This is a genomic window from Pseudoxanthomonas yeongjuensis (assembly GCF_010093345.1).
Lineage (GTDB): Bacteria > Pseudomonadota > Gammaproteobacteria > Xanthomonadales > Xanthomonadaceae > Pseudoxanthomonas_A > Pseudoxanthomonas_A yeongjuensis.
In genome coordinates, this window is sequence record NZ_PDWT01000001.1 from 1,381,448 (window position 1) to 1,493,440 (window position 111,993).

A 111,993-nucleotide genomic window follows, 5' to 3' on the forward strand; every position below is an offset into this window, starting at 1 on the left:
CGGCGGTTGCGTGGCGTTGTGGGGCTACTTCCTTTACCAGGGCGTGACCGATCCGCTGGGCGGCATCAACATGCTGTGGCCGCTGTTCGGCATCGCCAACCAGATGCTGGCCGGCATCGCCCTGATGCTGTGCACGGTGGTGCTGTTCAAGATGAAGAAGGAGCGCTACGCCTGGGTCTCGATCGTGCCGACCGTGTGGCTGCTGATCTGCACCACCGCCGCCGGCTGGATCAAGATCTTCGACGCCAACCCGGGCGTCGGCTTCATGGCCCAGGCCCACAAGTACCGCGATGCGATCGCGGCCGGCGAACTGCTGGCCCCGTCCAAGGACTTCGGCCAGATGCAGCAGGTAATGGTCAACAACTACATCAACGCCGGCCTGACCGCACTGTTCCTGTTCGTGGTGTTCTCGGTGCTGGTGTATTCGGTGAAGGCGATCCTGGGCGCACGGGCAAGCTCCGTGCGCACGGATCACGAAACGCCCTACGTGGCGCTCAAGCCGAACGAGGCGAACCCCTGATGAGCACCGCGCTGGTCCCGGCCGGCCAGTACCAGGCGCACCGCCGCGTGTGGCGGCGCCTGGTGCAGACCGCGCGGCTTTGCTGCGGCGTGCCGGACTACGACAACTACGTGCGGCACATGCTGGAGAAGCATCCGGACCGCGAAGTCATGGACTACAAGACCTTCTTCCGCGAACGGCAGGAAGCCAGGTTCGGAGGAAAAAGCGGCTTCCGCTGCTGCTGAAACCATCACTGCAGGGTAATCGACGAAGGCGGGGCCGATGGCACCGCCTTTCTTGTGTACCTCAAGTGCGGGCCGGCCACCGGATCGCGAAAATCCCGATCCAGTTCACGTAATCGTGGCTGCAGGGTCGCGCAAGCGGTGCTAGGATCGATCCGTCGCCTGCAAGGATCGCATCGCGACGCGACAGTCACGCAGCAGCCGGAAGGAACCCGCAATGCGCAAGCCTGCAATGCATGTCCCCGCACTGGCGGCACTCGCGACATCCATTTTGATGGTTTCATGCGCCGCCGACCCGGTCGGTGCAAAGGAGCAAACCAGCATGTCCGCAGCAATCAAGGACCCCGCCCTTCCCTTCCACGATCCCGCGATCGCGCCACTGGCCGAAGCGGTCGCCGAAGGAGACCTCCCCCGGATCCGCGCCCTCGCCCTTTCGGCAAACCTGTCGGCGCGCGGCGATGACGACGTGACCCTGCTCGAATGGGCGATCTGGAACCGGAAACCCGCGTCGCTGTCGGCACTGCTTGAAGCCGGTGCCGATCCCGCCGCGGCCGGCATGGACAGCGAAACCGTGGCGCACATGGCCGCCATGGCCGACGACCCGCAATACCTGCAGGTGCTGATCGCGCATGGCGCTCCGGTGGACCTGGTCAGCGCCCGTGGCGGCCGCACCCCGATCTTCCGTGCGGTGCAGAGCCGCCGCAACGACCAGTTCGACCAACTGGTGAATGCCGGCGCGGACATCCGCCGTGCCGATTCGATGGGCAACTCGCTGCTGCACGTGGCCGCGCAGGTCAACGACGCCGACCGTGTATTGCAATTGCTGCAACTGGGCGTGGATCCCAACGTCGCCAACAGTCGCGGCGATACCTTCCAGGCCGCGTTGTTCTCCGGTTCCGACGCACGCCTCAATGCCGCCGGCCGGCAGTCGCGGCAACAGGTCCGCGACTGGCTTGCCGCGCACGGGATCGCCACGCAGCAGTAGTGCCACGCAGTAACCAGGAGCAGGAACGCGCGGCGTCCGCGGATGCCGCGGATGCCGCCCACCAGGGCCAGCTTACGCAAGGAATCGCGCATGAACGTTTCCACAGGGATGTCCAGCACCTCATCTTCGAATGCAACCGGCGGCGGCTTCGCCGACGACGTCGCGGGGCAGCAGCCGCATGCGGTCGATCGGGAATTGTCGACGCTGATCCAGGACAATTACGCCGTCGTCGACGCGCGGCGTGGCAAATCCTCGTTCGAACCCGTGCTGCCCGGCACCTGGGCGCGCATGGACGACGCCGCGGTCCGCGCCGCCGGCATCGACCCGACCTTGCTGCACGACGCCAAGAGCGGCTTCGATGCCTCGTTCTATCGCGATGCAAGCGGGGCCGTGGTGCTGGCCTATGCCGGCAGCGACGAATGGAAGGACTGGCCGCACAATTTCCGCCAGGGCCTGGGTTTCCAGGATGCCCAGTACGACCAGGCCATCGCCCTGGCGCGGGAAGCGAAGCAGGCCTTCGGCGACGACGTGGTCCTGACCGGACAGTCGCTGGGCGGCGGCCTGGCGGCGGCGGCGAGCATGGTCAACGAAGTCCCGGCGGTCACCTTCAATGCCGCCGGCGTGCACGACAAGACCATCGAACGCTACGGTTTCGACGCCGATGTGCTGAAGCGGGAAGCGGAACAGGGCCTGATCCGCACCTACCACGTCAAGAACGAGTTCCTGACCCACCTGCAGGAAGACAGCATCCCGCTGAAATGGGCGATGCCGGATGCGCCAGGGCACAAGATCGAACTGCCCGACCCGGATCCGCTCACCTTCTTCGAGCGCCTCGTGCCCGGCAAAATGCTCATGCACCGGGTCGACCTGCACTTCATCGAAGCGGTCATGGAAGCGCAGGACCTGGCGCAGTTGCAGGTGCGCGAGCGCAATCCTGGCACCAATCCCGGCACTATCGGCGACGCGGGCAGCACGTCCAACCGCCTGCTCGGCGATGCGGTCACCGGATTGGCCGCGCAACGCGAACCGCTCGGACTCGCCGACAACGAGCGTTTCTTCAACACCGCTGCCGGCATGGCCGCGCGCGCGGGCCGCGACGGACTGGAACGCATCGATCACGTGGTCGCATCCAGTCGCGGCGGCAGCGCGATCGCGGTGCAGGGCGAGCTGCAGGATCCGGCCCAGCGCCGCAGCATGGTCGACCTGGCCGAGGCCGGGCAGACCCCGGCGCGACAAAGCGCGATGGCGTTGCGGGACCAGGACGCGCAACGACAGGGGCATGCGCAGGAAGCGGTCGAACGCCAGCAACGCCCGGCACTCGCCCACTAGGGAACCTCCGAATAATTCCCTCTTTCGCGCCCCTTGCACAAAGCAGGAAAGGCAGAGGCCTTTAGACACGGATCAGAGCGGAAACCACGGATAAAGCAATCGTTGTATCTGTCTTTTCCGCTCTGATCCGTGTCCACGGAAAGCTCTGGATAATTCCCTCTCGCGCCCACTGGACGGTTGAAGCTCCTGCGGCGGCTATGAGATTGCCGATTCCCCGAGGTGGTTCGACAGAGTCTGCCCCGGATCCCGTATCAAGTACGGGACAGGCTTTGATCCGGGGCTCACCACCAACGGCATTCCAAGAGTCGCGCCTGCTTCCCGTAATTGTTCAGAACTTCCTTAGGAAATCTTGCCCCCGGAATGGCGGTCGCCAGCCGATCGCATGGAACCTGATGGGAAGCATCGCCGTACGGCTTACCTACGCCGCTCCGCGACTGCGGCTCCTATGCTCCCGCCATCGACTTGAGGATCAAGCCCAACGCATAGGCCAACCCGGTCCCGGTCGCGTAGCCGAGCGTGCCCAGCAACGCACCCACCGGCGCCAGCGAGGGATGGAACACCGACGCCACCACCGGCGCCGACGCCGGTCCGCCGATGTTGCTCTGCGAGCCGATCGCGAAATAGAAGAACGGCACCCGCAGCAGCTTGCCGACCAGCCACAGCAGGCCGATGTGGATCGAGATCCACACCACGCCGAGCAGGAACAACTCGGGCCGCTGCAGCAGCGCCATGATGTCCATCTGCATGCCGATGCAGGCGATCAGGAAGTACAGCAGCAGGGTGCCGATCTTCGATGCGCCGGCGCCTTCGTAGGTGCGCGCGCGGGTGAAACTGAGCGCCAGGCCGATGAAGGTCGACAGCGCCACCACCCACACGAACGGCTCGTGCAGGCTGACCGTCTTCGCCCACGATACGTTGGCGCCGAACCAGGTCGCCAGCGGCGCCGCGACCGCATGCGCCAGGCCGACCGCGCCGAAGGCGATGCCGATGATGATCATCAGGTCGGCGAGGCTGGCGATGCGCGCATGCTGGGCCTGAAAACTGGCCATCCGCTCTTTCAGCTCATCGAGCGCGCGCGTGTCGGCGCCGCTGCGCTTGTCGATCGCATCGGCGCGGCCGGCGAGGAAGATCAGCACCGCCATCCATACATAGCCGACGCCGACGTCGACCACGGCGAACTGGCCGAACGTGGTGGCATTGACCTCGAAGATCTCCTTCATCGCCATCATGTTGGCGCCGCCGCCGATCCAGCTGCCGGCGAGCGTGGTCATGCCGGCCCAGGTGTCGCCGGCCACGGTCGCCGGATGCACCGCCGCGAACAGCGCGAACGCGACCACCGCGCCGATCATCACGCTGATCGACGACGCGACGTACATCAGCAGCAACTTCGGCCCGAGCCCGAGGATGCCCTTGATGTCGATGGTGAGCGTGAGCAGCACCAGCGCCGCCGGCAACAGCACGCGGCTGGCGACCGGGTTGTAGAGGCTGGTGTTGTTGCCGTCGATCAGGCCGATGCTGTTGTAGATGCCGGGGATGAAGTAGCACAGCAGCAGGGCCGGCACGTAGGTGTAGAACTTCTTCCATATCCCCGTCTCGCGCGATTCGGTCCAGAAGATCACGCCGAGGGTGGCGGCGATCAGGCCGAGGACGACGATGTCGTTGTTGATGAGCGCGGTGCTGGCTTCGACGGGCATCAAACCTTCTCTCTGATGGATGTCACGGGCAAAAAAGTTCTTCGCGGCTTGCCGGGGAAACAATCATCCCTGTAGGAGCGCCCATGGGCGCGAGCTTTTGCTTTCTCGGTCGAGTCACGAAGAGCTCGCGCCCATGGGCGCTCCTACAGGGGGAACCGCCAAAAAGGCGCGCCGTATTCGCGGCGCGCCTTGCGGATCCATTACTGCCCGAGATGCTGCTTCAGCCAGCCATTGACCGTGTCGTGCCACAGCACGCTATTCTGCGGCTTCAGCACCCAGTGGTTCTCGTCCGGGAAATACAACAGCTTCGATTCGATGCCCTTGCGCTGCAGCGCGGTGAACGCGGACAGGCCCTGGTCCTCCGGCACGCGGTAATCCTTGCCGCCCTGCACCACCAGGGTCGGCACGCGCCACTTGGCGATGTGGTCGACCGGGTTGAACTTCTCGTACCCCTTCGGGTTTTCGTACGGGGTTCCGCCGTTTTCCCATTCGCTGAACCACAGTTCCTCGGTCACGTAACCCATCGAACGCGTATCGAACACGCCGTCATGCACGACCAGGCACTTCCACGCGTCGTTCCAGTTGCCGGCGATCCAGTTGATCATGTAGCCGCCGTAACTGGCGCCGAGCGCGCAGGCATTCTTGCCGTCGAGGAAGGCGTATTTCTGCTGTACCGCAGCCCAACCCTTCTGCAGGTCCTCCAGCGGCTTGCCGCCCCAGTCCTGGCTGATGGAATCGGTGAAGGCCTGGCCGTAGCCGGTGGAGCCGTGGAAGTCGATCATCACCACCGCATAGCCCTTCCCCGCATAGGTCTGCGGGTTCCAGCGGTAGCTCCAGCCATTGCCGAAGCTGCCCTGCGGGCCGCCATGGATCAGGAACGCGACCGGGTATTTCTTCCCTTCCTCGTAGTTCCACGGCTTGACCACGTAGCCGTGCACGGTATCGCCCGCGGCGCCCTTGAAATCGAACTGTTCGAAGTCGCCGAAAGCGACCTCGGGCAACCGCTCTTCCACGCTTTGCGTGATCGCGCGCAATGGCGCTCCCGGCGTGGTGGTGGTGGTGAACAGCTGGTCGCCGGTCTTCATGCTGTTGCGGGTCACGGCCAGCGTATCGCCGGCGATGTCGAACTCGGCGATGGAGCCGTCACCGACGATCTTCTCGGCCTTGCCTGTGGCGATCTCGACGCCGAACAGCGGATGCTCGCCCGTGTCCTGCGCCGTGGTGTAAATGGTCTTGCCATCCGCCGACAACGCGATGCCATCGGCGGAACGATCCCAGTGCGCGGCGATCTCGCGGGTCTGGCCGCTGCCCAGGTCCATGCTCATCAAGGCGAAACGGTCGGCCTCGAATCCGGGGCGCTTCATCGCGCGGTAGAACAGGGTCTGGCCGTCGGCGCTGAATACCGGGCCGGTGTCCCAGGCCAGGTTGGCGGCGGTCAGGTTGACCGGCGCGCCGGTGCCGTCGGCATCGATCCGATAGAGGTCGAAATTGGTGGACCAGGCCTCGCTCTTGCCGGCGACGCGGATGCTGGCGACCAGCGACTTGCCGTCCGGCGCCCAGGTGTATTCGCTGGCATCGCCGAACGGCTTGGACGGCGCGTCGCCATCCAGCGAGTCGGTCAACGAGACCGCGCTGGCCACCGGCTTGGCCTTGGCGGCGGGCAAGTCGGCCACGAACAGGCGACTACGGCGGCCATCGGCCCAGGTGTCCCAGTGGCGCACGAACAACTGGTCGTAGACCACGCCGGTGCTCTTCTTCGCCTTGGTCTCGTCGAGCCGCTTCTGGGTGCAGGCCAGATCGGCCTTGCAGTCGGCGAAGGTGTCGGCGCTGAAAGCCAGCCGCTTGCCATCCGGCGAAAGCTGGTAGCTGCCGATGTCGAGTGCGAAGGCGGTCAGTTGTTGCGGTGCGCCACCGCTCGCGGGCATCGCATACAACTGCTGCGTGCCGGATTTTCCGCTGAGGAAATAAACCGTCTTGCCATCGGGCGAGAACGCGGGCGAATTGACGTTCCAGCCTTCCGGAGTCAACGGTTTCGGCGGCGCCACGTCGCGGGTCAGCAGGTTGCGCACCCACAGGCCGGTGCTGGCCTTGGTCGCCTGCTTGTCCATCCGCCGCTGCGCGAATACCACCACGCTGCCATCCGGCGACAGTACCGGCGAGGACACCCGGTCCAGCGCGACCAGGTCGCGGACATCGAAGCCACGCGTGGCGGCCGTGGCCGGCAAGGCGGCCAGCAGGCAAAGGGGCAGCAGGGCTATTCGCAGGTTCATCCGGGGCTCCGGCAACAGGAAAACCCCGATGTTAGGCGGTAACAGCAACCCGGCGCAAAGGCACGAAGTCATGCCCTTGCGAAGTTCCGCTTCGCCCCCTTTGAAAAAAGGGGCTGCGGAGGATTTGCTCTTGATCCTGCCTGGGAAAATCACAAGCAAAAGCGAACCCTCCTCAATCTCCCTTTTTTCAAGGGGGGAGGGTCAAGGATTCAAACCGACGTGGGCGACTTTTGCTGCTTGGCACCGCTCCGATACAACAGCCAGCCCACTACCGCCAGCACCACCAGGCCGATCCACTGGCTGAAGTGCCAAGCCTCGGGCAATGCCAATACATCGGCGCTACCGGACACCACGATCGGCACCGCGATGGCGATGCCCATCAGCGCCTCGCCGGTGATCAGGCCTGCGGAGAACAAGGTGCCCGGGCGATGGATGCGATCCTTCTCTTCTTCGTTGTCGTCGTTGACCTTGTGCTTGCGCTGCACGAAGTGCGAAATCAGGCCGCCGAGGAAGATCGGCACCATCAATTCCAGCGGCAGGTAGATACCAATGGCGGCAGCCAGCACCGGCACGCGGAATTTCGCACCGCGCGCCTTCAGCCATTCGTCCAAGGCGATGATCGCCGCGCCTATGCCGGCGCCGATGGCGATCATGCCCCACGGCAATTTGCCGCCGAACATGCCCTTGGCCACCGATGCCATCAGCATGGCCTGCGGCGCGGACAACGGATTGGGATGCTCGGCAGTCGGCGCGCCGATGCCATAGGCGGTGGCCAGCAGGTTCAACACCGGCGCCATGATCAATGCGCAGGAGAACGCGCCGATAGCCAGCATCAGCTGCTGCTTCCACGGCGTGGCCCCGACGATGTAGCCGGCTTTCAGGTCCTGCAGGTTGTCGCCGCCGACCGCGGCCGCGCAGCACACCACCGCACCGATCATGATCGCGGCCACCGCCCCGATCGGGGACTCGCGGCCCAGCAGGAACACCAGGATCACCGATGCGAACAGGATCGTGGCGATGGTGATGCCCGACACCGGGTTGTTGGAGGAGCCGACCAGGCCGGCGAGGTACGCCGACACCGACACGAACAGGAAACCGGCGACGATCATGATGACGGTCATCAGGATGCCGATCGCCCAAGGGCTGGTGACGGACGCATCGGAGGAGACGATCGCGTGATACAGGACTGCCAGCGGCAACACGAACACCACCAGCGCGATCAGCATCCACTTCATCGGCAGGTCGCGGTCGGTTTCGGCGACCACTTCGCCCTTGTTCTTGCGTGCCGCGGCGAAACCGCTGCGGATGCCGGAAATCAGCGACTTGCGCAGCGAGAACAGAGTCCATACGCCGCCGATCAGCATGGCGCCGACGCCCAGGTAACGGATCTTCGCCGACCAGATCGCGAACGCCGTATCCGACGCTCCTGCGCCGGCCACCTGCGCGGCGAGCGCCGGATCGTTGCCCATGAAGAAAGCGTTGTAGATCGGAATCGCGATATGCCAGGACAGCACCGCGCCCGACAAGACGACGATACCGATGTTCAGGCCGACGATATAACCCACGCCCAGCAGTGCAGGCGAAAGATTGGTGCCCAGGTAGGCCAGGCCCTTGCCGTTGGCGAAGAATCCCGCTTGCGCCCAGCTGTCCGGGATCATCTTCAAGCCACTGGCCGCAGCCAGTTTCAGCAGCGCGCCGATACCCGCCGACATGGCCAGGATCTTCAGGCCGGGACCGGGATTCTCGCCCGCCTTCAGCACTTCGGCCGCAGCCTTGCCTTCCGGGAACGGCAACGGCTCTTCCACGATCATCGTGCGCCGCAACGGCACCGAAAACAGCACGCCGAGCAAACCGCCGAGACCGGCGATAGCCAGCACCCAGGAATAACGGAAGTCCTGCCAGTAACCGAGGATGATCAGCGCGGGGATGGTGAAGATCACGCCGGCGGCGATCGAGGAACCGGCCGAGGCTCCGGTCTGCACGATATTGTTTTCCAGGATGGTGCCGCCGCCCAGCAGGCGCAGCACGCCCATCGACACCACCGCCGCCGGGATCGCCGTGGCGATGGTCAGGCCCGCGAACAGTCCCAGATAGGCGTTGGCCGCCGACAGGATCATCGCCAGGATGATCGCCAGCACTACGGCGCGGAGGGTGAGTTGCGGCGTCTTTTCGCTGTTCATGCGGAACCTTGGATCCCCGGGAAGCCGACAACCTATAAGGAAGCTCCGGGCAAGTCCAGCACTGGGGAGCCGCGTTCCGCCGCCGCTATACTCCCGCTTTCCACGCAGGATCCGCCCTTGTCCGCTTCCCTCCAGTCGGTGATTCCCGCCCGCGAGGACTTCCTCGGCCATCCCAAGGGCGTCTATGTCTGCTTCTTCACCGAGATGTGGGAACGCTTCTCCTTCTATGGGATGAAGGCGCTGCTGCTGCTGTATCTGACCAAGTACCACCTGTTCGGCGACAAGGCCGGGCTGGACCTGCTCGGTGCCTATGGCGGCCTGGTGTACTGCATCCCGGTGATCGGCGGCCTGCTCGCCGACCGTTGGCTGGGCATGCGCAAGGCGGTGGTGTTCGGCGGCCTGCTGCTGGTGCTCGGCCACGCCGGCATGGCCTTCGAGGGCAATGCGGCGGTGAACGTCGGCGGCATCGTCACCCGCGACGAGGGCTCGCTGCGCTACACCTACCTGTCGCTGGCGCTGATCATCATGGGCGTGGGTTTCCTCAAGCCCAACATCTCCACCATCGTCGGCAAGTTGTACGAAGAGAACGACCCGCGCCGCGATTCCGGATTCTCGCTGTTCTACGCCGGCATCAACCTCGGCGCGCTGTTCGCCTCGCTGGTCTGCGGCTACCTGGGCGAGACGCTGGGCTGGAAATACGGTTTCGGCGCGGCCGGCATCGGCATGCTGCTTGGTTTGGTGCTGTTCCTGTGGGGCCAGAAATACCTGCACGGCCACGCCGAGCCACGCGAACCGGCCTTGCTGCACGAATGCGTGCTCGGCCTGCCGCGCGAATGGCTGATCTACTGCGGCGCGATCGCCGGCGTGCTGCCGATCGCCTGGCTGATGTGGGCCGCCGGCAATGGCGCCTTCGCCCTGGGCGGCGAGGTGTCGTTGGCATTGATGCTGATGCTGGTGGTGCTGGTCATCGTGCTGGTCTGGTTCACCTGGTTCATCCTGACCCAGTGCACTCCCGTGCAGCGCCAGCAGATGCTCGCGTTGATGGCGATGATCTTCATGTGCCTGGTGTTCTTCACCCTGTATGAGCAGACCTATGGTTCCTGGGTGACCTTCACCGATCGCCTGTTGACCAAGGACATCGTGCCCTCGCTGGTCAGGCCGGTCGAACAGTTCGCCTGGACCACGGACTGGACGACCAACTTCTTCCTGTTCGTGAAGACCGCGCCGTGGTCGACCTACTCGCTGCTGCTCGCGCCGCTTTCCTTCATGCTCGCGGCGCGGTTGTCGGATCGTCGCCCCGAATCGACCGCGCCGCGCCTGCTGTTCATAGCGGTCACCCTGGTGATGCTGGCCTGCCTGGCCCGCGACTGCATCGTGCTGCCGCAGACCGCCGGCTCGCTGACCTACCTGGGCGCGTTCTTCCTGGTGGTGCTGGCGCCGGTATTCGCGGCGTTGTGGGCCTACCTGGGCCGCAGCGGACGCGATCCCTCCAAGCCGTTCAAGTCCGCGCTGGGACTGATTTTCGCCGGCCTATCCTTCATTCCGCTGGCCTACGCGGCACAGCAGGTCGGTGCCAGCGGGCAGATGGCCAGCGTGTGGTGGCTGGTGCTGGCCTATCTGGTGCTGGAAATCGGCGAGATGTGCCTGGCCCCGGTCGGCCTTTCCGCGGTCACCCAGCTGTCGCTGCCGCGCGTGGTCAGCCTGATGATGGGCACCTGGTTCCTGGCCACCGCGTTCTCGGAAACGCTGGCCGCGTTGTTCGGCAAACTGGCTGCGATCGAAGTGCCGGAAGGCGAAGCCATGAACATCGCCGAGGCCGCCGGCAAATACGCGGAACTTTTCTGGCTGATGACCTGGATCGGACTGGGTTGCGCCGTGCTCGCCTTCATCGTCGCGCCGCTGCTGAAGCGGATGATGCACGGGGTCAGGTGAGCTGGCACGATGCCGGTGACCGATCACCGGCATCGCAAGGGAATCAGTTTCCCCCGTGCCCGCGCCTATTGCCCTGCCGTGGCAGTACCGATGTTGCGATCCAGGAACTTCAGCAGTTTCGTGTAAAACTCCCGTTGGTGCTCCACGGTGTAAAAGCCATGGCCCTCGGTGCGGAAGTACAGCGTTTCCACCGGCACGCCCGCTTTCTTCAGCGCGACCTCCATCTTCTTGCTGTGGTCTATGGGTGCGATTTCATCTTCGCCACCCGCTGCCAGGAACACCGGCACCTTGATGCGGTCTGCGATGCGGTTCGGCGACAGCTGCTCCAAATCCGCGCCATTGCCGATCCACTCCGAAGTGAACTTCTTGCTGCGCCTGCTCTCACGGCTTTCCTGGGCACCCAGTGTCACCAGGTCATATACTCCGACATATCCTGCCGCGCAGCGATACAAGGTCGGCTCCTTGGCCACGCCCATCAAGGATGCGTACGCCCCATAACTCGCTCCATAAAGACAGATGCGATTGGGGTCGGCAATACCCTGCTCTATCGCCCAACGCGTGGAGTCGGTCAGGTCATCTTGCATGGTGCCACCCCATTGCATCGCGCCCGACTGCATGAAGCTGCGTCCATAGTTGCCCGAACCCCGGTAATTGACTTGCAGCACCGCATATCCGGCGGCGGCAAGGATCTGTGGGTCGGTATCGAACCCCCATACGTCATAAATGGAGAACGGGCCGCCATGCGGATAGACGATCAAGGGCAGGTTTCGTTCGTCCTTGCCTTGCGGCAGAGTGAGGTATCCACGCATGACGAGACCATCACGCGCCTTGATCTCGACAGGCTTCATCGGCGCCATCTTCAGCGGATCGACCCAACTCCGCCTTCCCAGCAAATAGGCTGCCTTTTTGGTCTCTGTATCGAAAAGATAGAAACTACCCGGATCGCGATCGGAATAGGTACTCACCAATAGCATCTTCACATCATCGGTGGCCGAGGTCACCACCACCGCGTCATCGGGGAATGCGGCCTCCAACATCCGATATATGCGCGCCTCGGGGCCCTTGGAATCGAAGAACCTGGTCTGCGGATGCCCATCCATGTACATGACACCAGCCGGCGTGCGCGGAATGCCGAATTCGCTGATGATGGCGGCAGGATCCGAAAACTTGTCGCGCAGCAACTCCTTGCGCTCGCCGCTGACTGTGTCGTAAGCAACAATTGAATCCGGCCCGCTTTCATGTTCGACCTGCAGATAGGCGATGCGGTTATCACTTGAGAAACCGACTGGCGATTCGACACGCTTGCTTACGTACTCGTTGTTGATCTGCTTCCATTCCGAATCGTCTGTGTCGCGGTAATAGAGCTTGCTTATGTTGTCGAATTCGGCCCCAAGCGCGAACCGAACCACGCCCTTGTTGTCGATCTGGAACGAGGCGCCCTTGATCGGCGAGCGCGCCACGACTGTCCTGCGCCCGGTATAGACATCCAGGCGGTCCGCGCGATACCACGATTCTTCCTCGCTGTAGGGCGTAACCGTCACGATGACATTGCGGTCATCGCCTGGAATAGCGGCCACGCCGATGGCCGCCACGTTGTTCTCACTGCGCCCCGACGAAACGTGCGTGCCTGCCTTCATGCCACCGCCCGCGCGATAGCCAACCAGGAACTCCGGACCCCTGTCGTCGAAATCCATTCCCAGTAATTCGCCGGTGGCCTGCGGCTGGTCAAGCATCCCGAACTTCTGCGCTACGGAGATCAGCAGGCGTTGCTTGTTGACCCAGAAGAAACTATCGACATGGTTGTTCTTGCCCAGCGTGAATGAACTCATCACCTTCGAATCCGAGCGGCGCAGGACGGCCAGGCCGGTGCGGTCCTCGAGCGGCACGGTAGCTGCCAGGTACTGGCCATCCGGCGATATCTTGATGTCGTTGAATTCGTTCTTCTTTATGTACGCGTCCAAATCTACCTGCGCGCGGACAGGCATCGCCACCGCCAGGGCAATGACAGCCACAAGCACTGCACTCTTCATTCGTTTTCCCCCTGAATGCGAATCCACCGAGACCCCGATGGCTGTCCGTTCAAAGCCCCTGCGTCGGGATGATGTTACCCAAACCGGGGAGGCGGCGGCAGATAGGCACTCGTTTCCCCTAGCAAGAGCGCGATCCCACCCATCAACGTCAACCTCAGGCGCCCCCAGCCAACCGATCGAGGACATCCTCCAGGCCCTGCTGCCAATCAGGCAGGGCAATACCGAATGATTGTCGCAACGCCGTGGTATCGAGCCTTGAATAGCTAGGACGTTTCGCGGGAGTTGGATAGTCAGCCGTGGTGATGGGCACTAGCCTCGGCCTCCAGGCCAGCAGACCACGCCGATGCGCGCCTTCAAAAATAGCTGTCGCGAAACCATGCCAACTGGCCTGGCCTTCCGCGGTCAGGTGGAAGGTGCCGGTAGCCAGGGCCGAACGAGTCATGATCTGGGCGGTGACGTCGGCGATCAGTGCCGCCGGCGTCGGCGTTCCGACCTGATCGGCGACCACGCGCAGCTCCTCGCGCTCCGCACCCAAGCGCAGCATGGTCCGCAGGAAATTGTGGCCGTGCGAGGCATAAACCCAGGCGGTACGGAAGATCAGGTGCGCAGCATCCGCGGTACGGATGGCCTCCTCGCCCGCAAGCTTGCTCGCGCCATAAACGCCCAAAGGAGACGTGGCATCATCCTCGCGATACGGCCGACTACCGTCGCCCGGGAATACGTAATCAGTGGAGTAATGCACCAGTTTCGCGCCACGTCGCGCGCACGCAACCGCCAGCACGCCGGGCGATTCCGCATTGACGCGGAATGCCGCATCGACCTCGCTCTCTGCGCGATCCACTGCGGTATAGGCCGCGGCGTTGACCACCCAATCCGGAGCGATGCGTTCGACCAATCCGCCCAACGAGTCGGGTTCGTCCAGATCGGCGGTTTCACAGGGGCTGCCCTCTTCGAGGTGCCCGCTGCGGGTGGTAGCGATTATTTCGCCGAGCGGAGCGAGACTACGCCTGAGCTCACGGCCGACCTGCCCATTCGCGCCCAGCAGCAGGATTCTCATGCGGTGTAGACGGGCAAACGATCCGCAGCCACATCGCCCAGGAAGGGAGCCTTGGCGTCCTTGTCGGAAAGCAGGGGCTCGCCGACCGGCCAGTCGATGCCGATGGCCGCATCGTTCCAGCGCACGCCGGCATCGGCAGCCTTGTCGTACTGGGCCGTGCACAGGTAGCTGAAGATGGCGCGGTCGGACAGCACCGCGAAACCATGTGCGAAGCCTTCCGGTATCCAGAACTGGCGCTTGTTCTCCGCGCTCAACACCACCGCAGCCCAGCGGCCGAAGTGCGGCGAGTCGCGGCGGATATCCACCGCCACGTCGTAGACCTCGCCTTCCAGCACGCTGACCAGCTTGCCCTGCGGATTCGGCCATTGGTAGTGCAGGCCACGCAGCACGCCGCGCGCCGAAGAGGAGACATTGCTCTGCACGAACTTCGTCGGCAGTCCATGTTCGCCGTAGCGATCGGCATTCCAGGTCTCGAAGAAGAAGCCGCGATCGTCGCCGAATACCGCCGGCTCGATGACCATGCAGCCCGGCAGAGCGGTTTCGATCACCTTCACCGGACCACTCCGCGCGCCGCGAGCGAAAGCAGGTAATGGCCGTAGCCGTTCTTGGCCAGCGGGGCGGCCAGTTTTTCCAGCTGCGCCGCGTCGATCCAGCCGTTGCCGAAGGCGATCTCCTCCGGGCAGCAGACCCGCAAGCCCTGGCGGGCCTCGATGGTCTCGATGAAGTTGGAGGCCTGCAGCAACGACTGGTGGGTGCCGGTATCGAGCCAGGCGAAACCACGGCCCAGCGGCTCCAGGTGCAGCGATCCGTCCTCGAGATAGCAACGGTTGAGGTCGGTGATCTCCAGCTCCCCGCGCGGCGACGGCTTCAACGAAGCGGCGTAATCGCTTGCGCGTCCATCGTAGAAATACAGGCCGGTGACCGCATGGTTGGAGCGGGGTTCGGTGGGCTTTTCTTCCAACCCCACCACCCTGCCGCCTTCATCGAACTCGGCAACGCCGTAGCGTTCCGGATCGTTCACCCAGTAACCGAACACCGTGGCGCCGTGCTGGCGCGTGTCCGCGCGCTTCAGTGTCTCGGTCAGCCCGTGGCCGTGGAAGATATTGTCGCCAAGCACCAGGCAGCTGGGTTGCCCCGCGACGAAATCCTTGCCGATCAGGTAGGCCTGCGCCAGGCCGTCCGGACTGGGCTGGGCCGCGTATTCGATGTGCATGCCCCACTGCGAGCCGTCGCCGAGCAACTGCTTGAACAGCGCCTGTTCGTGCGGCGTGTTGATCACTAGCACTTCGCGGACACCCGCCAGCATCAGCACGCTGAGCGGGTAGTAGATCATCGGCTTGTCGTACACCGGCAACAGTTGCTTGCTGACGGTCTGGGTGATCGGATACAGGCGCGTGCCGGAGCCTCCGGCCAGGATGATGCCTTTGCGTTGCGTCATGGTCATTCCCTTGTGTCAGGCGGCGGTGCCGATTCTTTCCAGGCGATAGCTGCCATCGAGCACACGCTTTACCCAGGCCTGGTTTTCCAGGTACCAGTCGACCGTCCGCGCGATGCCCTTCTCGAACGTGTACTGCGGTTTCCAGCCCAGCTCGCCCTGCAGCTTGGACGCATCGATCGCGTACCTGCGGTCGTGGCCGGGGCGGTCGGCCACATAGGTGATCTGGCTTTCGCGCGGTTTGCCGTCTTCGCGCGGGCGTCGCTGGTCGAGCAGCTCGCAGATGGTCCGGACCACCTCGATATTCTGGCGTTCGGCGTCGCCGCCGACGTTGTAGGTTTCCCCCGGCCGCCCTTTTTCGAGGACGGTGCGGATGGCCGCGCAATGGTCGGTCACGTAAAGCCAGTCGCGAACATTCTTGCCATCGCCATAGATTGGCAGCGGCTCGCCCGCCAGTGCCCGCGCGATGATCAGCGGAATGAGTTTTTCCGGGAAGTGGTAAGGACCGTAGTTGTTCGAGCAATTGGTGGTCAGTACCGGCAGGCCGTAGGTGTGATGGAAGGCCCGCACCAGATGGTCTGAAGCGGCCTTGGATGCGGAATACGGCGAGTTCGGCGCGAAAGGCGTGCTCTCGGTGAACTTGCCGGTGTCGCCCAGCGAGCCATAGACTTCGTCGGTCGATACATGCAGGAAACGGAAACCATCGCGCTTCCCTGCTTCGAGTCCGCGCCAGTAATCGCGTACCGATTCCAGCAAGGCCAGCGTGCCGACGACGTTGGTCTGGATGAAAGCGCCAGGGCCGTCGATGGATCGGTCGACGTGGCTCTCCGCGGCGAAGTTGACGACCGCATCGGGCTGGTGCTCGGCCAGCAGCCGCGGCACCAAGGCTTGATCACCGATGTTGCCGTGGGCGAAGACGTGTCCCGGGTTGCCTTCGAGCGAAGACAAGGTATCCAGGTTGCCGGCATAGGTCAGCGCATCCAGGTTGATTACACGAACGCCTTTGGCGACAGCTTCCAATACGAAATTGCCGCCTATGAATCCGGCGCCACCAGTTACGAGCCAAGTCGGCACATCTGCCTCCAGAAATAAGGTCTTAGAAAATCGGTTCTCCCGGACGAACCTCAGAACGGGATATCGTCGTCCGCGAAGTCGTCCATCGGCGCCTGCTGCGCGGCGGGCTGCTGGCGACGCGGAGCGGAATCCTGGCGCGGCGCGGTCCGTTGCGGGCGTTCGCCGCCGCCTTCGCTCTTGCCGCCGAGCATCTGCATCTCGTCGGCGATGATGTCGGTCGTATAGTGCTTCACACCGTCCTTGTCGTAGCTGCCGTATTCGATGCGGCCCTCGATGTAGCACTGCGAACCCTTGCGCAGGTATTCGCCGGCGATCTCGCCGAGCTTGCCGAACAGCTTGACCCGGTGCCATTCGGTTTTTTCGATCTGCTGGCCGTCCTTGTCCTTGCGCACGCTGGTCGTGGCGACGCTGAGCGTGGTGATGGCCATCCCGCCTTGGGTGTATTTGGTTTCCGGGTCGTTGCCCAGGTTGCCTACCAGGATCACTTTATTGACGCCGCGTGCCATGTCTTTTCCCGTCCGGTGATGCCCGCCAATTGCGGGCATGGTCAGTGAAGTATAACCGGCGGCCCCGCGCTATCCGTAACTTCCGCATCACGGGGTCAGGGTTATCTGATCGTGATAGCCCTTATAATTCAGCCACTTCCCACGCCTATTCCACATGACAGCCGTCGAACGCCCCCGGCCCGCCCTGGCCCTGCCCCAGATCCAGACCCTTGCCACCGCTGACATGGCTGCCGTGGACACGCTGATCCGCAACCGGCTGGCTTCCGACGTGGTCCTGATCAACCAGATCGCCGACCACATCATCTCCGCCGGCGGCAAGCGCCTGCGGCCGATGCTGGTGGTCCTGGCCGGCCGCGCCTGCGGTGCGGTGATCCCGGACCACCACCAGTTGGCGGCGATCATCGAATTCATCCATACCTCCACCCTGCTCCACGACGACGTGGTCGACGAATCCGACCTGCGCCGCGGCCGCAGCACCGCCAATGCGCTGTGGGGCAACGCGCCCAGCGTGCTGGTCGGCGATTTCCTGTATTCGCGCAGCTTCCAGTTGATGGTGGAACTGGACCGGATGGAAGTGATGCGGATCCTGGCCGACACCACCAACCGCATCGCCGAAGGCGAGGTGCTGCAGCTGCTGCACGTGCACAACCCCGATACCGACGAGGCCGCCTACCTGCGCGTGATCGAGCGCAAGACCGCGGTGCTGTTCGCCGCCGGCACCCGGCTGGGCGCGCTGGCATCCAATGCCGATGCGGCCGGGCAACGGAAGCTCTACGACTACGGCATGAACCTGGGCTACGCCTTCCAGATCGCCGACGACGTGCTGGACTACACCGCCGATGCCGCCGACCTGGGCAAGAACCTCGGCGACGACCTGGCCGAAGGCAAGGCCACCCTGCCCCTGATCCACGCGATCGCGCATTCCGATGAAAAGACGCGCGCGCGCCTGCGCGCGATCGTCGAAAACGGCGACGGCACGGCCATGCCCGAAGTGCTGGCCGCGATCGACGCCACCGGCGGACTGGAATACAGCCGTCGCCGCGCGGCGGAATACGCGCAGGCGGCGGAAGCCGCGCTCGATGGCCTGGAAGAAAACGACGCGATCGGCGCATTGCGCGGACTTGCCCGGTATTCGGTGGAACGCAAGTCCTGACCCGTAGGAGCGGGCCTTGCCCGCGATGCCCTTGCTTCAACGCCAAAAGCATCGCGGGCAAGGCCCGCTCCTACACAGGTCGGGTCTCAATCTCCGAAAATTTCTTCGAAGAAGTCGTCCATCATCCGGTTGGCGCGCTTGGCCGCGCGCTCGTTGTAGACGCAACCGGGCGGGCTGTTGGCCGTTTCCAGCGCGAAGCAATGCACCGCACCGCTGAAGTTGACGAACTGCCAATCCGCACCTGCCTCGTTCATTTCCTTCTCGAACCCGGCGATATCGGGTGCGGTGCTCTTGTCGTCGGCCCCGTTGAGGATCAACAGCGGCGCCTTCACCATGCCCGGCCGCGCCGGCATGTCCGTGTCGAGTCCGCCGTGGAACGTCACCACACCGGCGACATCGGCACCGCTGCGGGCCAGCTCCAGTACCGATGAACCACCGAAACAGAAGCCGAGTGCGGCGATCTTCGCAGGATCCAGCGGTGCCTTTCCGGCTTGCGCACGCAGCACTTCCACGGACTTGTTGATGCGCTCACGCATCATCGGTATGTCCGCGTACATCTTCTTGACCTGGGCCAGCGCCTCGGCCGGATCCTTGGGGCGTATCCCCTTGCCGTACATGTCGACGATCAGGACCACGTAGTCATCGCCGGCGATCTGTTTGGCCTTGTCGACAGCGGCCGGAGTCACGCCCAGCCAGTCGGGCACCATCACCAGTCCGGGGCGCTTTTCGTTGCTTGTGTCGTCGTAGACCAGGTAGCCGCTGAAAACCTGCTTGTCGATTTTCCACTCGACCGGTTTGGCCTGTGGCGCGGCCAACAGGGGCGAAGCCCACAAGGCGGTCAAGGCCAGCCATATCAGGGATATCTTGCGCACGCGTTGCTCCCGATGTGCCGAAATTGATCCAGTTTAGAACCATACCATCCAGACCGCATGAAATCCGCCCGTATGCAGGAGCGACGTGAGTCGCAACACATGCCCTCTTCATCTGAGGAGTCGAGGGATCGCCCGGGAATCCGGCTGCCTATCCCTGCCCTTGCCCACCCGGACCAAGAATCCATGCAGCGTTTTTTCGGTCGCGACTCACGTCGCTCCTACGTGCACGAAGCTTCAGGCGATGCCCATGCCCGGGATCGCGGAAATCGCATCGGGGTCGAAGCCGGCCAATTCCGCGAAATGGCGGCCACGGGCCACGTAGTCACGATAGGCGCCGAAGCTGGGGGCGCCCGGCGAAAGCAGGATGACCCCGGCATTGCCCAGCAGACCGTGCGCCTGCTTTACCGCGGATTCCAGATCGTCGGCAGCCTCGAGCCTGAACTTGCCGCTTGCAGCCAATGGGGTAAGCAGATCGTGGATCCGCGGCCCGTTGGCGCCCATGGTCACGATGATTTCTGGCGCATCGCCCTGCATTGCATCGGCGAAACCGGACCAGTCCACCCCACGGTCGTGCCCACCGACCAGGATCGCCACCCGCTGCCCGCGGAAACATTCCAGCGCGGCGAGGCTCGCATGCGGTGTAGTGCTGATGGAGTCGTTGACGTAGGTGATGCCATCGCGCATGCCGATGGTCTGCAGGCGATTGGGTAGCGGACGGAAACTCTCGGCATGCGCGGCCAGTGCGCCCGCATCCAGTCCCAGCGCCTCGATCGTCGCCAGCACCGCGCACAGGTTGCCGCGGTTGTGGCGACCCGGCAGCGGCGTGCGCCTGCTGTCGAACACGAAAAGCTCGCCGCGATAGACGTCGTCTCCGCGCAGATGCCAGCCTTCGGCATGGTTGAACCAGTGCACTTCGCTGTCCGGGAGCCGCAATGCGGCAAGGCGCGGGTCGGCGGCGTTGAGCACGGCGACCCTCGGCTTCGCCTGCGTCACCAGCGCCAGCTTGTCGTCGACATAACGCGCTTCGCTGCCATGCCAGTCCAGGTGTTCGGGAAACAGGTTGAGGACGACCGCCACTTCCGGCCGCGTTTCCGCGGCCGCGACATCCAGGGTCTGGTAGCTGGAAAGCTCGATCGCCCAGAACCCGGGTGCAGGTTCGGTATCCAGCATTTCCAGCAAGGGCATGCCGATGTTGCCGGCAAGCGCGGTGCGGTGGCCGCCGGCGCGGAGCAAGTGCGCCAGCAACGCGGTGGTCGTGCTCTTGCCCTTGGTCCCGGTGACACAGATCGTGTTCCGGGCGTAGCCATCGTCATTCGCCTGCTCGTCGAACCACAGCGTGCTGCCGCCGATGAAGCGCGCGCCCTGCGCGACCGCGGCAAGCGCGGCCTCGGAATAAGGGCTGATGCCGGGCGACTTGACCACGATGTCCTGCGCGCCCAGCAACCGGGCGGTCGCTTCCGGTTCGACCTGCAGGTACGCGTCTGCGAAAGCGCCGACTTCTTCCGCTTCCGCGGCACTGCAGAACAGTGTCAGCGATTGCGCGGGCAGTCTCGCGCGGATCGCATGGTAGGCGGCGCGGCCTTCGCGGCCCCAGCCCCACAGGGCGACCCGCTGGCCTTCAAGCCGCGAAATTCGCACGCAGCCGCTCCCACAGCGCAGGCGGTACCCGATGCTCGCCGCCCATGTGCAGCAACGGCGCGATCTCGAGTTCGGAAGCCGCCAGTTGCGGCTGGATCTCGCGAATGAAACGCGAGACCAGCGCGTCTTCCTTCCATTCCGGACGCGAAGCGAGCGCAGCCATCGCCGCGCGCGATTCCTGGCCTTCGCCTACGCACTCGAACGGCTTGTGGTCCTGGAATTCCAGCAGCGCGTCGAAGCCGCCAGCCTGCGATGCGTCGTCGAGGAGATTGCGGCCGAAGATGCGCACCAGCCGTGGCTTGGGCATGAACGGAGCCAACGCCAGGAACACGAAATGGCATTTCGGACAAACGCCGCACCAGCGATTCACCGGACGCTCGCCGAGGATGTGGAAATTGCGGTTGCAGCTGGAAAAGTGCGCGTCGTAGCGATCCGATTTCGCGAACTGGCGCGCCACCGCGAGTTCACTGAGTGGGCGCAGCAGCGAGTAATAGTGCAGTTCGGCGGCGACGCGCTTCTGCACGTACTCACCGAACGCCTGCTCGAACTGCCATCCCTTCGACCATTGGTGGTTCACTTCGCCCGTGCCCGGGATGATGCTGCCGTAGCTGGCTGAGCGTTCGTTGGAGAACACCACCTGGTCCACGCCCTGCAGCAACGCGGCGAGCACCAGGATCGCGGAATTCACCGCGGTCACCGGGATGTGGCCGTTGTAGGCGCCCTGCCGGTTCAATTCGAACAGCTCCGGCGCCAGCGCGCGGCCCAGGTTGAGCGTCGGCAATTCCGTGCGTGCGGCGCAGGCGGCGATCAGCTGGGAGTTGCCGATCCAGGTCACGGTCTGATCGACACCCGCCGAACGCAGGGCCTCGATCGAGACCAGCGAATCCTTGCCGCCACCGATGGCGACCAGCGCGTGATGGCGGAGACCTAGCGCAGGCGCGTCACTTGTGGGAGGGGCGTCAGCCCCGACGCCCACCGCAGTCGGAAAACTGATCCTGCCGTGCAGGTTCAGCCCATTGCGATAGGCGAACTCGCCCAATCCGTTCTCATAGATCAGCGTCAGCAGAGCAGCCGCATCCGCGTCGATCGCATACGACTCTATCCGGATTTCCGGCGGCACCGCCGCCTTGTAATAGCTGACCCCGGCGATCAGGTGCAGCAGGCGCAACGCCTGTTCCACTGCATGCGCACGCTCACCCTCCAGGACGAACGGCGCGCCGGAGATCGTCACCGTTTCGATCATCTCCGGGCCATCGTCGAAAGCGTAGGCCAGGCTGGCGACGCCGGTTTGCGCGTCGAAGCCGCAACGCACGAAGCGGAATGCCGCAACCCCGTCGCGCTGGAATTTCCACTCAGACATCCAACACCTCTTCTTTCGGCAACGCCCGCAGGTTGTAGGCGTTGGCCATGGTGAATCCGTAGGCGCCCGCATCGGCGACCAGCACCACATCGCCCTCCGCGGTCGCCGCCGGCAACTTGCGGCGCTTGCCGAACACATCGCTCGACTCGCAGATCGGTCCGACCACATCGAACACGCCGTCGGCTGCTTCATCGAGGCGGCCAAGATTGTGAATGTCGTGCCATGCGTCGTATAGCGCCGGACGGATCAGCGCATTCATGCCCGCATCCAGGCCGACGCGATGGATGCCATCTTTTTCGACGACCTGGGTGACCGTCGCAAGCAACACGCCCGCTTCGGCAACGAGGTAGCGGCCCGGCTCGATCGCCAGCCGATAGCCCGCATAGGCGGATTTTATTTCCGCCAGGTCCGCGCTCCAGGCGTCGAGGTCGAACGGTTCATCGTCCTCGGTGTAGGGAATGGGCAGGCCGCCGCCGATGTCGATCACCTCGATGCTGCCGATCCGTCCGGCGATGCCGCCCAGCTCGTCGCAGACCTGCTTCCAGTGCTGCGGGGTTTCCACGCCGCTGCCCAGGTGCGCATGCAGGCCGTTGACCCGGATGCCCAGGCTGTGCGCGAGTGCGATGAAAGCCTCCACCTTGGCCACCGGCAGGCCGAACTTGGATTCCCTGCCACCGGTGCGCACCTTCTCGTGATGCCCTTCGCCACGGCCCAGGTCCACCCGCAGCCACAGGTCGCGGCCACGGAAGACTTCCGGCCAGCGCTGCAGCGCCTCGCAGTTGTCCAGGGTCACGGTGACCCCCAGCGCATACGCCGCTTCGTACTCCGCGCGCGGCGCGAAGCTCGGGGTGAACAGTACCAGGCGCGGGGACAACTCGGGCAGGATCTCGAACACGCGCTGCAACTCGCCCAGCGAGACGCATTCCAGACCGAAACCCTCTTCGACCAGCAGGCGCAGGATCGCCGGATGCGAATTGGCCTTGATCGCATAGTAGCGCTGGTCGATCGGCGCCAGCGCCTTCAACGCCTGCGCGCGGGCGCGCACCGTGGGCAGATGGTAGGCATAGGCCGGCGTGGACGCGGCGGCCACGGCGAGCAGGCGTTGGCGTTGCCCGTGCCACCACGGCGTTTCGCGCTTGCGGATGCCGTGGGCGATCTCGCGCCAGCGCGGGCCGAACACGCTGGTCTCCTGCACCGGCATGGCGCCGCTGTCGATCAGCGCGGCATGCAGCACCGGCAACAGGCCGTCGGCGTCGGCCTCGTCGATGACGAAGGTCAGGTTCAAGTCGTTGGACGACTGCGAAATCATATGCACGCGTTCGCGGCCGAACGTGGCCCACACATCCGACAGCTTGTGCAGCAGCGAGCGCATGCCGCGGCCGACCAGGGTGATGGCCGTGCACGGCGCGATCACCTTGACCCGGCAGATTTCCGCCAGGTCCGCCGACAGCGCGGCCAGCACGTTGGTGCTGACCAGGTTCTCGCTGGGATCCAGCGACACGGTGACGTTGGTTTCCGAGGAACCGATCAGGTCCACCGACAGGCCATGGCGCTTGAAGCGCTCGAACACGTCGGCCAGGAAGCCGACCTGCTGCCACATGCCGATGCCTTCCATCGACACCAGCACGATGCCGTTGCGGCGGCTGATCGCCTTTACGCCGGGCACAGTGGCCGCGTTGCCGTCGATGCTGGTGCCGGGGAGCTCGGGCCGCTCGGTGTCCAGGATCGCCATCGGCACGCCGGCGTCGCGGCACGGCTTGATCGAACGCGCATGCAGCACCTTGGCCCCGGTGGTCGCGATTTCCTGCGCCTCGTGGTAATCCAGCCGGGTCAGCAGTCGCGCGTCGGGCACTTCGCGCGGGTTGGCGGAAAACATGCCGGGCACATCGGTCCAGATTTCCACCCGCTGCGCGCCGAGCAACGCGCCGAAATACGCGGCCGAAGTATCCGAACCGCCACGCCCCAGCACGGTGGTGCCGCCATCCTCATGGCGGGCGATGAAGCCCTGGGTCAGCAACATGCCTGCGGGTTGCGCGCTGAATTCCTGGCGCCAGCTACCGCTGGGCACGATGCCGCACGACACCGACAACCGTTGCGCCCATGCGCTCTGGTTGGGCAGCACGTTGGCCTGCAGCCATTGGCGCGCATCGGTCCAGCCGAAATCCAGTCCCTGCGCACGCAGGTAGGCCGCGCCCAGGGTGGAGGAAAGCAGCTCGCCCTGGCCCAGCACTTCCGCCTGCCAGGCCAGCGTGCGTTCGCCGGCGCGCGGATCGACCATCAATGCGCGCAGGAACGACAGGCGTTCGCCGATTACCTGGTCCGCATCCAGCTCCAGTTCGGCGACGAATTCGCGATGGCGCTGTTCGAGCCTGTCGATGCGTTCCGCACTGTCGGTGGCGCCGTCGGCGATCGCGGTCAGCTCATTGGTCACGCCCGACAACGCCGAGACCACCACCAGCACGCGCGCATCCTGCCCCTCGACGGAATGTTCCTCCGCCCTGCGTTTGGCCAGCCGGCCGATCGTGTCCCAGCGATGGCGACGCGACACCGAAGTGCCGCCGAACTTGAGGACGATCCAGCGATCAGGCGCAGTGAGGGAGGCAGGCATGGACAGGAGGGGGGGATTGCCCGACCATTCGGGCGTGAACCCTGAATTCTAGACGAAGGTCGACTCGCGTGGGCTTGGAGTGGGAGCGGCGTCCCGCCGCGGGCTTTTGTCCTTCGTTTGAGGGCAATCGGGGCAAGAGCCAGGACAAGCGCTCGCGGCGGGACGCCGCTCCCACAGTTAGCCGCTCCCACACTTGCCGGAGCGATCAACCTCCACGGTAATGCGGATTGCTAAGCTGCACGGCCCCGCCCATTCCCCCCCTCCATGACCACACGCCGTTACCTGCAGCTCGACGTCTTCGCCGACCGCCCTGGCGCGGGCAACGCGCTGGGCGTGGTCTTCGACGCCGCAGACATGGACGCAGCCGCCATGCAGGCCTATGCCGCCTGGGCGAACCTTTCCGAAACCGTCTTCTTTCTGCCTCCCGCTTCGCCAGCCGCCGACTACCACGTACGCATCTTCACTCCGCGCTCGGAGTTGCCCTTTGCCGGGCACCCCAGCGTGGGTGCGGCGTGGGCCGCGCTCGACTCGGGACTGGTGCAGGCCAGGGACGGTGTCTTGATGCAGGAATGCGCTGCCGGCCTATTGCCAGTGCGGATCGAGGATCGCGACACCACCCGGGCGATCCACGTACGCGCGCCGCATGCGCGAGAGGTAACGACCGGGGATACGCATCGCACAGCGCTCAGCGCCGCATTGCGCGACCTCCCGCTCGGTGCGCTCGCACCCACGCTCTGGAACAACGGGCCCAACTGGTGGCTGGTGGAACTGGCCGATGCGGCCGCGGTACGCGGCATGGCGCCCGACCTGCCGGCCATTGCGGCGCTGACCCGCGCCAGCGAGGCAGTCGGGCTGGCGGTGTTTGGCCGTGCCGGAGCATCCGATCACGACCTCGCGGTGCGCGCCTTCTGCCCGGCCGACGGAATCCCGGAAGATCCGGTGACCGGCAGCGCCAACGCCAGCATCGCCGCGCTGCTGCACCGTGCTGGTGCATTGCCGGGTGCGGGGGACCGCTACATTGCCAGCCAGGGCCGGGAGCTGGGCCGCGACGGCAAGGTGGAAGTGCAGGTCGACGGCGAAGGCGAGGCCTGGATCGGCGGCCGGGTGCAGGCGGTGATCCGCGGAAGCGTGGATTGCTAAGCTGCACGGCCCCCACGAACCCTCCCCCTTCATGACCACACGCTCCATGACCGCGCGCCGTTACCTGCAACTCGACGTCTTCGCCGATCGCCCGGGCGCAGGCAATCCCCTGGCCGTGGTCCTGGATGCGGACGGTCTGGACGACGACACCATGCAGGCCATCGCCCGCTGGACGCGATTGCCGGAAACGACCTTCGTGTTCCCGGCGACGAAGCCGGAAGCCAGCTACGGCATCCGCATCTTCAGCCCGCGCCGTGAAGTGCCGTTCGCCGGTCATCCCAGCGTTGGCACCGCGCACGCGGTGCTCGAGGCCGGACTGGCCACGCCACGCGACGGATTGCTGGTGCAGGAAGGCATCGCCGGCCTGCTGCCGCTGCGCGTGACCGGCACCGGCCCTACCCGCACCATCGCCGTGCGCACGCCACGGGCGAAGGTGATGGAAATCGCATCGCCGGACGACGCACGCCTGCGCGATGTGCTCGGCACACTGCCGCTGGGCGCGCTGCCGCCGGCATTGATGGATGGCGGAAGACGCTGGTGGCTGGCGGAGTTGCGCGACGAAACCACGCTGCGCGCGGCGACACCGCCTTGGGAAGCGATCGGCACGCTGGCGCAATCCACCGAAAGCATGGGCATGTGCGTGTTCGCACGCAGCGACGATCCGGTCTATTTCCTGGCGGTACGCGCCTGGGTCGGCGCGCCTGCGCAGTTCGAGGACGCGGCTTCGGGCGCGGCCAACGCGACCCTCGCCGCCTGGCTGGCTTCGCAAAATTCCTTGCCCGGCCATGATGGCCGCTACCGCATCAGCCAGGGCCGCGAAGTCGGGCACGACGCGATCATCGAGTTGTTCGTCGACGAACACGGCGAAGTCTGGTCCGGCGGCCGCGTCTGCAACGTGGTGAGCGGGCAGATCGATTGGTGAGTCCCTACCCTTTGTAGGAGCGGCTTCAGCCGCGACCAGGAATTCAAAGCCGCGCGGAGCCAGCAGCCGACGTCACCATCACGGTCGCGGCTGGAGCCGCTCCTACAGTCAACCAACCGAAGGCACGAGATGACCCAACTCAGCGACAAAGTGGTCTGGATCACCGGCGCCTCCAGCGGCATCGGTGAAGCCCTGGCGCAACGTGCGGCCGCACGCGGCGCCAAGCTGATCCTGTCGTCCCGGCGCGCTGGCGAACTGGAACGCGTGCGCCAGTCACTCCCACGCCCGCATGAGGTGGCGGTGCTGCCGGTGGACCTGTCCCGGCTCGACGGTGCCGATGCATTGGCCGTGCAGGCGGCGGGCTTCTTCGGCCCCATCGACCTCCTGGCCAACAACGCGGGCCTCTCCCAGCGCACCACCACCCTGGATACCGGACTGCCGGCCTACCGGCAGATCATGGAAGTGGATTTCTTCGCCCCGATCGCATTGACCAAGGCCTTGCTGCCTGACTGGGTGGCGCGCGGCAGCGGCCATGTGGTCGTGGTGAGTTCGGTGTTCGGGCATATCGCGATGGCCCGACGCACCGGTTATGCCGCGGCCAAGCACGCGCTGCACGGTTGGTACGACTGCGCACGGATCGAACTGGAACCGCAGGGCGTGCGCTTCACCCTCGCCTGCCCCGGCTTCGTGCGCACCAACGTGTCGGTCAACGCGCTCGGTCCGGGCGGCCGGGCTTACGGCAAGTCCGATGGCGACATCGACGGCGGCATGGATCCGGCCGTGTGCGCCGAAAAAATCTGGCGCGCAGTGGAAAGCAACCGCCAGGAAGTGCTGATCGCCGGCAAGGAACGCGCCGCGGTCTACTTCAAGCGCTTCCTGCCCTTGTCCTGGTACACCGCATTCGCGCGACGCCTGAAGGTGAACTAGAAAATTCCTGGACCCTCATTGCCTGTGGGGCATTGCCTGTGGGAGGGGCTTCAGCCCCGACGCTTTGCCAGGCTGCGTTCGTCGGGGCTGAAGCCCCTCCCACATCCTCCCCTACCCTTCCCGACCTCTATCCGCAATCACTGTTCGGCTTCGAACACCGGCTTTCCATCCACCCAGGTGGAACGGATGCGCAGGTCGTCCAGCTGTCCGGCGGGTACCGACAGGGGATCGTCTTCCAGGATCACGAAGTCGGCGCGCAAACCCGCGGCCAGGCGGCCCACTTCGTTTTCGTCGAACCCGGCATACGCAGCATCGCTGGTGAAGCCGCGCAGCGCTTCGGCCGCGCTCAGCTTCTGGTCCGGCAGCCAACCACCAGGAGGCTGCCCGTCGCGGTCCTGGCGAGTGACGGCGGCATACAGGCCCAGGCGCGGATCGGGCGATTCGACCGGGAAATCCGAACCCAGCGCCAATCGCGCGCCACTGTCCAGCATGCGCCGCCAGGCATAAGCGCCGGCGATCCGCTGCTTGCCCACGCGGTCCTCGGCCCACGGCATGTCCGAGGTGGCATGGGTCGGTTGCATCGAGGCGATCACGCCCATCGGCCGCAACCGCGGAATATCTTCCAGGGAAACGACCTGGGCGTGCTCGATACGCCAGCGCAAGCCATCCTCGCCGTCCAGCGCACGCCCATAGGCATCCAGCACGAGGCGATTGCCTCGATCGCCGATCGCATGCGTGGCCACCTGCGCGCCGCACCCCTTGGCCTTGCGAACAACGGATTCGAATGCGGCCGGGTCGGTCATCAGCAAGCCACGGTTGCCGTGATCGTCGCTGTAGTCCTCCAGCAATGCGGCGCCGCGGCTGCCCAGCGCGCCATCCATGTACAGCTTGACCCCGCGCATCTGCAGGCGGCCGCCGGCATGGCGATACAGCCCGTGCGCGCACAGGTCGGCCAATGCGCCGCTGTCGCCATCGGCGTAGGCATCCACGCGCAACAGCAAGCGGCCGCTGTCGGCGAAACGCTTCAGCAATGCCAGGTCCTCGCGCGACTCGCCCATGTCGTGCACGCCGGTGAGGCCATTGCGCACCGCCGTCGCCAAGGCCTTGGTCAGCGCCTGTTCGCGGGAGGCCTCATCGGGCACCGGCACCACCGCGTTGACCAGTCCCATCGCCCCATCGACGAAGATGCCGGTAGGCGCACCGTTATCGCGCGCGATGTGCCCGCCTTCCGGCTGCCAGTCGCCCGTCAGTGGCTTGGCCGATGTTGCCGCCACCGCGCGCAACGCCGCCGTGTTGGCCCAGCCGGCATGGCCATCGATGCGATCCAGCCACACTGGACGATCCGGGAATGCAGTATCCAGGTCGGCGGCGGTGGGGAAGTTTTTCCCGGGCCAGTCGTTCTGGTCCCAGCCACCGCCCAGCAACCAGGCGCCGGCCGGCAACTGCTTTTCGTAATCGCGCAGGCGGGCGACGACCTCGGCCTTGTCGCGCGCGCCCACCAGATCGGCGCGCATCAAGGCGTAACCCAGTCCCATCAGGTGCCCGTGCGCGTCGATCAAGCCGGGAATCACGGTCTTGCCAGCCGCATCGATGCGCGAGGCCCGCGGATAGCGCGCCAACACTTCCTGCGTGCTTCCCACCGCCAGCACGCGCCCGTCTTCATCCCAGGCCAGCGCTTCGGCCAGCGGCTGCTGCGGGTCGGAGGTATGGATCCGTGCTGCGGTCAGCACCTGCACCTGTCCCGCCTGCGCGGTGGCGCTGAACGTGGTTGTGCTGAACGTGACTGTGCTGAAACAGAGTCCTGCGATCAAGGCCAAACGACGCATGCGCGATATTCCTGGAAGGAAGTGGTACGCGACTATGCCCTTCGCCCACCGCGCAGACAAGCAGAATGCCTACTGCGCCAAGAACATGCCTGCGACATGCGGGCCGGCGATAGTCGCGATCGGAAGTCCTTGCGGGCAAGCGCCCCCCTGCACGATCCAGCCTTGACAGCCATTGCGATCGTGCAAATGGAACGGGAGCCGTCATCCGGCTCCCGTTCCGATTCCCCAGCGCGATGCGCGTTATTCCGCTTGCACGTCCACCCGCACCCGGATGCGATCTCCCGGGTGGTAGTTGGTGCGCGTGTGATACGTGCGGTTGGCGTATTCGTAGGTCACGTCGTAACCGGAAAGCCGTTCGTCATCGTCGTGATAGCCGTCGCGGCCGGTCATGGGGACCGGATCGCAGACCCGCACCGTGCCGCGCCTTTCCTGCTGGCGATTGCGCTGCGAACTGTCGTAGATGGATCGACCGGCCATGCCGCCGACCATCGAACCGACCGCGGTGCCGACATAACGTCCGCTGCCATCGCCGATCTTGCTGCCCAGCACCGCGCCCGCGATGCCGCCGATGACCGTGGCCACGGTGCGATTGGCTTCATTGCCGCGGTTGTCGCGGTAACCGTCGTTGCCGCCGTAGTAACCATCGCGACCCTGGTAGCGATCGTCGCGATATCTGTCGTTGCGGTCGTAATAGCCATCGTTGCCGGCGTAAACGTCATCGGCCTGGCGGTAGTAGCACTGCCGTGAGTCCTGCATCGGACGATTGCCATTGCCATAGCCCGATCCGATCACCGGATCGACCCGCAGCACCCGCGCGTAATCGTAGGTCGCGCCCTGGCTGGAATCGTACTGGCTGGAATCGTAATTGCCGTCCTGCTGCCCGGAGTAGTAGCCGGAGGATTGCGCCGCGGCGGTACCGGCGAAGGCGAGGCCTGCGGCGAGCAGGCTGGCGGAAAGACGTTTCATCGAGGTGACTCCCAGCGCCGGAGTGGCGCAGGGCATCCTCGATTCACGCGGGTTAAACAAGTCTGAACTCAGCGCCGGAGCGACTGCCGGTTTAGCCATGCGACAGCTTGCCGGGCGATATCCGACGCCTCGCGTCCCAGCAAAGGCCCGACGTGGCTGGATGCAAGCGTTTCCAGCCGATCGGCCTGCCATTGCCTTGCCATCGCGCAAATTATTTCCGGTGGAACGTCGTCGTCCCGCACCGATGCGATCAACAGCGCGGGACAGGCAGGCCTCCCTATTTCGATGCCGGCGCGCGCTTCACGCAGCGCCGATCCGGATTCGTCGCGCCAACGACGGAAAGCGAAAGCCGCAGCCGCTTCATCTCCATCGCACAAAGCATCGCGCGTGGAAGCCAATCGCGCATTGCGTCGCCAGGGCACCACAACAGCGTCCCAATCGCGTCGGGGCAATTGCCGGTGCCAGGGCGCAGGCGGCAAGGGATTGACCAATACCAGCGCATCGGCCTGGTTCGTGGACATTGCCGCGAGCAAACCGCCGAGGCTGGCACCGATCAGCACGCGCGGATGCGGCAAGGCTTGCAAGGCATCACTCACCTGGGTTCGGTAATCCTGCAGCGTGGTCGCCGCGAGTCCTGCCGGCGACGGCTGCAATTCCAGCGCATGCACGGCTATGGCATGCGCTTCCAGCACGCCACGCCACAGGTTCCATTCCCACGCGCCGCCACCGGCGCCGTGGACCAGCAGCGCGTTGTACGCGCCCAATCCCGACTACTCGACCAGTGTCGCTTCCAGGGTCACCGGCACGGCCAGCACACGCGAAATCACGCAACCGGCCTTGGCCGCCTGTGCGATACCTTCGAATTTCGCCGCATCGATGCCCGGCACCTTGGCCGAGACGACCAGCTTCACTCCGGTCACGGTCGGGCCCGGGTCCATTCCCGGCTCCATCGACACTTCGGCACGGGTCTGGATGCTGTCCGGGGTGAAGCCTTCCTTGCCCAGCACCGCCGACAGCGCCATGCTGAAGCAGCCCGCGTGCGCGGCCGCCAGCAATTCCTCGGGATTGGTGCCTTTCTCGTCGCCGAAGCGCGTCTTGAAGGAGAAATTCTGCGCCTCGAACAGACCGCTCTGCGGCGTGCTCATGTTGCCCTTGCCGGACTGCAGGTCGCCATTCCATACCGCATCGGCGAATCGTTTCAGGGCCATGTCGTTATCCTCGGGGTGGGGGGAATGCAGCTTACACCCGGTTCCGTTCACGGCCCGTACCGCAGTGCGGCTTGACCGTTCCACGGGCGGCCGCAATGCTGGCCGCCCGCCATGACCGCCCGCCGGGCATCACGCTCGCCATCGGTCTGGGATGCACGGCCCGGACAGCCATGACGGCCCTTCGAACCCCACCACGGGAGGAACGGCCTCATGCCTTATTCGACAGAACAGATCCGCAACGTGGCCCTCGCTGGCCACCCCGGCGCCGGCAAAACCACCTTGTTCGAAGCCCTGCTGCATGCCGGCGGCGCCCTGCAGACGGCAGGCAGCATTGAACGCGGCAGCACCGTTTCCGATTTCGACCCGATCGAAAAGGACCGCGGCCATTCCATCGACGCGGCGATCGCCAGCATCGACCACGCCCCTCACGGGCAATCCCCCATCCACATCAACCTGATCGACACCCCCGGCTATCCGGATTTCCGCGGCCCCACCCTGTCCGCGCTGGCCGCGGTCGAGACGCTGGCGATCGTCGTCGATGCCGATACCGGCATCAGCCACGGCACCCGCCGGATGATGGAGCACGCCAAAGCGCGCAACCTGTGCCGGGTGATCGTGGTCAACAAGATCGATCACCCGGGCGCCAAACTCGGCACGCTGCTCGACGACCTGCGTGAAACCTTCGGCACCGAAGTGCTGCCGATCAACCTGCCGGCCGAGGGCGGCAAGCGCGTCGTCGATTGTTTCTGGCAAGCCACGGGCGTCAGCAACCTCGGCCCCGTCGCCGACTGGCACCAGAAGATCATCGATCAGGTGGTCGAGATCAACGAGACGGTGATGGACCGCTATCTCGAGCAGGGCGAATCCGGCCTGCAGGGCGAGGAACTGCACGACGCCTTCGAGCAATGCCTGCGCGAAGGCCACCTGGTGCCGGTGTGCTTCGCTTCCGCGCGCAGCGGCGCCGGTGTGCGTGAACTGCTGGACGTGGCCGAACGCCTGTTTCCGCATCCGGGCGAAGCCAATCCGCCGCCGTTCGTGAAAGGCAGCGGCGACGAGGCCGTGCCGATCGAGGCCAGGCCCGATCCGGGCGCGCATGTCATCGCCGACGTGTTCAAGATCGTCAACGATCCCTTCGTCGGCAAGCTCGGCATCTTCCGCGTCTACCAGGGCACGGTGCAGAAGGACACGCAGTTGTTCGTCGACGACGGCAAGAAGCCGTTCAAGGTCGCGCACCTGTTCAAGCTCAAGGGCAAGGACCATGTCGAGATCGCGCAGGCGATTCCCGGCGACATCGCCGCCGTGGCCAAGATCGACGAACTGCATTTCGACGCGGTGCTGCACGACAGCCACGACCAGGACCATATCCACCTCGCCCCGCTCGCCTTCCCCAGGCCGATGTTCGGCCTGGCCATCGACGCCGCGCGCAAGGGCCAGGAGCAGAAACTGGCGACCGCACTGCATCGCCTGGCCGAGGAAGACCCCTGCTTCCATGTCGAGCATGAGATGGAGACCAACGAGACGGTGATCCGCGGCCTGTCCGACCTGCATCTGCGGGTGAACCTGGACCGGTTGAAGGATCGTTACGGGGTGGAGGTGACTTCGCGGCCGCCGCGCATCGCCTATCGGGAAACGGTCAGCACCCAGTCCGAAGGCCATGCCCGGCACAAGAAGCAGACCGGGGGCGCGGGCCAGTTCGGCGAGGTGTTCCTGCGCATCGAGCCGTTGCCGCGCGGGACCGGTTTCGAATTCGTCGATGCGGTGAAGGGCGGGACGATCCCGGGACAATTCCTGCCGGCGGTGGAAAAAGGCGTGCGCCAGGTGCTGCAGGGCGGCGCGATCGCGGGCTATCCGATCCAGGACGTGCGAGTGACGGTGTACGACGGCAAACACCATGCGGTGGACAGCAAGGAGGTGGCGTTCGTGGCCGCGGGCAAGAAGGCGTTCCTGGATGCGATCGGCCAGGCGAAGCCGCAGGTGCTGGAGCCGATCGTGGACCTGGAGGTCAATGCGCCGGAGCAGCACATGGGCGATATCAGCGGCGGGTTGGCGAGCAAGCGGGCGCGGATCCTGGGCACGGATTCATTGCGCGGTGGCGAGATCGTGGTCAAGGCGCAGGTACCGCTGTCGGAACTGGAAGGCTATGCGGCGGAGTTGAAGTCGGTGACCGCGGGAAAAGGACGCTACCGGCTTGATTTCAGCCATTACGAGCCGGTGCCGGGAAATCTGCAGCAGCGACTGGTGGAGGCTTACAAGCCGAGGCATGAGGAAGACTGACTGCTGCATGCTGCATCCGCACACCGGGCATCTGCGGATGCGAAACCCGTCGTTCGATCCGGCCGGTTATCAGCTGATTGGAAAAAAATACATGGAAAACCGCTTTTCCCCTGCTTTTGGTATTGGCGTAGCCGGGTAATTGCCCTACATTGCGCATGCCGACGTGGTCGGCCCGATTTCCCACCATTGACTGTAAAACAGGACATTTATGGCAACGAGCAAGAAGAAAGCCGCGCCCAAGAAGGCCGCCCCGAAGAAAGCCGCCGCCAAGCCGGCAGCCCCCAAACCCATCAAGGAAGCACTGAGCAAGTCCGGCCTGGTCGCCCACATCGCCGAAGCCACCGCCGTGGCCGCGAAGGATGTCCGTGCCGTGCTGGCCGCGCTGGAAGGCGCCGTGCATGGTTCCGTCAGCAAGAAGGGCGCTGGTTCCTTCACCCTGCCCGGCCTGCTGAAGATCAGCGCCGTCAGCGTGCCGGCCAAGCCGAAGCGCAAGGGCATCAACCCGTTCACCAAGGAAGAGCAGTGGTTCGCTGCGAAGCCGGCTTCGGTGAAGGTCAAGGTCCGTCCGCTGAAGAAGCTGAAGGACGCCGCCGCCTGATCGCGATGCGTCATGCAACACCTGCTCGGGACGGCATTGCCGTCCCGAGTCGTTTCCGGGTCCTGGATTCCGGCGACGCCCGTGGCATTGGTCACGGTTGATAGCGAGTGAACGTGGCCACAGATATGAAAGCCGACTCCACGACTCAGGAACACGCCGCATGCAGATCCAGGGCTTTCTCGACCACTTGCTCAAGTCCGCCCAGGGTGGCGGCAACGACAAAGCGGTCAATTCCGCATCTTCGCAAGGCGGTCTGGGCGGCCTGCTCAATGCCGATTTCGGCAAGGGCGCCCTGACCGGCGGCGCTCTGGGCCTGCTGCTGGGCAAGAACAAGACCACGCGCAAGCTGGCCACCTATGGCGGCCTGGCCGCGATCGGGGTGATGGCCTACAAGGCCTATGGCGACTACAAGCAACAGCAGGGCGGCGCGGACGCATCGGCTGAGCCGCAGACCGTGGATCGCCTGCCACCGCCGCAGGTCGAATTGCACAGCCAGGCGATCCTCAAGGCGCTGGTCGCCGCCGCCAAGGCGGACGGACACATCGATGCACGCGAACGCGCGGTGATCGAGGGTGAGTTCATCCGCGTCAATCAGGACGCCGGACTGCAGCAATGGCTGCATGCGGAACTGGAAAAACCGCTGGATCCAGCCGAAGTCGCCAGCGTCGCCAGTACGCCGGAAATCGCGTCGGAGATGTACCTGGCCAGCCTGATGGCGGCCGACGAGCAGAATTTCATGGAACGCGCCTACCTGGATGAGCTGGCACGCCAGTTGAAACTGGACGACGCCTTGAAGTCCAGGCTGGAACAGCAGATCAAGCAGTCCTGAAACACGGGACGCCGGTGCTCGGCACCACGTGCGGCATCGCGTGTGTCGATACGCGAAGGCGGACTCGGCAGCAGGCAGACGGATATGGGGCATGGGTCGGGGTCGCGGGCGGCATTACTGCGCACATCCGGATGGATGGGAACCTGGACGGGAAACCGGCGACCTGGTCATGGCGGTTAGTCCACTTGGCACCGTAGCTGCCACCGGCAATGCACGCGGCACCCCATTGCACCTGCATTACGGCATTTATGGAAAGGACGGCGTTCACGATCCGGTGCCGCTGCTGGAGGCGCACCGACCCTAAATCGCCCGAAGATTCGCGTGGAACAGTCCATCGCGGGCGCAGGCCTCGTTGCACCGCGATCGCGGGCTTATCTTGTCTGGACCCCGCATTGCCGAAGTCGTTCCCATGGCCAACAATTCCCACCGCTACCGCATCACCGTCACTCCCGTCGAAGACGACGGCCTGCCCTGCCAGAGCCGTTGCACCATCGAGTTCGAGCACACCTGCCACGACGACTGGATGCGGATCCTGGAATCGATGCAGCGCCAGCGCGGCTTCAGCGGCGACGAACGCGCCGCCCTGACCGTGGGCACCAAGCTGCTGAGTGGCCTGATGCTCGCGCACCGCAAGGATGCCGACGACCTATTCGCGCCACTGCGCCCGCACATGGGCGAATTCATCAAGGAACTGAAGCAGCGCAACAGCGCGGTTTGATCCGTTCAGGTCCGGCTCGACTATCCTTGCCGTCACCATTGGATGTGGACCGGATCACGCCGGTCGGGAGCCCTGATGAAAGCACTGGTCGCCGCCGAAGCCGTCGAATTGCGCCAGCTTCCCAACATCGGTCCGGCGATGGTCGAGGACTTCAAGGCACTGGGCATCGCCCGTCCCGCGCAACTGGCCGGCAAGGATCCCTACGTCCTGTACCAGCGCTTGTGCGAAATCACCGGCACACGCCACGATCCTTGCGTGCTGGACACCTTCATCAGCGCGGTGCGCTTCATGGACGGTGGACCACCACGACCGTGGTGGCACTACACAGCGGAACGGAAGCGGCTGCATCCCGGCATCTAGGTCGTGTTGCCGGCACGATTGAAGCTGCATTCACCGCCACAGGTTATGGTGCGCTTTCCTTCGCGGAGCCCATCGATGCGCGCACGTACCCTGCCAGTTGCCCTTGTCCTGTTCGCCAGCGCGGTCCTGGCCGGTTGCACCACGCTCGATGCGGTGTCCAGTTGGCTGGGCAATCGCGTGGCGTTCACCGCGCCGCAATTGCAGCGCAATCTGGACAACAGCTTCCCGCGCGAATTCGACAAGCTGGGCGGCCTGGTTTCCGCCACGCTCAGCCATCCGCGCCTGAGCATTCCCGCGGGCGACAGCCGCCTGCGCCTGGATTTCGATATCAAGGTCAATGCGTTGGGCGCGCGCGACGTCAGCAGCGGCCATTTCGCCCTGGCCAGCGGCCTGCGTTACAACCCGGCCACGCAGGGCCTGCATCTGCAGGACCCGGAACTGCTGAGCATCGACATGCCCAACACCGGCACGCTGCTCAAGGGCGGCACCCGCGAACTGCTCAATGCGGTGCTGGTGGAATACGCCCGCGAAGAACCCGTCTACCGCCTCGACAGCGACCTGCTGCGCAAGCTGCCCCCGGGCAAGCGCATCGCCTCGACCGACATCGAAAACGGCCTGGTGGTCGTGCATCTGGACCGATAAGCATATGACTCATTCCCTCGAACGTTTCTTCGGAATCGCCTGCCTGTTGCTGGTACTGGCCAGCGCTCCCGTACGCGCCGCCGATACCCGGGACAACGAATTGAGCGTCGATGCGCCGCGGATCCAGCAATACCTGGCCGGCGAATTCCCGCGCGAATACGAAGCCCTCGGTGGCCTGTTCACCCTGACCGCGCGCGATCCCGAGCTGACCATTCCACCCACCGGACAGCGCCTGCGGATGGCGTTCTCGGCCAGCGCCTCGTCCGCTGGCGGCGCAAATACTCCGGTGGGACGCATCCACATGAGCAGCGGCTTGCGTTACGACCCGCAGGACAGCGCGCTATATCTGGACCAGCCCACGCTGGACGAGGTGCAACCCGCCTCGCCCGGTCAGCGCGTCGATGAGCAGACCCGCATGCTGCTCAATCTGTGGTTGACCGACTACGCCAGGAAGGAGCCGTTGTACAAGCTCGATCCCGCGCTGGTCGCCACCCTCGGCGGCGTGCAGGTGGAATCCACCCGCATCGAGAACGGCCACATCGTGGTCCGTTTCAACCAGCCGATCACTTTGCCGGGGCTTGGCGATGCGCAGGACTGAAGCATTCGCACTGGCAGCGGCGTTCTGCGCCGGCCTGTCCGCGTGCACGCCGACCGACCAGCCGGTTCCGGCTGCCGCTGACGGGCACGCTCCCGGTCGGGCTGCCGCTGAGATTTCTGCGGTTGCGCCACCGATGACGACACCCGTACAGGAAGCGGCAACTGCCGCGGACCAGGCCAGCAGCGACCAGGCCACGCCCGCCGCGGCCAGACAGGTCGTCATCGACTATTACGCCGCGATCGACGCACGCGATTACGCCAAGGCCTATGCGCTGTGGAGCGACAACGGCGCGGCCAGCGGGCAGAACTACGAGCATTTCAGCGGCGGCTACGCCAATACCCAATCGGTGAAGGCCAGCGTGGGCGAACCCTTCGATGAGGAAGGAGCCGCCGGTTCGCGCTATATCCAGGTCCCGGTGGAACTCAAGGCCTTGCAACGCGACGGCAGCGAACGTGCCTATCGCGGTCGCTTCACCCTGCGCGCGGTGATGGCCGATGGCGCCAGCGAGGAACAGCGGCACTGGCACCTGGCTTCCGCGGAGATGCAGCGGCTCGCGGATTGAATGGACACCCGCGTGACCCATGGTCGGCAAACCACCATGCGCAACGGGCATGCATCAGTCGCCACCATTTCCTGCCTCGGCCTCATCTTGCTGTGCAGCTGCCGCCCCGCTTCCCACGATGGCATCGCGACGAGCGTGAATGCGCCTGCGGCGACAGCGGCGGGCGCTTCCACTTCCAAGGTACCCATCCAGCCACAAGCACCCACCACTGTGCCCGCGGCCTGGATACTTCCTGGCGACTTTTCCCCCGATACGACCCTGCAGGATCTGCAGCGACGTTTCGGTACCGGCAACGTGAAGGTGGAGGAGATACCCGGCGCCGAAGGCGAGAGCTTCCGCGGCGTCGTGCTGTTCCCCGATGACCCGAGCCTGCGCGCCACCGTCTATTTCCAGGACGAACGGAGTCTGCTCGGACTGGCCATGGTGAGCATCGACGAGGATCGCTCGCAATGGAAACTGGCCCCGGGGATCGGCATCGGCACTTCACTGTCCGAACTGCGCCGGATCAATGGCAGGCCCATCACTTTCAGCGGCTTCGGCTGGGATTATGGCGGCACCATCATCGACTGGCATGGCGGCGAGCTTGCGCCCGCAAGCGATGAGGCGGTATTCGCGCGGGTCCAGTTGCGGATGCCGCAAGACGACGTGGGCGAAAAGGCCTATCCGCAGGGCGACTCGCGATTCTCTTCCGACGATCCGCGCTGGAAGGGCCTGGACATCACTGTCGGCGGGATCAGCGTGAACTTCCCCGGCGAAGACGATCTCTGATAGCCGGCCACCGCATTGCTTCAGAGTTCGAAGCGGTACGACAGTTTCACCAGCAGCTGTTCGTCGTCGCGCAGGTCGAAGCTGTCGCCCAACAGCCGGGTAGTGCCTTCCGAGAAAATATTCTCGCCATACCCGCCGCGGCCATAGACCACGTACAGGTAGGACAGCGGCGCCAGCTCGTAGCGGTAGCGGATCTGGAAACCAAGGTTGGAAACGCTGAAATCGTCGACCTGTACGGGACTGACTACTGAGTTACCAGTTGAGTCGACCACATAGGTCTGGCGCAGGTCGGCATCCAGCCCGACCGTCTGCAGCTTGACGCGCAATTCCTGCTTGTCGCTGATGGTCCAATCGAGCCCCGCATTGAATTGCACTTCGCGGGCGTCGTAGCTGCCCAGCAGGTTCCGTTCGCGATCCCATACCAGCCAGTCCGGCGTGTGATCCGCATAGATGCTCGCGACAAGGCTGAAGGCATCGCTGATGAAATAGGTGGGCGAGTACTGGATGCTGTAACCGACCCTGGAATTTCCCGCCAGCCCACCGCTGTACAACTGCATTTCCACGTCGTGCGCCCAGTCGCCCTTGCGCGGCCGCTCGTACTCGAACACCGCATTGAAGTTGCCCGGCCGCTTCACCGAGCCATGGCCACGGGTCAGCAGGTCGTCGACGCCTGCGCTGTTGACATTGATCTGCGCGTATTCGTAGCTGCCGTTGCGCAAGCGGCCCTCGCGGCTCATGCGGAACTGGTCGTTGAGCTTTTCGCCATGGTCGTTGTAATTGCTGCTGGCCCGCCAGCGCCACTCCTTGGACGAATAGCGCGACTCCTGCGGCTGGTCGGCGAAGCGCTTGCGCACTTCCCAGTGCAGGTAGTTGGTGCTGTTGCGCGACAGGTAGCCGGCGTCGTTGATCTGCAGGTCGTTGCCGAAATGCATCGCAATCCACTGCTGGCGCCAGCCATGGTCCATTTCGTAATCGGCCCAGAGCGTGCCGCCCAGGTCGCGCGTGGTTTCGCCCGCCTCCTCGATCCGGCTGCCGAACACCCGGGTCTGCACGTTCCAGCGCTGGTTCGGCCGCCAGTTGTGGTCCACGCCCAGCACGGTCGCCTCGCGGTCGAGGAACGGACGTTCGACCCGGGTCAGCATCACGCCCAGGTTCTGCTTGTCGAAATCGCGGACCAGGCGCAGCGCATGGAACGAGCGCCCCGCTTCGCCGGCCTCGTCCGCGGCGAACACGCCGTACTTGGTCTGGCCCAGGCTGCCATTGATCTTGACCGCGGCGGTGATGTCGCCGGCGCCATCGCCGTCATCGGCCGGTCCGCCGACTCGGCGCGTGTACAGCAACTGGCTGAAGTCGGAAGGGGTGGTGTATCCGAACAAGCCCTGGTTCTCGGTGAAGAACGGCCGCTTGTCGCTGATGAAAGTCTCGGTGGCGCCGAAGTTGACCACCAGGTCGTCGCTTTCCACCTGGCCGAAATCGGGGTTGATCGTCGCGGTCATCTGGAACTGGCCGTTCGGCTTCCAGAAGATGTCGGCGCCGCCGTCGAAGTCGCTGCCGCCATGCACGTTGTCGTACAACCCGGAAACATACGGCGTGACGGTCAGCAGCGACTGGCTGTATTGCGCCACTTCGACCACGGCGAAATCGGACAGGAAGCGCGGACGCTCGAAACTGGCGGCCGGCCAGGCCGAGCGCTCGCCGGTGGAACCGATCACGCGGTCCAGGTTGATCCTGATCGTGCGCTTGTCGCCCTGCGCCTTGCGCATCGGCGCGATGTACCAAGGGATCAAGATTTCCGCCGACCAGCCACCGGCATCCTCGCTGACCGCATGCTTCCAGTTGCCGTCCCAGTCGTTGTTGAAGCTGTTCTCGTTGCTGATCACCGCATCGGCGATGCCGTCGGTCGAGGACAGGGTGAAGCTGTAACCGGTGCGGCCATCGCCGTCGAAATCGACATTCAGGTTGACCCGGTCCACCTGTTCGTCGAAATCGCGCTGCACGCGCTGGCGAGTGCGCGGGATGCCTGCCGGCTGGGTGTTACGGAAGCCGACCGCCAGCCCCTCGGGCGTGGCCAGGATCCAGGCCTCGGTCGGCTGCGACCCCGGCAGACGGGTCAACGGCTGGGTCATGCGGAAATCATCGACATGCCGGGCCCCGGCCCACTCCTGCGGGTCGATCCGTCCATCGATCTCCACGGCCATGGCCGGCATCGCCAGTAACGACAACAAGATTCCCGATAATCCGCGCATCGATTCCTCCTCCTTGCGATGCGCAGGATAAAGAAGGTGCGAGCGACCCCGCCCCTCCCGATGGTCATTGCAACCTTTTCGCCGCCGCCTGCATCCGCAGGAACAGGTTCACGCGGTAGCGTCGTGGGTGACGAAGGCGTTCTCGCCTTTCGGCAGCTCCAGCCACTCCGGATGCGCCAGGGCGCGACCGATATCGGCCAGCCCCGATTGCCAGTGTTCGCGCATGGCCACGCGGCCGAACTGGTAATCCTTGAAATGACCGAAGCGCGCGCGGTCGCGGTAGATCAGGTGGATCAGGCTGTAGCGCCGGTTGCAGGCCAGTTGCTCGGCGCGTTGGCACCACGGATTGGTCTTGCGCACGCTGTCCGGGATCTCTTCCAGCAGCTCGCGCAGCAACCGCCGGTAATGCTGGCCGACGCGCTGCATGTCGGTGATGGTGCGGGTGCGGCTGGAATACTGGATTTCCTTCTCGCGCTCGGCCACGTCCAGCAGGTTCTGCGGCAACTCGCCCCGCGCGTTCCACAGGTCCACCTGGAACACCAGCGAGTCCCGCCGCGGTTCGGTGTCGAACACCTGCGACAACGGCGTGTTCGACACCAGCCCGCCGTCCCAGAAATAACGGCCGTCGATTTCCACAGCGGGAAACGCCGGCGGCAAGGCGCCCGACGCCAGGATATGGCGCGCATCCAGGCGCATGTGCGCGTTGTCGAAATATTCCAGGTTGCCGCTGGCCACATCCACCGCACCGACCGAGACGCGGATGCCGCCCTCGTTGAGGCGATCGAAATCGACCATGCGCTCCAGCGTTTCGATCATCGGTCGCGTGGTGTAGAAACTGGCGCGGGTCGGGCCGGACGCGGTGAACGCATCCTCGCCGAACCAGCTGCGCGGCTGGTAGAACCCGCGCTGGCCTTCGATCATCGCCCGCCACGCTTCCCAGGCATCGAGCCAGGCGCGCGCGTCCTCGCCGATGCCGGTGAAGCGCGCCTCCTGTCCCAGCGTGGTCGCCGGCAGCAGGTAGGGCTGGGAAATGGTTTCCCAGAATTCGCGCAGCGCATCCATCCGCCGCTCGGGCGGATTGCCGGCGATCAGCGCGGTGTTGAATGCGCCGATGGAAATGCCGGCGATCCAGTTCGGCACGATGCCCGCTTCATGCAGGCCCTGGTAGACGCCGACCTGGTAGGCGCCGAGCGCGCCGCCGCCCTGCAGGACCAGGGCGATGTTTTCCGGCAGCTTCGATGCAGGGGCGCTTTTCCGGCGCGGCGCGGCCGGCCCGGACTTGGTCTTGCCGGCGCGCTTATTCACGACATGCTTGGCGGCCATGCAGCGTTACTGCATGTACCAGCCGTGGCTGACCACCACGCTCTGCCCGGTCAGCGCATTGCTGGGGAATTCGCACAGGAACTTCACCGTCTGCGCCACGTCTTCCACCGTGGTGAAGATGCCGTCCACGGTCTGGCCCAGCATCACTTTCTTCACCACTTCCTCTTCGCTGATGCCCAGGTTCTGCGCCTGTTCGGGAATCTGCTTCTCCACCAGCGGCGTGCGCACGAAACCGGGGCAGACGACATTCGCCCGCACCCCATGCTTGCCGCCCTCCTTCGCCAATACACGGGCCAGGCCCAGCAGGCCGTGCTTGGCGGTGACATAGGCCGATTTCAGCGGCGAGGCTTCATGCGAATGCACCGAGCCCATGTAAATCACCACGCCGCCACGGCTCTGACCGGTACCGCTGTCCTTGTACATGTGCGGCAGGACGGCTTTGGTTGTCAGGAAAGCGCCGTCCAGGTGGATGGCCAGCATCTTCTTCCAGTCGGAGAACGCGTAGTCCTCGATCGGGTTGATGATCTGGATGCCGGCGTTGGAAACCAGGATGTCCACGGGGCCGAGTTGTTCGACCACCCTGGCGACGCCCGCATCGACCGCAGCTTCGTCGGTGACGTCCATCGCCACGCCGACCGCCGTGCCGCCGGCGAGGATGATTTCATCGGCGACGGCCTGCGCACCGGCGAGGTTGAGATCGGCGATGGCGATCTTCGCGCCGGCCCTGGCCAGGTTATGCGCGATTTCCTTGCCTATGCCGCTGGCTGCGCCGGTGACGACGGCGACCTTGCCTTCGATCGGTGAACCCATGGGGGACGACTCCTGGAAAGTGGGGAACCTCCATAGTGTCGCAAACCGCCTGTTACAGCATCGTACTTGTGGCCGATGCGGCTACTTGGCCTTGGTCTTCGGCTGCAGCATGGTCCCGGTGCATTTCTTCGAGCCGCACTTGCATTCCCAGACCTTCTTCAGCCGCGCGGTGTGCGGTTCGTCCAGGGTGATGCCGTAGTTGTAGGTGAGCTCCTCGCCAGCCTTGATGTCGCGGATGGCCTCTATCAGCACCCGGTCCTTCTTGCGGTTCTTGCCGTCGTGCTCGTCGATCAGCGCTTCGCAGTTGGGATCGCAGCTGTGGTTGATCCAGCGCGCCTTGTTGCCCTTGTGGTTGGCATCGATGACGTATTCGTCGTTGAGCGTGAACAGGAAGGTGTGGCCGGACTCGACGTCGCCGGTGTCGTCCAGGTCGACTTCCTCATGGGTGCGGCGCTTGCCCTTGTATTCGACGACGTGCTCGCCCTTCTTGATGTCGGCGATGGCGAAAACGCCGTTGCCATGGATGTCGGACTGGCGGGCTTCGATCTTGCGGGGCATGGACTTATCCGGGGTGGGGAACGCGCATTGTGACCCGCATGGGCGTATCGGTGCCATCCATGGGGTCACCGGCCTGTCCTGTCCGTCGATACGGCTGCGTTGTAGCCGGACACCCGACAACTTGATGAGCAGGACCATGGCCTCGATGAAATCCACCGGTTTGATCCCCTTGCTGGCGCTCCTGGCGGCCTGCCAGCCCGCCGCGGCGCCGCAAGCCGCCGCACCCGCCCCGACCGTGGATCTGGTCGCGCGCGGCGAATACCTGGTCAAGACCACCGGTTGCAACGACTGCCATACCGCTGGCTATGCGGAACAGCAGGGCAACGTGGACAAGGCGCAATGGCTGACCGGTTCGCCGCTGGGTTACAACGGCCCGTGGGGCACGACCTACGCGGCCAACCTGCGCCTGCGTCTGCAGGACATGAACGAGGCCCAATGGCTGGAATACAGCGCCAGCCTGCGCACTCGCCCGATCATGCCCGACTTCAGCCTGCGCGCCATGAGCGAAGAAGACCGGCGGGCGATCTACCATTTCGTCCAGTCGCTGGGACCTGCCGGACAACCCGCACCGGCCTACCTGCCGCCAGGTCAGACGCCACCGCTGCCTTATTTCTCGCTGGTCGTGCCGGCGGCCCCGGTTGCGCCCACCAGCCCTGCGGCGCCTGCCGCGCCCGCAGCCCCGGCGGCTTCCGGCTCCGACTGAACCCACCCGGCTTGGCCGGATGGATCATAAAGCGTACAATTTCGGTACGCTTTACGGACCCCTCTCCCGCCATGCTCCGCGTCACCAAGCTCACCGACTACGCCACCGTCGTCCTCACCGTGCTCGCCGCACGGCCGGGCGACGTGCTCAGCGCGGCCGACCTGGCCGAAACCGCCGGTCTGGAAACGCCCACGGTCAGCAAACTGCTCAAGCCACTGGCCCAGGCCGGGCTGGTGACCAGCCTGCGCGGCGCCCGTGGCGGTTACCGGCTCAGCCGCGACGCTGGCGAAATCACCCTGATCGAGATCGTCGAGGCCATGGAAGGGCCGCTGGCGATGACCGAATGCAGCCAGCACGACAGCCATTGCGGCATCGCCGACCAATGCGGCGTGCGCGCCAACTGGCGCCTGATCAACGACGTGGTCGGCGACGCGCTGCGCGGCGTGACCCTGGCGCAGATGCTCAAGCCCCCCTCTTCCTCCAGCGATGTGAAGCGGCGTCCCATCGCCCTGCGCGTCGCGACAAGTTAATGAAGAACCAGCTAATGAACAGGCAGCCCATGGCCACCGAAGCAGCCCCTGACCAGGCAGCCTTTGACAAGGCCATCCCCGCGAAGAACGCGGAAATCGTCGAGCAACTCGGCCGTCGCTACGACGCTGGTTTCATCACCGACATCGAGTCCGACAGTTTCGAGCCCGGCCTCAGCGAGGACGTGGTGCGCGCGCTCTCCGCCAAGAAGGAAGAGCCGCAGTGGATGACCGAGTGGCGGCTGGCGGCCTACCGCCACTGGCTGACCATGCCGGTGCCGCACTGGGCGAAATTGAACATCGCCCCGATCGACCTGCAGTCGGTCAGCTACTACTCCGCTCCCAAGGGCCCGAAGTACAAGTCGCTCGACGACGTGCCCAAGGAACTGCTCGACACCTACGACAAGCTGGGCGTGCCGCTGCACGAACGCGCCAAGCTCGCCGGCGTGGCGGTGGACGCGGTGTTCGACTCGGTCTCGGTCGGCACCACGTTCCGCAAGGAGCTGGCCGACAAGGGCATCATCTTCTGCTCGATGTCCGAGGCCATCAAGGACCACCCGGACCTGGTCAGGCAATACCTAGGCAGCGTGGTGCCGACCGGCGACAACTACTTCGCCGCGCTGAATTCGGCGGTGTTCTCCGATGGCAGCTTCGTGTTCATTCCCGCCGGCGTGCGCTGCCCGATGGAACTGAGCACCTACTTCCGCATCAACGCCGGCCACACCGGCCAGTTCGAGCGCACCCTGATCATCGCCGAGGACCGCAGCCACGTGTCCTACCTGGAAGGCTGCACCGCGCCGATGCGCGACGAGAACCAGCTGCACGCCGCGGTGGTGGAACTGGTCGCGCTGGAGGATGCGGAGATCAAGTACTCGACCGTGCAGAACTGGTACCCCGGCGACGAGAACGGCGTCGGCGGCATCTACAACTTCGTCACCAAGCGCGCCGAATGCCGTGGCGCACGCAGCAAGGTCACCTGGACCCAGGTGGAAACCGGTTCCGCCATCACCTGGAAATACCCGAGCTGCGTGCTGCTGGGCGACGACTCGACCGGCGAGTTCCATTCGGTCGCGCTGACCCACCACCGTCAGCAGGCCGACACCGGCACCAAGATGATCCACATCGGCAGGAACACCAAGTCGAAGATCATCAGCAAGGGCATCAGCGCCGGCCGCGGCCAGAACAGCTACCGCGGCCTGGTGAAAGTGGCCAAATCCGCTGCCGGCGCGCGCAACTACACCCAGTGCGACAGCCTGCTGATCGGCAAGCAATGCGGCGCCCACACCTTCCCCTACATCGAAGTGAAGCATCCCGACGCCATCGTCGAGCACGAAGCCACCACCTCCAAGATCTCCGACGACCAGATGTTCTACTGCCGCGCGCGCGGCATCAGCCAGGAAGATGCGGTGAGCCTGATCGTCGACGGTTTCTGCAAGCAGGTTTTCCGCGAGCTGCCGATGGAGTTCGCGGTGGAGGCGAAGAAGCTGCTGGAAGTGAGCCTGGAAGGCTCGGTCGGATAACCGACAAACCACGAACGTAGGAGCGACGTAAGTCGCGAATTGTTTTCCCGGATATCTCCATCGCGACTTACGTCGCTCCTACGCCAATATCGGAACTCCCTGATCCCGGGAATAGAGAATCAAAATGCTGACAATCGAAAACCTCCACGCCCGCGTCGCCGGCAAGGAAATCCTCAAGGGCCTGTCGCTGGAAGTGAAGCCCGGCGAAGTGCATGCGCTGATGGGCCCCAACGGCGCCGGCAAGTCCACGCTGGGCAACATCCTGTCCGGGCGCGAAGGCTACGAGGTCACCGAGGGCTCGGTGATCTACCAGGGCAACGACCTGCTGGAACTCGCGCCGGAAGAACGCGCCGCCGCCGGCGTGTTCCTGGCCTTCCAGTACCCGGTGGAGATTCCCGGCGTCAACAACACCTACTTCCTGCGCGCCGCGCTCAATGCGCAACGCAAGGCGCGCGGCGAAGCCGAACTGGACTCCATGCAGTTCCTCAAGCTGGTGCGCGAGAAGCTGGCCGTGCTGCATCTGAAGGACGAGCTGCTGCATCGCGGCGTCAACGAGGGCTTCAGCGGCGGCGAGAAGAAGCGCAACGAGATCTTCCAGCTGGCCGTGCTGGAGCCGAAACTGGCGATCCTGGACGAGACCGACAGCGGCCTGGACATCGACGCCCTGAAGAGCGTCGCCGACGGCGTCAACGCCCTGCGTTCGCCGGATCGCGCCTTCCTGGTCATCACCCATTACCAGCGCCTGCTCGACTACATCAAGCCGGACGTGGTGCACGTGCTGTCCGACGGCCGCATCGCGGAAAGCGGCGGGCCGGAACTGGCGCTGGAACTCGAGGCCCACGGTTATGCGTGGCTGAAGGACCGGGTCACGCCGGAGAAGGCGGCCTGATGAGCACCCTGCTCGACTCCCTCGCCACCGCCTTCAACGGCGACGCCGCCCGCCGCAGCGTCCTCGACGAGGTCCTGCGCGACGGCCTGCCCGGCGCGCGCAGCGAAGCGTGGAAGTACACCTCGCTGCGCGCACTGGAACGGCGCAGCTTCGCTGCGGTCGGTTCGGTGCCGGAAACAGGAATCGAAGCCGTCGCGCATATTCCCGCGCCACGGCTGGTCTTCGTCAACGGGCGTCACGTCCCCGCGCTTTCCGCCCTCGCCACCCTGCCCGAGGGTGTGAGCCTGCAACTGCTTTCCGAAGCCGTCTCCGCAGGCGGCGAAGCGGTGCGCTTCCTCACCCGCCGTTTCGAGCGCAGCGACGAGGTCTTCGCACGCCTCAATGCGGCACTGGCCAGCGAAGGCGTGCTGTTGCGCGCCGAAGCCGGCACTGTGAGCGACCAGCCGCTGCACCTGGTTTTCATCGGCGCGGAAGACGGTGGCGACCGCGCCTGGCACCTGCGCAACCTGATCGAACTGCGCGCCGGCGCGAAGCTGACGATCGTCGAACATCACTTCGCACTCGGCGCGCACGCCCACTTCAGCAATGCGTTGAGCCACGTGCACCTTGCGCAAGGCGCATCGCTCACCCACTCGCGCGTCCAGGACGACAGCGACCGCGCCACCGCGCTGCTGCGTACCGATGCGGTACTGGGGCAAGACGCCGAATACCGGCGCGTGGACCTGGAACTCGGTGCCGCGTTGTCGCGCCACGAGTTGAACGTGCGCCTGGAGGGCGACAACGCCCGCCTGGTCGCCAACGGCGTGCTGCTGGCCGGCGGCAAGCGCCATGTCGACACGCGCCTGGGCATCGAGCATGCCGCCCGCGACACTTCATGCGCGCTGACCTGGCGTGGATTGGCAACCGGACGCGGACGCGTCGTCTTCCATGGCGGCATCCTGATCCGCGAGGGCGCCGATGGCAGCGACGCGATGCTTTCCAACAAGAACCTGCTGCTGTCGGAAGACGCGGAGATCGACACGCAGCCGGTACTGGAAATCCATGCAGATGAAGTAAAGGCGGCGCACGGCGCCACCGTCGGCCGCCTGGATGCGAATGCCCTGTTCTACCTGCGCTCGCGCGGACTGTCGGAAGCACAGGCGCAACAATTGCTGACTGCCGCCTTCTGCCGCGAACCGCTGGCGTTCCTGGCCGATCCGGAGACCGTTTCAGCATTGACCATGCGACTGGACAAGGCGCTCGCAAGCGCGGGAGTGTCCTGAGCCATGAACGCCCCACACTCCATGCCGACGACGACGAACGCTCCGGATTGGGACAGGATCCGCGCGGATTTCCCGCTGCTGGCCCGCGAGGTCCAGGGCAAGCCACTAATCTACCTGGACAGCGCCAACACCGGGCAGAAACCGGCTTCGGTGATCGAGGCGGTGGACGACTTCTATCGCAGTCACAATGCCAACGTCAGCCGCGCCGTGCATACCCTGGGCACCGAGGCCACCGAAGCCTATGAAGGAGCGCGCAACAAGCTGGCCCGGTTTCTCAACGTGCGCGCCGACGAACTGGTCCTGTGCAGCGGCACCACCTTCGCCATCAACCTGGTCGCGTATTCGTGGGCACTGCCGCGATTGAAGGCCGGCGACACGATCCTGGTCACGCGCATGGAGCACCACGCCAACATCGTGCCCTGGCAGTTGGTGGCCGAGCGCACCGGGGCGAGGATCAAGGTCGCCGAACTCGCTCCCGATGGCAGCCTCGACCTGTCCGCGCTTCATGCCGCGATGACCGCTGATGTGAAGATGCTGGCAGTCGCCCATGTGTCCAACGTGCTGGGCACGGTCAACCCGGTCCGCGAGATCTGCCGCGAGGCGCGCAAGCGCGGGATCGTCAGCGTGGTCGATGGCTCGCAGGCCGCACCGCACCGGCCGCTGGATGTCGCCGCCATCGGCTGCGACTTCTACGCCATTACCGGCCACAAGATGTGCGGACCCACCGGCACCGGTGCGCTGTGGGCGCGGCGCGAACATCTGCAGGCGATGCCGCCCTTCATCGGCGGCGGCGAGATGATCAGGGAAGTCAGCTTCGAAGGCACCGTGTTCAACGATGCCCCGCACAAGTTCGAGGCCGGCACGCCCAACATCGCCGGCTTCATCGGCCTGGGCGCGGCGGTGGACTACCTGCAATCGATCGGCATGGCCTACGTCGAGGCGCGGGAAAGCGAATTGCTGGCCCATGCGACCGAGGAGTTGTTGAAGATCGACGGCCTGCGCATCTTCGGACGCGCCCCGGGCAAGGCCGCGGTGATCTCGTTCCTGATCGAAGGCGCCCACGCGCACGACCTGGCCACCTTGCTGGACCTGGAAGGCGTGGCCATCCGTTCCGGCCAGCACTGCGCGCATCCGCTGCTGCAGTCCTACGGCGTGGCCGCCACCTGCCGCGCCTCGCTGGCGTTCTACAACACGCATGATGAAATCGAGCGTTTCGTAGTGGCGTTGAGGAAGGCGCGGAGTTTGCTGGCTTGAATGCTTCCCTTCTCCCTCCGGGAGAAGATGGCGCGAAGCGACGGATGAGGGAAGGAGAATTCTGTCCCTTGGAAAATACATCGCACCTGATCGAGCTTTACCCTCATCCGCCCTGCGGGCACCTTCTCCCGGAGGGAGAAGGAAAGCCGATAAAATCCCCTTCATGACCAATCTCACCTTCCGCCCCGCAACCCTCGCCGACATCCCCGCCCTGGTAATCCTCGTCACCTCCGCCTATCGCGGCGATGCCAGCAAGCAGGGCTGGACCACCGAAGCCGACATGCTGGACGGGCAGCGGATCGATCCGGAAGTTCTGCGGCAAGACATCGAGCGCCCGCGCAGTCGGGTGATCCTTGCGGAGCGCCAGGAGGCAGACGGTCCGGCACTGCTCGCCTGCGTGCACGTGGCCGAAGACGACGGCGCCGGCTACCTGGGAATGTTTTCGGTGCGCCCCGACGGCCAGGGCGGCGGCATCGGCAAGCAGGTGATGCGGGAAGCCGAGCGCTACGCGCGCGAGGATCTGCGGCTTCCCGCCATGCGCATGACCGTGATCGACATCCGCGACGAACTGATCGCGTTCTACGAGCGCCGCGGTTACCGCCGCACCGGCATCACCAAGCCCTTCCCCTATGGCGACGAGCGCTTCGGCATCCCCAAGCGCGACGATCTGCGTTTCGAGGTCCTGGAGAAGATCTTCGACGGGGCCGGCGCATGAGCGAGAACTGGACCTTCGTCTGCGCGATCGGCGAACTCCTTCCCGGCGAAATGAAAACCACCTGGGATGAAACGACCTCGGTACCCATCGTGGTGTTCAACCACGACGGCGCCTACTACGCGCTCGAGGATCGCTGCAGCCACGAGGACTTCGAGCTCTCGGCAGGCGGCTACGACGCCGAAGCCGCTTCCATCGAATGCGTCCTGCACGGCGCCCGCTTCGACATCCGCGATGGCAGGGCCCTGTGCGCGCCGGCCTATACCGGCGTGCCCAAGTTCCCGGTGAAGCTGGAACACGGCGCCGTCTGGACCCGCGACGACCGCGACTGAGCTCTCCACAGCCGGCAGGCTGTTGTTAAGGAGAATCATTATCATTTAAGATGTGCGCCCGCAGCAGGCCGCACGGCATGACTGCGCCGCCTTCCCGCAGCCGCCACCTCGTGTGGACGTGCGGGACCCTGCATGCCTTCCCACCAGCCTGAAGCCAATGGGGGCCGCAAGACACCTCAATGGACCCCACATGAGCTATATCAAGTCACGCAAGCACGCCCCCCGGACCCGGCGTTCGCAACCCACCTTGGCGACCGCCACCCTGATAACCGGCCTGGCCCTCGCCTTGCCCGCCACGGCGGAAGTTGCGCCCGACGGCGCTTCGGACAGGAATGCGACCACGCTGGACAATGTCGAAGTCCATGGCGTGTCGGGCTACCGGGCCGAGGAAGTCGCCTCGCCCAAGTTCACCCAGTCGTTACAGGACACTCCACAGACCATCCAGGTCATCACCAGCGACCTGTTCAACCAGCAGGGCGCGACCACGTTGACCGAGGCGCTGCGCAACAGTCCTGGCGTGGGTACTTTCTACGCCGGCGAAAACGGCAACACTGCGACGGGCGACACCGTGTACATGCGTGGTTTCGACACCTCCAGCAGCATCTTCGTCGACGGTGTGCGCGACCTGGGCTCCATTTCGCGCGACCTGTTCAACATCGACCAGGTGGAAGTGACCAAGGGCCCCGCCGGCACCGACAACGGCCGTTCCGCACCGACCGGCGCCATCAACCTGGTCACCAGGCAGGCATTCCTGCGCGATGCGGTTTCCGGCACGGTGGCAGCGGGCACCGACGGGCAGAAGCGGACCACCGCCGACTGGAACCAGACCTTCGCCGACAGTGCCGCGATACGCCTGAGCGCCCTTTGGCAGGACAGCGACGTGCCGGGCCGCGACGAAGTCAACAACAAGCGTTGGGGGCTGGCTCCGTCGCTCGGATTCGGATTGGACACCGCAACCCGTTATTACCTGAACCTGTTGTACGTGAAGCAGGACAACGTACCCGACGGCTTCGTGCCCACCATCGGCCTGCCGGGTTGGACTCCACAGGCCGGCCAGGAGCCGTTGGTCGGGCACCCGGTCGATCCTGAAAATTTCTACGGGACCGATGCCGATCACGACGATGTGACTTCGCAAATGGCGACGTTCCGTTTCGAGCACGATTTCTCCGACACCCTGAAGCTGACCAACACCGCGCGCTGGGGCAAGACCGAGCAGAACTATCTGCTGACGGCATTCATGTCCACGGGAGCGAACACCGGTCTTCCCGTCGGTGCGGATCCGAACGATCTGTCCGCCTATACCCTGACCCGCGGCAATCCGACCTTCAAGGACCAGGAAAACACGATCCTCACCGACCAGTTGAACCTGCGCGTGGACTTCGCCACCGGCAGCGTGCGGCACAACCTGAGCACCGGCCTGGAGTTCACCCGCGAGGAACAGAAGCTCCGCGGCCAGGCCGCCACCAACGGCAGCGCCTGGACGCCGGCGAACCTCTACGACCCGGACACCAACGCCACCGGCCTGACCTGGGCGCACAACGGCGCCGACAGCGAAGGAAAAACCACGACTTCGTCCGTCTATGTCTTCGACACCCTCAAGTTCGGCGAGAGCTTCCTGCTGACCGCAGGCCTGCGCCTGGATGACTACAAGACGGACTATTTCGCGGTCGCACCCTGCACCACCACGCTGCCCGTTCCGCGCGGAGGCGTGGCTTGCCCGAGCGGCGTCGCCAACGGCAGCATCGTCACCACCACCGATACCGACGCGTCCGACACCTTGTTCAACTGGAAAGTGGGTACGGTCTACAAGATCGGCAATACGGTCAGCCTGTATGCCAACTACGCCTTGTCGCAACAACCGCCCGGCGGAAACAACTTCCAGCTGAGCACGGTGGAAGGCAACGTGAACAATCCGAACCTGGATCCGCAGAAAGCAAGGACCTTCGAGGTCGGCACCAAGTGGAACCTGCTGGATGACGCGCTGGCACTGAACCTGGCCCTGTTCCAGACCGAGGTAAGCAACGAAATCACCGGCAGCGCGGCGGAAGGATTCTTCCAGAACGGGAAAAAGAGCGTGAATGGCCTCGAAGTCTCGGCCGTCGGCAGGATCACGGAGAACTGGTCGGTTTCGGCCGGCTACACCCACCAGCAGACCAAGATCGATGAAGGCGCGCTGGTCACCGCTGACGGCACCAACAACCTCAGCTACACGCCCGAAGATGCGTTCACCAGTTGGACCACATATCGCTTGCCGTTCGGCCTGACCCTGGGTGGCGGCATCCGTTATTCCGGCGAAACCCACCGCGGCACCGATGGCGCGGTCGGCACGCCGGCCTTCACCAAGTCGTACACAGTCTACGACGCCGTCGCCTCGTATGAAGTCAACGATCACCTGGTGCTCCGCCTGAACGCCTACAACCTGTTCGACAAGCAATACGTAGCCGCGATCAACAAGAGCGGCTACCGCTACACGCCGGGCACGCCACGCACGTTCCTGCTGAGCGCGGACTTCCGCTTCTAGGCCGAGGATGATACGAAGGGGAGGCCCGGCTTCCCCTTCGTTGTTCCAAAGGAATAACCATGCTGCTGCATATCCCCGAAGTCCTGACCCAAGGCGAGCTGACGCAGCTGCGGCAGTCGCTGGATGCGGCCGGCTGGACCGATGGCCGGGAAACCGTGGGCGTGCAGGGCGCGCAGGTCAAGCGCAACGAGCAGCTGCCCGATGTCTCGCCACTGCGCAAGGAACTGGGGCAGGTGGTGCTGTCCGCACTGCAAAGGAGCCCGCTGTACTTCGCCGCGGCCCTGCCGCTGCGCACCTTGCCTCCACGGTTCAACCGTTATCAGGGCGGCGGCGAATACGGCTTCCACATCGACGGCTCGGTCATGCTGACGAACCAATCTGGCGCGCCCCACAGCCACGTCCGCTCGGACATCTCCTGCACGCTGTTCCTGTGCGATCCCGAGGAATACGACGGCGGCGAACTCGTGGTCAGCGACACCTATGGCGAGCATGAAGTGAAACTGCCCGCGGGCGACATGGTGATCTACCCCTCGAGCAGCCTGCACAAGGTGCAGCCCGTCACCCGTGGCGCGCGGCTGGCCTCGTTCTTCTGGGTGCAAAGCATGGTCCGCGACGATGCGCAGCGCCGTCTGCTGTTCGACATGGACACCTCGATCGAAAGCCTGCGGCGGACCAACGCCGATGCGCAGGCCGTGCTCCAGCTCACCGGCATCTACCACAATCTGCTGCGCCGCTGGGCCGAGGTCTGAGCGCGATGCCGGAGTCTTCCAGCCTTGCCAGCACGCAACAACGTCGCGGCTTCTGGCTGCGTACGCTGCACCAGTGGCACTGGATCAGTTCGGCGGTGTGCCTGATCGGCATGTTCCTGTTCGCGGTGACTGGCATCACCCTGAACCATGCAGCGAAGATCGAAGCCAGGCCGCAGGTGGCCAACCAGGCCGCGCAGTTGCCACAGACTCTGCTTGCAGGACTCGGCGAGCGCAAGGAGGGCAATGCGCCGCTCCCGTCCGCGGTCTCGGACTGGCTGGGCGACAGGCTTTCGATCGCCATCGGCGCGCGCGCGGCCGAATGGTCGGAGGAAGAAATCTACCTGTCCATGCCGACCCCCGGCGCCGATGCCTGGCTCAGCATCGACCGCGCCAGCGGTGCGGTGGAATACGAAAGCACCGACCGCGGCTGGATTTCCTACTTCAACGACCTGCACAAGGGCCGCAACGCGGGACCGGCGTGGAGCTGGTTCCTGGACATCTTCGCCGTCGCCTGCCTGGTGTTCTGCATCACCGGCCTGTTCCTGTTGCAGATGCATGCCAAGCAACGGCGCATGACCTGGCCGTATGTCGGCCTGGGCCTGGTGATTCCGCTGTTGCTTGCCCTGCTTTTCATCCACTGACACCAACCTCCAAAGAGTCGACTCCATGTCCAGGATCAACGTCACCACCCAACTGACCATCGCCCTGAGCGGATTGCTGGCGATGCCGGCGTATGCGGCGGAACTCAACCTCAGCGTCGAGATCCCGCAGTTGAACGTGGCCGAATACCACCGGCCCTATGTCGCGGTCTGGGTGGAAGGCGCCGACCAGAAAGCCGTGGCCAATCTTTCGCTCTGGTACCAGACCAAGGACACCAAGGAAGGCCACGGCACCAAGTGGCTACCCGACCTGCGCCAGTGGTGGCGCAAGTCAGGGCGCACGCTGAAGGTGCCGGTGGACGGCGTCAGCGGCCCTACTCGCCCGGTCGGCAAGCACGCGTTGAAATTCGGCGACAAGCAGTCCGAGCTGTCGAAACTGGCGCCGGGCAGCTACACCCTGGTGGTCGAAGCCGTGCGTGAAGTCGGCGGGCGCGAGCTGGTCAAGATTCCCTTCATCTGGCCCGCGAAGGCGCCACAGTCGGGCAATGCGCAAGGCAGCAGCGAACTCGGCGTCGTGGCCTTGGCGATCAAGCCCTGATTTTTTGTGTGGGAGGGGCTTCAGCCCCGACTGCCCTGGCGACAAGCAGTCGGGGCTGAAGCCCCTCCCACAAGTTCGATGAACTTCGCTTTCTTCTTCCACTTTTGCAGGAGCACTTCATGAAACGCACCGCACTCGCGCTTGTTCTCTCGCTCGCCGTCCTTCCCTTCACCGCCAGCGCACACAAGGCCTGGCTGCAGCCGTCGCAGACGGTGATCGCCGGCACCGATCCCTGGATCACCGTGGACGCCGCCGTGTCCAACGACCTGTTCTACTTCAACCACGTGGCCCTGCCGCTGGAGCGCGTGGCCATCACCGCGCCGGACGGGAGCAAGGCGGAAGCGCAGAACGGGGCCATCGGCAAATTACGCAGCGTGTTCGACGTGCAGTTACAACAGCAGGGCACCTACCGCATCGCCATGGTCAATAACGGCCTGTCCGCCAACTGGGAAGAGGAGGGCAAGCCCAAGCGCTGGCGCGGCACGGCGGCGACGTTCGCCACCGAAGTGCCCCAGGATGCGAAGGACCTGAAGGTCTCGCAATCGGTAGGCCGCGTGGAAACCTTCGTCACCAATGGTGCACCCAACGACACCGCGTTGAAGCCGACCGGCGAAGGCATCGAACTGGTGCCTGTCACCCATCCCAATGACCTGTTCGCGGGCGAGGAAGCAAAGTTCAAACTGCAGATCGACGGCAAGCCGGCGGCGGGACTGGAGCTGGAAATCGTCCGCGGCAGCACCCGCTATCGCAATGCGCAGGACGAGATCAAGGTCACTACCGATGCCGATGGCGCGTTCAGCGTGACCTGGCCGGAAGCGGGCATGTACTGGCTGGAAACCACGGCCCAGGACGACAAGACCTCCCTGCCCCAGGCCAAGCAGCGCCGCCTGAGTTATGTGGCCACGCTGGAAGTGCTGCCGCAGTAATCGACCGCAAGGTCGACCTCGTCGTCGTGCAGGCACGGATGACGAGGGCGATTGCAGATGACGACGCCCCCCGCGATCCACGCCTCTCCATCGGCTGCCGCGCTCCACACCCTGCATGGCGAAACCATGGGGACTTCGTGGTGCGTGAAGCTGGTGGCTTCGCCGCGCGCGGATTCGCATGTCTTGCACGCCGGCATCCAGCAGCGGCTGGATCGGGTGGTGGCGCAGATGAGCAACTGGGAAGCGGATTCCGACCTCGGCCGCTTCAACCGGTCCGCCGCGGGTAGCTGGCATCGATTGCCGGAGGAGTTCTTCGAAGTGTTGTCGTACGCGCTGGAAATCGCGCGCGATAGCGAAGGCGCGTACGACCCCACGATCGGGGCGCTGGTCGAAGCCTGGGGATTCGGTCCCGCGCAACATGCGCACGCGATTCCGGCCGACATCGCTTTGTCCACGGCACGAGCCGACGCAGGCTGGCAGCGGTTGATATTGGATGCAGAAAAATCGAGCGCCCTGCAGCCGGGTCGCCTCCAGCTGGATCTCTCCGCGATCGCCAAGGGCTATGGCGTGGACCTGGTGGCGCGGCACCTGCGCGATATCGGCATCGCCGCCGCGCTGGTCGAAGTCGGCGGCGAGCTTTACGGCTACGGACGCAAACCCGACGACAGCGCATGGCAGGTATTGGTGGAGGCTTCGCCCGATGAGGATGCCGTTGATGCGACCGATCCACGCGTGATCGCGCTGGATGGCATCGCCATCGCCACCTCGGGCGATCATTGGCATGCATTCGAGCAGCAGGGAATGCGCTATTCGCACACCCTGGACCCGCGCACCGGCAAGCCGGTCGAACACGCGCCCGCCGCAGTCACGGTGATCGCCGACGACGCCATGCGCGCCGATGCCTGGGCCACGGCGTTGACCGTGATGGGTGCGACGGCCGGATTCGAACTCGCGCAATCGCGGAACCTGGCCGCCCGCTTCGCCTCGCGCACCGAGCATGGTTTGCGCGAGCACATGACCGACGCCTTCCTGGCGCGGTTGCCTGCATGAGCGGCGGAGCTTCCCAAGCATCGTGGAATACACGGGCGTTCTGGGGCAACGCCGCGTTGCTGTCGTTGCTGGCCGTGCTCGGCTTCGCCTTGTCCGCTCTGCAGGCAGGCGACTGGTGGACGGCAGCGCCACGCAATGCCCGCTGGGCCGGGGCCGCGATAACGGTACTTGCCTATGCGTTGTTCTGCGGAGCGATCCTGTGGCGCTCGCGCCCGCGACGGGAGCGCGACGAGACTCCTGCAGGACCGGGAGCCTGCTTCGTCCTCGTCGCCTACGCCAGCCAGACCGGCTTCGCCCGGCAACTGGCCGAACGCAGCGCGGAAAGTCTGCGCCAATCCGGCCTGACCGTGAAACTGCGCGCACTCGGCCAGGTCGATGGCGAGTTGCTGGCAACGGTCGGACGCGCCCTGTTCGTGGTCAGCACCACCGGCGAAGGCGACCCACCGGATCCTTCGCTCGGCTTCGTGCGCGGGGTGATGGCGCAGCCGGCAACGCTGGGACATCTGCGCTATGCCGTGCTGGCCCTGGGCGACCGCGAATACGAACATTTCTGCGGTTTCGGCCACCTGCTCGACGACTGGCTGCGCCGGCATGGCGCGCGGCCGTTGTTCGATCTGGTCGAAGTCGACAACGCCGATGAAAGCGCGCTGCGTCACTGGCAGCATCATCTGGGCCAGATCGGCGGCGTCACCGACCTGCCGGACTGGACTCCGCCGCGCTACGAACCGTGGATCCTGCGCGAACGCCACGAGCTCAACCCCGGCAGCGTGGGCGGCGGCGTATTCCGTCTCGCGATCGCGCCACCCGCCGGCACCGCTCCTGCATGGGAAGCGGGCGATATCGCCGAGATCGGGCCGCGCCATTCCGCCCAGTCCGTGGCGATGCTGCTGCAAACGGCTGGCTTGCCCGACGATGCGATCGTGGAAGCCGATGACGCGCAGGAATCCCTGGCAACTTTGCTGGCGCGCTCGCATCTTCCCACCGCCGATGAAATCCGCTCCCTCGACGCCCAGACCATCGCGGACACGCTCAAGCCGCTTCCGCATCGCGAGTACTCGATTTCCTCCCTACCCGCTGATGGCACCGTGCAGATCCTGCTGCGCAGGATGCTGCGCCCGGACGGCACTCCGGGCATCGGTAGCGGCTGGTTGTGCGACCACGCCCCGATCGGTGGCGAGATAGCGTTGCGCTTGCGCAGCAATCCCAACTTCCACGTTCCCGATCCCGCCAGGCCGATGATCATGGTCGGCAACGGCACCGGCATCGCCGGGCTGCGGGCGTTGCTGAAAGCACGCATTGCCGCAGGCGCGCGCCGCAACTGGCTGCTGTTCGGCGAACGCAACGCCGACCGCGATTTCTTCCATGGCGACGAAATCCGCGCATGGCAATCGCAGGGCTTCCTGCAACGCATGGACCTGGCTTTCTCGCGCGACCAGGATCGACGCATCTATGTGCAGCACAGGCTACAAGCCGCAGGCGAGGCCTTGCGCGAATGGGTGGGCGCGGGCGCGGCGATCTATGTCTGCGGCAGCCTGGCCGGAATGGCGCCGGGCGTGGATGCGGCGTTGCGTTCCACGTTGGGCGATGACCGGGTCGAACAGATGCTGGCGGACGGCCTGTATCGCCGCGACGTGTATTGACCCGTTCGTAGGAGCGCCCCTTGGGCGCGATGCTTTTGCTCGGCGGTCCACGAAAAGCATCGCGCCCAAGCTCCTACAGTCGGTTCAGCTTGATCGCCAGCAATTCGCCGCCGCCTTCCAGCGCATAGCGCCGACGCTCGTTTCCATCGATCAACAGCGCGGTATCTCCGGCCCACAAGTCGGGCAGGCCCGAAGCACGGTCGAATTTCGCCTGGCCAGACAGCAGGTGGATCGCCCAGCTCGTTCCCGGCTCGGTGAAGAACAGCATCGGCCCCACCAGCGGGCGGTGCAGCAGTTCGGCGGCGATCGCGTCGCGTCGCCACATCAGGTTGAAATCGTGGGTCGGCCCGTCCAGCAATTCGCTGCTCACCACGCGCTCGCCGGCAAAGCGGATGCGTTCGTGCGGCGGTTGCAATTCACGGACCTCGCCATCCTCGAAACGCAATCGCAGCCCGTTGCCGCGAATCAGCACCAGTTCCCGGTCGATACCGGGGAACACGGAAAACGGTCCATCCTGCTCGATCTCCGCAATCGACAGACGCCAGTCCCAATCCTCGCGATCGGGCATGCGCGCGATCTCGCGGGTCCAGCCGGTTCCGTTCTTCCAGCGCACCCGCCGGTACTCGTTGGCCGGAATCACCTTCGATGCATCCGCCATGCCACTACTTCTCCGTTTGGATTCCGGGAGAGTTTAACCGCCACGCAAGACATCGCCCGGCCGCACTTCCTGTGCGGGCCGGGCGATGGTTACTTCCCTGTGGGCTTCTTGCCGACGACTGGCGGCTTCCTGCCCCGTTACTCTCCAGGCAGACTCGACGGCTGCCTGGCGATGCAAGTACGTCCTTGTCGGCATCCTTGCCGTGATCCCCCTGGCTTCCTGCCCCCTGCGCCACGCCGCGTCCCTGTAACGAGACGTGATGCGGGGATGTTCCGATCAGCGGCGGGTTACCGGCTTGGCCTTGGGCGCGGCCGCGGCATTGCCCGCCGCAGGCTTCTGTGCCGGTGCGGCGCGGCCGAGCTCGATGCGGTCGCGGTTCTTTTCCACGGTCTTCAGACCGATGCCCTTGACCATGGCCAGTTCCTCGGCGCTCTTGAACACGCCGTTGGCCTTGCGGTAATCGACGATGGCCTGGGCCTTGGCCGCGCCCACGTTGACCAGCACCGCATCGATGGTGGCCGCGTCGGCGGTGTTGATGTTGACCTTGTCGGCGGCGTAGGCGCTGGTGGCCAGCAGCAGCGACAGGGCGATGGATTTGAGGATGATGGCGAACGATTTCATGGCAACTCTCCTTGTGGCGATGGTTGGGGTTCGCCGGGGCCGGAACCTTCCGTCCGCCGGTGTGGACAGTCTCCGCCAGTACCTTTGGCGAAAATATCGCCGGAACCCGGCAAGCGATGCCGGGGTTTGCCGCGCTGGCCTGTAGGGAAACCCCTACCCTCCGCCCCTGGCCGCAGGATCGGCATTCCGCATGCGGTCCTTCCTGTCCATTGCGGCGTCGATGCCCGCAAAAACCTACAGGCGTAGAATCGGCGTACATGCAAGCAACCGGAGAAACCATGGATACCGCCAAGATCGACCGCTTCGTCGCCGCCAAATGGGACGACGAAATCGTGCCCCAGCTGGTCGAATACATCCGCATCCCCAACAAGTCGCCGATGTTCGACAAGGACTGGGTGGCGCACGGCTACATGGACGATGCGGTGAAGCTGATGGAAACGTGGGCGCGTAGCCAGCCGATCCCGGGCATGCAACTGGAAGTGGTCCGCCTGGAAGGGCGCACACCACTGATCTTCATCGAGATCCCGGCTAGTGGTCCTGATACCGGCGCCGACACCGTGCTGCTCTACGGCCATCTGGACAAGCAGCCGGAAATGACCGGCTGGGATGATGGCCTGGGTCCGTGGACCCCGGTGATCAAGGGCGACAAGCTGTTCGGCCGCGGCGGCGCCGATGACGGCTACGCGATCTTCGGTTCGCTGGCCGCGATCCAGGCGCTGCAGGAACAAGGCGTGCCGCATGCGCGCTGCGTGGTGCTGATCGAGGCCTGCGAGGAATCCGGCAGCTACGACCTGCCCGCCTACGTCGATCATCTGGCCGAACGCATCGGCAAGCCGTCGCTGGTGGTCTGCCTGGATTCGGGCTGCGGCAACTACGACCAGCTCTGGTGCACCACCTCGCTGCGCGGCATGGCCGGCGGCAATTTCTCGGTCAAGGTGCTGTCCGAAGGCGTGCACTCCGGCGATGCCTCGGGCATCGTGCCTTCCAGCTTCCGCATCCTGCGCGAACTGATCTCGCGCCTGGAAGATGAAATCAGCGGGAAGATCAAAGCCGAAGGCCTGTTCGTGGATATTCCGCAGGAACGCCTTGAACAGGCGTCCAAGGTGGCCGAGGTGCTGGGCACGGAGGTCTACGACAAATTCCCGTTCCTGCCCGGCATGCAGCCCATGGCGGACGACCTGACCGAACTCGTCCTCAACCGCACCTGGCGCCCGGCCCTGTCGGTCACCGGTGCCGATGGCTTGCCGCCGCTTGACTCGGCCGGCAACGTATTGCGCCCCCATACCGCGGTAAAGCTGTCCCTGCGCCTGCCACCCACCCTGGATGGCAAGCGCGGTGGCGAAATCCTGAAGGAGCTGCTGTTGCGCGATCCGCCCTATGGCGCCCAGGTCGAGCTGGCACTGGAGAAGGCCTCCAGCGGCTGGAATGCGCCGGCGCTTTCGCCGTGGCTTTCCAATGCCATCGAAGCCGCGTCGCAGGCCGCGTTCGGCAAGCCGGCGATGTACATGGGCGAAGGCGGCACGATTCCGTTCATGGGCATGCTGGGCGAGAAATTCCCCGGTGCGCAATTCATGATCACCGGCGTGCTGGGTCCGCATTCCAATGCGCATGGGCCCAACGAGTTCCTACACATCCCCATGGGCAAGCGGGTCACCGCCTGCGTGGCCAGGGTCATCGCCGACCACCATGGCGCCAGCCTCCGCGGCGAGACCATGGGCGTGGCCGCGGTGGCCGGCGGCGACCAGCATGGCGAGCATGGCTGCTGCTGATCGGTCCATTCGCAACTGTCGGGGCAGGCCGGTCTGGCCTGTCTCCGGGTCTTGCGCTACGCTCCAGCCACCCCACGCAACCCGAATCGGAGTCTTCAGATGGAACAGATCTTTGGTGGCGGCATCCTGTGGACCCTGCTGATCGGCTTCATCGCCGGCCTGCTGGCGCGTGCGCTCAAGCCCGGCGACGACAAGCTCAATATCATCTGGACCATCGTGCTCGGCGTTGCCGGCGCATTGCTGGCGCGGTTCGTGGGCGGCGCCCTGGGCTGGTACGGACCTGGCGATGCGGCCGGTTTCATCGCCTCGGTCGTCGGCGCGGTCATCCTGCTCTTCATCTATGGAATGGCGAAGAAGAAGCGGGCCTGATTACCCGAATCGATGGAGCAAGGAAGAAGCCCCGCGATGCGGGGCTTTTTTCGTGCGGCGCTTACCCGTAGGAGCGGGTCTTGCCCGCGATGCTCTTCGTTGGGATCGTGGGCAGGATCGAAAGGCATCGCGCCCATGGGCGCTCCTACCGGGAATCACGATGTTTTCCGGAATCCATCTCGCATGCGTGTTGCGCGCCGGTTTACCCTGTGCACCTGCGAGGCCGGCCGGCCCGGGAAGCCCATGACGACGAATCCCCAGCTTCAGGAAGATCGCGAATCCGTCCGCCTGGCCTGGGCACGGCAGGTACTGGACGACGACAGCGCCCAGTTGCAGCGCGCGTCGGTGGATGCCGGCCATCGCAGTTACTGGCGCAGCAGCGGCCGCGGGCCGGACCGGATCGTGATGGATTCGCCGCCCCTGCTCGAAGATGTGCGCCCATGGTTGAAGATGCACGACCTGCTGGAAAGCGGCGGCGTGCGCGTGCCGCAGGTGCTGGCGCGCGACGCGGACGCCGGCTTCCTGCTGTTGGAGGACCTCGGCGGCCCCACCCTCGCCCAGGCGCTCGACGAAGGCAATGCGGATGCGTATTTCGAAGCCGCCATGACCCAGCTGCTGCGCCTGCAATCGATAGCGCCACCCGCAGATATGGGCGAGTTCGGCGAAGCCCTGTTGCAACGCGATGCGGGCTTGTTCGAAGAATGGTTCCTGCAGCGGCACCTGCGCCTGGAACTGGATTGCGGCGAGGTCGAACAGTTGCAAGGGGTGCAGCGTCGGCTGATGGACAACGCGCTTGCGCAGGCGCAGGTACTGACCCACCGCGATTTCATGCCACGCAACCTGATGCCGGCGCAGCCGGAGCCGGCGGTGCTGGATTTCCAGGACTGCGTGCGCGGTCCGATCGCCTACGATCCGATCAGCCTGTTCAAGGATGCCTTCCTCAGCTGGCCGCTGGCACGCGTGGACGGCTGGCTGGAGCAATACCACCAGCGTGCGCAGGCGGCCGGTCTGCCGGTGCCCGCACTGGCGCGATTCCAGCGCGATGCGGACTGGCTGGGCGTGCAGCGCCACCTGAAGATCCTGGGCATCTTCGCGCGTCTGCATTACCGCGACGGCAAATCGAAATACCTGGTCGATGTACCGCGCTTCATCGCTTATCTGGATGAAGTATTGCCGCGCTACCCGCAACTGCAGCCGCTTGCCGATTTGCTGGAATCCCGAATCAAGCCTGCGCTGCAGTCGAAGGCCAGCGCATGAAGGCCTTGATCTTCGCCGCCGGCCTGGGCGAGCGCATGCGTCCACTGACCGATACGACGCCGAAACCGCTGCTGCACGCCGGTGGCAAGCCGTTGATCGCCTGGCACCTGGAAAAGCTCGCGGCCCTGGGCATACGCGACGTGGTGATAAACACCAGTTGGCTGGCGCAACGGTTTCCCGAGCTGCTCGGCGATGGCGCACGCTGGGGATTGCATCTCCACTATTCCTACGAAGGCGACACTCCGCTGGAAACGGGCGGCGGCATGCGGCACGCGCTGCGCCTGCTCGGCGAGCCGCCCTTCATCGCGCTCAATGGCGACATCTGGACGGACTTCGATTTCGCTACATTGCCAGCCGAGCCGCGGGGCGATGCGCACCTGGTCCTGGTCGACAATCCGGCGCACAACCCGCGCGGCGATTTCGCGCTTGATGGCCAGGGACAGGTTCATTCCGACGGCCCCGAACGCCTCACCTTCAGCGGCATCGGCGTCTATCGTGCGCGCCTGCTCGAAGGCTGGCGCAGCGTCATCGGCGATGTCGCGGGAGTCGACGGGCATCCACCGCGTTTCAAACTGGCGCCACTGCTGCGTGCGGCCATGGCGCGCGGAGCCGTAGGCGGATCGCATCATGGCGGCCGCTGGACCGACGTGGGTACTCCGCAACGGCTCGAGGCACTGGATCGGGAATTGACCCGACCGGATTGATACCGCTGCGACGCTTGCCGCTGCCCATCCGTATCCTCTAGCGATGTCTTCCCTCCCCGAATCCAATCCCGAAGAAGCCGCGCTGCTGCGCAAGGCGCGATGGGGAGACCACGACGCGTTCGCTCGCCTGTACCGGGCGCACGCCAAGGCGATCCACGCACTGGCCTACCGCCTGACCGGCAATGCCGCCGCAGCCGAGGACATCACCCAGGACACCTTCCTGAAGATGCTCGGCTTCCTGTCGGGATTGCGAACCGATGCGCCATTGCGGCCGTGGCTGAAACGGGTGGCGGCCAACGCCGCGATCGATCGCCTGCGCCGCGAACAACGATTCGTCGCCGAGACGGACGACGACGCATGGCCCGACGACGGTGCCAGCCCCGCCGAGAACCTGGAGCTATTGGGCATGCTGCGACGGCTGCCGCCGCTGGCGCGTACCGTGGTGTGGCTGCATGAAATGGAAGGCTGGTCCCATCCGGAACTGGCCGAGCGCTTCGGACGCAGTCCAAGCTGGTCGAAATCGATCGTCTCGCGCGCCCTGGCCCGGCTGCGCGACGATCTGGAAACTGGAGTCAAAGATGATTGAACCTTCCACCCAAGTGCGCCAGGAGCTGCACGATCTTCCCGAGATCCCGCTGCCCGATGCGCTGTGGCGGCGCGTGGAGGCCGGGCGCAGGCTGAAAATCCGGCAACGGAAACTCTTTACCGGCATCGCCTCGCTGGCGCTGGTCGCGGTGCTGGCAACGCCACTACTCGCACCGCTATTCACCGATACCGATGTCCTACGGAGCGAACCGCTGGCTGTGCACCAGCCCGTGCGCAGCGAGCAGGATGTCCACGCCGAGCTGCATGCCATCGACCGTGCATTGCAGGCAGCTTACGACCGTGGCGCCAGCGATGCGGAAATCGCGCCGATGTGGGTGGTGCGCAACACGTTGCTTGCGGACAGCCAGCCGCGCCCGGCCAAACCAAGAATCGACCGAAGCTGACCAAGGAGTTCCATGATGCCCTTCCAGACCCATCTCGCCATCGCATTGCTGGCAGCAGCTCCGATCCTCGCATTCTCCGACCATGCCCATGCAGCAGGCGGCAACATGTCCTGCGGCCATGTAAGCACCGAGGCAGGCGTCGTTCCCAGCAGCAAGGATATTTTTCAGGCTGCGATCACCCAGATCGACGGACGCGCACCGAGACTGCACAGGTACCAGCACAAGCTCGATGCAGGCAAACACATCCTGGCGATAGGCGAACGCATCGACTCAACGCGGCTGAATTCAGCCCAGCTGACGCAAATCCAGAAAATGCAGCGGTCCACTCCCTCCGGCTTCTTCAAGGCGCTGATACTCGACGTGCAACCCGGAATCAACTATCGCCTCGGCGTCCGCTTGCTGCGGGACAAACTGGATACCCAAAGCATCCGCGACAACGCCTATTGGGAGCCGGTGGTCTGGGAGGAAGTCCCTCAAGCCTGCCCCTGAACACGCGTCGATAACCGGCAATCCGTCCCGCAAGCAATGCAAGTCGTCCCAGGAATCACCGCCATGCCATTTCGCACAATTCTCACTTATGCCCTGATCGGCGCGAACCTCGTGCTCTTCGATCATGCCAACGCCGCGCAATCCGCCGACCTTGTCGCGGCCACTGCATTGCAGTCCGGCCCCACCGCCGGCCAGGCACGCTATGAACTGGGCGCCGTAGTGGATGTGCGGCAAGCCAATGCCAACGGCGCCGCCCTGCTGGCGATCACCCCCGGCGGCGCAGCGGATCGCATGGGATTGCGCGCAGGCGATCGCTTGCGCGCGATCAACGGCCAGCGCCTCGACGACACACCGAAGCCGTCCTTGGCACTGGAGCGTGCCCTGCAGGACGGCGACGGCACGCTGCAGGTCGAGGCCATGCGCAACGGCAAGCCGTTGCTGCTGTCGGGTCGCGCCGACCTGGCCGTTGCCGGGCGCCAGGGCAACATGCGGTCGTGCGGCTATGTCACCGACCGTGAAGGCGTGGTTCCCCGCAACCAGGACATCTTCAATGTCGAAATCACCCAGATCGAGGGACGCAGCACGCCGCTCATCCCTGCCAACCGCCATCGCGTCGAGTCCGGCAAACGCGTGCTCGTGGTGCGCGAACTGATCGCTTATACGCACCTGAATTCCGCGCAACTGGTGCAGATCAAGAAGATGAAGAAATTCGCCTTCGCCCGCGCCTATAAATCATTCGTGATCGACGTGAAGCCGAACATGAGCTACCGCATCGGTGCGCGGCTGATCAAGGACAAGCTGGACACCCAGAGCATCCGCGACAACGCCTACTGGGAGCCGGTGGTCTGGGAAGTAGTCCCGGAAGCCTGCTCCTGATCCGGCGGCCTGGCACGAAACCGCGCCGATAGCGACTCAGCCCGTCCCTTCCATCACCTGGCGCAGGAAAGGCACGGTGATCCTGCGTTGCGCCGCCAGCGATTCGCGGTCGAGGCGATCGAGCAAGGAGACCAGGCTGGACAGGTTTCGATCTGTACGAGAAAGCATCCAGTCGATGGCGGCGTCTTCCAGCACCAGGCCGCGACGTTGCGCGCGATCGCGCAGTAGGTCGGCGCGGGCCGCATCGCCCAGGGGATCCAGCACCAGGCGTGCGTTCTGCGACAGGCGCGAGCGCAGGTCGGGCAACGCCAACGCAAGGGTTTCCGGCGCCTCGCGCGCCGTATAGAGCACGTTCAAGCCGGCGCTGCGCGCACGGTTGTGGAAATCGAACAAGGCGATTTCGTCGTCGCGGTCGCCGGCGATGGCTTCCAGTCCATCCAGTGCGACCACGTCATTGCCTTCCAGCGCATCCAGCGCGTCACCCAGGCGTCCGCTCGCCGCCACCAGCGGCAGGTACGCGGAACGGCGCCCGGCCTGTTCGGCGGCGGCGCACAAGGCGAGCGCCAGGTGGGTCTTGCCGGTGCCGGCGGCGCCGGCAAGATAGAGCCAGTCGGCTCCCGCCGCTTCCGCCAGCGCCCGCAGCTGCGCGATCGCGCCCGGCGGCGCGGCGATGAAACTTTCCAGGCGTTGGTCGGGCGGGTAGCGCAACGCCAACGGCAGTTGCGGGACGCTCACTTCTGTTCGGCGTCCTGCGGCAGCGGATCGGCGAGCGTGTCCTTGTCCAGGTAGGTATCCAGCACGATGCTCGGACGCTCGCCCGCATAGAGGTGGCTCTGCGTATAGCGCTCATGCGCGTAGCGCAGCAACACGTTGACCACCGCCGCCATCGGCAACGCCAGCAACATGCCGAGGAAACCGAACAATTGCCCACCCGCCAGTACCGCGAAGATCACCGCCACCGGGTGCAGGCCGATGCGGTCGCCGACCAGTTTCGGGGTCAGCCAGTAACTTTCGATCAGTTGACCGATGCCGAACACCGCAAGCACGCCGGCAATGTGCTTCCAGTCGCCGTATTGCATCAGCGCAGCCAGCACGCCCAGGACCACGCCACTGGTCGGGCCCAGATAGGGCACGAAAGTAAGCAGGCCCGCGACGATGCCGATCAGGATGCCCAGGTCCAGGCCGACCGCCCACAGCCCGACGCCGTACATCACCCCCAGGATGATCATCACCAGGAATTGCCCGCGCAGGAATCCGCCCAGCACATCGCTGGATTCGCGCGCCAGCCGGGTCACGGTCCCGATATGGTCGCGCGGCACCATCGACGCCACCCGTCCGACCAGCAAATCCCAATCGCGCAGGAAGAAAAAGGTGATGACCGGAATCAGGACGATGCTGGTCAACATGCCGATCAGGGCGAAACCCGAGCGCGATACATAGCCCAGCACGGTCGTGGCGACACCGCCCGCACGTTCCCAGTTGCTGCGCATCAGCTCGATCAGGTGGCCAAGGTCCAGCCAAGCGGCGATCTGCATGCCGGTGCGTGCTTCGATCCACGGGATCGCCACCCCGGTGAACCATAGCCGGTAACGCGGCAGGGATTCGATCAGGGTCGAGATCTGGCTTTCGATCAGCGGCACCAGGATGACCAGCACCAGCGCCAGCAGCAGCGCCATCAGGGTGAACACCATGATCACCGCGGTATTGCGCGAGCGACCCGCCAGCTGCAGGCGATCCACCAGCGGATCGCCCAGCCAGCCCAGCAGCGCGGCGACCGCGAAGGGGGTCAGGATCGGCGCCAGCAGCCACAGCAGCCAGAACGTGCCGACGCCGACAGCGGCCCATTGCAGGCGCCGCAGGAAGCGTGCGATCTCGAACTCGGGACTTTCGCTCATGGATCCGCTCACTTCATTCGATAGACGGGCGGCTCGCCTTCGCCGCCAACGAAGGGACCGTCGTCGCCGAGCATGCGCTTGAAACCGGAGGGTCCGCTCAGCAGTTCCAGGTCCAGTTCCAGAATATCGCCGCTGGCCCGGACCGGAGTGACCTTGCGGACCACGCTCATGCCCTGCAGCGCGGCGGACAGGCGCAGGTAGTCGTCGGTGTTGTCGATGCCGGTGAAGATCATCCGGTAGGTACCCGAAGGGCCACCGCTGCCTTGCCTGCCGTAACGCTTCATCAGCGCCTCGGCCGCGCCATCGGCGCCAGCGGCCATGGCGCTGCGCGCGTCTGGGTTGCTGCTGGTCCACTTCGACAATACCTTGCCGCTGTCCACGAACACCCAATCCGCCGCCCAGCCGCCCTTGGCCCGGTAGAGCTTGCCCAGCAGTTGCATCGGCGGGCTGTACTTGGCCGAGGCGCGCGCCACGGCGGCGCTGTCCTGGCGCCAGATCGCACCCACCAGCGCCTGCTCGGCGGCGTTGCCTGCGGGCAGGCCGAGCTTGTAGCCGCGCTCGACCGCACGATTCAGCAGTGGCCGCGCGGCGTTGGCCTGTTGCAGGCCGACCAGGCGCGGGCCGCTGCCGTCGTCGATCGCCAGCCACACCACCGGCTTGGGTCGCGGTTGCGGCCATACCGGCAAGCCCAGCGCGCCCATCAGCGCATCGACTTCGTCGGGAGTGAAACGCACCACCAGGGTGCTGCGGAAAGTCGGCGCGCCGCCGGGCGAAGTGCCCTGGTCCTGGCGGTAGTCGTAGCTGTCCACGTAATCCTTGGCGTTGCGCAATTCCGCGCCCACGCCGGGCCGGCCGGTGACGTTGCGATCTCCGCTGAGTTTGCCCAGCACCACGCCAAGCGCCCGCGCGAAAGCGCCGGCGCGCTCCGCCTCGCCCTGGCTGTTGACCGGGACTTCGGCGTCGTAAACGCCTTGCGCACCGGCACGATCGCCTTCGGTACGCGGAGCGCTCTGCGCCCAGGCCGTGGTGGCGGGCAGGAGGAAAAGACCTGCGGCTAAACCTGCGAGTAACACAAAACCCGGAATGCGGCGCATCTGGATGTCATCCTTGTGGCCAGCGATTGCCTGGCGAACGGGGTGAATTGTTGCCCGAATGCGCCTTCCACGCCAACGTCGGCCGTTCAGGACGGACGATTCATCTGCCGATTCCATTGGAGATTCCATTAAAATCGCCGTTCTCGCTCCGCCTCCTGGCCTTTCCGTGACCCAGCCCACTCCCCTGACCTACCGCGACGCCGGCGTCGATATCGACGCGGGCAACGAAGTCGTCGAACGCATCAAGCCGGCGATCCGGCGCACCCTGCGCCCTGAAGTGCTGGGTGGCGGCATCGGCGGCTTCGGCGGACTGTTCGACCTGTCCGGCAAATACAAGGAGCCGGTGCTGGTCTCCGGCACCGATGGGGTGGGCACCAAGCTGATCCTGGCCAAGCAGCTGAACCGTCACGACAGCATCGGCATCGACCTGGTCGCCATGTGCGTCAACGATGTGCTGGTGCAGGGTGCGGAACCGCTGTTCTTCCTGGATTACTTCGCCACCGGCAAGCTCGACGTGGACACCACGGTGGATGTGGTCGGCGGCATCGCCAAGGGTTGCGAGATCGCCGGCTGCGCCCTGATCGGCGGCGAAACCGCGGAAATGCCCGACATGTATCCGCCGGGCGAATACGACCTGGCCGGCTTCACCGTCGGCGCGGTGGAGAAGGCGCGCCTGATCGATGGCAGCCGCGTGCGCGAGGGCGACGTGCTGATCGGCATCGCCTCCAGCGGCCCGCATTCCAATGGCTATTCGCTGGTCCGCAGGATCCTCGCCCGCGCCAACGCCACGCCCGGAAACGGCGGGCTCGACCTCGACATCGGCGGCGTGAAGCTCGCCGATGCGCTGATGGAGCCCACCCGCATCTACGTCAAGCCGGTGCTGGAACTGCTGGCGAAGCACGACCTCCACGCCATGGCCCACGTCACCGGCGGCGCGCTGGTCGAGAAGATCATCCGCGTGGTGCCGAAGGAGTTCGGCCTGGAGATCGACCCGTCGTCGTGGCCGCTGCCGCCGGTGTTCGACTGGCTGCAGCGCGAGGGCGCGGTGGCGGACAGCGAGATGTGGCGCACCTTCAATTGCGGCATCGGTTTCGTTCTGATGGTTGCGCCCGGCGATGCGGCGGCAATCGGCACCGACCTGGATCGCCTGGGCCTTGCCCACTGGCAGATCGGCGAAGTGGTCAAGGCCGGCGATGCGGAACGCTTGAAGATCGGCTGAGGCGAACCCGTGCAATCCGGCAAGAAGATCGCCCTGGCGCTGACGCTCGTCGTATTCGCCGCAAGCTGGATAGCGCCGCCCTGGCCGGTGGAGCAGGCGCTGCACAGCAGCCTGACCGTGGTCGGCCTGGTCTGGTTGTACTGGCACGATCGCCGCTGGTCGATGCCCACCCGGCAGTTCGCGGCGATCTGCGCCTTCATCTGCGTGCACTGCATCGCCGCGCGCTGGTTGTATTCCAACGTGCCTTACGACCAGTGGATGCAGGTACTGACCGGATGGTCGCCGCAACAGGCATTCGGCTGGCAGCGCAACCACTTCGATCGGCTGATCCATCTCCTCTATGGCGTCTGCTTCGCGCCGGCGCTGCTGCATTACCTTCGCCAACGCTGGCCGCTGGGCCCGCGTCAGGCATTCGTGCTGGCGGTGATGACGGTCATGTGCAGCAGCCTGGTCTACGAATGGCTGGAATGGGCCATCGCCCTGGCCCTGTCGCCGGAAGCCGCCGAGTCCTACAACGGCCAGCAAGGCGATATCTGGGATGCGCACGCGGACATGTTGCTGGCGACGGTGGGCGCATTGGTCGCATGGCCACGCCGCCAAACCGGTATCCGCCCGATCAGGGAAGCAGCAAGCTCGTGAACATACGCATCGCCGTGCTGGTTTCCGGACGCGGCAGCAACCTGCAGGCGCTGCTGGATGCGATCGACAACGGGACACTGGAGGCGGAAATCGTCGGCGTATTCTCGGACCGGCCCGATGCCGCCGCCTTGCAACGCGTGGCGCCTGCGTTGCGCTGGAGCGAAGCGGCGGAATCCTTTCCCGATCGCCTTTCGTTCGACCATGCGCTCGCCGGAGCCGTCGCCGCCCGTCGTCCCGACTGGGTGGTGTGCGCCGGCTACATGCGCATCCTGGGCGACCGGTTCGTCGAACGCTTCCGCGGGCGCCTGCTCAACATCCACCCCTCCCTGCTGCCGAAATACCGTGGCCTGCGCACCCATGCGCGTGCGCTGGAGGCGGGCGACACCGAGCATGGAACCAGCGTGCACTTCGTCGTACCTGAACTGGACGCCGGAGCGGTGATCGCGCAGGCGCGCATGCCCGTGCTGCCCGGCGACGACCCGCAAACGCTGGCGCAGCGCCTGTTGCCGCAGGAACATCGGTTGCTGGTGGAGGCGTTGCGATTGGCCGCGGCCGGCCGCCTTGCTGAACGTGACGGCATGGCCTATTGCGATGGTCAGCCCTTATTTACGCCCCTGCGTCTAGATTCTGCCGTTGGCCTGACGCTTCCGGACGCCACGACTTCCCCATGATCCCCCTTCCCCTGCGCACACTGCTGATCGGCACCCTGACCCTGGTCAGCCTGCCCGCACTGGCGCTCGAGCCCTTCGTGGCCACCTACCAGGCTTATAACGAAGGCAAGCTGGCCGGTGCCGCCAAAATGCAGGTGGTGCAGACCGAAGACGCGCGCTGGCGGGTCGACCTGGGTATCCGCGGCACCCGCGGCTTCGCGTGGCTGGCCGGATTGAACATCGAGCAGAGCACCGTGTTCGACACCCGGGACGAGCAATACCGTCCGCTCAGCCAGGCCACGGTCAAGCATGCCGTCTTCACCGGCAAGAAAATGTCGGGCGTATACGACTGGCAGGTGCGCAGCGCGCGCTGGCAAGGCGACGTCAAGAAAACCCGCACCGCCGCCATTCCGTTGCAGGATGGCGACATGAGCGCCTTGCTGGTGAACCTGGCGGTGATCCGCGATGCGCAGCCGGGCAAGGCCCTGAGTTATCGCGTGGTCGACAACGGCCGTGCCCGCGACTACCAGTACGCAGTCGCCGCACAGACCGAAATCGTCAATGTCGACGACCTCAGCTACGACGCCATGCGCGTGGCCCGCACCAACGGCGGCAACGACGAAACCATCTTCTGGGTCGCCAACGGCGTGCCCACCCCGGTGCGCATCCTGCAGCGCGAAAACGGCCAGGACACCCTCGACCTGCGCCTGGTCGAATACCAAGGAGTGCAATGAGCATGAGCATCCCCATCGCAATCGCCCCCACCGCCATCGGCCGCCTCATCCTCGGCGCGATCACAGCCGGCATGCTGGCTGCGGCCAGTGCCCCTGCCTTCGCCGTGCAGGCCTTCAGCGCCGACTACGAGGCCAATGCCATGGGCATGCAGGGCAACGGCCACATGTCGATCACCGCGCAAGGCAAGGACCGCTGGCAATATTCCCTGACGATCAGGAATTCGCTGGTGGACCTGAGCCAGTCGACCGTGTTCGACGAGCAGGACGGCTGGCTGCGCCCGCTTTCCAGCACCGACCTTTCGCGCCTGCTGGTGAAGAAGAAGGCGGTCAACACCAGTTTCGACTGGGGCAAGAACCAGGCGACCTGGAGCGGCGACGTGAAATCCGGACGCGCCGGCCCTGTCGCGCTCCAGGCTGGCGACATGGACGCCCTGCTGGTGAACCTGGCCATCGTCCGCGACGTGGCGGCCGGCAAACCGCTCAACTACCGCATGGTCGAGAACGGCAGCGCCAAGCCGATGAATTACCGGATCGTGGGCAAGGAAAAAATCACCATCGGCGGCAAATCGCGCGATGCGACCAAGGTGTCCCGGACCTCGGGCGACAAGGAAATCATCGTCTGGGTCGTACCCGGCATGCCGGTCCCGGCACGGATCCTGCAGCGCGAGGACGGGCAGGATTCGATCGACCTGCAGGTCAAGTCCTGGCATTGATCCCGGCCTGCGCGTCGAACGGAAAAGCCCGGCATCGCCGGGCTTTTTTTCATTCTTCCTCGCCGGCGGCCGGCGCCATCACCGTCCTGCACTCCACACGGATGGAACTCTGGTCCTTGCGCCAGTAGTACGAGCTGCATTCGCGCTGGCCTTCGCTGGTCTTCTTCACCGCCACCGCATAGAACGCTTCGAATATCTCCTGCTGGCTGACCGTGCCATCCGCGTTCCAGTCCATGTCCCTGGTGCGGATGCCGCTGATGCCGGCCGCGCCGATGTATTGCAGCCAGCCGACCACGGCCAGTGCGATGAGCACCAGTCCGAGCAGGGCCTTGCGCCGGGTGGAAAAAAGCTTGCGTGCTTGTGCGGGTTTCGGGTTCATGCCGGGGCTCAGGAGATACGGCGGATCTTGGCGCCCAGCGCACCGAGTTTTTCCTCGATGTTCTCGTAGCCGCGGTCGAGATGGTAGATGCGGTCGATGACGGTGTCGCCCTCGGCGACCAGGCCCGCCAGGATCAGCGAGGCCGAGGCGCGCAGGTCGGTCGCCATCACCGGCGCGCCGCTGAGCTTGCCGACGCCGCGGACGATGGCGGTGTGGCCATCGACTTGGATGTCGGCGCCCAGGCGCAACAGTTCGTTGACGTGCATGAAGCGGTTTTCGAAGATCGTTTCGCTGATCACGCCCACGCCATCGGCGATGCAGTTCATGGCCATGAACTGGGCCTGCATGTCGGTGGGGAATGCCGGATACGGCGCGGTGGTCAGGCTGACCGCGCGCGGGCGCTTGCCATGCATGTCCAGGGTGATGCTGTCGGCGGTGGTCTCGATGGAGGCTCCGGCTTCGGTCAACTTGTCCAGCACCGCCTCGAGGGTGTCGCCACGCGCGCGGCGCGCGACTATCCTGCCGCCGGTCATGGCCGCGGCCACCAGGAAGGTGCCGGTTTCGATCCGGTCGGGCAATACCGCATGGCGGCCACCCGACAGGCGTTCGACGCCATGCACGACGATACGCGAGGTGCCCGCGCCCTCGATCTTGGCGCCCAATGCAATCAGGCAATCGGCCAGGTCGGTGACTTCCGGCTCCATCGCCGCGTTCTCGAGCACGGTGGTGCCCTCGGCCAGGGTCGCGGCCATCAGCACGTTCTCGGTGCCGGTGACGCTGACCATGTCGAACACGTAGCGCGCGCCCTTCAGGCGCTTCGCGCTGGCCTTGATGAAACCGTTCTCGACCGATATCTCCGCACCCAGCGCCTGCAGGCCCTTGATGTGCTGGTCGACCGGGCGCGAGCCGATCGCGCAACCGCCCGGCAGCGAGACTTCCGCCGCGCCGTACTTGGCCAGCAGCGGACCCAGCACCAGGATCGAGGCGCGCATGGTCTTGACCAGTTCGTAGGGCGCCACGTGCTGGTTGACGCTGCGCGGATCGACGGTGATCGCGCTGCCCCGCGACAGCGTGCCTTCGTCGATGCTGATGCCCGCGCCCAGTTCGCCCAGCAGCTTCACCGTGGTGACCACATCGTGCAGGTGCGGCACGTTGGTGATTTCCACCGGCGCGTCGGCCAGCAGGGTGGCGCACAGGATCGGCAGCACCGCATTCTTGGCGCCGGAGATGGTGACTTCGCCGTGGAGGGGGTTGCCCCCGCTGACTACGATTTTCTGCATGGGCCTGTCTGATCTCTTTAAAGTGAATAACGCAGAGCTGTTTGACACGGATAAGGGCTGATAAGAGCGAATCAAGGCGAATAAGAAAGCCTTAGGGTTCATCCGCTTTCATCCGCTCTTATCCGCGTCAAAAAAACCTTTATCGGGAAGCGACTTCATCCGGCGTCACGGTTTTCAGGGCAAGCGCATGGATCGCGCCGCCCATCAGATCGCCCAGGGTGGCATAGACCATCCGATGACGGGCCAGGGGCAATTTGCCCTGGAACGCCGGGGAGACCACGGTTGCCTCGAAATGCACGCCATCGTCGCCGAATACCCGCACTTCCGCCCCTGGCAGGCCGATTTCTATCAGTTTACGGATGGTTTCGGTGTCCAACGTGCTTTTCCTAATAAAATGAACGGTCATTCTAACCCCTGCCCGGCAATCCCCATGCCCGAATTGCTGCCCCAGCAAGAGAACGCGACCGATGCCAGCCTGGCCGCCAGCGGACGTCGCGTGGTGGAGATCGAAGCGCGCGCACTGGATGCATTGGCCCTGCGCATCGACGGCGTATTTTCGAGCGCCTGCCGGCTGATCCTGACCTCGAAGGGCCGGGTGGTCGCCACTGGCATGGGCAAGTCCGGTCATATCGCGCGCAAGATCGCCGCGACCCTGGCCTCGACCGGCACTCCCAGTTTTTACGTCCATCCGGGTGAAGCCGGACATGGCGACCTGGGCATGATCACGGATGCGGACGTGGTGCTGGCGCTGTCGTATTCGGGCGAGTCGGACGAAGTCCTGACCCTGTTGCCGGTGCTGAAGCGCCAGGGCAATGCCGTGATCGCGATGACCGGCCGGCCGCAATCGACCCTGGCGCGCGAGTCCGACGTGCATCTGGATGTCAGCGTTCCCGCCGAAGCCTGCCCGCTCGATCTGGCGCCGACCTCGAGCACCACCGCCACTCTGGCGATGGGCGATGCGCTGGCCGTGGCCTTGCTGGAAGCGCGCGGCTTCACCGCCGACGACTTCGCCCGCTCGCACCCCGCCGGCAGCCTGGGGCGGCGCCTGCTGCTGCATATCACCGACGTGATGCACTCGGGCGAGGAGGTGCCGCGCGTACGCGAGGATGCGACGCTCAGCGAAGCGCTGATGGAGATGAGCCGCAAACGCCTGGGCATGACCGCCGTGGTCGACGCCGGGGACAGGTTGATCGGCCTGTTCACCGACGGCGACCTGCGTCGCACCCTGGACGATGCGGCCCTGGACGTACGTACCGCGATGATCGCCCAGGTGATGACCCGCCAACCCAAGACCATCTCCGCCGACCAGTTGGCGGTGGAAGCGGCACGACTCATGGAAACCCACAAGATCAGCGGCCTGGTCGTGGTGGATGAAGCCGGACGCGCCGTGGGTGCGCTCAACATTCACGACCTGTTGCGCGCACGCGTGGTCTAAACCATAAGCTGGTGGTTCGTGGTCGGTGGTTCGTAGCGGATCACTGCCTACTCCCACCAACCATCGACCTATTCCCACATGCCCAATCCCCGTCCCCAAGCCATCACCGCCGATATCCGCGAGCGCGCCGCCAAAATCAGACTGGCGTGCTTCGACGTGGATGGCACCTTGACCGATGGCCGCCTGCACTACGACAGCGAAGGTCGCGAATCCAAGGATTTCCATGTGCTCGATGGCCAGGGCATGGTGTTGCTGAAGCGTTTCGGCATCCAGGTAGCCTTCATCACCGCACGCAACAGCCAGTCGGCCGCGCATCGCGCGCGCGACCTGGGCGTGCAGGGCTTCATCGGCACCAAGGACAAGTTGGCGCAGGTACGCGCATTGTGCGAAGAGCAAGGCATCGATCTGGGCCAGGTCGCCTTCATGGGCGACGATCTGCCGGACCTTGAAGCCATGCTCGCCGTAGGCCTGAGCGTGGCGCCCGCCAATGCGCATCGCTGGATCGCCGATCGCGCCCGCTGGATTACCAACGCAAGCGGCGGCCAGGGCGCCGCGCGCGAGCTCTGCGACCTGCTGCTGGATGCGCAAGGCCATACCCACGTGCTGCTGGCCGGAAGCGCGCCATGAACTGGCGCCTGGGACTGGGACTGGTGCTGCTGGTCGCTGCCGCGCTGAGCGGCTGGTCGGCATGGAAGCAACGCGACGTACCCGAAGCCGACGCGCCTTCCAGCGAGCGCTCCGACTACCTGATGCGCGATTTCGAGATGATCAGCCTCGACGACCAGGGCCAGGAGTCGATGACCCTGCGCGCGCCCGAAATGCAACGCAGCCCGAAAGACGAGACCTTCCAGATCACCACCCCGCTGTTCCTGTTGCCCGACACCGATGGCAATCATTGGGAAATGCGTTCGAAGACGGCGTGGGTGAGCGCCAAGGGCGACGAGGTCCGCCTTTCCGGCCAGGTCAATGGCAAGAGTCCGCAGGCCGCCGCCGTTCCCACCACGTTCGAGACCGAGCGACTGAACGTATTCCCCCGCAAGAACCTCGCCAGCACCGACGATGCGGTCACCATCACCCGCCCGGGTTCTATACTCTCGGGCGTTGGTTTCGAGACCAACACCAAGACCAAGCGATACACCTTCAAGTCCCAGGTCAAGACCCGATATGAACCCAAGTCTGCGCGCTAGCCTAATTGTCATTCTTGCCGCTTCGTTGCCGGCATTGACGTGGGCAAAATCATCCGACCGCAACCAGGCGATGAATATCGATGCTGGCGGCCAGTCCGGCACCATCGAAGGCTCCGGAACCACGGTCCTGTCTGGTGGCGTGATCGTGCAGCAGGGCACGCTGGATGTGCGTTCCGACCGCGGCGAGATCACCATGCGCGACAACGAGATTGCCCGTGTCGTGTTCACCGGCTCCCCGGCGACGTTGAAGCAGCAGATGGAAGACGGCAGTCCGATGACCGCCACGGCCAATCGCATCGACTACGACACGATCAACGAAGTAGTGACCTTCACCGGCAACTACACCGTCAAGTCGCCCAAAGGTTCCAACAGCGGCCAGAAGATGGTCTACAACCTCAAGACCGGCAACATGCAGAGCGGCGGCGACGGCACCCGGGTCAAGACCGTGATCCAGCCCAAGTCGGCCGCCGCCAAGAAGCCCGAGGGCAGCAAGTAATGCTTTCCGCCCAGGGCCTGCGCAAGCGCTACAAGCAGCGCGAGGTCGTCGCCGACTTCGGCCTGACCCTCGACGCGGGCGAGGTGGTCGGCCTGCTTGGCCCCAATGGCGCCGGCAAGACCACCTGCTTCTACATGATCGTCGGCCTGGTCGCTGCCGACGCCGGCCGGATCGAGCTGGACGGCCGCGACATCACCGCCGAACCCATGTACAAGCGGGCCAAGCTGGGCGTGGGCTACCTGCCGCAGGAACCCTCGGTATTCCGCAAGCTCACGGTTTCGGACAACCTGCGCCTGGTCCTGGAATTGCGCGAGGACCTGGATTCGGCCGGGGTGGAGAAGGAGCTGGCCTCGCTGCTGGACGAACTGCAGATCGCCCACGTCGCCGAACAACTGGGCGCCAGCCTCTCCGGCGGCGAGCGCCGGCGCTGCGAGATCGCCCGCGCCCTGGCCGCCAAACCGCGGCTGATGCTGCTGGACGAACCCTTCGCCGGCGTCGACCCGATCTCGGTCGGGGAGATCCAGCGCATCGTCAAGCACCTCAAGGACCGAGGCATCGGCGTACTCATCACCGACCACAATGTGCGCGAGACCTTGGGAATCTGCGACCGGGCGTATATCCTCAATGAGGGCAGCGTGCTGGCGCAGGGGGCACCGGACGCGCTGCTGGCCAATCCGGACGTGCGTCGCGTGTACCTTGGGGAAACTTTCCGCCTCTGATGTGCGCGTCGCGCGGCCCGGCCGTGCCACAACGCGTTTTCGGATTGCGGAATGAAGCCACGCCTCCAGACATCGCTGGGTCAACAACTGGTCATGACGCCGCAACTGCGTCAGGCGATCCGCCTGTTGCAGATGTCCACGGCCGAACTCGAGATCGAGATCACCGAGGCGGTGGAGACCAATCCCCTCCTGGACTGGGACGACAGCCCGCCCAGCGGCGATGACATCGCCCCCGCCGACACCCCGCCGGAGGACCCGCGCGAAACCAGCCAGGGCGACGAGCCCGACGACTGGTCGCCCGACGAAGGTCCCTGGTCGATGGAAGACGGCGGCCACGGCAGCGGCGGCTCCTTCGACGACGACGACCAAGGCAGCGCCGCCGAACGTGTCGCCGAAGTCGACACCCTGCAGGACCATCTGCTGTGGCAACTGCATCTGTCGCACCTGTCGCCACGCGACCGCAGGATCGGCGCGGCGCTGATCGACGCACTGGAAGACGACGGCTACCTGCGCGAACCGCTGTCCGGCATCGCCGAGACCCTGCTCCCGGAAGTGACCGCCGGGGAAGACGAAATCCTGACCGTGCTGCACCAATTGCAGCGCTTCGATCCGGTCGGCGTGGCCGCACGCACGCTGGGCGAATGCCTGCACCTGCAGCTGGCGGTATTGAGCGACGACACTCCCGGCAAGACGCTGGCCTTGCGCATCGTCGATGGCGACGCCCTGGAACGCCTGCCGAAAAGCGGCATCGCCGGCCTGGCCGCGGAACTCAAGCAACCGGTCGGGGAAGTCGAGGAAGTGGTGCAGTTGCTGCGTTCGCTCGATCCCAAGCCGGGCGCGCAGATCGGCGAACTGAGCCACGACACCTACGTGGTCCCCGATTGCGTGGTCTGGCGCCAGCGCGGCGTCTGGCGCGCAGCGCTGGCCGGCAACAACCTGCCCCGGATCACCATCCACCGCGGTTACGAGCAGATGATCCGCCAATGCGGCGAGAACGACGCAGGCTACCTGCGCGGCCACTTGCAGGAGGCGCGCTGGCTGCTGAAAAGCCTGGAAGCGCGTGGCGACACCCTGCTCAAGGTCACCCGCTGCCTGCTGCGCCAGCAGGCCGGTTTCCTGGAATTCGGCGAACAGGCGCTGCGCCCGCTGACCCTGCGCGAAGTCGCCACCGAGGTCGGCCTGCATGAATCCACGGTTTCGCGCGCCATCGCCCGTAAATACGTGCGCACCCCGCGCGGAACCCTGCCCTTGCGCGCGTTCTTCGCCTCGGGGGTCAGCACCGAAGGCGGCGGCGAAGCTTCCAGCATCGCGATCCAGTCGATGATCCGGCGGCTGATCGAAGCCGAAAACCCGCGCAAGCCGCTGTCGGACGCCAAGCTGGCCGACCTGCTCAAGACTTCCGGGGTGCCGGTGGCGCGCCGCACCGTGGCCAAGTATCGTGAAGCCATGGAAATACTTTCGTCGCATGAACGCGTGCGCATCGGTTGATGACGTTCCCCCGAGGAGCGTGCTTGATAACGCTCCCATAAGGAACGATGGTCCATGATGCTTGCGGTCGCCTGATCGTCATTCCGGGCCGGCGCCCGCACAACCGCAGGAGGTATCGAACTTCACCCATCCACTCGAGGTCACAAGCACCGAAGTGTTATCCGCGGATTCCGCGGCCTATCGACCCGTAAGGAGGCAAGCGATGCGTATCGAGACCTATGGCCAGCAGATCGAAGTCACCCCCGCGCTGCGGGAGTACGTAGAAACCAAGTTCAAGCGCCTGGAACGGCATTTCGAACAGCCACTGGAAGTCCGGACCCAACTGGGGATACGCAAGCCCGACTACATCGCCGAGGCCACTCTCAACCTCGCCGGCCGCACCCTGCATGCCGACGCCGGCGCCCAGACCATGTATGCGGCGATCGACGTCCTGGCCGACAAGCTGGACCGGCTGCTGCTCAAGCACAAGCAGAAGAAAATCGACGCGCAACGTGTGCCGCGCGGCGAGAATGCGGATTAGCAGCGTGAGGGCCAGCCGCATGCGGATCGACCGCATGCCGGCTGCGGCGCCAGCCGCGCTCCCCCGGCAACCGATTCCCTGACATGTCCCTCGCCGATCAACTGGCGGACGTGCAGGCGTCCGTGTTGAATGCCGTGGACCGCGATGCGGTGCTGGACGCGGCCGCCGGGATGCTGGCCTGCCGCCAGGCCGGCGCGGACGACCTGCGCAGCAGCCTGCAGGCGCGCGAACGCCTCGGCAGCACCGCCATCGGCCATGGCATCGCCATCCCGCATGGCCGCTCGCCCACCCTTGAAGCACCGCGCGGTGCACTGCTGCGGTTGCAACCCGCGGTCGATTTCAACGCCTCCGACGGCCAGAATGTCGATCTGGTATTCGCGATGGCCGTGCCCGACCATTACACTCACCAGCACCTGATGTTGCTGTCGGAACTGGCCGAGCGCTTTTCCGACGAACGTTTCCGCGCCGCCTTGCGCAACGCACCCGATGCACGGGCGATGCGCGCCCTGTTGCTCGACCAGACCCCATCACCCGAAACCCGCGCATGACCACCAGCATCACCGCCCGCGAATTGTTCGACCAGCAGAAGGACAAGCTCGCGCTGCGCTGGCTGGCCGGCATGAAGGGCGACCAGCGCATGCTCGAAGCCGTCGACACCATCGCCCGCCGCCCGTCGCTGGCCGGCTACCTCAACGCCATCTATCCCAACAAGGTGCAAATCCTCGGCAGCGAGGAACTGGCCTGGCTGGATTCGCTGGACTCGCGGCAACGCTGGGAAACCATCGAGAAGATCATGCAGTACCGGCCGCTGGCGCTGGTGATCAGCAAGAGCCAGTCCTGCCCGGAAGACCTGCGCGAAGCGGCCGAGGAATCGGAGACGCCGTTGTGGCTCTCGCCCAAGCGCGGCCACGAACTGCTCAATCATCTTTCGTACCACATGGCGCGCACGCTGGCCCCCCGGGTGACCTTGCATGGCGTGTTCATGGAAATCTATTCCATCGGCGTGCTGATCACCGGCGAAGCCGGCTCGGGCAAGAGCGAACTGGCCCTGGAACTGCTGAGCCGCGGCCACCGCCTGGTCGCCGACGATGCGCCCGAGTTCACCCAGATCGCCCCGGACGTGCTCGACGGCACCTGCCCGGAATTGCTGCAGGACCTGCTGGAAGTACGCGGCCTGGGTGTATTGAATGTACGCGACATGTTCGGCGACACCGCGGTGAAGAAGAACAAGTACCTTCGTTTGATCGTGCACCTGACCCGGCCGATGACCGAGCCCAATCCGCACGGTTACGAGCGCCTGACCGGCGACAGCGGCAGCCGCCACGTGCTGGATCTGGACGTGCCGCTGATCACGCTGCCGGTGATGCCAGGCCGCAACCTGGCGGTGCTGACCGAAGCGGCCACGCGCCTGCACATCCTGCGCACCAAGGGCATCGACCCGGCGGCGATGTTCATCGCCCGCCACAGCAACCTGCTGGAGCGCAGTTCGTCATGAGCGGCAATGCGACCGGCGTCGATCCGCACGACCAAGGCGATGAAGGTACCGCAGAGACCAGGCCCGCCGGTTCCTTGCCGACCGTGGTCATCGTCAGCGGCCTGTCCGGCTCGGGCAAGTCGGTCGCGCTGAAGACTTTCGAGGACCTGGACTACTACTGCGTCGACAACCTGCCGGTGGAACTGCTGCCCTCGTTCGTGCGCAGCCTGATGCGCGATGACGTATTGCCGCAGAAAGTCGCGGTAGGCATCGACGTGCGCAACCGCCACAGCGACCTGTCCAAGCTGGCGCAATGGCGCGCCGCGGTCACGGAACTCGGGATCGGCGCCACCCTGCTGTTCTTCGATGCCAGCGACGAGGTGCTGCTGCGCCGCTATTCGGACACCCGCCGCAGGCATCCGCTGGCCCACTTCGGCCTGTCCCTGCCGGAATCGATTTCGCGCGAACGCGAGATCACCGCGCCGTTGCGCAGCGAAGCCGACGTGGTCATCGATACCAGCGCGCTCAACGTGCACCAGTTGCGGCGCCGGATCATCGCCGAGCTCGCCTTCAACAACAGCATGACGCTGTCGCTGCTGTTCGAATCCTTCGCCTACAAGCGTGGTGTTCCGGGCGACGCGGATTTCGTGTTCGACGCGCGGGTGCTGCCCAACCCGCACTGGAATCCCGCATTGCGGCCGCTTTCGGGCCGCGATGCCGGCGTACGCGACTATCTCGACGCGCAGCCGGAAGTCCGCGAATACGTCGGCCAGGTCAGCAGCTTCCTCGACACCTGGCTGCCGCGCCTGCGCGGCGAGACCCGCAGTTACGTCACCATCGCCTTCGGCTGCACCGGCGGCAAGCACCGCTCGGTGTACCTGGCCGAGCGCCTGGCCGAACACGCGCGCGGCCAGGGTTGGGAGGAAGTCGCGACATTCCACCGCGAGCTGGATTGATTCCGGGGGGAAGTCGCGCCTGCGGCGCCGGGAAGGGGGAAGTCGGCGGCTGCGCCGCCTGTGAAGAGGCGGTGCGGGCGACTGGATTGCCTTCGCAACGAATCCGGAACGCTTCACCCTCCCTTCGCAGACCGCGCAGCGGTCGAATTTGCAGCCGCGGGGCGGCGGCTTCGCCCTCCACCTCACGCACCGCTTCCGGCATGTCATGCGCCTCTGCTAACGTTCCCCCATGGCCTGTGGCATTCTCCTCGTTACCCACCCCGGAATCGGCGCATCGATCCTGGCGATCGCCACCGCCCTGATGCGGCAATTGCCGTTGCAGGCGGAGGCATTCGAAGTCCCCCTGGATGCCGATCTCGAAACCTTGCTGCCCCAGGCTTCCTCGGCGCTGCGACGGGTGGACAGTGGCGCAGGCGTGCTGGTGCTGACCGATCTCTACGGCGCCAGTCCCAGCAACCTGGCCGGGCAACTGGCCCGGCTGGGCACGCCGGTCCGGCGCGTTTCCGCGCTGAGCCTGCCGATGCTGCTGCGGGTGATGAATTATCCGGAACAGGAATTGGACCAATTGCCGGCAACAGCCGCTGCCGGCACACGCAATGGAGCAATAATCGACGATGCTTGAGCGCGAACTCACCGTTTCCAACCGCCTGGGCCTGCATGCCCGCGCCACCGCCAAGCTGGTGCAGGTGCTGTCGGCCTATCGCTGCAATGCGACGCTGTCGGCCAAGGGCCGCGAGGTCAACGCCAAGAGCATCATGGGTGTGATGCTGCTGGCCGCAGGCCAGGGCACGCCGGTGACGGTGCGCGTGGATGGCGAAGGCGAAGCCGAGGCGCTGGAAGCCGTGGCCGCCTTGTTCGAGCGACGATTCGACGAGGAAACCTGACCGGTGCCCGCGCACCTTCCCGGCCACGGCGCATCGCGCGGCAGCGCGCTCGGCCGTGCCAGGGTGCGCCTGCCGCACGCGCTGGAGGTGGTCGAACAACGCATTCCCGCCGCTGCCGTGGGAAAGGAGCTGCGGCGCCTGCACGACGCGGTCGACTCCACCCGCGCCGAGATGCATATCCTGCGCGAGCGCCTGCATGGCGCCCTGGCCAAGGAAGTCGGCGAGTTCCTCGACCTGCATGCGCTGTTGCTCGACGATCCGGAATTGCTCCATGGCCTGGACGAACTGATCCGCGCCGGCCGCTACAGCGCCGATTACGCCTTGCGCCTGCAGCGCGACCGCCTGGCCGCGGTGTTCGACGGCATGGACGATCCCTACCTCAAGAGCCGCATGGACGACCTGGACCATGTGATCGGCCGCATCCACGCCCACCTGCAGAAGCGGACCCATGGCCCCAAGGGCGTGGCCGGCGACATCCTGGTCAGCGACAACGTGGCCCCGTCGGAACTGGCGCAGTTGCAGGTCCAGGGCGTGGTCGCGGTAGTGACCTCCGGCGGCAGTCCGCTCTCGCACAGCGCCATCCTCGCCCGCAGCCTGCACATGCCGCTGGTGGTGGGGGCCAGCAAGGCCCTGCAGAAGATCAACGACGGCGACGTGCTGATCGTCGATGGCGCCAGCGGCTCGATCGTGATCGAACCCGGGCCCGAAGAGCTGCGCGCCTACCGCCAGCGCCTGCGCGAACTGGCCAGGGAACAGAAGGAGCTTGGGCGCCTGCGCTCCAAGCCCACGCGCAGCAAGGATGGGATCGACATCGCCCTGCTGGCCAATGCCGAATCGCGCGAAGACGTGGCCAATGCCCATGCCCTGGGCGCGGCCGGGCTGGGCCTGTACCGCACCGAATTCCTGTTCCTGCAACGCAACGAACTGCCCGGCGAAGAGGAACAGTTCCTCTGCTACCGCGATGCCGTGCTGGGCATGAGCGGACGGCCGGTGACCATCCGCACCCTGGACCTGGGCGCGGACAAGGCCGACCGTACCGGACTGGTGCTGGGCAACGAGGACAATCCGGCGCTGGGCCTGCGCGGCGTGCGCCTGTCGCTGGCCAACGGCGACCTGTTCGACACCCAGTTGCGCGCCATCGTCCGTGCTTCCGGTTACGGCCCGGTCCGCGTGCTGGTGCCGATGGTCAGCAGCCGCGAAGAAATCATGGCCGTGCGCCGGCGCCTGAAGCGCGTCGCCGGAAACCTGCGCAAGCAAGGCGCGGAAGTCGCCGACGATATCCCGCTGGGGGCGATGATCGAAGTGCCGAGCGCGGCGATCGCACTGCACGCCTTCGTGGATGTCGTGGACTTCCTGTCGGTAGGCACCAACGACCTGGTCCAGTACCTGCTGGCGGCGGACCGGAACAACGACACCCTCGGCGACCTCTATTCGCCCCTGAATCCCGGCGTCATCCGCTTGCTCAAGCACATCATCAATATCGCCAACGAGCACCGGACGCCGGTCGCGGTCTGCGGCGAAATCGCCGGCGACGCCACGCTGACGCCGCTGCTGCTGGCCCTGGGCCTGACCGAATTCAGCCTGCATCCGGCCACCCTGCTGGAAGTGCGCAAGGCGATCCGCGGCAGCGACCTGTCCGCCTTGAAAGCCCGCGCCGGCAAGCTGCTGCAGGCACGCGACCGGGCCGGCATCGAGAACTGGCTGAAGCTGGCCGCGCGCCCGTAGGAGCGGGCCTTGCCCGCGATGCTCTTCACGGGTTATCGAATGAGCGAGCATCGCGCGCGGATCCTTCTCGCGCGCCATCGCCGGACACAACGGTTTCCCCCACCATTGCCAGCAACGATAATGCGGCCATGAATGCACCCACACAGGGCGCCAGCCTGCTGGCCATGATCGCCCCGCGCGTACTCGCCCAGGCCGACCGCCTGCGCGATGGATTCCTCGTCGCGCAGCCTTTCGCCCACTGCGTGATCGACGGCTTCTTCACCGATGCCTTCGCCCGCACCCTGCTCGACGAATTCCCGGCCTTCGAACGCGGCGACTCGCTCAACGAGGACGGCATGCCCGCGGGAAAGTCGGTGGTCGAGCGGATGCATGCGCTGGGCGACGGCTATGCCCGCCTGGACCGATGCGTGCGGTCGACCGGATTCCTCGAACTCATCGGCCGCATCACCGGCATTTCCGACCTGCTCTACGACCCGTGGTATTTCGGTGGCGGCACGCACGAGAACCGCGATGGGCAGAGCCTCGACAACCACATCGATTTCAACTACCACCCGGGCACGGGTTGGCATCGGCGCCTGAACCTCATCGTTTACCTGAACCCGGAATGGGAAGAAAGCTGGGGCGGCGCGCTGGAACTGCATCGCGACCCCTACGACCCGGAAGCCGACGAGATGATCGGCGTCGTCCCGCTGTTCAACCGCTGCGTGATCTTCGAAACCACCGAGCACAGTTGGCATGGGTTCCCGAAAATCCAGCTGCCCGCGGACAAGCGCGGACTGAGCCGTAAATCCATAGCCCTGTACTTCTATACCCGCGACCGGCCCGAGGAACAGACCGCGCAGGCGCATTCGACCATCTACGTCGATCGCGCCCTGCCCGCGCACTTCAAGCCGGGCCGCGTGTTGAGCGAACGCGATTGCGTCGAGCTGCACGACCTGATGGATCGCAGCAGCAGCCACAACCGTCGCCTGTACGGCGAGATCTCGCGACTGCAGACCGAACTGGGGCAAACCTTGTTGAGCCGCATCATCCAGGGCGTGCGGCGCCTGCTCGCCCGCGGCAAATTGCGCTAGCGCGCGACCCGGCATCCGGTCGGGGTGTGCAGATGCACACCGCGGGGGGATAATGCTGCGATGAACGCCTGACCTGCCGCCTCCCGCACGGGAGCGGCCCCACCGCTACCGGGAGTCGCGCATGGCAGAAGCCGTCCGCCACGACAAGACCGCGCGCCAGCTGAGACTGCTGTCCGATGCACTGGACAGCGGCCGGCTGGGCCCTGTGCGCCGTCTGATCAACACGCTGGCCCCGGCGGAAATCGGCAACCTGCTGGAATCGCTGCCACCCGGCAAGCGCGTGGTGGTCTGGGGCCTGGTCGATGCCGAGGACGACGGCGAGGTGCTGGTCCACGTCGGTGACGAGGTCCGCGAAAGCCTGCTCGCCGACATGGACCCGGACGAGATCATCGCCGCGGTCGAAGACCTCGACATTGACGACCTGGCCGACCTGGTCGAGGACCTGCCCGACACGGTCATCGATGAAGTGCTCAAGTCGATGGACCGCGAGAACCGCGAGCGGCTCGAGCAGGTCCTGTCGTACCCGGAAGACACCGCCGGCCGCCTGATGAACCCCGACGTGGTCACGGTGCGCGCCGACGTCAACGTCGACGTGGTCCTGCGCTACCTGCGCCTGCGCGGCGAATTGCCCGACCACACCGACCACCTGTTCGTGGTCAGCCGCCGCCGCCAGTACCTGGGGCGGCTGTCGCTCGCGTCGCTGGTCACCCATGACGACAGCACCCCGATCAACCGCCTGATCGACGATGAACAACCCGCGATCGACGTGCAGGAAACCGCCGAGGAAGTGGCGCGCCAGTTCTCCGACCACGACTGGGTCTCGGCGCCGGTGGTCGACGACAACAATATCCTGCTCGGCCGCATCACCATCGACGACGTGGTCGACATCATCCGCGAACAGGCCGAGCACCAGGCCCTGGGCGCGGCCGGCCTGGACGAAGACGAGGACCTGTTCTCGCCGGTCAGGCGCGCGGTGCGCGGCCGCCTGCTGTGGCTGGGCATCAACCTGTGCACGGCGTTCCTGGCAGCGGGAGTGATCGGCCAGTTCGAAGGCACACTGGAAAAGATCGTGGCGCTGGCCGTGCTGATGCCGATCGTCGCCGGCATGGGCGGAAACGCCGGCACCCAGGTGCTGACCCTGATGGTGCGCGGCCTGGCCCTGGGCCAGGTGGGCGCCAGCAATGCCAAGGTCCTGCTGTGGAAGGAAGTGCGCGTGGCCCTGATCAACGGCCTGTTGCTGGGCAGCATCGTCGGTCTGGTGGCCTTCGTCTGGTTCCGCGAATGGCAGTTGTCGCTGGTGATCGGCGCGGCCCTCACCATCAACCTCTGCGCCGCCGCGCTGGCCGGCGTGCTGGTGCCGCTGACGCTCAAGCGCATGAACATAGATCCCGCGCTGGCCGGCGGCGTGGTCCTGACCACGGTGACGGATGTCACCGGCTTCCTGTGTTTCCTTGGCCTGGCGACCCTGGTCCTGCTCCACTGAGGCATGCATGTCCCACGCGTGCCCTCCTGACCAGCGCAACCCGCGGCTTCCCGCCGCCGCTAGAATGAAACCGCAACACATCCCGAGCCCGACCCGGAGAGGCACGCACGCCATCATGCGATTGTTGCCTTCGCCGGCCCACTGCTGGAGGAACGCATGCGCAATCCGGGCAACTTTCTCATCGCCCTGCTGGCACTGCTGACGGCCATGGCGCTGGCTGGCTGCAGCACGACCGGCGAACCGGGGACCATCGGACGCTTCGTCGAACGCGAAATCGCCAGCGACGGCACTACCCGGGGATACGAGGTGTTCGTGCCTGCCGCACGGGCGCATCGCGGGAAACTGCCGATCATCCTGTTCCTGCACGGTTCCGGAGAGCGCGGATCGGACAACAGGATCCAGCTCGATGCCGGACTTGGACCCTATGTGCGCGAACATGCCGCGGATTTCCCCGCCATCGTGGTGTTCCCGCAGGTGCGGGAGAACGGGGAATGGATGGGCGCCAACGTCGACATGGCCCTGGCCGCACTCGATGCCGCGTCGCGCGAATTCGGCGGCGACCCGCAGCGCACCTACCTGACCGGCCTGTCGATGGGCGGTTACGGCACCTGGGAAACCGCGCTGAAGGCACCGGCCCGCTTCGCCGCGCTAGTGCCGATCTGCGGCGCGCTCCTGCCGATCAGCGACGAACGCGGGCTGTACGTGACCGGAGTGGCAAACGAGTCCGACCCTTATGCCGCACTCGCGGCGAAGCTGGGGCAAGTGCCGGTGTGGATATTCCATGGCGGCAAGGACCAGGTGGTTCCGCCCAACGACGACCGCAGGACCTTCGCCGCGTTCAAGGCCGCTGGCGCGGACGTGCGTTACACGGAATTCCCCGAAGCCGACCATAATTCATGGGATGCGACCTACCGCCACGACGCCATGTGGCAGTGGCTGTTCGCGCAGCGCAGGCACTGAGGTAGGCGAATACATGGCCGAGATCATCCGCAATTACTTCACCCCACGCTGGCGCAGCGACGACATCGCCTGCGCCTGCGGATGGCGCGGCGATTCCAGGGCGATGGCCATGGAGCTGCATGAGGAAGTCACCGACTACGCATGCCCCGCCTGCGAATGCACGCTGCTGATCGTGTCCCACCCGAGCATCGACCAGGTCAGGCAGGCAGCGGCCGAAGGCAACCTTGAAGCCGGCCAGCAGCTTTCGATCATCGAGGAAGCGCTCGCGGCCTACGGCAAGCCCTCGTCCTGACCCGTTGCCGGCGTTGACGATGGCGCGTTGTCGCTGTCAGCGTTTTTCGATCCAGAGACTGCCGCCACCGGCTGCCGCTTCCGTTCCCGCTATGGTGTGGTGCATGAGTTCCGGATATTTCCAGGCGCAATAGCTGCTGCCGAACACGATCCCGAATAGCGGGTTGTACATCAGCAGCGCCTGCAGCAGGTATTGCTCGTTCCACGAACGCCCCTGCTCCAGCAACCAGGATCGCGGATACTCGAATGGCAGGAACACATCATGGATGTGGATCCGCACCCCGGACGCCAATCGCGGCAGCACCTCGAAGAACAGGTGGTTGACATCGCTCCCCGCCTTGGACACATGCGAGGAATCGATGAACAGCACGTCGCCGGCCGCAAGCGCATCGAATTCCTCCAGCGGCACGTCCTGGACCTTGGCCTGGATGAGCCGGTCGATGCCGCAATCGGCACGTTGCAGGAAAGGTTCCGGATAAGGCTCTATGCAGGTGATGCGCATGCTCCCGCCAAGGAAGCGCTTGTTCACGTCCGCCATCAACAATGACGAATGGCCCGAACCCACCTCGATCACCCGTGCTGGTCGCCAGGCCCGGAGCAACACGAACAAGGTCTTGGCATCGAGCCAGCCGAACTGGGGATTGTCGGGAGAATAACGACCGGCAGCGGAAGCCCCGCCACTTTCCGTGTAATCGAAATCGGCGATATAGCGCGGGAACTCCGCTTCAAGAAGTTGGCGGTGACTGGCATCGTTGAAATCGATGCCTGCCGGAAGGCATGGCTGCGCCGGCCACAATCGCGCCTCGCTGGCGGCAGCCTCGGTCCGATCCACTACCGGAGAATAAAAATGTCCGGAAGGCGCGAAATCGACTGCTTCCAACTTCCGCAACGCGGCACGCAATGCCCGGTGCAGCAATGATCCTGCACTCATCGACGCGCCACCTCTCCCGCTGGCGCCGGATAACCGGATGCCAGCAACGATTCCAGCACCGCCATGCGGATGGCGACGCCGTTGCTTACCTGGCGCAGCACCAGCGACTGCGGGCCATCGGCCACTTCATCGGTGATCTCGACGCCGCGGTTGATCGGCCCCGGATGCAGCACCACCGCATCCGGCGCGGCACGGCGCAGGCGCTCGACGGTCAATCCATAACGCGTGTGGTAGTCGTCGAGCGAAGCGACCAGACCTTCCTCCATGCGTTCGCGCTGCAGCCGCAGCATCATCACCGCATCCACGCCCTCCAGCATGGCGTCGAAATCGTCGCCGGTGGCGCAGCCAGCCAGGGTCGCATCCTGCGGCAGCAGCGCGGCGGGGCCGCAGACGCGGATTTCGCCGGCGCCCAGCGTATGCAGCGCATGCAGGTCGGAGCGGGCGACGCGCGAATGCCTGACGTCGCCGACGATCAATACTTTCAGTTTCGAGAAATCGGCGCCCTTGGCCTGCCTCAGCGTCAGCACGTCGAGCAGGCCCTGGGTGGGATGGGCGCTGCGGCCATCGCCGGCGTTGACCAGGGTGGTGCCCTCGCCCGCCTGTCTGGCCAGCGCCTCGGCGGCGCCGTCTTCGGGATGGCGCACGATGAAACCGCGCACGCCCATCGCTTCCAGGTTCTTCAACGTATCCAACGCCGTCTCGCCCTTGCGCGCGGAGGAAGTGGAAGCATCGAAGTTGATGACATCCGCGCCCAGCCGCTGCGCCGCGATCTGGAACGAACTGCGCGTGCGCGTGGACGGCTCGAAGAACAGCGTGCAGACCGTGGTCCCCAGCAGCGAGTTGCGCTTCTGCGTGCGGCCCAATGCCGCATCGCGGATCTGGCCGGCGCGGTCCAGCAGGCGGCACAGGGTTTCCTTCGGCAACCCTTCCAGGGTCAGCAGGTGGCGCAGGCGTCCGTCGGAATCGAGTTGCAGGGTCATGCGCGGTTTCCAGTAATGTGTTTTCCTTCTCCCACCGGGAGAAGGTGGCGCGAAGCGCCGGATGAGGGAAGCAGGGTGACTTGGCTAACAACCCTCCATAAGCGCTGACGGGTCATTCCCTCATCCGCCCTCCGGGCACCTTCTCCCGGAGGGAGAAAGAAAAGATAAAGCTAAACCACCCGTATCGCATCGTGCGGCGCCGCCAGCCAGCGTTCGATGATCACCGCCGCCGCCACCGCGTCCAGCGCCACCGCATCGCGACGGCGCTTGCGCCCCTCGGCGCGGTCCAGCGCGAAACGCTGCGCCGCCTCGACCGAACTGGAACGCTCGTCGACCAGTACTACGGGCAGGCTGTAACGCTTCAGCAGCTGTTGCGCGAAGGCATGCGCGCGCGCGCGGATCGGCTGGTCGCCGCCATCCAGGGTCATAGGGTCGCCGACCACCAGGCCATCCGGGCGCCATTCCGCGCGCAGCTTGTCGATCGCGGCCCAGTCCGGGGAATTGCCGTGCACGTCGATCACCGCCAGCGCGCGCGCGCCGCTGCCGAAGGCGCTGCCGACCGCCACGCCGATGCGCTTGGCGCCCACATCGAACCCCAGCACCGTGCCGTCCAGCTTCATGCCAGGCCCGTCACGCGTGGCCGCTGTAGTCGGTGACGCGGGTGATGTCGATGCCCAGCCGTCCGCCCGCCGCCTGCCAGCGCTGCTCCAGGGGCAGCGCGAACAGCAATTCGGTATCGGCCGGCGCGGTGAGCCAGCTGTTTTCGCCCAACTCGTATTCCAGTTGCCCCGCGCCCCAGCCCGCGCAGCCCAGAGCGACCACGACATGCGCCGGGCCTTCGCCTTCAGCCATCGCCTCGAGGATGTCCCGCGACGTGGTCAGGGCCAGGCCGCCGCCGATGGCCAGGGTGGAATCCCACTGGCGCTCGCCGTCATGCAGCACGAACCCGCGTTCCGGATGCACCGGCCCGCCGTTGAGCACGATCTGGTTGGCCAGCGCGGGATCGCGCGCCTCCAGGTTCATCTGCGCCAGCACGTCGCCCAGGCTGTACTCGGAAGCGCGGTTGACCACCACGCCCATCGCGCCTTCGTCATCGTGCTGGCAGATCAGGGCCACGCTGCGGGAGAAATTGGGATCGTCGAGCGCCGGCAGCGCGATCAGCAGCTGGTTGGAGAAACTGGCGGGGAAACTGGCTGGAATCGGGGACATGCGCCCATTCTAGAGCCTGATATCGCTTCCGGGTTAACCTGTGGCCATGACCAGCTATTGCGATTTCGCGCCCGGCCATCCGGTCCACGGGCCTTACCACGACCGCGAATACGGCTTCCCGCAGACACGGGAATCGGATCTGTTCGAGCGATTGGTCCTGGAGATCAACCAGGCCGGCTTGAGCTGGGAAACCATCCTGAAGAAGCGCGAGGGTTTCCGCGGCGCCTACTCCGGCTTCGACGTGGACAAGGTGGCGGGTTATGGCGAGGAGGACCGCGTCCGCCTGCTGGCCGACGCCGGCATCATCCGCAACCGGCTTAAGGTGGATGCGGCGATCCACAACGCGCAGGTGATCCGCGGCCTGCGCGATTCGCATGGCGGTTTCCTGCGATGGCTGGAAGCGCAACACCCGTTGCCGAAGGCCGAATGGGTGAAGCTGTTCAAGAAGACCTTCCGTTTCACCGGCGGCGAGATCACCGGCGAATTCCTGATGAGCCTGGGCTACCTGCCCGGCGCGCACCGCGAGGATTGCCCGGCGTTCAAGCGGGCGGCGAAACGGAAGCCTGCTTGGATGCGGAAGGCATAAGATCTATTCAAACCTCCATTGCCTTTTTAAGAACTGCATGGGCGGAAGAATTGTGCTAGCTCGTGACGTGATGATGCAACATGAATGGGCCCTCCCTTGTTGACAATTGGATTCTGCTCTCTTACAAAAGAGCAGGCACTCAGTGTGAGTGCGGATATTTCAGGTAATCAAAAGGAGATGATTAGTGAACAAGCTATTTATTGCAGCAATATGCCTAGCGGGAAGTGCAACTAGCTTTACTGTATCAGCACAAACCGCACCTCCCCCTACCCCTCCTAGAGCCATACCGACCGAGCCTTCTGTCGGCTGTAGGGCTGTTGCAGCATTTGCTACTGCTGCACTCGCCTACGTAGTGGGGAGGCGTCTTGGCGGGACAGCTGGGGCATCGGCAGGCGCAGCAGCGGCTGGGGCTGATGCTGCTGCACAGGAGGTGGGGCAAGCTGGTTTAGCTGCTGGCTGTGAGTCCACCATCAGGTGGCTGAGTGATGGTTACAACACCAGTAATTATCAGAATCTCCAACTTTTGGAGGACTGGGAACAGACTTGCGATCTGGGGCCATGCGCACCACTACCAGTACGGCGCTCCCCAGGGATGAGCGTTAGTGCCAATGGCCTATATAACGAAATGCTCGACAACTCTGGCTGGCGCGATAGCTGGCTGCTTGTGAATAATCCTGGCGGCAGCGGCGGGATAAGCACGAAACCACGCTAACTTAAATGAACAAAACAAATGGCCCGGTGAAGTCCATTCTAATGCGGAGACTATTTTCTGGCTTAACGGTCTTCGCTTTTTTTATTGCTGGCTACACACTGTGCTTTGACATTCTGCCTCATACACTTCCCACAGGAACAAACGAACCATTTAAGAAGTATTGGCTAGGTATTTTCCTATTTTTTGTTGGTTGTTTTCTGCCAAAAAAAGAATAACTGAGATCAACAATATAGCGATCTCTACCAGCATGCCATTTGAGATGCATTGACCACAAAAATCCCCGGCATGCCGGGGATTTTTGTATTGAGCACTTTGTCTTTGCCGCAATTTCGGGCAAAAATCAACGCACTTCCGCGATCTCCACCCCGTCCAGTCCCTGCGCCAGGGTGCGCGCATCGCCGCCCTGGGCCAGCTTGATCCGGAGGCGCACCTCGTTCTGCGAGTCGGCGAACCGCAGCGCGTCCTCGTAGCTGATCTCGCCGGCCTGGTACAGCTCGAACAGGCTCTGGTCGAAGGTCTTCATGCCCAGGTTGGTGGATTCCTTCATCACTTCCTTGAGCTTGTGGATCTCGCCTTCGCGGATGTAGTCCTGGACCAGCGGCGTGCCGAGCATGATCTCCATCGCCACACGCCGGGCCTTGCCGTCCGGCGTCGGGATCAGCTGTTGCGCGACCACGCCCTTGAGGTTCAGGGAAAGATCCATCAGCAGTTGTCCGCGACGGTCTTCCGGGAAGAAGTTGATCACCCGGTCCATGGCCTGGTTGGCGTTGTTGGCGTGCAGCGTGCACAGCACCAGGTGGCCGGTCTCGGCGAAGGCGATGGCGTGGTCCATGCCCTCGCGGGTGCGCACCTCGCCGATCATGATCACGTCGGGCGCCTGGCGCAGGGTGTTCTTCAGCGCGTTGTCCCAGCTGTCGGTGTCGATGCCGACTTCGCGCTGGGTGATGATGCAGCCCTCGTGCTTGTGCACGAATTCGATCGGGTCCTCGATGGTGATGATGTGGCCGGTCGAATTGAGGTTGCGGTAGCCGATCATCGCCGCCAGCGAGGTCGACTTGCCGGTGCCGGTGGCGCCGACGAAGATGATGATGCCGCGCTTGGTCATCGCCAGCGTCTTGATGATCGGCGGCAGGTTCAGCTCTTCCACCGTGGGGATGCGCGCCTCGATCCGGCGCAGGACCATGCCGACCTGGTTGCGCTGGTAGAAGCAGCTGACGCGGAAGCGGCCCACGCCGGCCACGCCGATGGCGAAGTTGCATTCGTGGGTCTTCTCGAACTCCTCGCGCTGCACCGGCGTCATCACGTTCAAAACCAGGTCGCGCGACTGCTGCGAGGTCAGCGGCGTCTGCGTGATCGGCGAGATCTTGCCGTTCACCTTGATCGACGGCGGCATGCCGGAGGTGATGAACAGGTCCGACGCCTTCTGGTGCGCCATCAGCTTGAGGAACGAGGTGAAATCGATGGTGCTCATGGGATTACCTCTGGAAGAGGCCACCTTCCGGACAGGTTGGTGGTTGGTGGCTCGTGGTTGATAGCGGGGCCGTGCTTACCACGAACCACGAACTACCAGCCACTAACTGGATCATTCGAACAACCGCTTGTCTCTCGCGTATTCCTTGGCCTGGTGGCGCGTGATCATCGAGCGCTTCACCAGGTCCTGCAGGTGCTGGTCGAGGGTCATCATGCCGAGCTGCTGGCCGGTCTGGATCGCCGAATACATCTGCGCGACCTTGTCCTCGCGGATCAGGTTGCGGATGGCGGGCGTGCCGACCATGATTTCCCACGCCGCGGTGCGGCCACCGCCGACCTTCTTCAGCAGCGCCTGCGAAATCACCGCGCGCAGCGACTCCGACAGCATCGAGCGGACCATCGGTTTCTCGCCGGCCGGGAACACGTCGATCACGCGGTCGATGGTCTTGGCCGCCGAGCTGGTGTGCAGGGTGGCGAACACCAGGTGTCCGGTCTCCGCGGCGGTCAGCGCCAGGCGGATGGTTTCCAGGTCGCGCAACTCGCCGACCAGGATGTAGTCGGGATCTTCGCGCAGGGCCGAGCGCAGCGCCTCGTTGAAGCCGTGGGTGTCGCGATGCACTTCGCGCTGGTTGATCAGGCACTTCTGCGAGGTGTGCACGAATTCGATCGGATCCTCGACGCTGAGGATGTGGCCGTATTCGTTCTTGTTGATGTGGTCGATCATCGCCGCCAGCGTGGTCGACTTGCCCGAGCCGGTCGGGCCGGTGACCAGGATCAGGCCCTGCGGCTGGTTGATCAGTTCGCGGAACAACGGCGGGCAGCCCAGGTCTTCCAGGGTCAGCACTTCGGAAGGAATGGTGCGGAACACGGCGCCGGCGCCGCGGTTCTGGTTGAAGGCGTTGACGCGGAAGCGCGCCAGGCTGGGAATCTCGAAGGAGAAGTCGACTTCCAGGAATTCCTCGAAGTCGCGCCGCTGCTTGTCCGACATGATGTCGTAGACCAGCGAATGCACCTGCTTGTGGTCCAGCGCCGGGATGTTGATCCGGCGCACGTCGCCGTCCACACGGATCATCGGCGGCAGGCCGGCCGACAGGTGCAGGTCCGAGGCTTTGTTCTTGACCGAGAACGCCAGAAGTTCGGCGATATCCATACGCTGCTTCCCCAAAAATGCTGCGACTGGTGGAACGATACATCCCCGCGAGGCAGTATAGCGCCCTCACCGCCATATCCAACGGTTGAAGGATTATGCTCGCCCAGCGCCTCAGCGCAACACTGCAAAGCCTTGAAAACGCAGCGATCGCGGCGCACCGGCCAGTACCGCGATTGCTGGCGGTTTCCAAGACCCAGACCGCGGCGGCGATCGCGGCATTGGCGGCCGCCGGACAGCACGCTTTTGGTGAGAACTACGTCCAGGAAGCCCAGGCCAAGATCGGTGAGTTGGCGGCGCAGGAACTGGAGTGGCACCTGGTCGGCCACCTGCAGTCGAACAAGGCGGAACTGGCCGCAAACCTCTTCGACTGGGTGCAGACCGTGGACCGGACCAAGCTGGTTGCGGCGCTGGCCAGGTTCCGCCCAGGGGACCGCGCGCCACTGAACGTGCTGATCCAGGTCAACATCGACGACGAGGCCAGCAAGCATGGTTGCGATCCACGGGATATCCCTGGCCTGGCAACCGCCATCGCCGCGGAACCGCGCCTGGTCCTGCGTGGCCTGATGGCGATTCCCGCGCCGCATCCCGATATCGAAATGCGGCGCGCCGCCTATCGCCGCATGGCCGGGCTGTTCGCCGATCTCGCGACGCGGCATCCGCAGGCCGACACCTTGTCGATGGGCATGAGCGACGATTTCCCGCTGGCCGTCGCCGAAGGTGCGACCATGGTCCGCATCGGCACCGCCCTGTTCGGCTCCCGCGCCACCACATCATGAGGGAACAAATGAGCAACTCCGCGAACATCGCCTTCATCGGCGGTGGCAACATGGCCCGCAGTCTGATCGGCGGATTGATCGCTCGTGGCGCGAGCGCCGCCAGCATCCGCGTTGCGGAACCGGTCGAGGTCCTGCGCGAATCGCTGGCCCGGGATTTCGGCATCGAAGTCTTCGCTACCGCGGCGGAAGCCGCGACGGATGCGGACCTCTGGCTGCTGGCGGTGAAGCCGCAGGTCATGCGCGTCGTGTGCGAAGGCCTGTCCACCCTCGCCCAGTCGCGCAAACCGCTGGTGGTCTCGATCGCAGCGGGAATCACCGCCTCGCAGATGCAGCGCTGGCTGGGCGGCGACGGCGCGGTCATCCGCGCCATGCCCAACACGCCCGCCTTGCTGGGCGCGGGCGTGACCGGCCTGTTCGCAAGCGCGCAGGTCGATGCGGCCGGCCGCGCGCGCGCCGAGGAACTGCTTTCCAGCGCAGGCAAGACCGTCTGGATCGACGACGAGGCGAAGATCGATGCGGTCACCGCCGTGTCCGGCAGCGGACCGGCCTACGTCTTCCTGCTGGCCGAGGCGATGGAGGCCGCGGCCAAGGCCGAAGGACTGGCGGACGATGCGGCACGCACCCTCGTCCTGCAGACGGTGCTCGGCGCGGCGCGCATGCTGACCGAATCCGACGAAGCGCCAGAAGAATTGCGCAAGCGGGTGACCTCGCCCAACGGCACCACGCAGGCGGCGATAGAAACCTTCCAGGAGGGCGGTTTCGAAAAGCTGGTCGGCAGGGCGATCCATGCGGCCAGCGAGCGCGGGCGGGAGTTGTCGGCGGCGAATGATTGAATTCTTGGACTCTCGGATCGTCATCCCGGCGCAAGCCGGAAGCGCCTTTCAACGGCGAAGCTGGCCATCCATTCTGCTGTTGTTTGCGTCTTGGTCAGCAACGGCAGGATCAAGGTGGATCCCGGCTTGCGCCGGGATGACGAATCGGAAATATCTTCATAGTGCGGCAGACCCGATAAGCGAACAAAGACCACGATGAAACGCATCCCACTATCGATCCTCGCCCTGCTCCTTGCCGCTTGTTCGGCCGGCGAAAAAGCGCGAGTCGCGGAATTCGTCCCGCCCGCCGACGCCTCCGTCGACTTCGGCGATTTGCGCGTGCACTACAACGCATTGCCGACGCTCAGCCTCAACGAGGCCGTGGCACGGGAATACGGCGTGACCAGGGATGCGGGATCGGCGCTGGTGGTCGTCGCGCTGCGACGCATCGCCAACGGCGAGGAGCTGGCTGCCGATGGCGAGGTCTCGGCCGAGGCCTACGACCTGCAGGGAAAAAGGCAGCGCATCGCTTTTTCCGCGGTCAGGACCGGCGGTTACACCGATCACATCGGGACATTCGCCATCAGCGAGCGCGACAGTTACCGCTTCGAGGTGAAGGTCGAATCCGGCGGACGCAAGGAAACGGTCAAGTTCCAACGCAACTTCTGACCGCCTGCCCATCCGAAGCGCGCGGTCGTCCGCACGCCTTTGATCAGCGCTGGTTGATCGCGTAGCGTCCCGGCCCCAGCAGCAGGATGGCGAGCGCGGTGACCAGGTACATGCCCTGCAACTCCATCGCCCAGCCGCCCTGCTCGTTGAGCTGGCCGAGCTGGGCCATATGCGCGAGCCCGAAAGCGAACAGCATGTTGATGGCGATGACGGCGGCGCCGATGCGCGCATGGAAACCCGCCAGCACCATCAGCGGCGCGACCACTTCGCCGACCAGCGCACCATAGGCCAGGAACGCGGGCAGGCCGTGCGCGGCCAGCATGCCTTCGATGGGCCCCAGGCCGTTCTTCAATTTGGCGATGCCATGCAGCAGGATCAGCGCGCCCAGTACCACGCGCAACACCAGCTTGCCGGAATCCTGCATTGCCGTCTGGTTCATGCCCTGCCTCCGTCCGTAGGTCGTACCGCATCATCGCAGAGATGCGCGATTTGCGGGAAGCCGCGGCTAGCCGACCTGTCGAGCCGACCAGGCCTGGATGATCGCCGCCATTTGCCGGACACCGTCGGTCAGCGCCGCCGGGCCCGGCTGCAGGATCAGCGGCGACTTGATTTCGTGCAGTTCGCCATCGCGCACCGCGGGGATGCCTTCCCAGGCGGGGCGCGCGGCGACCTTGTCGGGGCGGAATTTCTTGCCGCACCAGGAACCGAGGATGATGTCCGGTGCACGCCGCACCACTTCCCCGGCATCGGCGAGGATCCGGTGCTTGGCCAGCGGTTCGACCGACAGTTCGGGAAACACATCGTCGCCGCCGGCGATGCGGACCAGTTCGGCGACCCAGCGGATGCCGGTGATCGGCGGCTCGTCCCATTCCTCGAAATACACCCGCGGACGGCGCGGCAACGAAGCCGCCTGATCCTCGATCGCATCGAGCCCGCGCTTCAGTTCGTCGGCATAGGCATTGGCCTTGTCGCCGGCGCCCACCAGCGCGCCGAGGCGGCGGATGTAGTCGAGGATGCCGTCGACGCTGCGATGGTTCGAGATCCAGACCTCGACGCCGTTCTTGATCAGTTCGGCGGCGATTTCCGACTGGATGTCGGAGAAGCCGACCACGAAATCCGGCTGCAACTTGAGGATCTCGCCGATCTTCGCGGACGTGAACGCGCTGACCTTCGGCTTCTCCTTGCGCGCGATCGCCGGACGCACGGTGAAGCCGCTGATGCCGACGATGCGGTGCTGTTCGCCGAGCGCGTAAAGCGTCTCGGTGGGCTCTTCGGTAAGGCAGACGATGCGTCGCGGTCCGGTCACGAGATTGGATGCCGGGAGCGACTGTAGGAGCGGGCCTTGCCCGCGATGCTTTCGCATCCGGCATCAGGGACTTCGCGACTTGCGCCCCGAAGGAAGTCCCCTTGGGGGACGTCGCTCCTACATTCGCTCCCACACGCGTTCTTTACGTTATTCACGGGTACAGCATCCGCTTGTCCCACTCGCCGGCGGCATCGCATTCATAGCGCCAGCGCTCGTGCAGGCGGAATTCGGCGCCGTACCAGAATTCGATGACCTCCGGCACGACCCGGAACCCGCTCCAGCCCTCTGGGCGTGGGATCTCGCGCCCTTCGAATTCTTCTTCGACCTGGGCGATGCGGTCCTCGAAATCGTCGCGCGAGCCCAGCGTCTCCGACTGCGCCGAGGCCCAGGCACCGACCTGGCTCAGTCGGGGGCGCGAGGCGAAATAGGCATCGGCCTCGTCGTCGCCGACCAGTTCCACCAGACCTTCGATGCGCACCTGGATCCCGGCCGCGTGCAGGCTGCGCCACAGGAACAGCAACGCCGCGCGCGGGTTGGCTTCCAGCTCCCGTCCCTTGCGGCTGTGCAGGTGGGTGTAGAACACGAAACCGCGGGCGTCGAACGATTTCAACAGCACGGTCCGGGCCGAGGGCCGTCCATCCGCGGTCGCGGTGGCCACGGTCATGGCATTGGGCTCGAGCTCGCTGCCGGCTTTCGCCTCCTCGAACAACTCGGCGAAGGTGGACAGGGCTTCGGCGTAAAGATCGGTCATCGGTGGTTTCGCTCCCGGTTCGGTGGCTCGCTGGTGGAACCCGAAAACTCCGGATACTGCCCGTCATTCCCGCAAAGGCGGGAACCCAGTGACCTTGCTTTCAAGGGATTGAAGTCACTGGATCCCCGCCTTCGCGGGGATGACGATCAAGAGCAGAGTTTTCAGGTGCCTCGCCATAGCCTTGCGCTATTGTCGCTGCATGACCGCCGACACGCACGCCTCGGGAACGACAGGATTCGACCAGCCACTGGTCGCGGGCGCGCTGGAGGCCGCGTTGTCGCTCCCACAACAGGTGCCGGTATTCGCCATCGCCGGCCTGCAGGGTACCGGCAAGTCCACGCTCGCGGCGCAGTTGGCAGGCCTCGCGCAGGCCCGTGGGCGCCGGGTCGCGGTGCTGTCCATCGACGATTTCTACCTGACCCGCGCCGAACGCGAACGGCTCGCACGCGACGTCCATCCCCTGCTCGCCAACCGCGGCCCGCCCGGCACCCATGACCTGGGATTGGCGACAGAAACCCTGGATCGCCTGCTCGCGGGCGAGCGCACCGCGTTGCCGCGCTTCGACAAGCTCGCCGACGAGCGTGCGCCAACGATGCAATGGCCGACCGTGGAGGGTCGTTGCGACCTGGTGCTGCTGGAGGGCTGGTTCCTGAAGACGCCGGCGCAGTCCGCGGATGAATTGCGTGCCCCGATCAATGCGCTGGAGCGCGACGAAGACCGCGACGGCAGCTGGCGCGACTGGTGCAATGCCGCGCTGGCGCGCGACTACCCGGCGTTATGGCAGCGGATCGATGCGCTGTGGTGGCTGCAGGGCCCCGGCTTCGAAGTGGTGCCGGAGTGGCGCTGGCAGCAGGAACGATCGCTGCAGGCTGCGGACCCCCAGGATGTCGGCGGGCGCACCGGCATGGACCGTGCGCAGGTCGCGCGTTTCGTGCAGTTGTTCGAGCGCGTAAGCCGGCAGGCGTTGCGCACCCTGCCGGCGATCGCCGAACGGACGATCCGGCTGGACGCGCAACGGCGCCCCACCCTGCCTCCAAAGGGGACTTCCTTCGGGGCGTAGGAGCGGGCCTTGCCCGCGATGCCCTTGCCGTTGCCTTGTAGATCCGAGCTTGCTCGGATGCTCTTGATCTTCGCGAAAAGCATCCGAGCAAGCTCGGATCTACAGACCCAGAAGCATCGCGGGCAAGGCCCGCTCCTACAACAACAGGTCAGTCGACGACGAAGGTGATGCGCAGGTTCACCCGCCACTCGGCGACGTTGCCCTTGTCGTCGGTGACGACCTTGATTTCGTTCACCCAGGCGCCCTTGATGTTCTTCACCGATTCCGACGCCTTGCTCAGGCCATGCTTGACCGCGTCTTCCATACTGGTCTTGGAAGAGGCATTGACTTCGATGATCTTGGCTACCGACATGGTTCGCTCCTTGGTATCGGCGGGATTCCGCCGGGTGGTTCAAGGTAGTCCCGCGCTTGTTAACGCGTCGCCATGGAATGCAGGCCAGTGATAGCATCGATGGTCATGAATCCCGCTCCCAACCTGATCCTGGTCGGCCCCATGGGCGCCGGCAAGACCTCCATCGGCAGACGCATGGCCGAGCGCTTCGGACTCGAATTCGGCGATGTCGACCAGGCCGTGATCGAGCGCTGCGGCGCCACCATCGCCACGATCTTCGAACATGTGGGCGAAGCGGGCTTCCGCGAACGCGAGAAGGCGGCCTTGGCCCAGCTGCTGGACGGGCAAGGCAGGCTGGTCTCCACCGGCGGCGGCGCGGTGCTGGACTGCGACAACCGCCGGTTGATGCAACGGCATGGATTCGTGGTCTACCTGCGCGTGGGCGTGGATTCACAACTCAAGCGCCTGGGGCGCGACCGCGCCCGGCCGCTGCTGCAGCGCGGCGACCGCGAACAGGTATTGCGCGACCTGGCCGCGATCCGCGAACCCCTGTATGCCGAAGTGGCCGACCTGATGCTGGACACCGACGGCCTGTCGCCGGGAACGGCGACCTCCACCCTCGCCCACTTGCTGTCCATCCACTGGCAGCGCAGCGAGTGTGCGGCATGAGTGCGGCCGCGCGCATCGTCGAAGTCGCCGGCGAGCACGCTTACCGGATCGTGATCGGCCCCGGCGCGCTGGCCGACGGCGCGGCCCTGGCGAGCTTTGTCCGCGGCCGGCATGTATTGCTGGTCAGCGATTCCACGGTCGCGCCGCTGTATGCCTCCGCAGTGCGCGAAGCCCTGCATGAAGCGCGCCCGGACCTGCTGGTCGCGACCTTCGTGCTGCCCGCGGGCGAGGCCTCCAAGACCCTGGCCAATTTCGCCGCGGCAATCGAGGCGCTCGCCAGCCTGGGCGCGACCCGCGACGCCTGCGTTTTCGCCCTGGGCGGCGGCGTGGTCGGCGACCTGGCCGGTTTCGCCGCGGCGTGCTGGATGCGCGGCGTGGATTGCGTGCAATTGCCGACCACCCTGCTGTCGATGGTCGATTCCTCGGTCGGCGGCAAGACCGCAGTGGACATCGCCCAGGGCAAGAACCTGGTCGGCGCATTCCATCCGCCGCGCGCGGTGTTCGCCGACACCTCAACGCTGCGTACCCTGCCCAAGCGCGAACTGCGCGCCGGGCTGGCCGAAGTGATCAAGTACGGCGCGATCCGCGACCCGCGCTTCTTCCGGTGGCTGGAACTGGAACATGCGGCGCTGCTGGCCGGCGACGATGACGCACTGAGCCTGGCCATCGCCGGCAGCTGCGAACACAAGGCCGAAATCGTGGCCCGCGACCCGCTGGAACGCGGCGAGCGCGCGCTGCTCAATCTCGGCCATACCTTCGGCCACGCCATCGAGACCGAACAGGGCTACGGCAGTCCGCACAACGACAACCTGAACCATGGCGAGGCGGTGGCGGTGGGCATGGTGCTGGCCGCGCGGTTGTCGGCGGCGCTGGGCATGGCCGATACGGCGGACACCGACCGGCTCGCCGAGCTGCTGAAGGTCTATGGCCTGCCGACCACCATTCCCGCGGGTCTCGCCCCGGAATCGCTGCTGGCGCGCATGCGCCTGGACAAGAAGAACCTGGCCGGACGCCTGCGGCTGGTCCTGTGGCGCGGGGTCGGGCAGGCCGAAGTGGTGCCCGAAGTGGACGAAAACCGGGTGCTGGCGGTGCTCTCCGGCTAAAATGCCGGCATGCGCCTGTTCCTCCAGCAACGCCCCTCCGCGGGCGAATCGCCCCGCTACGTGCAGCTGACCCTGCAGCCGGACCTGTTCGGCGGCTGGGAACTGCTGCGCGAGACCGGCCAGATCGGCGGCCGCGCCCAGCTCAAGCGCGAACAATACCTGTTGCAGGACGAGGCGACCGCCGCCTTCGAGAAGGCCCGCGACGGCCACGTCAAGCGCGGCTTCCAGGTGACGTTCGTACGCGGCGCCGAGGCGCCGAAGACGTGAAGTCGCGCGCTGTGCAGGGTGAAGTCGCCTGTCGATGACATTCACGCCGCCGTAGTCTTCCCGCTCTCATTTGCCATCCACCCTTTTCAGGCAGCGTAACTGCCGACTTTACGACTCAAGGAACACCGACTTGTCCAACACACTCCGCAACGATCGCCTGCTGCGCGCACTCAAGCGCCAACCCGTGGACTGCACGCCGGTGTGGCTGATGCGCCAGGCCGGGCGCTACCTGCCCGAATATCGCGCCACGCGGGCCAAGGCCGGCAGTTTCCTGGCCATGGCCAAGAATCCCGAGATCGCCTGCGAAGTGACCCTGCAACCGTTGGCTCGCTTCGACCTGGATGCGGCGATCCTGTTCTCCGACATCCTGACCATCCCCGATGCGATGGGCCTGGAGCTGTACTTCGTCGATGGCGAAGGCCCGAAATTCCGGCATCCGGTGCGCAGCGCGGCCGATGTGGAAAAACTCGCCGTGCCGGACATGGAAACCGAACTGCGCTACGTGATGGACGCGGTGCGGGTGATCCGCCGCGAACTGGACGGCAAGGTGCCGCTGATCGGGTTCTCCGGCAGTCCGTGGACCCTGGCCTGCTACATGGTCGAAGGCGGCGGCAGCAAGGACTTCGCCCGGATCAAGGCGATGGCCCTGAACGACCCGGCGACCCTGCACAGGCTGCTGTCGATAAATACCGATTCGGTCATCGCCTACCTCGCCGCGCAGCGTGCGGCCGGCGCGCAGGTGCTGCAGGTGTTCGACACCTGGGGCGGCGTGTTGAGCCCGGCGATGTACCGCGAATTCTCCCTGCCCTACCTGACCCGCATCGCCCGCGAACTTCCGCGCGGCGACATCCAGGAACGCACGCCGCTGATCCTGTTCGGCAAGGGCAACGCCGCGCACCTGGAAGCGCTGGCCGACAGCGGTGCAGAGGCCATCGGCGTGGACTGGCTGGTGGAACTGTCCGAAGCGCGCCGGCGCACCGGCGGCAAGGTCGCGTTGCAGGGCAACCTGGATCCGGCCGTGCTGTACGGCTCGCCCGAGGCGATCCACGAACAGGTGCGCAACGTGCTGGCCAGCTACGGCCAGGGCTCGGGCCATGTTTTCAACCTGGGCCACGGCATGTCGCCGGACATGGATCCGGAACACGTCGGCGTGCTGGTCGACGCCGTGCATGCGCTGACCGCGCGCGCCTGAGCGGACATCCGCGCCGATCGTGGAACCTCGCATCGCACGCCGCATCAACCGGCGACTGCCCGCCTTCTGCCTGCTGGCGACCGCGGCCTTCGCGAGCCTGGCAACGCCACCGGAGCCGCCGGTGCCGATGGCCGTCCCGGCGCCGGTGTTGCAACTGTCCGGCGATGATTTCCCGGTCCTGATCGTGCACCAGCCCGTGCGCGACGAAGACGGCATCCCGCTGCCGCTGGCCTGCGACCAGATCCGCGGCAAGCGCATCGACGAACTGGATCCGCTGTGGAAACAGGCCATCGAGCGCATCCATGTGGATTGCGACGACCTGAAGCGGGAAGCTGCCGGCTTCGACATGGTCGCCACCGTCGCCACCGGCTTCCTCAAACCCGGCATGGCGGAGTTCGCCGGCATCCCGGTAGCCGAGGTGCGCCTGATGGATTCGGAAAAGTGGGGCGACTACGAATACATCCTGGACCGGCCCTACGCCGAGATCCGCGAGGTGCTGGAGCGTTTCGTCGAGTCGCACTGCCGCACGCCGCAGGACAACCGCGAAGTGCTTGCGCGCGACACTTGCAGGCTCACCGAAACCGTCGAAGGCATGTACCTGGAAGCCGACTCGCTGGGCGGCATCTGGATGCATCCGCAACAGGATGATCCGCGGCGCACGGTGTATGCGGAAGTCTGGGCGGACTGAGGAAGCTTCTTTGTTGAAAAGCTTCTCGGTCGAGAGCCTTCACGGTTGATTCGTCATCCCCGCGAAAGCGGGAAGCGCTTTTCAACGGCCGAATCGCCGGTCATCCAGTGCCTTCTATCGTGGAAAGCAAAGTCGCTGGGTCCCCGCTTTCGCGGGGACGACGAATTTTTCCCATTGCCGACGACTGGAATCTACGCAAGCACGCCGGCAATCGCCTCGGCCAGCATCTCCCCGGTCACCGGCTTGCGCAGGAAGCCGTCGAAACCGGCGGCGCGCGCCAGCGTTTCCGCGTCCGCGTCGGCGCGCGCGGTCACCGCGAGCAATGGCGCGGTGAATGCCTGCGCACGCAGCTGTCGCGCCAACGCAAGGCCATCCAGCCCCGGCAGATCGAGGTCGAGCAGGGCGATATCGAAAACATTCGCCGCTGTTTTCGCAAGCGCGGCCAGACCATGCGCCACATGGGCGACGTGGTGGCCGCGTGCGCGCAGCAGGCTGGCGATCACTTCGGCCACGGTCGGGTCGTCCTCGACCAGCAGGATCCGCAACGGCTCCGACCCGGCAGGGACCGCGGCCGCGGTACGGGAAAGCGCTTCCGGCATGCGCGTGGACGTGGCCAGTGGCAGGTCCACGGTGAAACAGGTGCCGACGCCCGGCGCACTCCGCACCTGGATGCGTCCGCCCATGGCCAGCGCCAGCTCCTGGCAGATCGCCAGCCCCAGGCCGCTGCCGCCATAGCGTGCGGCGGTGCGCGCGCCTTCGGCCTGCTCGAAGCGCTGGAACAGGCGGGTCTGCTGTTCCTCGTTGATCCCCGGGCCGGTATCGGCGATCTCGAAACGCACGCCTTGCGGCGGCGCGGGCGATACCCGCAGGGTCACACCGCCGCGTTCGGTGAACTTGATCGCATTGCCCAGCAGGTTGAGCAGGATCTGGCGCATCCGCACCGGATCGCCCTGCAACACGCCGGGCGTACCGGCGGCGATTTCATCGGCGAAGGTGAGACCGCGCTGTTCGGCCATCGGCGCGGTCAGCCCGACGACTTCGTCGACCAGCCTGCGCAGGTCGAAATCCTGCCGCTGCAATTCCAGTTTCCCGGCTTCGATACGGGCGATGTCCAGCGCGTCGTTGACCAGCCGCAGCAGGTGCGAACCCGCGTTCTGGATGGCATGGGTATAGCTGCGCTGCTTTTCGTCCAGCGGTGTGGCCAGCAGCAATTCGCTCATGCCAAGCACGCCGGTCATCGGCGTGCGCACCTCATGGCCCAGGGTGGCCAGGAAGCGGGTCTTGGCCAGCGAGGCCTGTTCGGCGAGTTCGCGCTTGTGCTCATTCAACTGCCACGCGGTGCGCGTGCGCAGGCGGCGGCGGTACAGCGCGCCGGACATGCCCAGCAGCAGCAACCCGACCAGGACAAACAGGACGATGCCCCAGCCGCTGCGCCACCAGGGGGGCAGTACGCGGAAACTCAGCGTGCGGTCGGGCGAAGCGTTGCCGGCGACATCGAAGGCCTGCACATGCAACACGTAGCGTCCCGGCGGCAATGCCGAGAACACGCGCTCGCCGCTCGCGCCCTGGTCCACCCAGTCCTTGTCGAAACCCTGCAGGCGCGAACGATAGCGATTGGCCAACGGATCCTCGAACGACAGCAGCCGCGCACTGATCTGCAATTCGTGGTCCCCGGGTTGCAGATCGAACCCGCCGTCGCCGGGCAGGCTGACGGTGCGGTCGTCGCGGCTGACCTGGATGCTGTCGAGCACCAGGTTCGGGGTGACCGCGACCGGATCCGGCAAGCGCGTGTCCAGCAACATGATCGAGCCATCGGTGGCGCTGCCCGTGAGTACGCCATCGTCGGTGATGAACAGCGCGCGGTCGTTGAACTCCTGGCTCAGCAGCCCATCGCGCACGCCGAAGTTGCGTACCTGGCCGGATTGCGGATCGATGCGGGTCAATCCTCGACGCGACGCCAGCCACAGGCGCTTGCCCGCATCGATCTCCAGGCCGGTGGATTCCACCGCGGGCACGCCTTCGGCCACGGCCAGGCGCTTCTCACGCCGCCAACCCCGGGCATCGCGACGCCACAACTCCAGCCCCGACAGACGATGCAGCCATAGCCGGGCCGGGTCCTGGAAAGCAAACGAGAACACGCGTTCGCCGCCGGTTCCCGGCACCGGCAGGAACCGGCGCGCCGCTTGTTCCCAGCGCAGCAGTCCCTGGGCGCCGGCCAGCCATAACGCACCATCGGGACCCGCGGCGATCATTTCCGTGTCCACCGCGGTCAGGCCGTGGCCGGAATCCGCGTCGATCTGATCCAGCACCGCACCGCTTTCGCCATCGCGGCGCTGCAGGCCGCCGCCCAGACTGGACAGCCACACGCTGCCGTCGGCGGTCTGAACCAGCCAATCCACCGGCCCGGCATCAGGAGTCGCATCCTTGCCTGCACCCTTCGGCCACGACTTGAACGCATGGCTGGAAAGATCCAACCGCGCCAGGCCCTTGCTATGCCCCAGCCAGAGCCGCCCCTGGCGATCCTCCAGCACCGACCGCAATATGAGTTTTCCGAATTCCTGCTGATGCCATGGGATCAATTCGATCTCGCCGGTCGTCGTATCCAGGCGCTCGATGCGACCCTTGTCGCTGACCAGCCACACGCGGCCCGAAGTCCCCGGTGCGATGCCGCGATAGACTCCGCCACCGAGGCCCTGCGCCGTGGAGAGCGCAGCGATGCGGCGCCAGTCCGAACGCAGGTAGCCCAGGCCACGCGACTTGACCGGCACCCACAGGCCGCCGTCGGGTTGCCGCAACAGGGTCTGCACCAGGCGCGCGACGCCGCTGCCCGAGGTATCGAAGTCCACGGGCGCCGGGGCGCCTTCTCCTTCGGTCCGCCACAAACCGCCCTGCCCGCCCAGCCAGTATTCGCCATCGTCGGTGTTGACCATGGCGATGACCGCGTTGGGGCGGGCGAACATCGGCGACCATGCCGGCGAGGTCCAGCCGCTTGCCTCGCGGCGGGACATGCCATCGGAAGTGCCCACCCACAGGTTGGCCCCGTCGGCGACCAGCGAATAGATGATCGGCAACCGGTCTTGCGGGAACGCCACCCGGCGCACGGCCTGGCCATCGAAATTCGCCAACCCGGCGATCGTCCCGATCCACAACACTCCTTTTTGATCGAAAGCCAGCGACAGGACGTCGTCCGAAGGCAGGCTCCCGGCGTCGGTTTCGCTGGCGGAAAAGTGGGTGAATTTCCCGTCCGCATCCAGCCGGCAGAGGCCGCCGCCGAACCCGCCGAACCACAGCGCATCGCCGCGGCTGGTGATGGCGAACACATCGTCGCTGCCCATCTGCGGATGCTCCGCCAGGCGGTAATGGCGGAAGCCCTTGCGATCCGCGCCCATCATGCTCAGGCCGCCGTTCTCGGTGGCGACCCAGATCCGGTCGCGCCCATCGATATGCATGGCCTGCACGATATTGCCGGGCAGCGAGGCGGGATCTTCCGGATCGTGCCGCCACACCTTGAAACCGACGCCGTCGTAGCGGGCCAGGCCATCGTGGGTGGCGACCCACAGGTAACCGGCACGGTCGCGGGCCAGTGCGGGGATCGTGGTATTGGGCAGGCCATCGGCCGCACCCAGCACCCGGAAGCGGGGGATCTCGGGCACGGCGGCCTGCGCCGCGACGCAACAGACAAGGCACAACCCCAGCAACCAGACTCGCAGCCCCATTCCCTTATCCCGTGCAGCTTCCCTGTCCGGACATCGTCGCAACGGACCGTTGCATGTGCAAGCGGGGTATCTTCCACGTCACCGACCTAGAATCCCGGCCTTATGCGAATGCCAGTCCGACTCGGTGCCCTCCTTCTGCTGCTGTCGCCGGGTATCCCGCCCGCCTCGGCGGCCAGCGCCTCGTATGAACTGGACCCGGTGCATACCCGGGTCCTGTTCGCGGTGGAACACGCCGGATTCTCCAGCGCGCTGGGCACGGTATCGGGCAGCAGCGGGCAACTGCGGTTCGACCCTGACGACTGGTCGACGGCAAGACTGGAGGTCAGCGTGCCGTTGCAGCGCCTGGACCTGGGCGACGAGAAGTGGAACCAGGCGGTGCGCGCCGGCAACCTGCTGGACACGGAGCAGTTCCCGACCGCGACCTTCGTTTCCACGCGCATCGAACCCATCGACCCCCAGCGTGCCTCTGTCTACGGAACGCTGACCCTGCACGGCATATCGAAGGAAGTGAAACTGGACGTCACCCTCAACGCACTGAAGCGCCACCCATTGCCGCCGTTCCGGCGCACGGCCGGATTTTCCGCCACGGCGACGCTGAGCCGCGCCGATTTCGGCATCGATGCATGGAAGTCGGTGATCGGCGACCGGGTGGAGCTGCGCCTGGAAGTGGAGGCGACGCGGACGCGCAAAGGCGGCGCGGACGAAGCGATGGACAACAACGACGACGACAGCGAACCCACCCCGACCACGAAGCCAAGCACGGAGCCGACCACGCCATGACCCTGAAGAACACCGCCGATCGCTGGGGCCCGGTCAGCCAGGCCTTCCACTGGATCATCGTGCTGTTGATCCTGTGCCTGGCCATCGTCGGCCTGACCATGGGCGAACTGCCGAAGACGCCTAAATACTTCTGGGTCTACACCGGGCACAAATCGACCGGCCTGCTGGTGCTGGCACTGGTGATCGCGCGACTGGGGTGGCGCTGGTACGCGGGAAAACCGCAACCGGTACCCGGTACCCCGACCTGGCAGGAACGCATCGCCACAATCACCCACTGGCTGTTGTACGGCCTGATCCTGCTGATGCCGCTTTCCGGCTGGCTGTACGACTCGGCCAGCGGCCTGCGCCCGTTCCGCTGGTACGGCCTGTTCGACGTGCCGAAGCTGAG

The 111,993-nt window shown here is 65.3% G+C and carries 116 protein-coding genes (2 of these 116 only partly in view); 75 read left to right on the plus strand and 41 right to left on the minus strand.

The window, feature by feature from the left end:
* The 4 genes from CSC74_RS06160 to CSC74_RS06175 form a co-directional block, all read left to right on the plus strand.
* Window positions 1-520 carry the final stretch of a carbon starvation CstA family protein gene (locus CSC74_RS06160; protein WP_162313486.1) on the plus strand. The gene continues 1,547 nt to the left of window position 1, outside the view, so only the last 520 of its 2,067 coding nucleotides appear in the window; its start codon lies beyond the left edge, outside the window; it ends in the stop codon at window positions 518-520.
* Window positions 520-744 carry a YbdD/YjiX family protein gene (locus CSC74_RS06165; protein ID WP_162313487.1) on the plus strand — a complete coding sequence of 75 codons (225 nt, stop codon included), beginning with the start codon at window positions 520-522 and terminating at the stop codon, window positions 742-744. Before CSC74_RS06160 ends, CSC74_RS06165 begins: the two co-directional genes overlap by 1 nt.
* Before the next feature lie 214 nt (window positions 745-958).
* Window positions 959-1,726 carry an ankyrin repeat domain-containing protein gene (locus tag CSC74_RS06170; RefSeq protein ID WP_162313488.1) on the plus strand — a complete coding sequence of 256 codons (768 nt, stop codon included), beginning with the start codon at window positions 959-961 and terminating at the stop codon, window positions 1,724-1,726.
* 108 nt (window positions 1,727-1,834) lie between these two features.
* Window positions 1,835-3,055 carry a Tle-like phospholipase domain-containing protein gene (locus tag CSC74_RS06175; protein WP_162313741.1) on the plus strand — a complete coding sequence of 407 codons (1,221 nt, stop codon included), beginning with the start codon at window positions 1,835-1,837 and terminating at the stop codon, window positions 3,053-3,055.
* A 443-nt stretch (window positions 3,056-3,498) separates the two neighbouring features.
* Here the strand turns inward: CSC74_RS06175 and CSC74_RS06180 are convergent, their stop codons facing one another.
* From CSC74_RS06180 to CSC74_RS06190, 3 genes are all read right to left on the minus strand, one after another.
* Window positions 3,499-4,749, minus strand: coding sequence for a DUF819 family protein (locus CSC74_RS06180; RefSeq protein ID WP_162313489.1), 1,251 nt, complete (start codon window positions 4,747-4,749; stop codon window positions 3,499-3,501).
* 200 nt (window positions 4,750-4,949) lie between these two features.
* Window positions 4,950-7,091 carry a S9 family peptidase gene (locus CSC74_RS06185; protein WP_425501420.1) on the minus strand — a complete coding sequence of 714 codons (2,142 nt, stop codon included), beginning with the start codon at window positions 7,089-7,091 and terminating at the stop codon, window positions 4,950-4,952.
* A 137-nt stretch (window positions 7,092-7,228) separates the two neighbouring features.
* Window positions 7,229-9,199, minus strand: coding sequence for an OPT family oligopeptide transporter (locus tag CSC74_RS06190; RefSeq protein ID WP_162313491.1), 1,971 nt, complete (start codon window positions 9,197-9,199; stop codon window positions 7,229-7,231).
* Between the two features lie 117 nt (window positions 9,200-9,316).
* Here CSC74_RS06190 and CSC74_RS06195 point away from each other — a divergent pair, with 117 nt between their 5' ends.
* Window positions 9,317-11,131: a peptide MFS transporter gene (locus CSC74_RS06195; protein ID WP_162313492.1), complete on the plus strand. Its 1,815-nt coding sequence runs from the start codon at window positions 9,317-9,319 to the stop codon at window positions 11,129-11,131.
* Window positions 11,132-11,196: 65 nt separating this feature from the next.
* Here CSC74_RS06195 and CSC74_RS06200 read toward each other — a convergent pair whose 3' ends face one another.
* The 6 genes from CSC74_RS06200 to ssb all read right to left on the minus strand — a co-directional run bounded on the left by CSC74_RS06200 (window position 11,197) and on the right by ssb (window position 17,233).
* Complete coding sequence (locus CSC74_RS06200; RefSeq protein WP_162313493.1) at window positions 11,197-13,161, minus strand: alpha/beta hydrolase family protein; 1,965 nt, start codon at window positions 13,159-13,161, stop codon at window positions 11,197-11,199.
* Between the two features lie 154 nt (window positions 13,162-13,315).
* Window positions 13,316-14,218 (minus strand): dTDP-4-dehydrorhamnose reductase, encoded by a 903-nt coding sequence (gene rfbD, locus CSC74_RS06205; protein ID WP_162313494.1) that lies wholly within the window; start codon window positions 14,216-14,218, stop codon window positions 13,316-13,318.
* A complete protein-coding gene (gene rfbC, locus CSC74_RS06210) occupies window positions 14,215-14,772 on the minus strand; it encodes a dTDP-4-dehydrorhamnose 3,5-epimerase (RefSeq protein ID WP_162313495.1) in 558 nt (185 codons plus the stop codon). Before rfbC ends, rfbD begins: the two co-directional genes overlap by 4 nt.
* Entirely contained in the window at window positions 14,769-15,656 is an 888-nt protein-coding gene (gene rfbA, locus CSC74_RS06215; RefSeq protein ID WP_162313496.1) for a glucose-1-phosphate thymidylyltransferase RfbA, read from the minus strand. Before rfbA ends, rfbC begins: the two co-directional genes overlap by 4 nt.
* Window positions 15,657-15,671: 15 nt before the next feature.
* A complete protein-coding gene (gene rfbB / locus CSC74_RS06220; RefSeq protein ID WP_162313497.1) occupies window positions 15,672-16,727 on the minus strand; it encodes a dTDP-glucose 4,6-dehydratase in 1,056 nt (351 codons plus the stop codon).
* 50 nt (window positions 16,728-16,777) lie between these two features.
* Entirely contained in the window at window positions 16,778-17,233 is a 456-nt protein-coding gene (gene ssb, locus CSC74_RS06225; RefSeq protein ID WP_162313498.1) for a single-stranded DNA-binding protein, read from the minus strand.
* 154 nt (window positions 17,234-17,387) lie between these two features.
* On the opposite strand from ssb, the gene CSC74_RS06230 reads away from it, so the two are divergent.
* Window positions 17,388-18,386 carry a polyprenyl synthetase family protein gene (locus CSC74_RS06230; protein WP_162313499.1) on the plus strand — a complete coding sequence of 333 codons (999 nt, stop codon included), beginning with the start codon at window positions 17,388-17,390 and terminating at the stop codon, window positions 18,384-18,386.
* An 86-nt stretch (window positions 18,387-18,472) separates the two neighbouring features.
* On the opposite strand, the gene CSC74_RS06235 is transcribed toward CSC74_RS06230, so the two are convergent.
* The 4 genes from CSC74_RS06235 to CSC74_RS06250 all read right to left on the minus strand — a co-directional run bounded on the left by CSC74_RS06235 (window position 18,473) and on the right by CSC74_RS06250 (window position 24,864).
* Window positions 18,473-19,258: a dienelactone hydrolase family protein gene (locus CSC74_RS06235; protein WP_162313500.1), complete on the minus strand. Its 786-nt coding sequence runs from the start codon at window positions 19,256-19,258 to the stop codon at window positions 18,473-18,475.
* 234 nt (window positions 19,259-19,492) lie between these two features.
* Window positions 19,493-20,896 (minus strand): UDP-N-acetylmuramoyl-L-alanine--D-glutamate ligase, encoded by a 1,404-nt coding sequence (murD, locus tag CSC74_RS06240; protein ID WP_162313501.1) that lies wholly within the window; start codon window positions 20,894-20,896, stop codon window positions 19,493-19,495.
* Window positions 20,877-22,256, minus strand: a complete 1,380-nt coding sequence (murL, locus tag CSC74_RS06245; RefSeq protein ID WP_162313502.1) for a UDP-N-acetyl-alpha-D-muramoyl-L-alanyl-L-glutamate epimerase — start codon at window positions 22,254-22,256, stop codon at window positions 20,877-20,879. The genes murD and murL overlap by 20 nt, the downstream gene beginning before the upstream one ends.
* A complete protein-coding gene (locus CSC74_RS06250) occupies window positions 22,249-24,864 on the minus strand; it encodes a bifunctional aspartate kinase/diaminopimelate decarboxylase (protein WP_162313503.1) in 2,616 nt (871 codons plus the stop codon). Before CSC74_RS06250 ends, murL begins: the two co-directional genes overlap by 8 nt.
* Window positions 24,865-25,128: 264 nt before the next feature.
* Here CSC74_RS06250 and CSC74_RS06255 point away from each other — a divergent pair, with 264 nt between their 5' ends.
* From CSC74_RS06255 to CSC74_RS06265, 3 genes are all read left to right on the plus strand, one after another.
* Entirely contained in the window at window positions 25,129-26,004 is an 876-nt protein-coding gene (locus CSC74_RS06255) for a PhzF family phenazine biosynthesis protein (RefSeq protein ID WP_162313504.1), read from the plus strand.
* A 46-nt stretch (window positions 26,005-26,050) separates the two neighbouring features.
* The gene (locus CSC74_RS06260; protein ID WP_162313742.1) at window positions 26,051-26,926 is read left to right on the plus strand and encodes a PhzF family phenazine biosynthesis protein; all 876 of its coding nucleotides are present in this window, start codon (window positions 26,051-26,053) and stop codon (window positions 26,924-26,926) included.
* A 129-nt stretch (window positions 26,927-27,055) separates the two neighbouring features.
* A complete protein-coding gene (locus CSC74_RS06265) occupies window positions 27,056-27,853 on the plus strand; it encodes an SDR family NAD(P)-dependent oxidoreductase (protein WP_162313505.1) in 798 nt (265 codons plus the stop codon).
* A 137-nt stretch (window positions 27,854-27,990) separates the two neighbouring features.
* On the opposite strand, the gene CSC74_RS06270 is transcribed toward CSC74_RS06265, so the two are convergent.
* The 4 genes from CSC74_RS06270 to CSC74_RS06285 all read right to left on the minus strand — a co-directional run bounded on the left by CSC74_RS06270 (window position 27,991) and on the right by CSC74_RS06285 (window position 31,853).
* Window positions 27,991-29,679 (minus strand): amidohydrolase, encoded by a 1,689-nt coding sequence (locus CSC74_RS06270; protein WP_162313506.1) that lies wholly within the window; start codon window positions 29,677-29,679, stop codon window positions 27,991-27,993.
* Between the two features lie 240 nt (window positions 29,680-29,919).
* Entirely contained in the window at window positions 29,920-30,645 is a 726-nt protein-coding gene (locus CSC74_RS06275) for a glycine zipper 2TM domain-containing protein (RefSeq protein WP_162313507.1), read from the minus strand.
* A gap of 68 nt (window positions 30,646-30,713) precedes the next feature.
* Complete coding sequence (locus CSC74_RS06280; RefSeq protein ID WP_162313508.1) at window positions 30,714-31,409, minus strand: alpha/beta hydrolase; 696 nt, start codon at window positions 31,407-31,409, stop codon at window positions 30,714-30,716.
* A 6-nt stretch (window positions 31,410-31,415) separates the two neighbouring features.
* Window positions 31,416-31,853, minus strand: a complete 438-nt coding sequence (locus CSC74_RS06285) for an OsmC family protein (RefSeq protein ID WP_162313509.1) — start codon at window positions 31,851-31,853, stop codon at window positions 31,416-31,418.
* 210 nt (window positions 31,854-32,063) lie between these two features.
* On the opposite strand from CSC74_RS06285, the gene fusA reads away from it, so the two are divergent.
* The 9 genes from fusA (at window position 32,064) to CSC74_RS06330 (ending at window position 39,202) form a co-directional block, all read left to right on the plus strand.
* On the plus strand, window positions 32,064-34,127 hold the full coding sequence (gene fusA / locus CSC74_RS06290; protein WP_162313510.1) for an elongation factor G: 2,064 nt from the start codon (window positions 32,064-32,066) through the stop codon (window positions 34,125-34,127).
* Window positions 34,128-34,335: 208 nt separating this feature from the next.
* The gene (locus CSC74_RS06295; protein WP_162313511.1) at window positions 34,336-34,725 is read left to right on the plus strand and encodes an HU family DNA-binding protein; all 390 of its coding nucleotides are present in this window, start codon (window positions 34,336-34,338) and stop codon (window positions 34,723-34,725) included.
* Window positions 34,726-34,885: 160 nt separating this feature from the next.
* Complete coding sequence (locus tag CSC74_RS06300) at window positions 34,886-35,554, plus strand: tellurite resistance TerB family protein (protein ID WP_162313512.1); 669 nt, start codon at window positions 34,886-34,888, stop codon at window positions 35,552-35,554.
* Window positions 35,555-35,963: 409 nt separating this feature from the next.
* Entirely contained in the window at window positions 35,964-36,272 is a 309-nt protein-coding gene (locus tag CSC74_RS06305; RefSeq protein ID WP_162313513.1) for a DUF3861 domain-containing protein, read from the plus strand.
* 75 nt (window positions 36,273-36,347) lie between these two features.
* Window positions 36,348-36,632 carry a helix-hairpin-helix domain-containing protein gene (locus tag CSC74_RS06310; protein WP_162313514.1) on the plus strand — a complete coding sequence of 95 codons (285 nt, stop codon included), beginning with the start codon at window positions 36,348-36,350 and terminating at the stop codon, window positions 36,630-36,632.
* Window positions 36,633-36,707: 75 nt separating this feature from the next.
* Entirely contained in the window at window positions 36,708-37,274 is a 567-nt protein-coding gene (locus CSC74_RS06315; protein WP_162313515.1) for a DUF1439 domain-containing protein, read from the plus strand.
* A gap of 4 nt (window positions 37,275-37,278) precedes the next feature.
* Complete coding sequence (locus tag CSC74_RS06320; protein WP_162313516.1) at window positions 37,279-37,872, plus strand: DUF1439 domain-containing protein; 594 nt, start codon at window positions 37,279-37,281, stop codon at window positions 37,870-37,872.
* Between the two features lie 133 nt (window positions 37,873-38,005).
* Window positions 38,006-38,434: a hypothetical protein gene (locus CSC74_RS06325; RefSeq protein ID WP_162313517.1), complete on the plus strand. Its 429-nt coding sequence runs from the start codon at window positions 38,006-38,008 to the stop codon at window positions 38,432-38,434.
* Between the two features lie 135 nt (window positions 38,435-38,569).
* The gene (locus tag CSC74_RS06330; protein WP_162313518.1) at window positions 38,570-39,202 is read left to right on the plus strand and encodes a hypothetical protein; all 633 of its coding nucleotides are present in this window, start codon (window positions 38,570-38,572) and stop codon (window positions 39,200-39,202) included.
* Window positions 39,203-39,222: 20 nt separating this feature from the next.
* Here CSC74_RS06330 and CSC74_RS06335 read toward each other — a convergent pair whose 3' ends face one another.
* From CSC74_RS06335 to CSC74_RS06350, 4 genes are all read right to left on the minus strand, one after another.
* The gene (locus CSC74_RS06335) at window positions 39,223-41,448 is read right to left on the minus strand and encodes a DUF5916 domain-containing protein (protein WP_162313519.1); all 2,226 of its coding nucleotides are present in this window, start codon (window positions 41,446-41,448) and stop codon (window positions 39,223-39,225) included.
* Between the two features lie 108 nt (window positions 41,449-41,556).
* The gene (locus CSC74_RS06340) at window positions 41,557-42,753 is read right to left on the minus strand and encodes a DUF3734 domain-containing protein (protein ID WP_246192954.1); all 1,197 of its coding nucleotides are present in this window, start codon (window positions 42,751-42,753) and stop codon (window positions 41,557-41,559) included.
* Window positions 42,754-42,777: 24 nt separating this feature from the next.
* Window positions 42,778-43,581, minus strand: coding sequence for a 3-hydroxybutyrate dehydrogenase (locus CSC74_RS06345; protein ID WP_162313521.1), 804 nt, complete (start codon window positions 43,579-43,581; stop codon window positions 42,778-42,780).
* An 81-nt stretch (window positions 43,582-43,662) separates the two neighbouring features.
* Complete coding sequence (locus CSC74_RS06350; RefSeq protein WP_162313522.1) at window positions 43,663-44,139, minus strand: SET domain-containing protein; 477 nt, start codon at window positions 44,137-44,139, stop codon at window positions 43,663-43,665.
* A gap of 124 nt (window positions 44,140-44,263) precedes the next feature.
* Between CSC74_RS06350 and CSC74_RS06355 the strand changes: the two genes are divergently transcribed.
* The 15 genes from CSC74_RS06355 to CSC74_RS06425 all read left to right on the plus strand — a co-directional run bounded on the left by CSC74_RS06355 (window position 44,264) and on the right by CSC74_RS06425 (window position 59,421).
* On the plus strand, window positions 44,264-44,842 hold the full coding sequence (locus CSC74_RS06355; RefSeq protein ID WP_246192956.1) for a c-type cytochrome: 579 nt from the start codon (window positions 44,264-44,266) through the stop codon (window positions 44,840-44,842).
* Window positions 44,843-44,913: 71 nt separating this feature from the next.
* Window positions 44,914-45,372, plus strand: coding sequence for an SUF system Fe-S cluster assembly regulator (locus CSC74_RS06360; RefSeq protein WP_162313523.1), 459 nt, complete (start codon window positions 44,914-44,916; stop codon window positions 45,370-45,372).
* Window positions 45,373-45,401: 29 nt separating this feature from the next.
* Entirely contained in the window at window positions 45,402-46,889 is a 1,488-nt protein-coding gene (gene sufB / locus CSC74_RS06365) for a Fe-S cluster assembly protein SufB (RefSeq protein ID WP_162313744.1), read from the plus strand.
* Window positions 46,890-47,022: 133 nt separating this feature from the next.
* Entirely contained in the window at window positions 47,023-47,778 is a 756-nt protein-coding gene (gene sufC, locus CSC74_RS06370; RefSeq protein ID WP_425501435.1) for a Fe-S cluster assembly ATPase SufC, read from the plus strand.
* Window positions 47,778-49,040: a Fe-S cluster assembly protein SufD gene (gene sufD, locus CSC74_RS06375; RefSeq protein WP_162313525.1), complete on the plus strand. Its 1,263-nt coding sequence runs from the start codon at window positions 47,778-47,780 to the stop codon at window positions 49,038-49,040. The genes sufC and sufD overlap by 1 nt, the downstream gene beginning before the upstream one ends.
* A gap of 21 nt (window positions 49,041-49,061) precedes the next feature.
* Window positions 49,062-50,294, plus strand: a complete 1,233-nt coding sequence (locus CSC74_RS06380) for a cysteine desulfurase (RefSeq protein ID WP_425501436.1) — start codon at window positions 49,062-49,064, stop codon at window positions 50,292-50,294.
* Window positions 50,295-50,457: 163 nt separating this feature from the next.
* The gene (locus CSC74_RS06385; protein WP_162313527.1) at window positions 50,458-51,009 is read left to right on the plus strand and encodes a GNAT family N-acetyltransferase; all 552 of its coding nucleotides are present in this window, start codon (window positions 50,458-50,460) and stop codon (window positions 51,007-51,009) included.
* Window positions 51,006-51,338, plus strand: coding sequence for a non-heme iron oxygenase ferredoxin subunit (locus CSC74_RS06390; protein WP_162313528.1), 333 nt, complete (start codon window positions 51,006-51,008; stop codon window positions 51,336-51,338). The genes CSC74_RS06385 and CSC74_RS06390 overlap by 4 nt, the downstream gene beginning before the upstream one ends.
* A gap of 190 nt (window positions 51,339-51,528) precedes the next feature.
* Entirely contained in the window at window positions 51,529-53,859 is a 2,331-nt protein-coding gene (locus CSC74_RS06395; RefSeq protein WP_162313529.1) for a catecholate siderophore receptor Fiu, read from the plus strand.
* A gap of 59 nt (window positions 53,860-53,918) precedes the next feature.
* Window positions 53,919-54,608, plus strand: a complete 690-nt coding sequence (locus CSC74_RS06400) for a Fe2+-dependent dioxygenase (RefSeq protein WP_162313530.1) — start codon at window positions 53,919-53,921, stop codon at window positions 54,606-54,608.
* 5 nt (window positions 54,609-54,613) lie between these two features.
* On the plus strand, window positions 54,614-55,249 hold the full coding sequence (locus tag CSC74_RS06405; protein ID WP_162313531.1) for a PepSY-associated TM helix domain-containing protein: 636 nt from the start codon (window positions 54,614-54,616) through the stop codon (window positions 55,247-55,249).
* Between the two features lie 25 nt (window positions 55,250-55,274).
* A complete protein-coding gene (locus CSC74_RS06410; protein WP_162313532.1) occupies window positions 55,275-55,805 on the plus strand; it encodes a DUF2271 domain-containing protein in 531 nt (176 codons plus the stop codon).
* Between the two features lie 119 nt (window positions 55,806-55,924).
* Complete coding sequence (locus CSC74_RS06415; protein WP_162313533.1) at window positions 55,925-56,731, plus strand: DUF4198 domain-containing protein; 807 nt, start codon at window positions 55,925-55,927, stop codon at window positions 56,729-56,731.
* Between the two features lie 75 nt (window positions 56,732-56,806).
* Complete coding sequence (locus tag CSC74_RS06420; protein WP_162313745.1) at window positions 56,807-57,781, plus strand: FAD:protein FMN transferase; 975 nt, start codon at window positions 56,807-56,809, stop codon at window positions 57,779-57,781.
* Window positions 57,778-59,421 carry a flavodoxin domain-containing protein gene (locus CSC74_RS06425; protein WP_162313534.1) on the plus strand — a complete coding sequence of 548 codons (1,644 nt, stop codon included), beginning with the start codon at window positions 57,778-57,780 and terminating at the stop codon, window positions 59,419-59,421. Before CSC74_RS06420 ends, CSC74_RS06425 begins: the two co-directional genes overlap by 4 nt.
* Before the next feature lie 73 nt (window positions 59,422-59,494).
* On the opposite strand, the gene CSC74_RS06430 is transcribed toward CSC74_RS06425, so the two are convergent.
* Both CSC74_RS06430 and CSC74_RS06435 read right to left on the minus strand, forming a co-directional pair.
* Window positions 59,495-60,079, minus strand: a complete 585-nt coding sequence (locus CSC74_RS06430; RefSeq protein ID WP_162313535.1) for a HutD/Ves family protein — start codon at window positions 60,077-60,079, stop codon at window positions 59,495-59,497.
* A gap of 276 nt (window positions 60,080-60,355) precedes the next feature.
* Entirely contained in the window at window positions 60,356-60,700 is a 345-nt protein-coding gene (locus CSC74_RS06435) for a ComEA family DNA-binding protein (protein WP_162313536.1), read from the minus strand.
* Between the two features lie 278 nt (window positions 60,701-60,978).
* Here CSC74_RS06435 and CSC74_RS06440 point away from each other — a divergent pair, with 278 nt between their 5' ends.
* The 8 genes from CSC74_RS06440 to CSC74_RS06475 all read left to right on the plus strand — a co-directional run bounded on the left by CSC74_RS06440 (window position 60,979) and on the right by CSC74_RS06475 (window position 67,153).
* A complete protein-coding gene (locus tag CSC74_RS06440; RefSeq protein WP_162313537.1) occupies window positions 60,979-62,469 on the plus strand; it encodes a M20 family metallopeptidase in 1,491 nt (496 codons plus the stop codon).
* A 99-nt stretch (window positions 62,470-62,568) separates the two neighbouring features.
* On the plus strand, window positions 62,569-62,838 hold the full coding sequence (locus CSC74_RS06445) for a GlsB/YeaQ/YmgE family stress response membrane protein (RefSeq protein WP_162313538.1): 270 nt from the start codon (window positions 62,569-62,571) through the stop codon (window positions 62,836-62,838).
* A 243-nt stretch (window positions 62,839-63,081) separates the two neighbouring features.
* On the plus strand, window positions 63,082-64,095 hold the full coding sequence (locus CSC74_RS06450; protein WP_162313539.1) for an aminoglycoside phosphotransferase family protein: 1,014 nt from the start codon (window positions 63,082-63,084) through the stop codon (window positions 64,093-64,095).
* Window positions 64,092-64,799, plus strand: coding sequence for an N-acetylmuramate alpha-1-phosphate uridylyltransferase MurU (gene murU, locus CSC74_RS06455; protein WP_162313540.1), 708 nt, complete (start codon window positions 64,092-64,094; stop codon window positions 64,797-64,799). The genes CSC74_RS06450 and murU overlap by 4 nt, the downstream gene beginning before the upstream one ends.
* A 43-nt stretch (window positions 64,800-64,842) precedes the next feature.
* Window positions 64,843-65,385, plus strand: a complete 543-nt coding sequence (locus tag CSC74_RS06460; RefSeq protein ID WP_162313541.1) for an RNA polymerase sigma factor — start codon at window positions 64,843-64,845, stop codon at window positions 65,383-65,385.
* Window positions 65,378-65,788, plus strand: coding sequence for a hypothetical protein (locus tag CSC74_RS06465; RefSeq protein WP_162313542.1), 411 nt, complete (start codon window positions 65,378-65,380; stop codon window positions 65,786-65,788). Before CSC74_RS06460 ends, CSC74_RS06465 begins: the two co-directional genes overlap by 8 nt.
* 15 nt (window positions 65,789-65,803) lie before the next feature.
* A complete protein-coding gene (locus tag CSC74_RS06470) occupies window positions 65,804-66,277 on the plus strand; it encodes a hypothetical protein (protein ID WP_162313543.1) in 474 nt (157 codons plus the stop codon).
* A gap of 63 nt (window positions 66,278-66,340) precedes the next feature.
* Window positions 66,341-67,153 carry a PDZ domain-containing protein gene (locus CSC74_RS06475; RefSeq protein ID WP_211369555.1) on the plus strand — a complete coding sequence of 271 codons (813 nt, stop codon included), beginning with the start codon at window positions 66,341-66,343 and terminating at the stop codon, window positions 67,151-67,153.
* Window positions 67,154-67,189: 36 nt separating this feature from the next.
* Here the strand turns inward: CSC74_RS06475 and hda are convergent, their stop codons facing one another.
* Genes hda through CSC74_RS06490 form a run of 3 tightly spaced genes read right to left on the minus strand, consistent with a single transcriptional unit; the run spans window position 67,190 to window position 70,142 of the window.
* Entirely contained in the window at window positions 67,190-67,888 is a 699-nt protein-coding gene (gene hda / locus CSC74_RS06480; protein WP_162313545.1) for a DnaA regulatory inactivator Hda, read from the minus strand.
* Complete coding sequence (locus CSC74_RS06485) at window positions 67,885-69,048, minus strand: AI-2E family transporter (RefSeq protein ID WP_162313546.1); 1,164 nt, start codon at window positions 69,046-69,048, stop codon at window positions 67,885-67,887. Before CSC74_RS06485 ends, hda begins: the two co-directional genes overlap by 4 nt.
* Window positions 69,049-69,056: 8 nt before the next feature.
* On the minus strand, window positions 69,057-70,142 hold the full coding sequence (locus CSC74_RS06490; protein ID WP_162313547.1) for a DUF2066 domain-containing protein: 1,086 nt from the start codon (window positions 70,140-70,142) through the stop codon (window positions 69,057-69,059).
* Window positions 70,143-70,326: 184 nt separating this feature from the next.
* Between CSC74_RS06490 and purM the strand changes: the two genes are divergently transcribed.
* Genes purM through CSC74_RS06515 form a run of 5 tightly spaced genes read left to right on the plus strand, consistent with a single transcriptional unit; the run spans window position 70,327 to window position 74,097 of the window.
* On the plus strand, window positions 70,327-71,361 hold the full coding sequence (gene purM / locus CSC74_RS06495; RefSeq protein ID WP_343037880.1) for a phosphoribosylformylglycinamidine cyclo-ligase: 1,035 nt from the start codon (window positions 70,327-70,329) through the stop codon (window positions 71,359-71,361).
* A gap of 9 nt (window positions 71,362-71,370) precedes the next feature.
* Complete coding sequence (locus tag CSC74_RS06500; RefSeq protein WP_162313549.1) at window positions 71,371-72,000, plus strand: DUF2238 domain-containing protein; 630 nt, start codon at window positions 71,371-71,373, stop codon at window positions 71,998-72,000.
* Entirely contained in the window at window positions 71,946-72,671 is a 726-nt protein-coding gene (gene purN / locus CSC74_RS06505) for a phosphoribosylglycinamide formyltransferase (RefSeq protein ID WP_211369556.1), read from the plus strand. Before CSC74_RS06500 ends, purN begins: the two co-directional genes overlap by 55 nt.
* Window positions 72,668-73,384: a DUF3108 domain-containing protein gene (locus CSC74_RS06510; protein ID WP_162313551.1), complete on the plus strand. Its 717-nt coding sequence runs from the start codon at window positions 72,668-72,670 to the stop codon at window positions 73,382-73,384. Before purN ends, CSC74_RS06510 begins: the two co-directional genes overlap by 4 nt.
* A gap of 2 nt (window positions 73,385-73,386) precedes the next feature.
* Window positions 73,387-74,097 (plus strand): DUF3108 domain-containing protein, encoded by a 711-nt coding sequence (locus tag CSC74_RS06515; RefSeq protein ID WP_162313552.1) that lies wholly within the window; start codon window positions 73,387-73,389, stop codon window positions 74,095-74,097.
* A 49-nt stretch (window positions 74,098-74,146) separates the two neighbouring features.
* Here the strand turns inward: CSC74_RS06515 and CSC74_RS06520 are convergent, their stop codons facing one another.
* From CSC74_RS06520 to CSC74_RS06530, 3 genes are all read right to left on the minus strand, one after another.
* Window positions 74,147-74,476, minus strand: a complete 330-nt coding sequence (locus tag CSC74_RS06520) for an EF-hand domain-containing protein (protein ID WP_162313553.1) — start codon at window positions 74,474-74,476, stop codon at window positions 74,147-74,149.
* Window positions 74,477-74,484: 8 nt separating this feature from the next.
* Entirely contained in the window at window positions 74,485-75,756 is a 1,272-nt protein-coding gene (gene murA / locus CSC74_RS06525) for a UDP-N-acetylglucosamine 1-carboxyvinyltransferase (protein ID WP_162313554.1), read from the minus strand.
* 139 nt (window positions 75,757-75,895) lie between these two features.
* Window positions 75,896-76,132, minus strand: coding sequence for a BolA family protein (locus tag CSC74_RS06530; protein WP_162313555.1), 237 nt, complete (start codon window positions 76,130-76,132; stop codon window positions 75,896-75,898).
* A gap of 54 nt (window positions 76,133-76,186) precedes the next feature.
* Between CSC74_RS06530 and CSC74_RS06535 the strand changes: the two genes are divergently transcribed.
* The 17 genes from CSC74_RS06535 (at window position 76,187) to CSC74_RS06615 (ending at window position 90,448) form a co-directional block, all read left to right on the plus strand.
* Window positions 76,187-77,191, plus strand: a complete 1,005-nt coding sequence (locus CSC74_RS06535) for a KpsF/GutQ family sugar-phosphate isomerase (RefSeq protein WP_162313556.1) — start codon at window positions 76,187-76,189, stop codon at window positions 77,189-77,191.
* 78 nt (window positions 77,192-77,269) lie between these two features.
* Complete coding sequence (locus CSC74_RS06540; RefSeq protein WP_162313557.1) at window positions 77,270-77,818, plus strand: KdsC family phosphatase; 549 nt, start codon at window positions 77,270-77,272, stop codon at window positions 77,816-77,818.
* On the plus strand, window positions 77,815-78,378 hold the full coding sequence (lptC, locus tag CSC74_RS06545; protein ID WP_162313558.1) for an LPS export ABC transporter periplasmic protein LptC: 564 nt from the start codon (window positions 77,815-77,817) through the stop codon (window positions 78,376-78,378). Before CSC74_RS06540 ends, lptC begins: the two co-directional genes overlap by 4 nt.
* 70 nt (window positions 78,379-78,448) lie before the next feature.
* Window positions 78,449-78,874 (plus strand): lipopolysaccharide transport periplasmic protein LptA, encoded by a 426-nt coding sequence (gene lptA / locus CSC74_RS06550; RefSeq protein WP_246192958.1) that lies wholly within the window; start codon window positions 78,449-78,451, stop codon window positions 78,872-78,874.
* Window positions 78,874-79,593 (plus strand): LPS export ABC transporter ATP-binding protein, encoded by a 720-nt coding sequence (gene lptB, locus CSC74_RS06555; protein WP_162313560.1) that lies wholly within the window; start codon window positions 78,874-78,876, stop codon window positions 79,591-79,593. Before lptA ends, lptB begins: the two co-directional genes overlap by 1 nt.
* A 93-nt stretch (window positions 79,594-79,686) precedes the next feature.
* Complete coding sequence (locus CSC74_RS06560) at window positions 79,687-81,081, plus strand: RNA polymerase factor sigma-54 (protein WP_425501437.1); 1,395 nt, start codon at window positions 79,687-79,689, stop codon at window positions 81,079-81,081.
* A 202-nt stretch (window positions 81,082-81,283) separates the two neighbouring features.
* A complete protein-coding gene (gene hpf, locus CSC74_RS06565) occupies window positions 81,284-81,601 on the plus strand; it encodes a ribosome hibernation-promoting factor, HPF/YfiA family (RefSeq protein ID WP_162313562.1) in 318 nt (105 codons plus the stop codon).
* 83 nt (window positions 81,602-81,684) lie between these two features.
* Window positions 81,685-82,149, plus strand: coding sequence for a PTS sugar transporter subunit IIA (locus CSC74_RS06570; protein ID WP_162313563.1), 465 nt, complete (start codon window positions 81,685-81,687; stop codon window positions 82,147-82,149).
* Window positions 82,146-83,096 carry an HPr(Ser) kinase/phosphatase gene (gene hprK, locus CSC74_RS06575; RefSeq protein ID WP_162313564.1) on the plus strand — a complete coding sequence of 317 codons (951 nt, stop codon included), beginning with the start codon at window positions 82,146-82,148 and terminating at the stop codon, window positions 83,094-83,096. The genes CSC74_RS06570 and hprK overlap by 4 nt, the downstream gene beginning before the upstream one ends.
* Window positions 83,093-84,031 (plus strand): RNase adapter RapZ, encoded by a 939-nt coding sequence (rapZ, locus tag CSC74_RS06580; protein ID WP_162313565.1) that lies wholly within the window; start codon window positions 83,093-83,095, stop codon window positions 84,029-84,031. The genes hprK and rapZ overlap by 4 nt, the downstream gene beginning before the upstream one ends.
* A 229-nt stretch (window positions 84,032-84,260) precedes the next feature.
* Window positions 84,261-84,653, plus strand: coding sequence for a PTS sugar transporter subunit IIA (locus CSC74_RS06585; protein WP_162313566.1), 393 nt, complete (start codon window positions 84,261-84,263; stop codon window positions 84,651-84,653).
* Window positions 84,646-84,915 carry an HPr family phosphocarrier protein gene (locus tag CSC74_RS06590; protein WP_162313567.1) on the plus strand — a complete coding sequence of 90 codons (270 nt, stop codon included), beginning with the start codon at window positions 84,646-84,648 and terminating at the stop codon, window positions 84,913-84,915. Before CSC74_RS06585 ends, CSC74_RS06590 begins: the two co-directional genes overlap by 8 nt.
* A 3-nt stretch (window positions 84,916-84,918) precedes the next feature.
* The gene (gene ptsP / locus CSC74_RS06595; protein ID WP_162313568.1) at window positions 84,919-86,640 is read left to right on the plus strand and encodes a phosphoenolpyruvate--protein phosphotransferase; all 1,722 of its coding nucleotides are present in this window, start codon (window positions 84,919-84,921) and stop codon (window positions 86,638-86,640) included.
* 128 nt (window positions 86,641-86,768) lie between these two features.
* A complete protein-coding gene (locus CSC74_RS06600) occupies window positions 86,769-87,713 on the plus strand; it encodes a 2OG-Fe(II) oxygenase (protein ID WP_246192960.1) in 945 nt (314 codons plus the stop codon).
* Window positions 87,714-87,834: 121 nt separating this feature from the next.
* On the plus strand, window positions 87,835-89,196 hold the full coding sequence (gene mgtE / locus CSC74_RS06605; RefSeq protein WP_162313569.1) for a magnesium transporter: 1,362 nt from the start codon (window positions 87,835-87,837) through the stop codon (window positions 89,194-89,196).
* A 156-nt stretch (window positions 89,197-89,352) separates the two neighbouring features.
* Entirely contained in the window at window positions 89,353-90,156 is an 804-nt protein-coding gene (locus tag CSC74_RS06610; protein WP_162313570.1) for a carboxylesterase family protein, read from the plus strand.
* Window positions 90,157-90,169: 13 nt separating this feature from the next.
* Entirely contained in the window at window positions 90,170-90,448 is a 279-nt protein-coding gene (locus CSC74_RS06615) for a hypothetical protein (RefSeq protein WP_162313571.1), read from the plus strand.
* A gap of 36 nt (window positions 90,449-90,484) precedes the next feature.
* On the opposite strand, the gene CSC74_RS06620 is transcribed toward CSC74_RS06615, so the two are convergent.
* The 4 genes from CSC74_RS06620 to CSC74_RS06635 form a co-directional block, all read right to left on the minus strand.
* On the minus strand, window positions 90,485-91,378 hold the full coding sequence (locus CSC74_RS06620; RefSeq protein WP_162313572.1) for a class I SAM-dependent methyltransferase: 894 nt from the start codon (window positions 91,376-91,378) through the stop codon (window positions 90,485-90,487).
* Window positions 91,375-92,358 (minus strand): aspartate carbamoyltransferase catalytic subunit, encoded by a 984-nt coding sequence (locus CSC74_RS06625; RefSeq protein ID WP_162313573.1) that lies wholly within the window; start codon window positions 92,356-92,358, stop codon window positions 91,375-91,377. The genes CSC74_RS06620 and CSC74_RS06625 overlap by 4 nt, the downstream gene beginning before the upstream one ends.
* Before the next feature lie 170 nt (window positions 92,359-92,528).
* Window positions 92,529-92,978 carry a Holliday junction resolvase RuvX gene (ruvX, locus tag CSC74_RS06630; protein WP_162313574.1) on the minus strand — a complete coding sequence of 150 codons (450 nt, stop codon included), beginning with the start codon at window positions 92,976-92,978 and terminating at the stop codon, window positions 92,529-92,531.
* Window positions 92,979-92,988: 10 nt separating this feature from the next.
* Window positions 92,989-93,567 (minus strand): YqgE/AlgH family protein, encoded by a 579-nt coding sequence (locus CSC74_RS06635; RefSeq protein WP_162313575.1) that lies wholly within the window; start codon window positions 93,565-93,567, stop codon window positions 92,989-92,991.
* Window positions 93,568-93,613: 46 nt separating this feature from the next.
* Here CSC74_RS06635 and CSC74_RS06640 point away from each other — a divergent pair, with 46 nt between their 5' ends.
* Entirely contained in the window at window positions 93,614-94,153 is a 540-nt protein-coding gene (locus tag CSC74_RS06640) for a DNA-3-methyladenine glycosylase I (protein WP_162313576.1), read from the plus strand.
* 1,052 nt (window positions 94,154-95,205) lie between these two features.
* Here CSC74_RS06640 and CSC74_RS06645 read toward each other — a convergent pair.
* Window positions 95,206-96,336 carry a PilT/PilU family type 4a pilus ATPase gene (locus tag CSC74_RS06645; RefSeq protein WP_162313577.1) on the minus strand — a complete coding sequence of 377 codons (1,131 nt, stop codon included), beginning with the start codon at window positions 96,334-96,336 and terminating at the stop codon, window positions 95,206-95,208.
* 111 nt (window positions 96,337-96,447) lie between these two features.
* Window positions 96,448-97,485, minus strand: coding sequence for a type IV pilus twitching motility protein PilT (locus CSC74_RS06650; protein ID WP_162313578.1), 1,038 nt, complete (start codon window positions 97,483-97,485; stop codon window positions 96,448-96,450).
* Window positions 97,486-97,580: 95 nt separating this feature from the next.
* Between CSC74_RS06650 and CSC74_RS06655 the strand changes: the two genes are divergently transcribed.
* Window positions 97,581-98,261 (plus strand): YggS family pyridoxal phosphate-dependent enzyme, encoded by a 681-nt coding sequence (locus tag CSC74_RS06655; protein WP_162313579.1) that lies wholly within the window; start codon window positions 97,581-97,583, stop codon window positions 98,259-98,261.
* An 8-nt stretch (window positions 98,262-98,269) separates the two neighbouring features.
* Entirely contained in the window at window positions 98,270-99,094 is an 825-nt protein-coding gene (gene proC / locus CSC74_RS06660; RefSeq protein WP_246192962.1) for a pyrroline-5-carboxylate reductase, read from the plus strand.
* Between the two features lie 20 nt (window positions 99,095-99,114).
* On the opposite strand, the gene CSC74_RS06665 is transcribed toward proC, so the two are convergent.
* Complete coding sequence (locus CSC74_RS06665) at window positions 99,115-99,300, minus strand: hypothetical protein (RefSeq protein WP_162313581.1); 186 nt, start codon at window positions 99,298-99,300, stop codon at window positions 99,115-99,117.
* Here CSC74_RS06665 and CSC74_RS06670 point away from each other — a divergent pair.
* Window positions 99,290-99,742, plus strand: a complete 453-nt coding sequence (locus tag CSC74_RS06670; RefSeq protein ID WP_162313582.1) for a DUF4426 domain-containing protein — start codon at window positions 99,290-99,292, stop codon at window positions 99,740-99,742. The genes CSC74_RS06665 and CSC74_RS06670 overlap by 11 nt on opposite strands.
* Before the next feature lie 43 nt (window positions 99,743-99,785).
* Here CSC74_RS06670 and CSC74_RS06675 read toward each other — a convergent pair whose 3' ends face one another.
* From CSC74_RS06675 to pdxH, 3 genes are all read right to left on the minus strand, one after another.
* Window positions 99,786-100,181: a DoxX family protein gene (locus tag CSC74_RS06675; protein ID WP_162313583.1), complete on the minus strand. Its 396-nt coding sequence runs from the start codon at window positions 100,179-100,181 to the stop codon at window positions 99,786-99,788.
* A 66-nt stretch (window positions 100,182-100,247) separates the two neighbouring features.
* Complete coding sequence (locus CSC74_RS06680; RefSeq protein ID WP_246192964.1) at window positions 100,248-101,048, minus strand: cobalamin-binding protein; 801 nt, start codon at window positions 101,046-101,048, stop codon at window positions 100,248-100,250.
* Window positions 101,049-101,199: 151 nt separating this feature from the next.
* Window positions 101,200-101,799, minus strand: coding sequence for a pyridoxamine 5'-phosphate oxidase (gene pdxH, locus CSC74_RS06685; protein ID WP_162313585.1), 600 nt, complete (start codon window positions 101,797-101,799; stop codon window positions 101,200-101,202).
* A gap of 199 nt (window positions 101,800-101,998) precedes the next feature.
* Between pdxH and CSC74_RS06690 the strand changes: the two genes are divergently transcribed.
* The gene (locus CSC74_RS06690) at window positions 101,999-102,859 is read left to right on the plus strand and encodes a kinase (protein WP_211369557.1); all 861 of its coding nucleotides are present in this window, start codon (window positions 101,999-102,001) and stop codon (window positions 102,857-102,859) included.
* Between the two features lie 148 nt (window positions 102,860-103,007).
* Here CSC74_RS06690 and CSC74_RS06695 read toward each other — a convergent pair whose 3' ends face one another.
* Window positions 103,008-103,211: a dodecin family protein gene (locus tag CSC74_RS06695; protein WP_162313586.1), complete on the minus strand. Its 204-nt coding sequence runs from the start codon at window positions 103,209-103,211 to the stop codon at window positions 103,008-103,010.
* A 105-nt stretch (window positions 103,212-103,316) separates the two neighbouring features.
* Here CSC74_RS06695 and CSC74_RS06700 point away from each other — a divergent pair, with 105 nt between their 5' ends.
* From CSC74_RS06700 to CSC74_RS06720, 5 genes are all read left to right on the plus strand, one after another.
* A complete protein-coding gene (locus CSC74_RS06700) occupies window positions 103,317-103,859 on the plus strand; it encodes a shikimate kinase (RefSeq protein WP_162313587.1) in 543 nt (180 codons plus the stop codon).
* The gene (gene aroB, locus CSC74_RS06705) at window positions 103,856-104,962 is read left to right on the plus strand and encodes a 3-dehydroquinate synthase (protein WP_162313588.1); all 1,107 of its coding nucleotides are present in this window, start codon (window positions 103,856-103,858) and stop codon (window positions 104,960-104,962) included. The genes CSC74_RS06700 and aroB overlap by 4 nt, the downstream gene beginning before the upstream one ends.
* A 9-nt stretch (window positions 104,963-104,971) precedes the next feature.
* Window positions 104,972-105,229, plus strand: coding sequence for a WGR domain-containing protein (locus CSC74_RS06710; protein ID WP_162313589.1), 258 nt, complete (start codon window positions 104,972-104,974; stop codon window positions 105,227-105,229).
* A gap of 130 nt (window positions 105,230-105,359) precedes the next feature.
* Complete coding sequence (hemE, locus tag CSC74_RS06715; protein ID WP_162313590.1) at window positions 105,360-106,421, plus strand: uroporphyrinogen decarboxylase; 1,062 nt, start codon at window positions 105,360-105,362, stop codon at window positions 106,419-106,421.
* Between the two features lie 19 nt (window positions 106,422-106,440).
* The gene (locus CSC74_RS06720; RefSeq protein WP_162313591.1) at window positions 106,441-107,109 is read left to right on the plus strand and encodes a hypothetical protein; all 669 of its coding nucleotides are present in this window, start codon (window positions 106,441-106,443) and stop codon (window positions 107,107-107,109) included.
* 191 nt (window positions 107,110-107,300) lie between these two features.
* On the opposite strand, the gene CSC74_RS06725 is transcribed toward CSC74_RS06720, so the two are convergent.
* On the minus strand, window positions 107,301-110,825 hold the full coding sequence (locus CSC74_RS06725; protein WP_162313592.1) for a hybrid sensor histidine kinase/response regulator: 3,525 nt from the start codon (window positions 110,823-110,825) through the stop codon (window positions 107,301-107,303).
* Window positions 110,826-110,933: 108 nt separating this feature from the next.
* Here CSC74_RS06725 and CSC74_RS06730 point away from each other — a divergent pair, with 108 nt between their 5' ends.
* Window positions 110,934-111,605, plus strand: coding sequence for a YceI family protein (locus CSC74_RS06730; RefSeq protein ID WP_162313748.1), 672 nt, complete (start codon window positions 110,934-110,936; stop codon window positions 111,603-111,605).
* Window positions 111,602-111,993 carry the 5' portion of a cytochrome b gene (locus tag CSC74_RS06735; RefSeq protein ID WP_162313593.1) on the plus strand. 229 nt of this gene lie beyond the right edge of the window, so only the first 392 of its 621 coding nucleotides appear in the window; it begins with the start codon at window positions 111,602-111,604; the stop codon falls past the right edge of the window. The genes CSC74_RS06730 and CSC74_RS06735 overlap by 4 nt, the downstream gene beginning before the upstream one ends.

Coding starts and splice junctions, on each gene's coding strand:
- CSC74_RS06165 (WP_162313487.1), top strand. CDS start 520: ATGAGCACCGCGCTGGTCCCGGCCGGCCAGTACCAGGCGCACCGCCGC.
- CSC74_RS06170 (WP_162313488.1), top strand. CDS start 959: ATGCGCAAGCCTGCAATGCATGTCCCCGCACTGGCGGCACTCGCGACA.
- CSC74_RS06175 (WP_162313741.1), top strand. CDS start 1,835: ATGTCCAGCACCTCATCTTCGAATGCAACCGGCGGCGGCTTCGCCGAC.
- CSC74_RS06180 (WP_162313489.1), bottom strand. CDS start 4,749: ATGCCCGTCGAAGCCAGCACCGCGCTCATCAACAACGACATCGTCGTC.
- CSC74_RS06185 (WP_425501420.1), bottom strand. CDS start 7,091: ATGACTTCGTGCCTTTGCGCCGGGTTGCTGTTACCGCCTAACATCGGG.
- CSC74_RS06190 (WP_162313491.1), bottom strand. CDS start 9,199: ATGAACAGCGAAAAGACGCCGCAACTCACCCTCCGCGCCGTAGTGCTG.
- CSC74_RS06200 (WP_162313493.1), bottom strand. CDS start 13,161: ATGAAGAGTGCAGTGCTTGTGGCTGTCATTGCCCTGGCGGTGGCGATG.
- rfbD (WP_162313494.1), bottom strand. CDS start 14,218: ATGAGAATCCTGCTGCTGGGCGCGAATGGGCAGGTCGGCCGTGAGCTC.
- rfbA (WP_162313496.1), bottom strand. CDS start 15,656: ATGACGCAACGCAAAGGCATCATCCTGGCCGGAGGCTCCGGCACGCGC.
- ssb (WP_162313498.1), bottom strand. CDS start 17,233: ATGGCACGCGGCGTCAATAAAGTGATCCTGGTAGGCAACCTGGGCAAC.
- CSC74_RS06230 (WP_162313499.1), top strand. CDS start 17,388: ATGACAGCCGTCGAACGCCCCCGGCCCGCCCTGGCCCTGCCCCAGATC.
- murL (WP_162313502.1), bottom strand. CDS start 22,256: ATGTCTGAGTGGAAATTCCAGCGCGACGGGGTTGCGGCATTCCGCTTC.
- CSC74_RS06250 (WP_162313503.1), bottom strand. CDS start 24,864: ATGCCTGCCTCCCTCACTGCGCCTGATCGCTGGATCGTCCTCAAGTTC.
- CSC74_RS06255 (WP_162313504.1), top strand. CDS start 25,129: ATGACCACACGCCGTTACCTGCAGCTCGACGTCTTCGCCGACCGCCCT.
- CSC74_RS06260 (WP_162313742.1), top strand. CDS start 26,051: ATGACCGCGCGCCGTTACCTGCAACTCGACGTCTTCGCCGATCGCCCG.
- CSC74_RS06265 (WP_162313505.1), top strand. CDS start 27,056: ATGACCCAACTCAGCGACAAAGTGGTCTGGATCACCGGCGCCTCCAGC.
- CSC74_RS06270 (WP_162313506.1), bottom strand. CDS start 29,679: ATGCGTCGTTTGGCCTTGATCGCAGGACTCTGTTTCAGCACAGTCACG.
- CSC74_RS06275 (WP_162313507.1), bottom strand. CDS start 30,645: ATGAAACGTCTTTCCGCCAGCCTGCTCGCCGCAGGCCTCGCCTTCGCC.
- CSC74_RS06285 (WP_162313509.1), bottom strand. CDS start 31,853: ATGGCCCTGAAACGATTCGCCGATGCGGTATGGAATGGCGACCTGCAG.
- fusA (WP_162313510.1), top strand. CDS start 32,064: ATGCCTTATTCGACAGAACAGATCCGCAACGTGGCCCTCGCTGGCCAC.
- CSC74_RS06295 (WP_162313511.1), top strand. CDS start 34,336: ATGGCAACGAGCAAGAAGAAAGCCGCGCCCAAGAAGGCCGCCCCGAAG.
- CSC74_RS06300 (WP_162313512.1), top strand. CDS start 34,886: ATGCAGATCCAGGGCTTTCTCGACCACTTGCTCAAGTCCGCCCAGGGT.
- CSC74_RS06305 (WP_162313513.1), top strand. CDS start 35,964: ATGGCCAACAATTCCCACCGCTACCGCATCACCGTCACTCCCGTCGAA.
- CSC74_RS06310 (WP_162313514.1), top strand. CDS start 36,348: ATGAAAGCACTGGTCGCCGCCGAAGCCGTCGAATTGCGCCAGCTTCCC.
- CSC74_RS06315 (WP_162313515.1), top strand. CDS start 36,708: ATGCGCGCACGTACCCTGCCAGTTGCCCTTGTCCTGTTCGCCAGCGCG.
- CSC74_RS06320 (WP_162313516.1), top strand. CDS start 37,279: ATGACTCATTCCCTCGAACGTTTCTTCGGAATCGCCTGCCTGTTGCTG.
- CSC74_RS06325 (WP_162313517.1), top strand. CDS start 38,006: ATGACGACACCCGTACAGGAAGCGGCAACTGCCGCGGACCAGGCCAGC.
- CSC74_RS06335 (WP_162313519.1), bottom strand. CDS start 41,448: ATGCGCGGATTATCGGGAATCTTGTTGTCGTTACTGGCGATGCCGGCC.
- CSC74_RS06345 (WP_162313521.1), bottom strand. CDS start 43,581: ATGGGTTCACCGATCGAAGGCAAGGTCGCCGTCGTCACCGGCGCAGCC.
- CSC74_RS06350 (WP_162313522.1), bottom strand. CDS start 44,139: ATGCCCCGCAAGATCGAAGCCCGCCAGTCCGACATCCATGGCAACGGC.
- CSC74_RS06355 (WP_246192956.1), top strand. CDS start 44,264: ATGAGCAGGACCATGGCCTCGATGAAATCCACCGGTTTGATCCCCTTG.
- CSC74_RS06360 (WP_162313523.1), top strand. CDS start 44,914: ATGCTCCGCGTCACCAAGCTCACCGACTACGCCACCGTCGTCCTCACC.
- sufB (WP_162313744.1), top strand. CDS start 45,402: ATGGCCACCGAAGCAGCCCCTGACCAGGCAGCCTTTGACAAGGCCATC.
- sufD (WP_162313525.1), top strand. CDS start 47,778: ATGAGCACCCTGCTCGACTCCCTCGCCACCGCCTTCAACGGCGACGCC.
- CSC74_RS06380 (WP_425501436.1), top strand. CDS start 49,062: ATGCCGACGACGACGAACGCTCCGGATTGGGACAGGATCCGCGCGGAT.
- CSC74_RS06385 (WP_162313527.1), top strand. CDS start 50,458: ATGACCAATCTCACCTTCCGCCCCGCAACCCTCGCCGACATCCCCGCC.
- CSC74_RS06390 (WP_162313528.1), top strand. CDS start 51,006: ATGAGCGAGAACTGGACCTTCGTCTGCGCGATCGGCGAACTCCTTCCC.
- CSC74_RS06395 (WP_162313529.1), top strand. CDS start 51,529: ATGAGCTATATCAAGTCACGCAAGCACGCCCCCCGGACCCGGCGTTCG.
- CSC74_RS06400 (WP_162313530.1), top strand. CDS start 53,919: ATGCTGCTGCATATCCCCGAAGTCCTGACCCAAGGCGAGCTGACGCAG.
- CSC74_RS06405 (WP_162313531.1), top strand. CDS start 54,614: ATGCCGGAGTCTTCCAGCCTTGCCAGCACGCAACAACGTCGCGGCTTC.
- CSC74_RS06410 (WP_162313532.1), top strand. CDS start 55,275: ATGTCCAGGATCAACGTCACCACCCAACTGACCATCGCCCTGAGCGGA.
- CSC74_RS06415 (WP_162313533.1), top strand. CDS start 55,925: ATGAAACGCACCGCACTCGCGCTTGTTCTCTCGCTCGCCGTCCTTCCC.
- CSC74_RS06425 (WP_162313534.1), top strand. CDS start 57,778: ATGAGCGGCGGAGCTTCCCAAGCATCGTGGAATACACGGGCGTTCTGG.
- CSC74_RS06430 (WP_162313535.1), bottom strand. CDS start 60,079: ATGGCGGATGCATCGAAGGTGATTCCGGCCAACGAGTACCGGCGGGTG.
- CSC74_RS06435 (WP_162313536.1), bottom strand. CDS start 60,700: ATGAAATCGTTCGCCATCATCCTCAAATCCATCGCCCTGTCGCTGCTG.
- CSC74_RS06440 (WP_162313537.1), top strand. CDS start 60,979: ATGGATACCGCCAAGATCGACCGCTTCGTCGCCGCCAAATGGGACGAC.
- CSC74_RS06445 (WP_162313538.1), top strand. CDS start 62,569: ATGGAACAGATCTTTGGTGGCGGCATCCTGTGGACCCTGCTGATCGGC.
- CSC74_RS06450 (WP_162313539.1), top strand. CDS start 63,082: ATGACGACGAATCCCCAGCTTCAGGAAGATCGCGAATCCGTCCGCCTG.
- murU (WP_162313540.1), top strand. CDS start 64,092: ATGAAGGCCTTGATCTTCGCCGCCGGCCTGGGCGAGCGCATGCGTCCA.
- CSC74_RS06460 (WP_162313541.1), top strand. CDS start 64,843: ATGTCTTCCCTCCCCGAATCCAATCCCGAAGAAGCCGCGCTGCTGCGC.
- CSC74_RS06465 (WP_162313542.1), top strand. CDS start 65,378: ATGATTGAACCTTCCACCCAAGTGCGCCAGGAGCTGCACGATCTTCCC.
- CSC74_RS06470 (WP_162313543.1), top strand. CDS start 65,804: ATGCCCTTCCAGACCCATCTCGCCATCGCATTGCTGGCAGCAGCTCCG.
- CSC74_RS06475 (WP_211369555.1), top strand. CDS start 66,341: ATGCCATTTCGCACAATTCTCACTTATGCCCTGATCGGCGCGAACCTC.
- CSC74_RS06485 (WP_162313546.1), bottom strand. CDS start 69,048: ATGAGCGAAAGTCCCGAGTTCGAGATCGCACGCTTCCTGCGGCGCCTG.
- CSC74_RS06490 (WP_162313547.1), bottom strand. CDS start 70,142: ATGCGCCGCATTCCGGGTTTTGTGTTACTCGCAGGTTTAGCCGCAGGT.
- purN (WP_211369556.1), top strand. CDS start 71,946: ATGGCCACGCCGCCAAACCGGTATCCGCCCGATCAGGGAAGCAGCAAG.
- CSC74_RS06510 (WP_162313551.1), top strand. CDS start 72,668: ATGATCCCCCTTCCCCTGCGCACACTGCTGATCGGCACCCTGACCCTG.
- CSC74_RS06515 (WP_162313552.1), top strand. CDS start 73,387: ATGAGCATCCCCATCGCAATCGCCCCCACCGCCATCGGCCGCCTCATC.
- CSC74_RS06520 (WP_162313553.1), bottom strand. CDS start 74,476: ATGAACCCGAAACCCGCACAAGCACGCAAGCTTTTTTCCACCCGGCGC.
- murA (WP_162313554.1), bottom strand. CDS start 75,756: ATGCAGAAAATCGTAGTCAGCGGGGGCAACCCCCTCCACGGCGAAGTC.
- CSC74_RS06535 (WP_162313556.1), top strand. CDS start 76,187: ATGCCCGAATTGCTGCCCCAGCAAGAGAACGCGACCGATGCCAGCCTG.
- CSC74_RS06540 (WP_162313557.1), top strand. CDS start 77,270: ATGCCCAATCCCCGTCCCCAAGCCATCACCGCCGATATCCGCGAGCGC.
- lptC (WP_162313558.1), top strand. CDS start 77,815: ATGAACTGGCGCCTGGGACTGGGACTGGTGCTGCTGGTCGCTGCCGCG.
- lptA (WP_246192958.1), top strand. CDS start 78,449: ATGAATATCGATGCTGGCGGCCAGTCCGGCACCATCGAAGGCTCCGGA.
- lptB (WP_162313560.1), top strand. CDS start 78,874: ATGCTTTCCGCCCAGGGCCTGCGCAAGCGCTACAAGCAGCGCGAGGTC.
- CSC74_RS06560 (WP_425501437.1), top strand. CDS start 79,687: ATGACGCCGCAACTGCGTCAGGCGATCCGCCTGTTGCAGATGTCCACG.
- hpf (WP_162313562.1), top strand. CDS start 81,284: ATGCGTATCGAGACCTATGGCCAGCAGATCGAAGTCACCCCCGCGCTG.
- CSC74_RS06570 (WP_162313563.1), top strand. CDS start 81,685: ATGTCCCTCGCCGATCAACTGGCGGACGTGCAGGCGTCCGTGTTGAAT.
- hprK (WP_162313564.1), top strand. CDS start 82,146: ATGACCACCAGCATCACCGCCCGCGAATTGTTCGACCAGCAGAAGGAC.
- rapZ (WP_162313565.1), top strand. CDS start 83,093: ATGAGCGGCAATGCGACCGGCGTCGATCCGCACGACCAAGGCGATGAA.
- CSC74_RS06585 (WP_162313566.1), top strand. CDS start 84,261: ATGGCCTGTGGCATTCTCCTCGTTACCCACCCCGGAATCGGCGCATCG.
- CSC74_RS06590 (WP_162313567.1), top strand. CDS start 84,646: ATGCTTGAGCGCGAACTCACCGTTTCCAACCGCCTGGGCCTGCATGCC.
- CSC74_RS06600 (WP_246192960.1), top strand. CDS start 86,769: ATGAATGCACCCACACAGGGCGCCAGCCTGCTGGCCATGATCGCCCCG.
- mgtE (WP_162313569.1), top strand. CDS start 87,835: ATGGCAGAAGCCGTCCGCCACGACAAGACCGCGCGCCAGCTGAGACTG.
- CSC74_RS06610 (WP_162313570.1), top strand. CDS start 89,353: ATGCGCAATCCGGGCAACTTTCTCATCGCCCTGCTGGCACTGCTGACG.
- CSC74_RS06615 (WP_162313571.1), top strand. CDS start 90,170: ATGGCCGAGATCATCCGCAATTACTTCACCCCACGCTGGCGCAGCGAC.
- CSC74_RS06620 (WP_162313572.1), bottom strand. CDS start 91,378: ATGAGTGCAGGATCATTGCTGCACCGGGCATTGCGTGCCGCGTTGCGG.
- CSC74_RS06625 (WP_162313573.1), bottom strand. CDS start 92,358: ATGACCCTGCAACTCGATTCCGACGGACGCCTGCGCCACCTGCTGACC.
- ruvX (WP_162313574.1), bottom strand. CDS start 92,978: ATGAAGCTGGACGGCACGGTGCTGGGGTTCGATGTGGGCGCCAAGCGC.
- CSC74_RS06635 (WP_162313575.1), bottom strand. CDS start 93,567: ATGTCCCCGATTCCAGCCAGTTTCCCCGCCAGTTTCTCCAACCAGCTG.
- CSC74_RS06640 (WP_162313576.1), top strand. CDS start 93,614: ATGACCAGCTATTGCGATTTCGCGCCCGGCCATCCGGTCCACGGGCCT.
- CSC74_RS06645 (WP_162313577.1), bottom strand. CDS start 96,336: ATGAGCACCATCGATTTCACCTCGTTCCTCAAGCTGATGGCGCACCAG.
- CSC74_RS06650 (WP_162313578.1), bottom strand. CDS start 97,485: ATGGATATCGCCGAACTTCTGGCGTTCTCGGTCAAGAACAAAGCCTCG.
- CSC74_RS06655 (WP_162313579.1), top strand. CDS start 97,581: ATGCTCGCCCAGCGCCTCAGCGCAACACTGCAAAGCCTTGAAAACGCA.
- proC (WP_246192962.1), top strand. CDS start 98,270: ATGAGCAACTCCGCGAACATCGCCTTCATCGGCGGTGGCAACATGGCC.
- CSC74_RS06670 (WP_162313582.1), top strand. CDS start 99,290: ATGAAACGCATCCCACTATCGATCCTCGCCCTGCTCCTTGCCGCTTGT.
- CSC74_RS06665 (WP_162313581.1), bottom strand. CDS start 99,300: ATGCGTTTCATCGTGGTCTTTGTTCGCTTATCGGGTCTGCCGCACTAT.
- CSC74_RS06675 (WP_162313583.1), bottom strand. CDS start 100,181: ATGAACCAGACGGCAATGCAGGATTCCGGCAAGCTGGTGTTGCGCGTG.
- pdxH (WP_162313585.1), bottom strand. CDS start 101,799: ATGACCGATCTTTACGCCGAAGCCCTGTCCACCTTCGCCGAGTTGTTC.
- CSC74_RS06690 (WP_211369557.1), top strand. CDS start 101,999: ATGACCGCCGACACGCACGCCTCGGGAACGACAGGATTCGACCAGCCA.
- CSC74_RS06695 (WP_162313586.1), bottom strand. CDS start 103,211: ATGTCGGTAGCCAAGATCATCGAAGTCAATGCCTCTTCCAAGACCAGT.
- CSC74_RS06700 (WP_162313587.1), top strand. CDS start 103,317: ATGAATCCCGCTCCCAACCTGATCCTGGTCGGCCCCATGGGCGCCGGC.
- aroB (WP_162313588.1), top strand. CDS start 103,856: ATGAGTGCGGCCGCGCGCATCGTCGAAGTCGCCGGCGAGCACGCTTAC.
- CSC74_RS06710 (WP_162313589.1), top strand. CDS start 104,972: ATGCGCCTGTTCCTCCAGCAACGCCCCTCCGCGGGCGAATCGCCCCGC.
- CSC74_RS06725 (WP_162313592.1), bottom strand. CDS start 110,825: ATGGGGCTGCGAGTCTGGTTGCTGGGGTTGTGCCTTGTCTGTTGCGTC.
- CSC74_RS06730 (WP_162313748.1), top strand. CDS start 110,934: ATGCCAGTCCGACTCGGTGCCCTCCTTCTGCTGCTGTCGCCGGGTATC.